This is a genomic window from Acinetobacter sp. TGL-Y2, assembly GCF_001612555.1.
In the GTDB taxonomy this organism is placed as follows: Bacteria; Pseudomonadota; Gammaproteobacteria; order Pseudomonadales; family Moraxellaceae; genus Acinetobacter.
In genome coordinates this window covers 115,343-227,989 of record NZ_CP015111.1, presented here as the reverse complement: position 1 = coordinate 227,989, position 112,647 = coordinate 115,343, and the positions used below count along the sequence as shown (strand labels likewise).

The window sequence follows — 112,647 nt, the reverse complement described above, 5'->3', positions numbered from 1 at the left end:
TTGATTTACCAACAATTCCCTTCCCTTCCGAAATAGCCTGTTGAATATCTGCAGGGTCTAAGTTTTCATCTGAGCTATTTATGCCATAAAATGCCATATTTACCATGTGGGCAGTACCTCTAAATATAGAACTAAGTCTTGTATATTTAGGGTCCTTACATGAATCAGCATTTTCTGTATTATCCCCGTCTGAACAAGCAAAGAAAGTATCGCGTGTAGCAGATGGAGATTTAAGATCATCAAAGGTCATGATCGGGTAAAAGGTTTTCATTTTTGGTTCACAGTTACCGCCACCAGCACCACAATTTTGTGGGGTTTCTGTTGTATCAAAAATTTCAGTACCAATTAAATTCATCAATAAAGTTTTTGCTTCATCATTTGATGTACCTGTAGTAGCTTGAATAGCTTTGTAGCTATCAGAAGCATTCAGCGCTCGCCAAGTTACATTGCCGGCTTTATCAATTTTCTGAATTTCTTTAGTTGCTGTAGTCTGAGCACCACCACTATTTGTTAATGATTTCCAACCCTGCTGAAAGTTAGTTTTTACAGATGAAAAGTAATCTTGTTTTTCACCTGTAGAGGTTTCAACGCTATTTTTTTGGGAACCAAATAAACTAGATAATGTACTTCCACTGGTATCCATTTGAAATAACTTTCGTGCTGCTTCACAGCTGTTTTTCAACAGTGAGTTCATGTCTTGAAGCTTCTTAGACCACGTATTTAGCAAAGAAGATAGTGGCTGGCTAATTGCATTCAGACCTAGATGGAAAAGCAAACCAAGAGCATTCTGTGCAATAGTACGAAGTAACTGAGTAAGCTCTGCAGCATTAATAAAACTAAAGCTACCACCGAATAGATTAATACCACCACACCCTGCACTGACGCGTGGCGGGTCAAAAGAAACCAATTGAATTGGCTTCACTGCAAAACGACCTACATAGCCACCACCACTGATAACACCGCGCTGTTGAGTATTAAAATAACCAGCATCAGTTGTATTTGAATACATTCCACCAAGGAAGTTATCAAGATCAAAAGCTTGAGTAGTTGATGTTTGGGTTGACGCACATGCTATTGTAGCAAGCAGACAACCATAACGAATAACAGCCATATTACGGTCAATAATATTACGTTTCATAAAACCTAATATTCCCGAAACATTAGCGCTATTTTTTGATTTTGGATTAATTACCATAATTAGCTACTACCATTATTAATTATTGCCGACTGCTTGTTTAATTAAACTCACAATATTGGTTGGGTCTTTATTCAAATCGGTTTCGACTTTTTGCATTTTTTTAATTTGCTCAGGGGTCAACACACCTTTTGAATAAGGGTCTAATTTCTCTTTTTGGGCTTGAGTTAATAGATTCTGCTTGTCAGCGACCATTAAAATTTTCGTTAAAAGCGAATCAGTAGTTATAAGTCCTTGACTTACAACATAGAAGTTATTTGGAGGCGCAACTAAAACGATAGATGGTGTTATACGCAATTTTAAGCGCTTAGCCTGACCACGATCAGGGAGTACGATTTCATCGTTACCCATATTAGGTAGGCGTTTACCATCAGTAGAAATCATCATTATTTTAAAATTATGTTTAATTTTAAAATCTTTAAGATAATTGTATTGAGCTACACAAAATGAACATGTTGAATCATAGAAGAACCAAATCCCTGTGAATTGAGATAAGTGTTTTGTAATTTGTTCTTTATCTTTTTCAAGTGCGATATTAAATACTTTATTGGCAGCATCATCCACTGGAACACGAACAGTTTCATCAAGAAATGGGTCAGTTTGCGTCAATGTTGTTGCTGACTTTGCAAAGTTCTGAGACATATCTAAGGCAAGGCGTTGAGCATACATATATGCTTCCATCTCACTTGATGGATTACCATTTTTGTCATAAGGGTTATTTAAAGCCTTATTTAACATTTTAGGCATATTCGCGTTCAACCACTCTGCTGAAAGTGGTTTCATTTGAGGTTCTGTTGCCTGAATGACTATTGGTTCATTATATTTTTTAGTCTCAGGGTCATATATATTTACAGTTCTTGATGGCACTTCAACTTTAGGAGGTAATTGTTGTTCCATTTGTTTTTGTGCTTTGGCTTGAGCCTCTTTTAAAAGCATTTCCTTTTTTAAAGCTTCTTTCTTTTTAGCTTCTGGGTCATCGTACCAATACCAACCTTCCGATCTTCTGTCATAGAAATTGACAGAATTTTGCGTCTCAGGTTGATTTTCAATTGCAGCTTGACGCTGTACAGATTGGGAATGCACTGAGGTTAAGGCAACGGATGCAACCATAGTGGTAATCAGGGTTCTCATTTTAAATTTTTTCATTTGAATCCCCTAAATTAAAATAACATTGGAGTTGCAAGGTTAAGCTTCTCATTTGGTTTAAATTGAAGCTCACCCCAATAACGACTATCGAATGATCTTTCATAAGAGCCTAAAACAATTACAGAATTTGGTGAAACTATGAAATCTCGCTGAAAATCTGCTTCTGTTTTATGTAGACGTTCTAATGCTTGTGGGCGAAGTTTCGCTACCATTTGACCATTGATAAACATCTGTAAACCAACAACTTGAACATGATCACCCGACTTAGCTGCAATTTTTTTAATAATTGACGTTTCTTTAGGAATGATTGGTTCCATCTTATTTGTATTAAACATGATGTATTGGCCAACTTTTGCATCGTTATAGCTAAGTACTTTATTATGTACAGAAAATAATATGTGATCATTTGATGAGATATTACTAATATCAACACCAAGAGAATATTTAGATGAAAAAGCTACAAAATAGTATTTAGATAAAGCAATGACTGCAAAAAAAAGGACAATAACCCACATCACCGCCAAGCGCTTATTCTTTGTTTTTTCACCAATTTCTGAAAAGAAATTATAAATCGGTGATAATAGGTAAGAACCGAACCTGTAGATTTTTGTCTGTTTAAATTGCATATCCAGATTCCAATAAAAAATAGATTTTTCGCTTAATGGTCTTCAAAAAAATCATCATCAATTTTCTTTGATGAGTCATGTGGTGGAATATCCATCTTTTCAACATATTCAAGTTCAATAACTTTTTTAGGTGGAATTCCTTTGTTCTGAACAACCTCTTTTTTATACTGATACCAGTACCAGCCTTCGGCTTTTCGATCATAGAAGTTCTTTGCAGTGGCACTAGCTTCTTGATCTGATGGCCCTATTGCCTTTTGAATTAAATCCTCTGCGTGGGTTAATCCAACGCAGAGAAAAAGGCTTAATAAAGTAAGTGGAAACTTCATTTATTATTCCAAATCAATAGACTGACCATTATCACCAGTAATAACGTCTGCTTTATCTAATGAAACTTGAGCAGTATTATTGAATTGGCTCTGTTTATCATTTAAGAATTTTTCAGCTTCACTAGAGATATTGGCTGTCGCAAAGTTTTTTAGAACATCGTAACGTTGACCACTGTTGTATTTAGTTTGATATTCTTCATCTTCAACTACTGGTAGGCCGAGCTTTTTCAAAACATCTTCGGTAATGTCTTGCTTTTTACCATAGGCATACACGTTGTATCGATTTACGATGACGTATCCATCATCAAGATAATCTTCAATAATCGCAGCTAAAGCCTTACGGTAATCATTGCCATAAGCTTGTGTAGCTTCTGGTGTCATCTTTTTTTCCATTAGGTGTGCTGTCGCTGAGTAAGCAAGCTTGTCAACATCTAGAACAACAATCCCGCCTGCAGATGAAGATGAGAATGGATTTTTTAGATAATCAAACTTCCAAAGCAATAACACAGCTGATAGAGCCAAGACAAAAATTAACGCGCCGAAAAATTTCCGATTTGATTTGGCTTTTTCACTCAAATAAGTTTCGTACTGTGATTTAAAATCTGGGTTCTGATTTAGTTTTAGCATCACTGATTTGGATGCTAAATTTGATTTATGAGATGTTATATAGTTAGCAAAATGTAAAAGCGATAAGTCGGTTTTACCATGATCATTACATTCCTGAATCATGAAATTAATCAGTGTTTCATCACCATCATCCAGTTTGTTTTCACCAACTAAATCATTGATAATTAATAGCACTTTTGCTTTTTCATATTTACCATCAGCTGATTTAGCTTCTGAAAATATTTGATCATTAATGTTCATAGGTATTACCTTTAGCTCTACTGTTTACGAGAGACTTTTTGTACTCAAGTAATGCTTGATCAACATCGAGTTCACCACTTTCAATTTTTCGAGTGAATTCCGCAATTTCTCTGTCAGTAGCAGTTTCAGTTGTTGATTTATTTATGTTCGATTTAAGATATGAATCAATAATGTCTTTGACATTCTCACCCTTATCTAAACGAGCAATAAACGGTAGGAAGTAGTCGCCTGTAGATGAATAGATGATTTTTTCAGTCGGGTTGAATACGATACGAATGACACTGACATTATCTGTATCACTTTCAAAAATCATTGCTTCTGAATACTGGTCTGGGAACAAGCGTAGTGATTTAAGTGTGTCCGTAATATAGTCATCATCTTTGATGTAACCTTTTTCACGAAGCTTTGTAACCATTTCATTTTTATAAGGAAGATACATAATATAGTTGGCATTATTCATGATGCTTGCAATCTCATCTGACATTGCAATTTTTTCAATGTTTTGAGTAACAAGCCAACATCCAGCACGGTATTTACGAATACGAGCATAGAAGTCATCAATATATTTAACTACGACTGGGATACCGAGATAACTTGTAACTTCCTCAAAGATGACAAATTTACGCGGATAGTCATGCTTAAAGAACATGTCCATCTGAATACGAGACAGTAGAACCATCATGACTACAGTTTTAAGATCAGGGAACATTTTCAAGCCATCTAGCTCTAATACAACCATTTGAGCATCAAGGTCTAAGTTATTGTCACCATTGAAATAACGACCATAAGAGCCACGATCTGTAAAGTCATATAGCTGACGACCTAATTTACGAACATCTTCATCTGTTTGTTTTGTTAAGAAATCAGCAACATCAGTAATCGTTGTCTTTTGAGCACCAACGTTAAATGCAGAACTGATTGCTTTCTTAATCATTGACGTTTGAAAGTCAGTCAAAAGCGTTGTAGGTGAAGCCATTTGCTTAACAATCAATGTCAACTGGTCAAGTTCACTATTAATGTCTTTAACAAGCGTAAAAGGATTTAAGCAAACGTTAGAATTAGGCATAAACTCAATAAATGAACCGCCTAAAACTGCTGCAAGCTTTTTATATGATTTACCTTCATCAATAATACGAATCATTGCACCAGATTCAATTTCCTGAGTAACAAAGTTATTCATGGTCGCAGACTTACCACCGCCGGAAGAACCAAAAATCATGCCATTGTGGTTCTGGCCGAGCATTGGGTCGAATCCGTATAAATTCCCGCGCCGAGTGAAATACATCTGTGAGAAATTTTGACGAGCATTCTGAAAATCACCAAACAAAGGAACAAAGGTTCCAGCATGTTTGGTCGTCATCGTAAAAATGCGGTTCGTATTTTTTAGAGATTCAAGGCTTGGGTATAGTGGCAATGCATTCCATAACAAAGGTAAAACAATCTTTGTATCAGGAATCATTGAAAGACCATCTTTTTGATAGATGTTTTGCAGTGCAGAAGAATAACGCTGTAAACGCAATTTATCTTTGTGGAACAAGATAATATTGAAATAAAGCTTACAAGGTAAATCACCTTCTTTTGTTTGGTTATACATCAATTCTAAGCCGTGCAAACGGCCACGTAGCTTAGGACTCATTTTTAACGCAAAAGGAGTCGCTGTATCTTGAGTTTGAGTGTAGTTAATGTCTATTGATGAGTTTTCTTTGAATGTATCTGGAATAATAATTGTGCAGTTAACTAAAAACGGACAAGGAACTTGTCGAGTTGAACCATTTGCATCACCAACAATGTTGTTCATGAGTGCAATCGTATTCATTTTAGGTAAAGCTTTTACAGATAGAACACTGAAATAAGTATCATCAATTTTCACATGGTTAATATCAGAATTATCAATTTTTGTAGTTTTCTGGAAAATTTGAGCTGATATTTTTTGATGTTCATCATACGTGTAATCGTATGGTTGGAATGGGTAAAGTATTGATCTAACTTGAGCAACAAACTCATTGATAGTCAGCTGGCGAACATCACCAAGAACAGACGTTTTCAAGTTGTCATATACACTCATGATCAATTCTTTAGCGCGTTCTAAGTCGAACTCACTTAAAACCAGATCAGATGGTACTTTTACACTAATTATAAGTCTATTTGATCGCAACGTAATGCCCGAAGACGGTACAGGTGCTTTTTTCATACCATCACGGATTGCTTTAACTCGCGCAGCTACAATCGTATCAAGTCCGATTTTTTGAGTTTCGGAAATATGCGAATTATTGCTAATTGAGGTTTGCTTGTTTAAAGAGTAATCATTGATTTCATCTTCAAGATGGTTTGTAGCGATATGTGAAAATTGAATAATACTATTGGGTGGAAGTTTAACATTTAGACTACCAACAAATAATTGATAGTCCTGTTCATTCATCCCATTCAGTGTCGTAGCAATAAAAGAGCCACCAATGTAACTTTGCTTTGAATCGTTTTCACAATAAAAGAAATTATCTTCGGTTGGGCTTAAAACTGGCGTTAAATCTGAAAGACGGGTACGGCGAAGCATCTTATCGATCACAGATGAAGCTCTAGCTGACATCGCACTTCCTATTTATTAAAGTAGAATATTTGGTTTTTATTATATTTGATTTTATATAAATATCCATAATGTTTTATTATTGTTTTTTATTTTTATAACCAAACAATTAAGTATTCTTTTATATTTATTTGTTTTTTAATCCGATATCATTTATCAAATATTAAAAAACGACACCAAGGAACAATCAAAATAAAATCAAAATTCATCTAAATATAAGCACTTACAAAGTAAATGGTCTCTTTTAAAAGGCACAACCTTCACCAATCATTTAATTTTAAATATAAAATCATAAATAAAAAAAATCCCACATAATGCGGGATTTATTTTTTTGGTAACTATTCTAAAGATTAGATAGTTGCACCAAAGAATGCCATCAATACTTTAGGTCCGTAAAGCGCTACAAGTGCAATACCAACAGAAAGAATTGTACCAACTAAAGATTTTGCAACGAATGCAGAATAAAGAGTTAATAACAAACCAAGCATAGCAGCAAGCAAACCGCCTGTACCATTCATGAATTTTAACAACCAGTTAACCGGAGCACCTAAAACTGTAGAAGCAGTGTTAATGTCACCAGCAGCACCAGTAGTCGCGTTTAAATCGGTCCCAAGAGAAGATTCTTCAATTGCCATTGCGTTGTTCATAACAGCGAAAAGTACTGTTACAACAAGAGCCATAGCTACATAGTTTAAAAAACGGAAAGCTTTGGTTTGTGTTAAAACCTGTAAATTAAATTTTTGTACTACTAAATTCATTGTCTAATCCTCGTTAGATAATTATTAATATTTGCAAAGTCACTCAACCTGCTAAGGGTAAATTTTACATAGTTTATATAATAAATCTAGCATTTTATTAAAAATTGTTTCTTTATTGTTTATTTTATTTAAAACAAATGTTTCAGAATCAAAAAAGCCATCATTTATGATGGCTTTTAAATATTGGATTATTTTATAAACCTGAATCCTGTCCTGCCAACTCATTCTGACGTTGCATTGAATCAGACATCACTGGTTGAGATTTCTGAACAGGATTGCTCTGATTATCAATTTCTTTACGAATATTTGCAGCTTCTTTAGATGCAGCATCACGGCTTGAATCAAGTGTAGGATTTGTTTCACTTGGAGACATATAATCTGCTTGGTTTGGTGCAGTTATTGGCGTGTTACGCATTACAGAGTCACCAAAGTTCCAACGGCGCGGAGTAATTTCGGTGAACATGTATGAACCCCAGTTTAGAGTTTCATTTTGATCTTTCCATGGGGCCAACCAGATTCTCAAAACCTTTGGTTGTTCTAATACAGGCATTGGGGAAGATGCTGCTTGGAATTGAGGCTTGCTGAATAAATTCACAGCATCTTGGGCCGGAGAACTAGGGCCTTGTTTTGAAGCTTTATTACTTTTGAACATCCCCTTACTTTCATCTTTTTGAGCGTCAAGATCGGATTGATATACAGCACCAACTTCATCTTCATTCGTCATATTGTAAATTTGAGTAGGAGACTTACAAACGATACCATCTGGAAGACCTGAACAACCATATTTACTGCCATATCCACCAGCACATGCAGTTAAAGCGGTAGTTAGAGCTGCTAAAATTAAAATATTATGTTTTTTCATTTTTTAACACCTGACATTTGGCTTGTTAAAATAATAGTTACTCGGCGTCCTGCATCAATTTCAATAACCGGCATAGTTTGTTCAGCTAAGTCCATATAAAAGTTTGCAACACGATCTAAAGCACTGCCTACACCGCTTGCTGCAGCAATTTTTGATGCATTACCAATGTTGGGAGTTTCGTATTTAGTTTCTGTGCCACTTCCGATGTTAAGAGAAGGTACGGTTGTAGGAGCCATCTGTTTTCCTAACCCAGAAATCGTGCCTGCAAAAATAGAACGTGCAATTGCAGAGCCTTGTTTGGAAACAACACGGCCACGTAAACCATTTTTACCATCTTCACCTACAACGTAAGCAGAAATTGGACCATCAATAATGGAGCCATCTTTAAAGATGCAAGAAATTTTCTCACCACGCATTTCAGCGCGTTCACTTGCCAAGTTGCCCACACCAGATACTAAGACAAAACAATCTTTAACAAGCTGTGTATAACGGTTTGGAAGAATTGCATTTGTTTTAACACGTACTAAAGCTGGTACTGCTGTACCCTGACCCTTTCCCGCAGTAGCATCCATACCATTAATCAAAACACCTTCCATCATTGAGCCAGTGGTCATACCATGCTCTACAAGCAATTTAGCTTGAACTGATTCAGGTTTCGCAGGGGTATTAGCTCTCTTATAACCACTACTTTGAAGCTTAGAAACATCTTTACCACTACGGATGATTTGGAATGGGTCAACTTGAGTTTCACGAGGACTAATCATTTCATCAGGTGTAGCGCTGTTATTTTCAATTGGTGGCATCATTTGCTCAGGCATAGGCTGAGATTGAGCGCTTGCTTGTTGGCCAGCATTAGCAGTAGCCGATGCAATATTTGCATCAATACCTTGTAGTGGAGGTAAATTAACACCACCATTACTACCAGCCTGACCAAGTTTCAAGGCATTCATTTCATCAGAAACAGAAGCAAGTTGACGAGAAATATCACTGATCTGTTGCCCGACTGCCTGATTGCCTGTTCGATAGTCATTAGCAATTGTTTGTTGGTTTTGTAAAAGCGCTTGTTGCTCAACACGTTGACGTTCAATTTCCGACTGAGTTAAGCCTTTTAATTCAGAAACACCTACCTCACCAATTTTAGGTTGAACCATATTGGTCCGTTCTACTTGCGTATTTAATTTTTGTTGTTCTTCTGGCGCACGATCTGCTTTCTTTTTAGCATCAATTGCAATAGCAAGAACAACACATACTACGACAAGTACAATCCCCATGATTATTTTTCGGTTCGTAGGGTCGATTTCAAGCCACTTACGCTTGAGTTCGGCCATTTGAGCTTTAAAATTTGAACTAGCTTTCATATTGGCTCACCTTAGTCGTAAATAGATTCATCACCATTGCCAGTATCAGCAACGATAATTACTTCGGTTGTTTCATTTGGAGCCAGTTTAATTTTTTCATTAAACGCTACAGCTCTAACTCCCTTGTGCCAAAAAGATGGCTCACTTAGCTCTACAAACTGACTTGTAACATTTTGGGCTGTGTAAACATAAATAAGATTATCTACACCTGAATAAATAGCTTTAGGGCGCAAGGTAACTGAACCAACACGGGCGATAGTTTTCTCACGGACATTAGATTTTGAGTAACCTTCTGGCAATGTTCCAACTGCGACTGCAGACATATTCACACGGATAACATCAGCATAATCTGTCGCAAGTTTCGCATTAGGGTTTGATAAGCGCTCACGCAAGGTACTCGCAAGCACTACAGAAATGTTCTGCATTGGAATTGCTTTTGGAACCAATGTCAGGGAAGCAACTGGAGAGTTATTTGCAATTGCATCATCTTCACGAACATAGACACCAATCGGCTGATCACTTTCCATAACAAGATAAACATCTTGGCCAACAACTTTGTATTTAGCACCACCGTTAACTAAAACGATTGGGTTACGGAAAGGTGTGTTAATACGGTTCATGCTTTGATTGCTGACAGGAACAACATGCGTATCATCGTTATCAATGGTTACAGTCTGTTGAGCCAAAGTCGCTTTATCAAGAGAAATTGGCTCACGCGCCACAAACGATGGATTTGTTAAACTTTGATGTGGCTGTTGTGAAACTTGTGTACGGCCGTTAGCAAAATTACTTGGAAGATTATTAACTGGCGGTGCAAAATTCTGATTATTAACTGGAATATATTTAGCACTGTTATCAACACCGCCCTTACTTGGAGCTGGAATTTGTCCGGCGTTACGGAATACTTGATCATTCGCGCCAGCATAAACAGAAGCAGCAGTTAATAATAATGCGCCAAAAATTTTTGTAGTCTTAAATAAGTTCATTAAGACACTCCTTATTGATTAATTGGTTTTGGTGCAACACCATTATTACGAGCAGCAGCAGCCTGTTCATCAGCTCGAATTTGTGCCAATGTTTTAGGTCTTGTACCTTCATAACTTGTAAAATGCGTGATTACTGGCTTACCGCTTTGCATTTTGATAATGAACTCATATACAACTGGTTGTTCCTGAATACGCGAACTCACAACTACTGAGTAGAGATTGCCGACAATGAAAATTTTACCGGTCTGTTTTTCATAGAATGTGTTTTTACCAATAAACCAAGCATTGAAATTGTCTTTTGGAAGCTTATTGGTTAAGGCATTCAAACTTTCTTCCATTTGCAATTGCAAAGGTGGAGATAAAAGTTGATTTAAGGTTTTAAGATTATTTTTAACATTGCTATTTGTTGTGCTTCCGATAATGCCTGCAGCAACAATTGCCATAGACTGATAATACTCAGCATTGGCACTATCCCATCCAATTTGATATTGCTGGTCCATGTTAGGTGGGACCAGAACAATACGCTCATGATTGGATGAAATAATAATAGATTGGACAAGTACAACAATGGCCAGAACAAGCGAGGTACAAGTAGAACCTACTGCAACTTTATGGCTTAAATCCCAATTCCCATTAAAAAGTGAATATCTCATTATTCTTTGTACTCCATAATTGAGCCATTTCTAAAATATTTGTTCAAAGGAATAATTCCCCAGCGATAAGGATGATGAAGATAAAAGCCAGACATTGATTGCTTCTTATACTTGACGTAAATTTTGAAAAACAAAAAAATCAAAAAACACATAAGGAAGAAGTTGGTTCCTGTAAATAAGCAAGCGAAAATAATGCAAATTAAAAAACCAAATTCATCCATTTCCAAAAACATTAAAAATGGAGGCCCATCAATGTCGTCTGGGATTTCTAGGGGTCTTAGTGACATAACGTGCTACCTCACTCGGCCACATTAATTACAACGACAGCGCGGCGATTTTCCGCACGACCAGCCTTGGTTTTGTTTGTGCTAATTGGTTGAGACTCGCCTTTAGAGCTTGTACGAATACGTTTAGCCTCTACACCTTGCTTAACAAGCCAATTTTTAACTGCGTTTGCACGTTTCTTGCCGAGCTGTAAGTTGTATTTAGCCGAACCAGTAGAATCTGTATGACCAACAATTTCAGCATCAACTTCTGGATTCTGTAATAGACGATCTCGAATAAGACGTAATTTAGATAGATCACCTTTTAAGATGGCTTTATCAAAATCAAAATGACGAGCATCAATAATGGTTTCTTCTCTTTGTTGCTCTACGAGACGAATCCAAATTACGTTGTCACTTTCGCTTACGCCTGCATTAATATCATCACAACCATTACAAACAACTGTTTGATCAATAGTTGGGATGCGAACGACTTCGCTAGGTGAATAGACCTTCAATACCTTAAAGGTAGGTTGAGGAATAGTTACAACATTCAAAACAGGCGGTTGTTCAGGCTTTGTAACACATCCCGCACCAAGCAATACGGCAACTATAAGAGCGCCACTTTTATATATTTTTTTCATCTAATAGCTGTTCCATTTTCGTTTATAAATTTGCTGGTAATCGCATTCGCAAAATCAACAAAATTGGTTTTACTTTCTGCGATAGGTTCAGGATTTAATGTGTATAGCCCTCCAACAGTTAATGTAGGCGTGTATTGGATTTTGTATTTATTCCCAAGGATGATTGCATTTTTAACAAGAAGCTCTGTTCGCTTAGTTGTCCAATTTGCTTTGAAGTTCGCAGTATTCATACCGGCGCGTTTTGCTGCTTGGTAATAAGTCCACTGGTCAGAAGCATCCTTGTTTTCTTGCTTAATGAGCTGAAAAGCTTGTCGCTGAAATTCATTGATTTTTGAACGGTCAGTGGTCCATGCAGCGTAATAGGCAAAAGCACCAACAACAGAGTTAGGTTCTTGAGTGATTACAGGTACTCGAACATATTTAAATTTATTGGGTAAAGAGCTTCCCCAAATAGACATTTCTTCATCGTACTTTTCACCATAAGGACAGGTGTAAGTGAAAAAGAAACGAACAACGTTATATTCATTCGGAACACTAGAACGGCCAAAAACTTGAATATCAATTTTCTTATTGGTGCTTGGGTCTGTCGCAGTAACCTTTCCTGTAGACAGGAAATCATCAGCATGTACGAATGACAAAGAACCAGTAATTGCAATTAGAGCAATAGAAATAGTTTTAGTAGTCAGGCGCATCTTTCACCTCCAGCATTTGTTCTAATGAACAAAAGTGATGTTCAATTAAAATTTGTGAAAGACGCTTACGATCATGTAAAGAAGATTTGGTTTGAATGTCTTGGCAATATTCAAGTTGGTAAGGTGTAATGTATTTCAAGGCAAGAAGACGTTCGCCAAGCAACATGCCATCCATATTCATTAAAGAAGATACTTTACTTATCGACATTGCTTCTTCTAAAGAAGTCATTCCTTTAGATGCTAGACGAGTCGCGCACTGAACTAATGTTTCGTACTGAGGCTGTTTCTTAGCAACCTCATAAACTTCATCAACACGATTACGAGACACCAATTCACGAATTTCATCAGTGATCATCAAGAACTCAACTACAGGTACTCGACCCTTATAGTTTTCAGGCTTAATCCCACGACCGACTGGCACTGATGCGTATTGACCCAAATCATTTTTGCGAAGCCATTCAACTTCTTCTTGTGTTGGGTTTGCAAGATTACGTTCATCTTTACATCGGCGTACTAAACGTTGAGCAGAAACAGCTAAAAGTGTTTCATTTAGATGGCTGGCATCAACACCAAGCTCCATTAGACGAGAAAGCGCGCTTACAGAACTATTTGTATGTAAGGTTGTTAAAACTAAATGACCTGTTTGTGCAGCCTGAATTGCAATTTTTGCAGTTTCAGAATCACGAATTTCACCGACAAGAATAATGTCAGGGTCTTGTCGAAGCGCAGAACGAAGCGCATTGACCATTGAAATGTTGATATCTACGTTTACATGCTGAACACCAGCAATCGCATACTCAACAGGGTTTTCAATTGTGAATACCTTTTTTTCTGGGGTGTTGATTTCATTCAGATACGAATAAAGTGTAGTTGTTTTACCTGAGCCTGTTGGCCCAGTGATAATAATGAGACCAATTGCAGAATTAATTGTTTCATTAATTGCTGTACGAACTGACGGCTCCAGCTCCATATCTTTAAGGCGGCGACCAGAGTTAGATTGGTCAAGTAGACGTATAACAATAGTGAAGCCATGGATTGTCGGAATACTTGAGATACGAAGATCGAGACGGTTATCGTTATAACGAAGCCAACCACGGGCATCAACTTCAAAAGTTTTTGCATAAGATTCTTCAATCTGACCGCGTGAATAAATTTTTTCACGAATGATACTGAATTCAGAATCGTTGATAGAGTGCTTATATGTTTGAAGCTTACCGTCTTTACGGACACGGCAAATATTACCGACTTCACAAGATTCAAAATGAATATCTGAAATCCCATTGATCATTGATGACTTAAAAAGTTCATTTAAGTAATTAACGGCCCATTTTTCAATTTTATCGTTATCACCACGTACAGTTACAAAAGCAGAAGGCAAACGGTCATAAGAACTTAGACCTTCTTGAGTAGTCTCAGCAACATCAAGCAATGAACCTTCTTGCTTGAAATCATCTGTTGTTTGATTATTGTCTAGTTCCATTATTGTTTGTCCTGAGCTGGCAATTGTGGCAACTGGTTTTGTGATTCATTGTTTTGTTGGTTTTGATTGCGTTCTTTTTGAATTAAAGAATTATCAGGACCTAAAACTTGTTCTTTATACATATCCCAATCACATACAACAGGTGGATTAGAATCACTGTAAAATTGAATACGGAATAGAATCGCAAGACGGATACGTGTACGAGCACTTGACTGATCAATAGATTGTAAAAACTGAGGGCTTGTCCATGGCTCAACCATTGTCTTAAGAAATTCAGAACCTAAGCGAACTGGAATCGTTGCACGATCAATGCGTTTGCATGGGTCACTGGTCACAAGTACAAAAGAGATGTACATGATGAACACCAGTAAAAATATACCCATGATGATCGTTCGTAGAATTATCATATTTGTCCTGCATGTAATTTCTTTAAGTTATTAGCAACCTTCTTGATATAAACCTCACGCTTCCATTCTGTTACTGCGTTATACGCCCCTACAGCTCTCCACGAATAACCAAACTGAACAAAGTTGTGCGCCAAAATCCAAGCAGCAATTTCAATGTTCGTGCATGGGTCATAGATATCTGAAAGAGTGATATTGAAACGCTTACGCAGTTTTGGAACCCAGTAATCGTTGATCTGCATCAAGCCATGGTCAGTACCATAACCAAGACGACCTGAAACTCGGTGATTAAATGAAGATTCAGTTTGAGCAATGGCCATCATTAAATCGGCTGGCACACCATACTTGCGTGATGATGAATAAAAACAACCAACATAAGAAGGTGGGTTGCGAAGCTTTATTTGATTCGCGTACTGAGGGATTTGCGCATTAAAGGCTTTTGCATTTTGTGGACTAACGGATGTAGCAATCGCTGGCGCTTGGAAATCACCATCCTCTACCGACTGTCGAACTGTTTGTACAGTTTCAGCTGATACAGACTTTGCTGACTCACTAATAGACACTTGCACAACTTTAGGTGTCTGGACTGAATTCGAATAGCCTTCACTTCGAACGATAGTGATGTCTGCCATAGCAACGGAACCAACCGAAGCAGCCATAAAAAGAACAAGAGTCTTTTTCAAAAATCCATTGTTCACAATACAGAATCCTTAATGCGATAATAAATCGATTCAATAACGAATCGTTATTATAATCAAAAATGAAACGTTTTAAATATTATTTATTATGTTTTTAATAATTATTTATTTATCGTTTCTATATTTTAGTAAATGATTATTTATCTATTGTTGCAAAACCATCTGACGAAAAAAGAAAAGGCAACCTCCTATGGAGGTTGCCTTTTATGTTGATTTTTAAGTGTCCAACACACTAAACGAACGTGCTCAACGCTAAACCTCTATTTTAATTCACGTTTAGTATGAATTCGTAGTTATCAACTTACGACATCTTCTCAGGAATGAGGAAGCGAATCTATGACAATTCCTTGAATGCTAAGTAACGGCACTCAGATCAATATCAGACATAGACAAACTTCAACTGCAATTTTAGTTCCGCAGTCAGGATTTCCTATAACACTTCACCGCTAGTTTTCTTTCGATCACATTGTTGCTGCATGAAATGCCAACAGCAGATTCGTTCAAGCCAAGGCTTGTCTGAACCAACTTAGATGTTTAAAGGCGCAAACCTTTACGGAGCCACCGCAAAGTTTCTTAATAGTTAATTACCAATATATAAAATTAATAGGATTACTAATCCGATTAATAATAATGTTAATCAGTTTTCACTCGCGCCAATAGGTTGATAACGTTTCATAGTTATAGAAGTTGCCACACCTCACCTATAAAACTTTGTCTTTGTTTCTAGATATACACCGTATTGCCTTTCGTTCATTTACCGCTTACGTTTTTATTCGCTCGAAGTAAACTAATTAATCTAAATCAAATACAACAAATTCAAATTAAACCTAATCAGCAACTCTCCCTCTCTTATTAATCAAACCTTATGCCTTCCTCTAGTGAAGTTTTCAGTTCGAAAGCCTATATTATGGAACCACCATAAATAATCATCGACTTAAGAGATTCCCACTTTAGCGTTAACAGTCTTTGTCATTTTTAAATAAAATAAATCAACTTTTAAGTAAAAATAACGATCAGTACGCCCATCTGTTCCACACAATATCAACTATTCCTGTTTTTTGAGGTAAGAGTTCCAAAAACCCTCATTATTAGTCAATATCAAGCTTCATTACAGGTAGAGCACTTGATCAACGCAAAGCAACATGCTTAATAATATAAAGAAAACCATCATTAATAACTCAAAAAGCAATTATTAATAACACAAGATATTATCTCCAACGTGTCACCGTTACTGGCTTAAGCTATCCATAGACCTTAACAACCAACCGAATATGTCATCAACGACAAGTCAATTCGGTCAATCGTTAAGTGCCGATCAGTCCAGATTTCTCCTCATGACCCTAACATCTCACGATGCTCTCATAAGCCCACCAGTGCGCAACGCATACCGCCCTTTGAAGGAATTGAAGCGGTAAACGTGTGTTCCTAACGTATCTAACAATCCTTGTAGATACTCACACTCTCTGTTAAGCAGGGTTGATCATGTCACCATGATGCCCGTTTCAGTGTCGCCCAACTATTAAAAAAATATTCAATCATTCCGTTGGAAGATCAGCACCCATTTCATAGGGCTTAGTTCTGAAATTCACAGATTGGGTCAAAAGATGGGGTCTCACCATCTAGTGCCCTTCGCAGCCGCACCAACTACCTTTCGGACGTATGCAGCTACACGGTCTTTAGTATGCGATGGCTGTCGCACACACATAGAAACAACAAGACAAAGATTTAGAAAATTTCACTCACTGAACGGCTAACTCAGGAAAGTTCATTTCATATTTGGCAGTCATAAAATTAACAGAGCCACAGTGAAAATCAATGGGAATGGCCCGTAAATTCGCTCAGGTCAGGAACTCTTATTTATTCAAAGGCCCCAATAGATTCAAAATAGCCATTTATTTATAGTTTTAACCCCTAGAATATTTATAAGATTTAGCTATACTTTTATACAAAGGCCAATATAATCCAAAATGGTTATTATATGATCAACTATACAATTAAGACCACAGATTGCCTGCAAGCCATAGTCAATTGTATGACTAAGAACAAATGTAGGTACTGGATGACCTCCACTTTGCCATCTGCGAAGCTTGGAGCAGTGATTGCTAAGCTTAATGAGAAATACAATTTACAGATGTCATCTACAGAGCGTCAGTCTGCTTTACGCATTGGTCAGCCTGTATGGAGCCTTGTAGTCCACTATAATCCTAATGAGGTTGGGTACTTTCAATTCTGGTTGTTCACTACTGGACACCGCCCACCCATGCGCAAGAAAATTTACGATGCAGATGCAATTGACAGTGCCAATCGCAAGCTTGTACGTGAACAAAATTTAATGAATGTGATTACTCAAAATCCTAATGAACTCATTCGATTTAAAGAGTACGTCTTGGGCCAATATGTAGTGTATGAAGGCCTTAAAACTGGCATCAATAAACAGTACATATCCCCTAGCAAATTTGGTGTACCCATTGAGCAGAACTCATTCAATGGGCAAGAGTCAGAATTGTCATTTAAGTCAATGTACAATACTGATGATAAGGTTGTGATTACTGCAAAAGTTAATCCTGACGATGAGGAACGTTTTAATAATATTAATCGCAACTTTGGATTTTTATATTATAGAAATCTACAAAAGGGGCAGCATGTTGGCATGACTCAGCCTCAGATTCTTGCAGAACTACGCAAAACTTACGGCGTCACTCCCGATGCAAATACGCCGTATAATGATTTGATACGTCAATTATTTAAGCTTTACCATCGCACAAATAACCGCTATCTATCTATTTTTCAAAACAAATCTGAGAAGACTGTTAAATTTACATGGTACTTGCACCAAGACTACCTTGACCGTCTTGATCTTGAGATGCGTTCTAAGATTCGTGACATCCCAACACGGCAACATCTATTCGAAGATTCGATGAAACGTATCTTTGCGAAGGGTAACTTCCATGGTGTAAGGCATCAAATTGGCAGTATCAATGGTCAAGTTCGTAAGGCTGTTAAGTTCCGATACCCAAACATATACGAGAAAATTCAATGGCCTACTACCCTTCATTATGTTCGGTTCTCGCCTACGCCGTATAAGAATCTTCACCACTATGCAGAAGAATGCTCTAAGGCTTCAATTATTATTAAAGAACTATTATTCCGTAAGGAAGTTGATGCTTATAATAATCGTAAGGTGCGTAAAGCACTCCGTGCTAAAGATGAGATATTGCGTAATGCAAGTGTATCTTCATTGAATAAATTAATACGCGAGAATACCCCCAAAGAACACTCCGATATAATCGTGACGCAAGAGATGATTAATGATTTTATATTGAAACATCCCGATATGAACCCGATGTATTTCCCAAAAACCCTGTAAACTTATAATTAGTATAAATTTTATACAGCACACTTTTTACCACTTTCACCAAATTTTTAAAACTTGGTGAAACTTTGGTGAAAGTGTCGCTTGTATATAGCGCTCTATAAGGCTTTGCTCAATTGGTGAAAACTGCATAATTTGGTGAAACTTTTTTCAATTTTCAAATGCTACTTTCACTCTTTTTTCAATTCAATGACTTTTTCATACCATGAAACGGCGCTATGTGCATTATAAATTATTGTATTTACTATATTTAATCTTGTGAATTTATGCGCCGTGGCATCTTCCAAAAGAGTGAAACTTTTTCCAACTCTCCATATAATGCTACTTTTTCACAATTATAATGTTGTGACCTGATTACTAGCTGATTTGTTTTATAATGACCCGCTTACGCTTAAATATTTTCGCAGAAGCTCAAATATAACTACGCCGTGTTATTTTAAGTTAAATGTGATAAATATATTTATTCAGTGAATTCTATCAAACAATTAAACAGAGTTAATCAATGCTTGACGCATTCCATTACTACGCTAACGCTTGTAATGGTAGTGTCCATTTAAATAAGCAATTTCCATTAATTAATAGTGTAGGCATATACCGCTATTCAATCGTCTAGAGTATTTTGGTTTAGATGATGGGTCATACCACTGAATTTGTATTGTGCAATACAATAGCTTTGACCAAGAATTACCCTTGATCAGCGCGTTGCGCTACCGTGTAATTCCGATCTAAAACTATTGCATCATGAGCAGTGACCGCTACCCTTTTTGCTGAACAAAACTTTGTTAGTTTTGATCTGCAAAAAGAACCAATACTGGCACAAAATTCCATGGCAATTTGATGAGTAGTCTCCACCTACCAGACATGAGCACGGCGTTCAATTTATTGCTTGTGTTAACTCCACATATAGAATTTACAGCTCCACATATAGGCATCTATAAGGATACAAATTGAACATTCGATCATCGAATTCCCGATTGAAATGTCGTTTTATAAATTGACTGAGCACTGATGATTAGTTAATTTTTCATTTAATGAGAATAAAATAATTGTCATTTATTATTATTAAAATTAATAAATATTATTGGAATGATTTTATATGAATGTTAACTTAGTTGTGTTGAGTCCATAACTTGATTGCTCCAATAAAGGGAACAGGCCTATCGTTCCATGGCACTATCTTTCACCCTGAGATAGTGCATTTTTATTGGCCTGTTTATTTATAGCTATCCATATTTAAGCTATCGTTTCCTATAGTCAGCTATAAGATGGCCTGAAGATGATCAAGCACATTGAATGGGGATAGATGGACGATAGAATGTATATTTGACACCTCTTTGACCAATCCCATATAGGGAGTTCCCCTATATGCGTTATGCCAAATTCGGATGCGCCGTGTATAAATGATGAATGGTTTATCTTATCCACTAAGTAACAATAAATGATTCCATGCCAAAAAATGGATATTCATACAACATAAAATTTGAAGGGTTAAAAATTCATGGGATATGTATTCTTCTTAGGATTTACACTGCTTATCGCAATGATGTTCTCTATACGTTTATTACTATCGTGCAAGAAGCTGGTTCGTTCTCCACACACTAGGAACCAAGTGAACAATTTAAAAGTTCAAATGATGCTGAATAGCAGCAAATCAAAAGTTGCAGGAATGGCTATGATTGCTTTAGGTCTGATCATTCTATTAATAGGGAACATCAAGATAGATAATTTTACGGTTAAGCATTTGATGCCTAACGTAGACTTCTCATTTAGCCAATACATCATTACGGTTCTATTGGTGATCTCTGCATGTATGCTGTTTAACATCCAAAAAATCACAAAGCTCATGAATGAAGCAGATAAGGACACGGCGAATATCCCTGACCCCTTATATAAGAAGATCACTCACCATGAGAAGTTGAACAATTTCTTCTTTATTGGGTTCTGCATGACATTGACCATTCAATTCCTGATTAATGGCTTTAGCTTCTTATAGCCTTCTATATACAGGGAAATGACACAAGCACTCTTAAGGGGTGCTTTTTTTGGCTTGGCCATAACTGAGTAAGTCATCTTTATCCGGCATATCCCATATAGGATGTTCTCCTATATGTGCTATGCCTAATGGGTGCGCCGTGTCTATGAGGGTTATTCTATGATTTAAGCTCATTTGATTGGCCATACATGTAAATGGCTTGATACCCTATATACAGGGAAATGACACTAACCGCTGATATGAATGAACTTTGTTCTTGTTTTATTTAAAAGGTACAATTTAAATTATTCATTTAATTTTTAGGTATTTTCTATGAGTAGTCTCATTGAAGAAAAAACAATGAATGTGCCAGTTAAAGTTATTTTTGATCAAGAAGCAAAGGTCTGGGTAGCAACATGTGATTTTTTCTCTATTGTGACTGAGGCAAATAGCTTAGAAAAAGTTCAGAAGAATGTTTATGACTTATATCCAGATATGATCTTAGCCAATAATATTAATTTAAATGGCCAAGATATTCACTTAGACTTCCTATATACAGAGAAATGACACAAGTACTTCTAATTAGATATAATTCTTCTATCGATTAAGCACAACTTATGAAAGTTAGACTATGAATAAATCAATGATCATTTCCAGCTTAGTTTTTTTTATCACTTGTAAGTACTGTGCTTGTAGCTGAGTATTTTATGAATTCTAATGGCTATGTATTTTTGGAGTATGTACGCACCATCTTGGTTGCTTCAATTATGACAGGATGCATATACCTAAGAAACAAATTGAATGAGCGCACTCAGGCTCTTGCTTCAACTTGATACCCTATATACAGAAAAATGACACCAGCACTCTTAACAGGTGCTTTTTTTGGCTTGGCCATAACTGAGGGAAGTCATCCTTATCCGGTATATCCCATATAGGAAGTTCTCCTATATGTGCTATCCCTAAGCTCAATGACTCATTTACCCTATATACGGCGTTCATTATCGTACGGTATTCATTTTTGTACGCCGTGGCTGATCTCATCAATCACTCTATTCATACAGGCATTCTATTTGGTTTGGTCAAAGGATATGTTCCCCCTCTCTATAGTCTCCTATATATCCCCTTATAGATGTCTATATAGCATTGGACAATACAAGCGAAAAATGCCCACTCAAGTTCTGAGCACTTCCATATAGATTCCCTATAGCGGTATTCCAAATATCGTGCAGAGAACTGGTGGCATATAGTGCAAAACCATTTCAAAAACTATACTGCAGGCAACTTGCCACAACGAATGATTTACGACTGCAGCATATAGGCCAATAACCAAGCCACACATAGCAGCAAACAACCCACCGGTTCCCTCAAGAAAGTTCACCAGCCATTCGACAGGTACAATTAAAGAATTAGTTGCATCATTTGCATCTATACCCGCATAGGCCGAGTTCATCTGCAAAACCACTATAAATCCAATAAACAGCATTCTTTTATATACAAACATATATTAAATCAGAAGGTTAGTTCTTTTCATTTTACGAAGGTGCGCATTATATCAATCACTTTTTTTGGTTCCTACTCTAAAATGACTACTTATTTTTATTTTATCCCTATATACGGCGTATCTAAACAGGTGAAAAAAAACCAGCTATTGAGCCGACTTTTATCTTGGTGGCCAATTCTTATGACATTTGACGCGGCACAAAAACTGATAGAGGCAATTCTTCTGTCAACATTGAATTTATCTTGGCTTTAAACACTTCTACATAGTTGTCTCGTTCAAGGACTGTTGGAAGTTCATAGGAATGTCTACTGCTTTAATTGAAGCCATAGTGTTTACGCCGTATGGTGATTGATTGGGTATTTATATATGAATGGTATCTATACTTTTTCTTAATTTCAAATTTTCATACTTAGTGGGTATTGCTCTTTATAGCCCTCTATATACCCCCTATATATCTTCCATACACTCAGGGATAAAAAAAGCGCCGTGATTGGCGCATTCTCTTTACTCTATTCATTAAAAGGTTTGATGTAGATACCTTGTCTCTTGCTTAAGCAAATCACAATAGGTTTTCTTCTCACCCCTTTCACATTGTTCTTTATATTGATCTGGAGCCGAAATGATCTGAATCTTTTCATCTAGGTGATCTGTACTCACACTTCGACTATTAATATCATACGGGCCAAACATGATGTCTTGTTGCTTGATAGAGGTTAAAAGGTTTAATTGAGTATTTGCCTTAAAGCATTGGTAATTTATTTCTAGAGCATCTTTTGGCTTAAAGATTTGTATATTAGATGCTGCCGTGTAACATTCATTCGCTTTAAGAAATGCTGTGACTTTTTGAAGTGAGCTTTTTTCAATGTCTTGTTTCAAACTTTGGCTATCCTGATAAAACCATACAATAATAGGCATGGCCATGATAAATCCAAATACCTTTAAATAAAATCCCAACGCTATATCTCCAATGTAAGTATAGAAATTACTCTAACATAGCATGATAAAACGGTATATGGTTATAATTATTATAGACTCCTATATACAGCACACTCCCATATCTCCTATATAAGCTATTCTGTATTTTCCTTATAGCTTCCTATACGAGTATTCCTATATACAGACAAATGACACCAACCTTACCTATATACGCCGTGTCTTTATTTATTCCCCTATAGGGATTAAGCATAAGTATTCAACTGATCATGTTTTCTTAGCGCGATTTCTGAAATTAATTGAATTAGTCATCCATACAAATATTGGACTTTGAAAAGCAATGTTCATCTTATGGCTATATATAGCGCCGTATATTTTATGATGGCAGCTTATGTTAAAATTGCTGGAGTGGCATATCGCACACGCGGTTTTGAGAACAAATGGTCGATCTATTTTGCCATGGAAAAAACAACCTATCGCACACGCGGTTTTTCGATTTCGTGGTCTTATAAATTAATAAATCTTTAAGTGACTTATCGCACAGGCGGTTTTTAGAAAGTGAATCAGCAGCTAGTCTGTTACTTCGAGGTGGTACATCGCACACGCGGTTTTTAGGCAAGTTGTCGGGAAACTAACTTGGGCTTAGTTTCGATATATCGCACATGCGGTTTTTATATACTTATAATTTTAAAAATTAGATACTTATGCGATAATTATAATAATGAATTACATGATTTAACTCCCAATATTTGCGGTATATGGTTATAATAAACCAAGTTAAAATAAAAGGCATTACAGATGCAAAATACAGTTTTTCAAATGGCAGATTTCAATAATGCCCCAGTTGTTATCGCTCTCCGTGGTGACAACACCGATACTCAAACTTATATTGATGATCTTGACCCTGCAGAATTGGCCATCAATATCACCAATGATCAAAATCAGCGAATTATGCTTTGGTCTCGACAAGCAACTACAGAGCAAGACCGCACTGCAGAACAAAATAAAGATGCAATCGTTTTTGATGTGGATGATCTACTCAATCACTTAAATGGTGAACAGGCTATCAAGAGCATGGGGCTTCATAGCAATCTCAAGCTATCTACTCCATATACGCCGAATGAAGTTTTTAAAATCTTCTTGGACGTACTCCAAAAACAAAGCTTGGCCATTTAAGGGGAAATGAATAATGAATAACTTCTCAATGATTCTTCACGACTATAAAACCTACTCACCATCAGGTGATCTCATTGGAATCTATATTCTGATGGCTGTTTTTATTATCTCCATCTTAGTTTTACTTTATTGCTTCTCATATCAAAAACACATGAAGGCTTTGAACCAACCTGTAAAAGAATTAGCTGATTCTGCGATTTGGTTGTTCGGTTCTGGATTAGCAATTTCTGGAATCCTATTACTCAGTATATCTGTCATGTCCTTCTCAAAAATTGATCTTGATGAGCAGATGTATGTCCGTAAATGGCAAGAACGAAATTTAGTAAATATTTTAGACTTTAATGAGGTCAATCCAACTTACAAAGCCAAAATCTTGGAGCTTGATGGCAAGATCAAACTCATGGAGAAAAAGGGCTACTTAAGCGGAGCCAATTACCGCTATATCAAAAATGAAAATAAGAAAATTAAGGAGCTTGAAGCTAAATTGGCGATCTTAGATGCAGAAAAACGAATTTCAGAACGTAATGAGGAAATTCGGCTTAAATTTCAATAAGCCGTTTCCCATGTTCCGGACTTCTATTCATAAAAGTGATTCATGGCCAACTTAATAAAGTGAGAAAAAATTACCTATGATTAAATCTCAAAAATTCAATGTATCAAGACCTACATTAGAAAGTGACTTAAATCCAGTTACAGATGAAATTAATGCGTTCTTCAAAAATTGCATATTCCTGCATAAATATGCCACCTATTCCTGTTCGTAACGTACCATGCATATTCTTATTCGTAATGAGCCACAAGATGAATAAATCACAAAACAGCAGAAGCACAATTTAAACTTAGATTACCAACAACATTAAAGTTAAAAATTGAGAATGAAGCTCAAGAATCAAGGCGTTCAATGAATGCTGAAATTTTGGAAAGACTTGAAAATAGTTTTAACTTCAAGAAACTAGATAATGATAGTGTACTGAAACCATATCAGCTTCTTGATCGTAAGAAAGAGCTATCAAATCGCTTTATCAAAGCTATAGAGTATTTTAATTCATCACAAGAAAAACAAATCAAATACACACACATTGCTGAACAATTAGGATATGAAACTGCTGAACTCTTCTTAGATTGGATACAAGGTAAAAAAGAACCATCTTTTCCCCAACTCCGAAAGATCGCAGAGCATTTGAAAGTTAATCAGTCTTGGCTTGTACATGGTGATGGAGAAATCAATACTTGAAAAATAGTATCACTATTGATACTATTTGCATATTGGAATCATTGAGCATTTGTATGGCTAATCTTGATCAACTTATAGAACAAATGCGTAATAATCCAAAAAATATTCGTTTTTCGGATTTAGTTAAGGTTTGCAAAGAGTATTTTGGAGAGCCAAGACAAACAGGTGGTAGTCACACCGTATTTAAAACACCGTGGCAAGGCGATCCTCGAATAAATCTTCAAGATGATGATGGTAAAGCTAAACCGTATCAGGTGAAGCAAGTTTTAGCTGCACTTGATAAACTTAAAGCATTGTGAGGTGGAAAATGGATAGTAAACAATATACTTACCGTGTTATGTGGTCAGAAGAAGATAATGAATACGTTGGTTTATGTGCTGAATTCCCATCATTATCTTGGCTTGATGCAGATCAGTCTAAAGCATTTTCAGGCATTGTTAATGTTGTTGCTGATGTTGTAGCCGATATGATCAGCAACAATGAAAAAGTACCAGTACCACTTTCAGAGAAAAAGTATAGTGGTCGTTTTGCGGTACGTGTTCCATCAATGGTTCATCAAAAACTAGCATTGGAAGCAGCAGAACGTGGTGTAAGCATGAATCGTTTAGTATCTGCAAAATTAGCGATGTAACCATTTCTAAGGATATGAGATTACTTTTTCATATCCTAGTGGTTCAAGAAGCAGGAATGACTGGTACGTTACGAACAGGAATAAGTGGTCGTTTTATCCAGTAATTTGCACAAAAATCGTCCAGCTTGCAAAATTATAAATATTGAGCATGTTGTTTCACCATCAGAAACAAGTTCTGGCTATAATTCTTATTTCGTCTGTGTTTGGTATTCTGACCAATAATATACAAAAACTAAATGCCAAAGGCCTGCATGATCTGCAGGCCTTTTTTTGCACGGAAATATCCGCACTTCAATTCTCGTACGCTGACGCTTCCATGTCCTACGCTCACGCTTTGGCCATAACCGCAATTTAGATCAAAATATTTCCCCGCTGCAGCATGGAAATATTTCGGCACCGAAAAAGTCTGCAACTTTTTCTATCAGCCGGTTTTTTCCATAAAAACCGGCTTTCCGCTTCGCTAGATTCATACAATTGGTTTCCTACCAATTGTGAAAACTACCAACCTTAATGCTTAAGCTTGTTGTTTTCGTGGCGCGGTTGACACCGCTAATCTCTGCGGCAGTTAATCCCCTATTGGCCCCTAATTCCCAATGCAAGCCCTAGCCTACGGCTACACCCGTTTTAAAGGACCACTCCGCTGACGCTCCAAAGATCATCTGCTTACGCCGATGATTTATTGTGTGCAAAAAGAAGATACTCGAATTTTAAAACTATCCTCATCCGACTGAATGATTTTGATTCATATTGGAAATTGAAAAGCAAAACAACATGATAACTATATATTACATATACTTACTTTATATATATGCGGTATATGTTTATAATTAATTATATATTTTAAGTGCGTAGATATTCAAAATGAATGAAAAAATTTCACCATATTCTATTGATGGAAAGTGCCATTACATGACAACAATCACAAAAACATCAGTGGACAAAAATGGCTTTACTCATAAACACCATACTTCACTCATGATTTGTACTGACAACCGTTACTATAATGAAAAAGATTTTTTAAAAGCTGTCACAGAAAAAATTAAAAGTGGCAATCATACCCCCTGTGACTTCGCACGTATTGAGGTTAATCCTCATGAAGAAGATTGGGAAATTGATGGCGTTAGAGCAGTTGATTGTCGCTTATTTTTCAATTGGTTAAGAGAAGAATGCAATTATATTCTTGTGACTTTTTAAGGTTTTTTAAATATATTTTCTTTAGTTACATAAGTTTACTAGCTATATATGTGGTATATGGTTATAATTAGTTATCAGCAACGGAGCTTAACCATGAAACTTATTACCGATAAAAAATCAATTAAAAAATTAGTGCAATCAATCACTCAAGAAAATTTGCATAAAGATGGTCTAATTGCTCAATTTTACAATAAAGAATATTTGATTCATGACTATGTTCATAACAAATTTCACAAAGAACTTTTTTTGGGTCGATTCAAAAACATTGATCAAGAATTGAGTGCCGAAAAAAATACAAAAAGTCTTGAGATCGGTCAGCTTGTTACATACACCAATGAATATGGTGTCGCTTTTTTGAATCATGAGATTCTTGGTTTTGATAATGATGCATCTTATGGCAATTATGTCTATTTAGATTTAAATTGTTACTGGTGTGCTGTACCAGTTGAGAGCATTACCCACCAAGAGGGTTATATGGGTCTAACTCAAGAAGACATCGATGGTATCTCGCCTGAATTTGAAAAAAATCGTATCCCTTTTGATCTTAAAATCCTGCGTCAAAAAAACGAAGCTGAATTTGCTGCTTAATTCACTAAAATGCGAATAGTTTGTTTAAAGGCTATTCGCATTTTTTTGCTTGATGAAATGTCCACTCCGCTGACGCTCCAGCACTCAAGCGCTTACGCGATTGAGTCTGTAATCAAAAAAGATATGCTCTAATTTTTAAATCATCTTTTCCCCGACTGGATTCTTTTGATTAAAATAGACAATTAAAAATCAAAACAAATTTTATATAAATATAACCATTAATTACATAAGCTTACTAGATATATATGCGGTATATGGTTATAATAATATTATCAACAACGGAGCGACAAAATGCTAACTACTCAATTAAAAGCAGATTTCAAAAAAGATTTAATGTTCAGTGGCTGGACTGATGTTTTAGGGTTAAAGCTCCAAAGCCGAGTAATGAATAAATCGACTCAGATCATTGGTGAAACAAAAGTGTTAAATAAAAAAATCCAAATTATCCTTTCAAATGGAGTCAACATTCAATTCATGACAGGGAATAAAATTGAATCGAAAATATATTGGGCTGGTGCTGTAAAAGATAGTTCTTTAGAAAGTAAAGTGACTGATTTTCTTGGATTACCTTTTGCCCAAGGTCGTCAAGCATACAGATCAATCATGGCTGTTGTGGCAAGTACAATTTGAAAATTGTCCTGATGGCTTAAAACAGAAAAAGAAGGCAATGCCTTCTTTTTCTGTTTTAAGCACTTCTATCTGTCTATTTTTATAATCAATGAACCAGTTCTAGATACTTCAATATTCTCTTTGTGTAAGGTTTGGTTCAAAATTTCGTGAAGTATTTCAGTATCACGTAATGGTTTATGTCCAGTATTTACAAGTTCACGGTTAATTCTCAATGACACAGTATTCAGAGCTTTTTCTTCTATATCACTTAATCTAAAAGTTTTTGACATATTTATCTCCTAACTAATCATTTGAAACATAAAAAGAATATAGAATATCTGCAAAGTCTGATTCCGAAATTTCACCAATAACCAAATCTCTCATTGCATCTGCCAATAATTCTTCATCTAGTTTTAATTCAAAATCGTTTAAAGACAAATATTCCAACGCTACTGCTAAACCTGTACGTTTATTTGCATCAGATAAAGCATGAGCTGTTGCAATACTAGATGCATATTTCGCTGCTATTTCGAAAACGTCATCCAATCCTTGATAATGAATGGCGGTATCTATGCGAGATAAAGCACCTTGTAATTTTCCTAAATCCGCAGTTCCTTTCATCCCCTTACCAGTTGAAAGAATAATAGTGTTGATTTGAATTACACGCTCGAAAGGAAACTGTACTAAATTCATTTACATATCTTCCAAACGTTTGAACGTTTTTTGGTGACGCATTAAAACTAATTTAGTTTCAGATTTAACAATTTGCTCACCTTCTTTTCCGCTTAGATTAAGCTCTTTGGTTGCTTTGATCTTTGGGCGAGAAACGATAGTAACACCATATTTTTTATTTGAATTTTCCATATATGTATCCTCAAAAAAGCCTACTGAATATGTTGATTATATCAATTGATGTTAATGACAGTCTTTTTTAATCGTGAGTATTTAAAATTCGAAATACACTGAACCTCTGAAACCACCACTGGTATTCCAGAAATGATTATCTTACGATTTTTTCCTTTAGCTTTATGCACCACGATTTTTGCTTTGTCTAATTCCAAAACATCCGAAGCACGAACAGTATTAAAACCGAATACTTGAGGTGCTACATTTTCGGCACGTAAATTTTTAGCTGCTTCAACTAGATCAAAAAATTGATCACTATAGTCCGATTATTTCTTCCAATTTATTTAAAGTATCAGAGTCAACATTAGCCAACTCATTACGAAATAGGTGTTTGAAAAAAGCAACTTCTGCATTGCCCAAAGATGATGCTGTAACACAGAGGTTCTTTGTTTCACTTTTTTTTGAAAGCAAACTTTCGAATGTTTTCGTTTTCATTGTGAAAAGTGGCATTTCTTATACCTAAGTTGCTGATTTAATAAATATATTATAAACCAATACCATATTTTATAATGTGTATTATTGTAATTTATCTATAAAAATCATAATGTTACAATCTTTTTTTTAAATCCCTTCCGCTTGCGCTCCAATACTCAACCGCTTACACGGTTGCGCCTGCAATCAAAAGAATGATGTTCGCATTTTTAAACCATCCTTGCCCGACTGAATCCTTTTGATTTAGATAGGAAATTGAAAAGCAAAAACAAATTTAATTATGAATATAACTTTTAATTACATAAACTTACTAGATAAATATGCGGTATATGGTTATAATTAGTAATCAGCAACGGAGCTACAAAAAATGAATAATTCAAAAGTTAAAAAACTTGATCTTGGTATTGGTTTTATGGGTGGTTCACCTACAGTTTATGCGCGTAATGTAATGGAACATGGCGATTTTGCTAAGGTGTGTAGCTTGACTGGTAGTTCTTATAATGCTTTAGAAGACAACGATAAAATCTTGATTGAAATGCGAAAAAATTTCAATACCGAAGCATATTTAAAAATGGTTAAAGATTTTTTATTGGGTATCAACTCAACAATAACATTTGCCAATGATTGCCCAACGGGAAACTTTATTGAACCTACAGCAGTTCTTGAAAAAGCAGAAAGCTTGTACGTATTAATGAGTTTTGAAAAAGAAGCTATTTTAATTAACCCTGCCATTTTGCATCGTATTTATCTGAGTGCTTTGAAAAAAAATGAAGATCCTTATGGAATTCCGCTTGATTTCCGATATGAAATTGAATCAGGTAATTTATATCCATATTTTCAAGTTTACCGCGCAGTTTCAGAATTGGTTTAATTGGCTCTACACAAAAAGTTGTGTAATATCAGGTTGTAGAACGTAGTAAAAATTTATAGTGAGTTCTAAAAATGCAAAAAATTACGGTTTTAGGGAAAAAAATGACTTTGCCTTTACCTTTTCGTACAAATTCAGAGCTTGGAACTTCTGACTACAAGATTAAAATTCCTAAAAAATCTAAGTTGCTTGGAGCTGGTGTTTCTAAAGATCAGTTCTGCCAAGAGGTAGCAAAATATTTTAATGATGATTATTCGTTAAATGGTCTTGAAACTTTTAGCCGCAGCAGTTGGGTTTCAAAACGCGGATATTTATTCCTCTCTGTGACCACCGCGCTTTCAAATTAAATGTTATTTGAATTGCAAAGCCTGTATTTATTACAGGCTTTTTTTATGCGCAGCGCCCCCGCTTACGCTCCTATGCCCATCGGCTTGCGCAGATGGTCTTATGTAATCATCAAAGGAATGCCTAAAATATTTTGGTTTTTGAATCTAATCGAAGGTATCTATCTAATTTTTTCTTGAAAAGCAAACCATTGCGCTCTTTGGTATTTAACTGATTAAAAGAACACGGCGCTATATTTTTTTCGAATAATAAATAAAAAAAAGAGAGCTGCAGCCCTCTTAAGTATTTTGGTTTTGGAATATACCTTTTATTTATCCAAGTAAGATATAGAGCCAAAATAGTCTTTTTCCTTCTCATTCAAGTTGTTCTTTGAACCAGCTGTAATACATTTTCCTACAGATGAAAGAAAGGCTGTTCCTGTAATATTTGCAAGATAATGATCTGCAGTACCATGGCTGTATGCGAGGCCCATCTTTTCAGATGCATCTACACCATTTTTATAACCTTTGTGAAATGCCAGTAAAAGAGACATTGCAACTTGATGATTACCGCGAATGACTGGAAATACTCCATACTTTCGATCATATACAAATGGCTTGGTCAGATCAGCCGACTCTAATGGCTCCGGTAATGACATACCAGCATCACACATTTTGTACCAGATTGAGTCTGTAATCCATTCAGGTTTATTTAGCACAATTAAAAATCCTATAAATATTATACTTTCAACTTTAAATTAAAATCTTTTAAACATGATGCATTATATCACTACAACAATTGGCGGTATATGTTTATACTGTTGATTGTTTTGTACTTTATCGTTGTTGGGATAGAAAAAAGAGATGTTTAAATCATGGGTTTGATAATCAATACAGGGATACTAATTTTCTTAGCAATTTTTATTTTCTATGCAATTAAGCAACACATTTACTTAATTAAAGTTAAAGCGATCTGGGATTCTTTGGAAGATGTTGAGCAAGCACAATACACTTTTTTAAAAGATGAAAATTCAGGAAAATTCTTTGGCATTTTATTGGTGAGCATTAGTGCCTTACTCATTCTGATTGGAACCCTAAAGACAAACAATAATTTTGCTGATATTGCCTTTGGTCTAGAAGAAGTACCAGCATTCACAATGCTATTCTCAATGATCACGATTACATTGATTCCAATTCAAATGATGACTAGCAAAAAACATAAAGAAATTGTGAAGTCATACGTTGATTATAAAAAGACGAGCATTGAAAAAGGTCAGAAAGAGCTGCTTAATCAATTATCAATGTGGCATGGTTTAGCTTGGTTCGGGGTTTATTCTACATTTGCAATGAATCTAATCTATATGTGCTTTCATCAATATTTTATTTTTTAGGTTATTCGAAATAGGTACTGGAATTAATGAAATCTACTCACCCCCAAATTAGAATTGTTTGTCCTGAATGTGAAGGTCAACTGGCTTTATGGCAAGAAATGGCTATTGTATATTCAAGGAAGATTGACCCTAAAACTGGTGATATTAAACCTAGAATAACAAAGTCAGAAATTGAAAGTACTGATCTTCATGGGCTTAAGTGTACAGTTTGTGATTGGAATGCGTCTTCTAACGATTTCAGTGAAGAAGCACAAGAAATTTCCGAAATGATTAACCAAGATCAATTTGAGATCAAATGATTGCTGTAAATCAGCTGCCAACTAGAATGAGAACGTAAATGGAACCTTTTCTTTTTAATTTTTGTAAGGAATCAAAGCAGTTAAGAGAAAAAGTTAATAGCACTCACGGAATTTCACTTAACCGCGCTTATCGTGTCTATCATCTTGATAATTTAATAGATTTCAAAGTAAATGATTTAGGCGAAGAACGATTGAAAGACCATCAACGTTTTGCGAATGATCTACATACGATTTCTATGAATCTTGAATTTGCAAATTCAAATCATATTGAGATATCTGCAGACGCAGAGTTATTTAATTTTATTTCTAGATTAGATTTAGTCGTTAATAGATTGAATCAGGTCAAACCAACGAAATACACCGCAGCCGGTAGAGCTGTTATTGATGTTCTGGAGTGGCGACAACGACAACGTAACAAAGTCGCTTTAAATCTATTTTTTATTATCGCCCTAATATTAAGTTTTATTTACTTTTCTGGTAAATACACGGCGCTTAATGTCCCTTCGTTATCTGGTTCATTTGGCATTATCGGTACTGCTCTATTGGGGGGCGCTGCTGCCATCTGTCTACTGACCAGTACAGGTCACATATTACAGAAGGACCTGAGCTGCTTTGTTCGTAAAGATGAGAATGTAGACATTGAATTAGCAAAACAAAAAAATAGCTATTTCCCACTTCCGATTGATGTAAGTAACAATCAATATTCAAAGATGATGAACAAGTCATTAGTAATGGCTCTATTTATTCCTATATTTGCGCTCTATACGATGCCTTCAAGCAAGTTTTCACTCATCCCATGGAAAAGTATCGACTCTTGGGTTACATGGGTCTATTACGCGACTACAGGGCTTATTCTGATTATTGTAGGCAAGAAGTTATACCCTAGTGATAAGAACGGCGATAAAACGCTTCAAAAGAGTTATGTAGGATTGAGTCTCTGATTTATATTCGTGCTAGAAAGTCTTTACTTTTTTCGATTATTTGATTTTTTTGACCTAATTCGCTTCTGTTTATTAGGTCTTAATCCAATATTTACCATGAGGTTTGATTGTTTTCTGGCACTTACGGCATCGCCTGACTTCAACACCTTTAATCATTACAGAAACATCCGCATGAGTAGGATGAGTAGGATGAGTAGGATGAGTACAATAACCGAATGCCTTTCTACATTTGCACCATAACGTAATTAATAATTTCATATTAAAATTTACTTACCATGAGAACGAATCGCTTCTTCTGCAGAATCAAAAATTTGATCTTCATTTTTGAACTGATCTAAAGACAATAAATTTTGCATTTGTGCCATGCGCAATCTAAAGTTGTTATTAATTAAATTTTCTTTTTTCCCCAAGATTAACCAGCCTGCACAAATTTTTTCAGTGTTAAGTCTTGCATCCAGTAGATTTTGCTCTAATTGATCAATATTATATTTTTTATAAAGCTCTTGTTTGTAAGCTTCCAGTTCAGGACCACTTTCAGAGTCAAAAAATTCCAACTCGTTTTCAACTTCTTCCATGGCCTCATTATACTCAATACGCGCATCATTATTTGTCGTCTTATGGCACGGGAAAAGCGAATCATCATGAGACATATCTCGAATGATGCCTGCAATTCGTTCAGGATGTAAATAAGACTTCCCTTTTTTAAAAGGGCAATCCTTACATGCAGCTTTAAGCGCAAATGGATTTTTATCATTGGAACACATGGGCTTTCTCTAAAAAACAAACTATTAATAACTTCAACTTAACGTTCCTGAATACAGATAGAGCTAGACCTAACATTTTATAAGCCAAATCTGGATTGTAGCTATAGGCAACACCTGAACCAAGCATACAGCCCAAAGTAAAAGCCATTGCAACTGTAAAAATAATTAAGGTATTTGTGTTCTAAGTTTTCTGGTTCATTTATTTAATTCTCCATAAAAATCAATCTAAGTTAAAAACCACATGACTTTCGAAACAACTTTTACAAGTCGCTTTTAAATCATTAGTACTGATTGAATTATATCACAAAATTAATTGCGGTATATGGTTATATTAAGACAACTGTGTTAAATTATTATATTCTTAATATCGTGTGACGTAGTTAAAAAATGATTGATAGCAAAATCAACAACTACTTTGGATTCACATTTTTTATAGATGAACAAGTTAGTAATTTTTATAACAGGAGAAAAGTGAATGATTAAAGACTCGAAAGAAAACGACATATCAAAAGTCGAAGATGTAGTTCTCGGTCTCCCTTATGACCCTGTACCGACAAGTGCAAAAAAAATGAATTTACCGAAAAAGAAGCAAAAAATGCAAAACGATTGCTATATGCATTGTTAATTCTTACTTTTGCTGGGTTTATTTACATGGCATTTAACGCATAATTCTTGTGCCGGAGTGAACAATGCGACATCAACTTATTAAACTTATTGACCTTACCAATACAAATTTTATTATGGGTAGTTTGAATGGGGATAAAGTCCTAAACTCATTAAGGTCTATGGTATGTGCTCAATCAAAAGTAGTTGAAATTTCATTCCAGCAAATGCAAGGCGTTGATGCCTGCTTTATTAGAAATAGTATTGCCACTTTTGCAAAATTGATGTGTGGCCAAACTGGTGTAATGGTTTCTGATGTAGAGAATATTGATGTCTCTGAAAACCTGATGTACGGCTTTAAGGCCAAAGATATGCCTTTACTGATCAAACACTCAGATGAATTGGCCACTGTCTTCTCACCCCTGCCTTGTGGCGTGAAAGATATCCTTTCCCACTCTTACACCCAGAATGAAACGACAACAGAGCAGATTGCCAAAAAGTTTGGTCTTTCTTCACCGAATGCCAGTGCTAAACTTAAAAAGCTTCATAAAAATGGATATCTGTTAGCTGAAAAGCGAGAAGCGCGTACAGGCGGATTAGAATACGTTTTTAAGCCTATTTTTAAGTGCAATAAGCTTAATTTCGAGATTTAGGCTCAAGCAAAAATACATTAAAACTAAGCAACAAAACACGAATAAACTTAAGTTTTTATTATGTTTTTTTGAGTAAATTTGATTGAAGGATTACCTTCTTAGATTTATAATGTGGTATATGTTTATAAGTAAACCAAAGGGAATTTATATGTATAAATTAGCAGACTGTGTAGAAATCAATCGTGAACACCCCACCACCTTTGGAATTCCAAGCGATGAAGAAAAATCAAAAGTGAAAGTTGGTGATTTTGTGAAGCTTAACTTCCTTTACAACAAAAGAATTCCAACACCACAAGCAGCTGGACATACATGCAATGCAGAACGTATGTGGGTTGAAGTTACTGGCATTGAGAATGGTCAATATAAAGGTGAAATTAACAACACCCCTTTAAACACTGATCTACACGAAAAAATGGTCGTAGATTTTGAGTTAAAACACGTTTGCAGTATTGAATTTAACAAAAAATCTTAACTTTGGTTTTTAAAAATGAGTAATCTTTTTAATTCTATTCGAGTATTTAGCGCACTCACCTCATTTGATTTGAATAAGCTAAATACTGCAGGCTTTAAAAAACCGCTTCCAGAACAGAATGATTTGGAAAAACAAATTGTTATTCTTGAACGCAAGAATAACAATCCGGTTTCAAATGCCGAATTTAAGCATTTATTCAATGATAAAGTTTCTAAAGCATTGTTTGTGATTGACCCAAATAACGCATTAAGCGCAAATATTTTTATCGATGGCAAAAGCTTCTGTGTACACATGGAACAATTGCCAGATCATACCTATGATCTATTTAAAAAAATTCATCAAGCTTTTGTGTCAAAACTGGTTATTCAAAAAGGCAGCGAAGAATTTGCAAGCATTGAATTTGCTCAAACCTTATTTATGTTTTTGTTGAAAAACAGGAGTGATCTACATCGCAGTCTTAAGCTAAGTGATCTGGAACTCAAAGATCAATTGAATATCTGGGTATCTGTTTGGAATAAAAAAGCGGAACAGCATCGACCATTGATGAGTTAAACTCATAATATTTCTAATTTACGATGTTATATATCCTATTATAAGTTGCATAACACTAATTGAGGTTCACCATGACTATATTTTCAGATAAAGAAGATATTTATATCAAGCCTTTTAAGCAAACTGAGTTTTCTAAAACAATTGATAAGTTAGTTTTTTTAAGCTTGTTTACAATAGGTATTATTGTTTTTCTGTGCATTTTAGATATTTTTTATCTTGATTATAATATTGGTAAAAAACTCTTTTATTTTAACGAACCTTATTTGATGATTTTCACTGTAGCCAGTATCTTAATTTCAGGAATTGGCGTATGGAATGGTACATTTGAAAGAAATAAACTTAGCGAAAATAATACTTTTGAACTAATTAATGATCTTCGTGGAAATAAAGTAAAAAATACTATTTTAATGATAATTAAAGATAATGGAAAAATAACAAAAAAAGAACTAATAAACCTTTCTACCGAAATGAAAAATGAACTTAAGGAACTTCAAGAAAATGCGTTTCAAGAGATGATTAATTTGGAGAAAACTATGGCCCTTATTAAAGAATTAGAATGGGACCTATTGGTAATTCGCGGAAATTTAGCAAGAATTTAAATTGGTTATTAATTAAAATCTTAGAACCTTCACAGATTAAAGTGAATTGCTATTTTTTTTCACAGCATGTGCAATCAGCCAATTAAGTATCACAGCATACAATAAAGATTCATACTGAGTAATTTATGCTTTAAAAATTAATGGTTTAATTTTGTCTGAATTAAATTTATTAAAAATAGTATGATTCTTTATTGTTTTTTCAATCTAATAAAATCAATTACTTGCGTTTAAGATTGGTATGATAATATTTTGTGCAATGACAGCATGATACATAATATAACTATCCTTGTTTGTGGTATATGGTTATATTCTAAATATAAATTATTCTTAAAGGACTGTTTCAATGGCACTTGCTGAAATTTCAAAATATACAAACTTTGATTTAAACATTCTTTTAGATGCCGATAAACGCTTTGAATTAGCCCGTAATACTTCTTCGAGTGTTACAGACTACTCTGAGAGCTATATTGCGTGGCGCTCAACTGGCAGCGAATTAGGACCAAATGAGCAAAACTCTTTTGGTCTTGGTGAAAACAAGGAAATTAAACTCTGTGTGAATAATCATGATCGTCTTATTTTGGTCAATAATATTGGCTTCAATGGTGTTGAAGTAAATGATTTAGAAACATTACCTGCAGGGACCTTTAAATTATTCGAATACATTAGTAAAATGTCAGAAGACAATGATGATTTCAAAATTATGTACAGTAAACTTTCTGATATCTTTTTAACTGATCGTGAGTTATTGAAAAACACACTACAGTTATCAAACGATGAACTTGCTTTTAAAGTTAGAACCATTGTCCAAAATTGTATTGCTTAAAGGCCCAGTAAATGATTCTTGGAAACTTTCAAGAGCTAACCAGTTTTAATCTACAAAGCTTGAAAGATAAGCATGTTAGAAATCAATTAGCTCAAGAATATCTTCTTGCAGCACAGGTAGAGGAAACAGAATCTATTACTTGCTGCATATTTTCACAAACCGGTATTGATCTACTCCCACAAGATCAGCTGGATTTAAATATCCCTGACGATGGAAATCTATTGCTACTTTTAGATCAAAAAAATCGATTACTCGTTATGATTGAACGTGGCAAAAGCATTGAAATCATGTGTATTGATCAAATTGAATTTGATTTATTTAAGCTCATTATTGATTTTGGAAATTACTGTGTATTTCGAAAATTAAATACCGAACTCTCAGCATACTGTGTGCTTTGCTTTACCAGTATATTTCTTAAAGAACGTGATCGCTTGGCAAGTTTAATGAATGAACCCGAACCCATGATAAAGGTTGCTTTTTCTGAGATGATTAATCAATTCTCACGGATTTTTAATCATTTAAATGCAGAAGAAAAGCAGAACCAATCTAAAAATTAAAGTTTAGAAGCATCTAAACCCGATTGGCCATAAAAAACCCAGATATTTTTAAGTATCTGGGTTTTTTACGATAGGCTGCGTATTATGATTTTATTCTAACCCATACTAAAACATTAACAAAATATTAATAAAACATTAATATTGATACATTAATATTAATTTACATTGTGCTATTATAAATAATAACTATTCATTTGGATAAACATGGGTATATTTGTTTTAATTATTTGCATTGTGTTTTGTTCTTTTTTTATCTTGTATGCAATACAACGCATGAATAGCAATTTATCGAGCAAAGGTGCTGGGAAACTAGAAAAAGCCGCTGATTTATCACGCATAATTGCATTCACCCCCATGGTCCTTTTAAGCATTGCTATCCTTTTTGCAAGTTTTTTTAGTGAAACGAATTTTGCAAATATGCTTTTAAAGCCATCTGAACAAGTCGCTCTAGGTTATTGGCTCAATGGATTGATGATCTCACTTTTCATTCACTGCTTTACAGACTTTAAAGCACGAAAAACACTTGAAGCAGTCGATATGAATTTAAATTCATCACTACATCATTCACTATTTCGGAAAGCAAAACTATTTAATGACCTTAATAATTATTCATTAATTGCAGTAGGTTTTTCTATAACAGTGATTATGGTTATAAAAACCAATTTATTTTATTTTGGAACTTGATTTTATGTTCATCTATTATCTAATTTTGACATTGCAATTTATTTTCATAGCATTTTTTATTGGGTCTATCTTAGGCATTGGTATACTTTCGTTGGTTGAAAAAATAAAAGGTAGCAAAGATCATTTTTGGGGAGGAGCTGGGTTGTTAGCCGGTTATCTAATTACTGCAATTGGAACAGGTTATTTACTTTATTTTGATATACAGTCAGAAATTTCTAATAATAAATATATAGAATTCCGTGATTTTTCAGAAAATTCGAAAGACTCAGATGTTATACAGCTGATCAAAGGTGCTTCTGCAGATGGCAAAATTACAAGAATTGAATTTGAGAAAGTGAGAACTGCTTATGTTAAGTCAGTTAAAGAAAATGAACGAAGGAAATTGGCCGAAGAAGCTACAAGAATTAAAAGAGAACTTTAATTCTGATACCCTGCAAATGCAGGGTTTTTTATGTGCCGGTTTTTTTCCCTAAAAACCGGCAACCGCTCCGCTAGATTCATACAATTGGTCCCGTCCCAATTGTGAAAACTTACAAGCTTAACCCAAGGATTAAGCTTGTTGTTTTCGTGGCGCGGTTAACACCGCTAATCTCTGCGGCAGTTAATCCCCTTTTGACCCCAGACTCCCAAAACAAGCCCTAGCCTACGGTTACACCCGTTTTAAAGGGTCACTCCGCTGACGCTCCAGCGATCATCTGCTCACGCAGATGTCGCATTGAGGCCAGAAAGAAGATGCTCAAATTTTAAAAACATCCTCACCCGACTGAATTCTTTTGATCTAGATCGGCAATTGAAAAGCAAAATTACTATTTATTACATAAACTTACTTTTCACATTTGCGGTATATGGTTATAATTGAGTATCAAAAAAGGAAGCTAGATCATGAATACAATTAATATAACCGAATCAAATACACCAGTTGATACTTTTGCTGGATTACGTGAAATTGCATTCAAAACAACTTTAGGCGGTCATCGCCATGTTCCACATGATGAAAAGGAAAATACTATTTGTTTTACTGATGGAAAATTACGCTATCAGGTGGACTGCTTAGATAATAAAACTTTGCATTTTCGAAACGAAACGGCTGGCTTAGAGTTCTCACTTGACTGGTCGGTTGGCTCATTATTTTTTGAACGTTGCATATTGTCTTAATATTTCCTTGTAGAAGCATGTCCTGTACTGCTTTCTACAAGGCAGCTTCGCTTACGCTACTTTGGTCATTTGGCTGACGCCAATGCCCTTTTTTGTTTCCAGAGGGAATGCTTTCAAATAATCTGTTCATTGTAATCAAATCTAAATTACTCTCCCATTATTTTCTTAAAAGCATAAATAAACAATAATTTACAATAGTTTACTTTCAATATTTGCGGTATATGGTTATAATTATAATATCAACAACGGGGATGTTACGATGCCAAAATTCACAATTTCAAATCCATATCAAGCAATACACTTGGTTCAAGAATCACTTTTTAGTTCTGACTTTGTAGTGAACCAATATCTTAATTCTAATGGTTCACATTGTTTCTTAAAAAATGGCGTATTAAGCACTGAAAAAACTGCTTTTTTCCGTTCTTCTGCAGAAGTGCTTATCGAAGGTGTACTTTGTATCTTTACCTATGAAGTGCAGCAGCTATTTAAATTTGAACATGATGTAAATACAGGCTTTATTAAAATTAAGGCCAAATCTGGACAATTTGATCATGCGCGAGTTGTTGTAGAGCTTGATAATCAAGATGAATACTTACCAGTCTTTGATGAGATCGGTTTCGTATTCAACCAATTTTACAAACAAAATGCTGAATGTGAATTGCCTGATATCCTTAAAAATATGCTTACTGAAACATTGCTCAAGATTGAGTCTGCAATGTTGGCCAAACTGAATCGATATTTTGTATATTCAGTAAATTATCAACGTTTTAAAAAAATTGAAGACCAAATACGTGAAAAAGTGACCATCGAACAAGTTGAAGCTGGATGGGATGATTACTTAGCTATGAGCGTTGACCATAGTGCGAGTTTTTATATTTCAAGTTGCCTATATCCTGAAAAAAATGGGTATGCGGAATAAGTAACGGAAGGGTTTATAAAAAATGAAAAGGCTCTTTTTAGCTTCACTTTTAGCTATTATTCCCACAGTAGTTTTTGCTGATTTAGATAATAGAAAACAAATAATGCAAGCCCCTCAAGCAGAATTTCAGCTTGCCATGGAGAAGGATTTCGCACGTTACATGTCAGATATGAAAACTGCCAAATTTTATATTGAGCCTGATGATCGTTCTAAGGCTATATTTGATCGAATTAAGCAACAAGCCATTAAACAACATCAACAAGCTAAAAGCTGGAATTGGGTGTTTTTTGGCGACCTCCAAAACCGCTTTAATGCTTTTGGTGGGTTATACGGAAAAGTAATCTTAGGAACTAATCTTTTTGATCAGGCTTTATTTACTGATGATGAACTTGCTTTCGTTATTGCACATGAAATTATTCATTCATTAAAAGATCATGCGCGTGAAAAATACAATCTTAATGATGGTTCAGCTGACTATATTGCTTTGGCCCAGAATGTAGAGTTTGAAGCTGATTATTTAGCTTTAGATTTACTTCAAAAGGCAAACTATGACCCAAAGAAAAGCTTGGGATATTTGAAAAAGATGCGGAACTTCTACGCATTACTTAAAGTGCAACAAGGTGGAGATAGTGCCAGTCATCCGAGTATTGCCATAAGATATGAGCGATTGCATGAACTATTAAAATAAGGCTCATAATAATTATTAACATGGCCCGCCCCGCTTACGCTTTAGAGCCATTTTGCTTACGCACATGGCTTTTTGTATTTGGGAATGTGGGTGCCAAATTATAAAAATCCTCACTGAGCCGAATGAACTCTCTTTTATTATTTATGTTTATTTAAAAGCAAAAAACATTAATAAATTACAATAATTTACTTAGTATAAAGCGGTATATGTTTATAATATATGTATCAGCAATGGAGTAAACTAATGAATAAACGTCCGATAAAAATCATACTTGAAGATATTTTTGAACTTAATATGCATGTATACAAAATTGATGGCCACTATGTAGATAGCAGTGATAATAGTCTTCCTGTAGATCGTGATGAACTGCCAGACGATATTGAATCTGGTGCTGATATTTTTATGCGTTATGCGCTAACAGATGACGAAAATAAATACATTTTTTTTGACTTCAATACAAAAATTTCAGTAACAGAACATAAAAATTCTTATCGTGGTGAATTTTATATGCTCGATGCATTTGGTAAGAGACGCTTTTTTGATGTCGTTCATCGTACAGATGTAAATCCAGAAAATTTAAGCAAAATAATAAATAATAATAATACGAGTCTTTACCAGTTTATTTTGACTTACTCTGATGGGGTTAAAACCTATAGTGTGCCAAGTGTTTTTAAAGATTCCAAAAGGAATAAATATAGCAAAGCAAATGCAAAAAAATTACATGAACGTATTATGGCAACAGTTGGTGACTGTAGTACTAGAACAGTTCAACTTGAATCAATTGTTAAGATAAATGAACTGATTTATTCAACATTCACTGAAATGTTTAAAGAACATTCTTATGTATATATTGATTGTCTATCTTAATTTTAATTCTTTTGAAATCATGATATGCCTGTAATTATTACAGGCATTTTTACAAAAAAAACAAAACCATTACAATAGCTTACATAATATATTGCGGTATATGGTTATAATAACAATATCAGCAACGGAGTAGTAAAATGTCAAACAATCTTCCCGCTATTAAATTTGGCGACCTTTTTGATTTAAATGTTTATATTGATCACATTGATGGTCATCATATTGATTGTAATATTGATGCAGATCGGGAAGAATTACCTGATGGCATCAAGTCACACGCTGAAAGTTTTATGCGTTATGATTTTGCTGATGATACCAAAGAACATGCTTACTTTGATAATGATGAAATTGTTCATCTTTCAGATGATTTATATAAGGGCGAGTTCTATACGATTGATGCTTTTGGTATCAAACGTTTCTTTGATATAGCCAGTTCAAAAAACGAAAATTATGAAAGTTTATTAAAAAAAATGGCAGATAAAGGATTTAAATATTATAATTTTTTTATCTCTTATTCAGATGGTGAAAGTTCATATAATGCACCCAGTATTTTCAAAGATTCGAGTTGCACCCCTGATGGGCTGGAAGATCGAATCATGCAGGCTGTAGCAAAAGCCAATGAATTTTCATTTTATGAAGATGAACAAAATGTAGCGTTCACAGTTAATAAATTAGCAGTGCATATTGAATCAGTAGTTGAAATTGAAGAACCTTTTTATCATGCGTTCGATGTCATGTTTAAAAACCATTCTTATGAGTTAGTAGGCAATTTGGAATGATCGAAAAGTAATACTAAATAGTATGTAGAAACTTTAAATAAGTTAAGATAAAAGCCTGTAAAAATACAGGCTTTTTTTATTTTAAAAAAATAAATTACAATAACTTACTTTAACAATATGCGGTATATGGTTATAATAAACCATCAACAATGGAGTTATAACTATGGGTAGTTCAAGTGTTCTTAATATTGTTCCCAAAAAACTTGGCAACAGCTACAGCATTAATGAATATTTTGGTTTGTTTAAAGAAGGCGTTATTTCAAGTGGTTTTGCATTTGAAAATCGCAAAAAGGAAATAAAACCACTTGTAAAAATCACACAAGCTCCACGCATTGAATGGGAAGTAGACGTAGGTTCAACTTTTTCTCGTATGCCTATTTATTTCACATCTCAACGATCAGTAGATGCTAAACAAGAAAGACGATGCCCTTTTTTATGGTTTGCTGATTCGCGGTTAGTTTCGAAATGTGATGTAGACGAAGAAACCTTTCAAATCCGATTGGACTGGGGTGGCGATTCACAAGAAATCCTTTATAAAATTGCTTTGCCATTTTTAAAGAATGGAAGCTTTAAAATCACATTTAAAGAAAATGATTGTTCTGATCACCCTGCCCTAGAATTAACAGAAAAAACAATTAAAGAATTTTTAACAATTCCAGCATAATTTTGGCTATAAGGAATAATGTTTGGAATAAATTATGTGTGAGTTCAGAAAATGAAGTTAACACAAAAGGGGTTTGTCTAGGCAAACTCTTTTTTTTGGCCGCCACGCTTGCGCTTTATAACCATTGTGCTCACGCAAATGGCCTTTGTTTTCAGGTAATAGGTGCTTCAAAAATATCAGTTCAATAAATTAAATAAACACTAACAACATATTGTTTTTAAAAGCAAAAAATACATTAAATTACATTAATTAACTTCATTGTTTTGCGGTATATGTTTATAATTATAGTATCAGCAACGGAGCAACACCATGAATTTAATTCAATTTCATATTTACCTATTTGATTTGTCTGCAGATCAAAAACAGCTTATTGAAAAACTGTTCAATGAAAAATTAGTAAAACAAGAAGAACGTGATGTTCTGTATCTATCAAGCGAAGATTTAAGCCCTAAGAAAAAAATTCAAGAACTCGCGCAGGAACATGCCCTTTCGTTAAATTTAAATTACATGGATGCTCAGCGTCATATTTATGGTATCGAACATTATCGAAATGGACAAAAAGAAGAAATTGAAGTTGATGATCTTGCTTATTATAAATTGACAGAAGAACTGTTAGATATTCATTATTTTGATGGCTTAGATGTAAATGATTCTGAATTTTTGAAAGCTGTAGCATCATGTTTGACGCATTACTCTTATCAATCTGAATTAGGAAATATTCAAGTCACATCAATATTTCAAAATGTTGTCAGAGCTTTGATTCAGGGACAAAGTGGCGAAGTTGTTTTAAGCCTTGATAAAGATACTGGTGTTGTTTCGGTTGAGTATGAAGGAAGAACTGTAACAAGTCCTGATATCCGTGGTGATGATGGGTTAGAAGTCTTTGAAAACTTCATTGAAGACGAAATTTTAGTTCTATTTGATAGTGAGCGTACAAGCATCTTACTGGGTGAAGCAAAAACTAAATTAGCAGACCCTAATTTTTGTTTTGAAAATGCAGAATTTGATAATATGGAATATGTTGAATTCAACTTAGAAGCACCTGATAATCCAAGTCAGGAAATAGGTTCACAGCTTTTAACCAATCAAACAGCAAGCTTCGAATATTGTGTACCTGTTTTTGCAAAAATGGGCGACCAAGAAGTACCTGATTTCCATACTCTAAATTTTTGGCTAAATTACAGAATCAAAATTGAAAGAAAGGCTAAAAATTACGTTGTAATGGTTGACCCAGCGACATGTGAAGATCAAATTTTATTGAGCCTTTCAGATTCAAGCACATTAATCGGTAACTTAAATGAAGAAGCCACAGCAAAATTTATTGCTGAAAATCTGATCTATGATCAGCGTATTGAATTAATGGTTATTGCCCAAGCCTATAAAGATTTAGCAAAAGAATTGAAAACTGTAAATTCTTAATGAAAAGAACATGGCATTCAAAATTAATTTGAATGCCATGTATTATTTAGTAGTTTTTCACTATTTGGCACTGCCCCGCTTACGCTAAGGGGTCATGTTGCTTACGCAAATGACTTTTGTATTCGGATAAAAGGGATATTTTTCTTATGCGCCTTCGCCCCGAATGAATTGAATATAAAAAATTAATATTTTAAAAGCATTTAATTACAATAATTTACTTAACATAATTACGGTATATGTTTATAATTATAGTATCAACAATGGAGTACTATAATGATTAATTCAACAGATGTATTTAATGCAGTTGCAGCACAACTTACTCAAAGTGGTTGGGTCACTCGAAATGACAAAGAAATTGAAAAACCAGTTAATGAAAAACAAACTTTGATTATGCGTGTTTGTGGAACTCAGATAGATATGCGTCTTTCACTGACAAGCAATTACACCAGTATTCATTTTAATGATCACTCCAAAGATAAACTTAACCAATCATCAAAATTAGTGATCAAGCAAATGGCATCTTTTGAACGAGATTGGCTTAACGCATAGTATAATTGCCATAAGGCCCTTAGTAAGTTAGACGGTACGCTAAGGGCCAATCGAGTATAGGAACAGAGTATTATTGCGTATGAGCAAATTTTTATTTTTAGAAAAAGAAAGTATCAGCGCAGGCATCAGTATTGCACTGCTAATTAATTTATTGATAGTCGTTTTATTTATTATCCCTTACTTGATATGTGTTTGGTTAAAAATGGAACCGCCTATCAGTACAGTAATCATTTTAGTGATGATTTTTAATATCAGCATATTCTCCAGCAACTTATTTAGAAGCATTGTCTTAATGGTTGCAAAAATGAAGACACGAAAATGGGATTGGGGAATGATCATCGGCTCACTTATCGCATTTTCTACTTTTGCGGGAGTTATGAATTACCGAATAGGCATCTTTCCGTTGGCACAAGAATATATAGGCCAAGGCATTCTAGTTTTAATTTTGTTTTCTGGCATGTTTGTTTCAAGCATCATTAGAAGACCTTTTGTATTTAATGATGAGTTACCTAATATTGTTCATGATAAAAACGATATAAAACGAAGTTCTAATAATTTCTTCATGTCAAAAAAACTGTATCTTGCCCTTCACTTTATTTATGGAGTGGTTGCATTTTCATTAGTCACATTGGTCATGCGCTTATTCATAATTCCATAAAAACTAAAAAGACCTCTATTAAATTATTAGAGGTCTTTTTTTATTCACATATTTAATCACATAACTTACAATAACTTACTATTAAATATGCGGTATATGGTAATATAAAATTATTAGAAACAGAGTTGCTGAAAATGAATCAATTCTTGAATTGGGCGAATAAAAATGGGATTACAATTCCTGAAAATACCGCCGTGAATGATATCACCAAGTTAACGATCTCAAATCCACACATCACAGAACTTCCTGAATCGCTCTCAGAGCTTAGTAAGCTATCTGAGCTAGAGATATTAGACTGTAATCGTTTAACGCTCATAGGCGATATTATAGAGCAGTTACCAAGCTTATTTAGTTTTACTGTTTGGAACTGTCCTTCTTTAATAAAGTTGAGTGATAAGATCAGTAAGTTGAAAAAACTACAGTTCTTGCACATCCGAACCTGTCATTCAATTGAGTTTCTCCCAGAAAGCATTTCTAATTTAGATAAACTACTAAGTTTAACAATCTGCGATTGTTCAAAGCTGCAAGAAATACCAGATAACCTTGGTAAGTCGCGCTTAAGAGAGTTGTTTTTATCTGGTTGCCCAAATGTTAAGTCCTTGCCTACTTCTCTTATGCAATCGGACTATCTAAGACTGGTCTTAGCACATAATAAATAAATCACAGGCCAAGGCCTGTTTTTTGTGGCCAGAGAGTGATTATCAGATATTTTAAAGTTTAGTCACCAGACTGATTGGGTGTTCTTCATATAGCAATTTTGAAAAGCAAAAAAACCATATTGATTGAACCAATATGGGAAGAATTAAATATTTAATTAGTAGTCTAGTAGTCTTTTTTTATTCGATTAACCACCATGTTTTGCCAATCTGGTAAATAATCAGAAACTTGAATTTGATTGCGATAAATAACGCCTAAATCTCCCATAAGGCTTGATAGATCGGGGTCTTTAATAACGACCCATTCATTTTGGTCATTAAGCACAAGATAGTCTTGGTTTTGAAATTCTTTAGAATCCTCATAATCTCTGATTTCTGGGGATTCAATACCATTTGAAATGATATCATTCGTATCATTCCATAACATTGCATCCATTTGTTTAAAGCTTAAGCCTGTTATTGGACAGGTATAAACAATAGAAAATTCTGAGTATGGAGCCTGATGTATTGTTTCAAACTCATGCGTAACAGTAAGTTTTTCGCCAAATAACTTTATGTCACGATTCGCCAATTCAATTGCTTGTGTTAGAGCAGTGATAAGCTTTTGCTGATTGGATTCCATAGTTTCTTCCTTAAAATATTTAAATACTTATTTATCAATGCTATCTGTAAATTGAGTATAAATAGGCCAAAATTTTTCAAAAAATTGGATTGTTGTATAGGTTGTATATATGTATTGGCGCAGAGCAATTGAAAGAAAATCTTTATTACTTTTTAATCCATTAAAAACCATTGCATTTAATTTGGCCTGTAGTGATTCATATAGCTGCAATCTTATTTTAGGATACAATGATAAAAAATTAATTTGTTCAAGATCATGCCTAAAGTATATTCAGTGGATTTACGTGAAAAAGTCATGCAGTTTTATGAAGAAAATAATCACAAATCATATACATGTAAAACCTTTAAAATATCTAGAACCACTTTGGATGATTGGATTCTTCTTCAAAACACCACTGGAGAATTGAAACAGCCTAAAATCAATGCAGGTCGACCCACTAAAATCAAGGATATGGATGCTTTCAAACACTTTATTGAAACTACTGAATTTTCTCAAGTGAAAGATCTCATCCCTTTATTTGAACAAAAGTTTGGGTATCCAATCCTTTACTCAACCCTGTTAAAAGCCATTCATAGACTTGGTTGGACACGTAAAAAAAGAGTTTTCTCTATAAGCAAGCCGACAAAATAACAAGGGCTGTATTCAACTGGTTTCTTCCGCAATGGAAAGAGGAGTTTGGGGAAGATCAGATTCTTTATATTGATGAGTCTGGGATAAACACCACAGATACAGCGCAATATGGTTGGTCTAAACTAGGCAGTCGTTGCGCTGCTTTAAAATTGGGTGGTCATGGTAAAAGATTAAGTATCATCAGTGCTGTGAGGTCTAATTCAGCGTATCAGTTCCTTTACCCTTTGATTTTTCAAGGTTCATGCGATCGAGCAATGTTCACGGGATGGTTGAGATATCTACTTGAAAATTTAACCAAAGATAATCAAGATAAGACCAAAAGACATCTGCTGATTCTAGATAACGCTTCGATTCATAAGAACGGAGATATCAAAAAACTAGCCAAAGACTTTAACTGTAGAATCATGTACTTGCCTGCTTACAGTCCAGATTTAAATCCAATTGAAAAAGCATGGTCAGTGCTAAAATCCAAAGTTAAAAGTATCGCTGTCCGTTTTGACAAAAACATAGAAGAAGCGCTCGATTTAGGCTTGAAGGCAATGTAGCTTAAAATTTAAATCCAGCTATAAGTATATTTTTCATCACTAAAGTTAACGCAGAGTTTTTTATTCGCTAAGTCTTTAAAATAGTTTGTTCCAATACTCGACCCCATTCGCCCAAATATGTCTAAGGTTAAGTCTGACAAATCTAACTTTGAGCCAGAATGCCCTTTAGATCGGTAAAGCTCATTGAGTGCATTCAAATATATAGATGCATAATGTGAGATGAAATATTCATAAAAATGATTATGCGATGTATCAAATACATCGTTATTATCAACACCATAAGTAAAGTTTTTTACTGCATTATTATAAAAATTATTTTTTCTTCCAGCAAAGACACCTATAGAAAACTTCATGTTTTGCATCAACATATAGCCGTATGTTTCATCAATTTTTTGGGTAATTTTTTTAGTATGAGTGACAGCAAACTCAGTGATAATTGCCGTGCAAACATTAATATTGATATTAAATTTTAATTTTAAGTTTTCTAAATCTGTAGAGTAGCTATCAGTTAGATAATTAGAAGAATATTCAGTTGAGGTACAGTTTCCTTCAAAAAGAATGTGTTTTATTTTTACTATTTCTTTCTCAGTTAATTCTTCTAATTTTATTAAGTCTTCAAATGGTACTTTTACACTTGAATAATCAAGATAGTCAAAGCAACGCATACCAAGTAAAACCTTATAATACTCAACAAGAAATGAAGGATGGTTATATAGGCCCATAGATGGAATATTGTATTTATCAATAGTTTTTAAGTGAGCAATGATATCCATTGGTATACCAGTTAGCTTTAGTCCAGACATTAATTTAGCGAAATGACTGCCATCAAACTCTAATAAAGCATAACGAAACATGCAGTTAGCAAAGTCTTTATTTTCCTTTTCTTCAAAATTAAAACCCTGAAACTCAGATTTTAATGTGTGTGTTCCATATTGCATTATGCCCATGTTTGAATCACCATTTTCCAATAAATCAGAATAATCGGTAAAGCCTAATACACGGGAAAATTCAGCTTGAATATCTTCGATCTGAGGAAGCTTTGAAGGGAAACATGGATATTGCAGATGCTCCGCAAGTCGAAAAATATTGCTTAAAAGTTCAACATTTTGTTTGATGACATCAGTTGTAAAATAAAATTTATTGTTCATTTGGAGCACCTAATTGCCTATAAGATTATTATAACCATATACCGCTTTATGTGTTGTTATTTAATGTAATTTCTTTACAAATAAAATCATCATTTTTTATAAAACTTTTAAGGGGTTGCCCTGCTTACGCTGGGGCCATTTATGCTTACGCAAAATGGTTTTGTGTTGCAGTAGTAAGAGCTTTTTTAAAAATGATTTATAAATTAAATTTACAGCACCAATTAAATTATTTTCCTAAAAGCATTGAATAACAATAATTTACATAATGTAACTATGGTATTATGCGGTATATGGTTATAATGAATCATCAGCAACGGAGATTCACCATGTCAGCATTCATCATCACAGCAGAACAAATGGCAATTAACTGTAACGTTATTGCAGGCGCAATTGGTTATAGCCCTGTTTTTAATCATTGGGTCGTTCAAGTTAAAGATTCTCTAGTGATTGAGAAAGAATTGTCTGAATCAGATAAAATCTTTTTTAAAGAAATTAATGAATATTGGAAACAAGGCAATGATAAAAAAATTGCGTTTAATTTGGTTGCACGTATGCTTGTTCAAGCAAATTACGAGGGTGTAATTGATCGTTATAATAAATGTGAGGATACATCACGGGAAAGCCAAGAGTTCTATTTAAATGAAGTTTTGAAAGCAAGAGAATCAACTGTAGAAAAGGCAAAAACTCAATCATACTTTCAGTTAGTCAAATCACTGCGTTGTCTAGATTATCAATGCTCCGACTGGAAAGAGTATAAAAAGTCTTTAGCTAAAAACTTATTAAGTTCTACCGAATATTTTGCACTCGATTCATTTGAAGAATTTATGAATGCTAAATGGTGTTAATACACATATAATTAGAATGCACCTTCGGGTGTATTTTTTTTCCCTGTGAATTAGCTAAATGAAGTATTCAACAAGCCCGTGCCGCCCCCGCTTACGCTAAGCAGCCACTTTGCTTACGCAAGTGGCATTTGACCTCGCAGGGTGATGTTCAAATTTTAAAATTAAGTTCTCGCTCTTACGGCGGTCGCTTAAACTATAAGGTTGTTTAAAAAGCAAATTTAACATTTTTTTACTTGGCATATTTGGTATATGGTTATAATCAATCTATATATTCATTAAGTGATTTTTTTATTATTAATATGGGGGAGATATGTTCAGTATAGTTTCTGCAGTCTTGTTTTTGATATTGCTATCAGCTTTTTTGGCCTACAAGCGTAAAATAAAAACAGCCATTGCATTCGGTATTTTGAGTGTAATTAGTTGTTTCACGGCGTTTTCGATGTATCAAGACTCCAAAGAGTTAAAAGAACTTGCTATAGGTGATAGACGAAGCCAAATTGTTTCATCAGCTCTGATTGCAGCAAGCCTACATAGTGATGGCCAAGCATTCATAAAGAAAGTAGAAGAATTAGGTAAAGATGGGAAAATTACAAACGCTGATTACGCTATTTTACGACCGATGATACCGAATCAGATTGTTTCAGATGTAGATAGTAAATTCCCAGATGCCAAAAGAGAAGAAATGTATCTTTCACGAATTAGTTTGTCGGAGTAAAAACCATGTATTCGAAATCAGGAGCAGTAGACTTATTCATGAAAGAGAAGTTTTCAACAGGTATGACTTTTGGCCTGATTATGAATATAGCGATTTTTATAATGTTGGGTATAGCTTGCTTATTCATGGAATACGTTTTTGGATTAGATCGCAAGATTGGACTCGCAGCGTTATTTTTAATTTGCTTCAACATGATTATGGCATCAGGTGCTTTAACAGACTTAGCCTGCCGATTGAGTGTTAAAAATTATGTACATTTGAAATATAATATTGGTATTTTGGCAGTGACAATTTCTGTTGTTGGATTGCTGGTTTTTAATATGGAACAAAGATATAACTTCATGAGTGCGGAGAAAGGACAGCTCCCCTACATTTATGCTTTTATTTTTATGCCAGTAGCTTGCTTAATTGCTGGAACGATTAAGGATAAAATTCTTAAATCAGAAGTCAAAGATGAGATATCGACAACCAAAATTAACAATGATGAATACAGTATTGATGCTGAAAGAAAAATGACAGTAACTCTTGGTTTAATGTCTGTTTATGTGGTGATTGGTTTAATTATTGGGTCGATATTTTAAGACATAATTAGAGCTAAGTTAAACTCCGACCAGAGACATATCGCACACGCGGTTTTTAGGTTGTCTCGAATGACTTTGAGAGCATCACCAACGTAACGCATCGCACACGCGATTTTACAAAAATGAATTCGGTAAGGTTTTGAGTGTTGTTCAACATATACCGCACACGCGGTTTATAGGTCTTCTTTGGGTCTCCGAGGATGCTTCATTTTGAAGTCTATCGCACACGCGGTTTTAGGAGGTAAATATTAATATAATATTTTACATAAACTTACTTCCATGTTTAGCGGTATATGGTTATAATACAATCAAGCCAACAGGAATTACTAACATGAAAATTTCACCTATTCCAAAAGAAACAATTACCCATCCAATAAACAATAAAAATATTGTATTTAATGAAATTCTTGTCAAAGAAGGATATGACGCTGGGCATGACCTTAAGACTCGCACATATATTGGTCGTGTTAAATTGGCTGATAAAACAGCACAACGTATTGCATTAGTTTCGCTAATGAAGGGGTTTTCAACGCACTGCGAACATGAATATGATTGTTGTGGCCAAATTTATACATCAGCTGTTGCGAAAAAGTTGAGTCGTAATAGAATTAAGCTAACCATTCGTGAATATGTGAATGTTTAATATTATTGCAAGGGCCTTAATAGGCTCTTTTTAATTAAAAAAGTCATTAGATAATAGACTTTACACTGCATTGGACTGAGTATTCATGGATTCAAAAAAATTGATCAAAATAGAACGCCCCGGTTTTGAAAATTTTTTGGTTAAATTTGAAACTGAAAAAAGTAAGCAACCTGTCGATACAGACAAGTTGTTGCGCCGTATAACGGCTGATGAAATTAATGGAAATAAGCCAAGTTCTATTGGTCAATATGTTGACCCATCTATTCAAGAAAAATGGACGTACTGGCTTGCAGCTGCTGAATCTAAATATGAAGATTTTGTATTGATGCCAAAGGAGCCAAATAGCCAAATACTATCTGAGATTGAATTAATGGAAGGTTGGTCTGAGGTAGCTCTTACTACACGATATAAAGCGATGTTGGCTGTAGCCCAGAAATTATTCTTTTAATATATTTACCAGAAATGGGTTAATCATGAAATATTTCTCTGATGTGGATGGTTTAATTTGTTGGGTAGATGAAGATGGGTCAAGTAACCATCCATCTATTGCGAACAATCAACAGCCTATAAAAATTGAAGATCAAAAAATCCTGTTTTTATCGAAGGATGGCACAGTTAAAGGCGAATACGTTCTTTGGAACAACTTAACTGCATTAGCCGTGGCAATTGATAAACCAGTTCACTTATTGCCAGATGAACCAATGCACATAGATAACGCCGTGGCATTAGCTCATCAAGCCATAGAAGAATTTCGTTCTGACTGGCATCAAGGCAATCTAAACCACCCAGACAATTACCCTTTAACAATTGAAAGTAATAATTCGGGTGTTTTATTCGAGCAAATGGCTTCGGCAATTACGTCTACCTAAAAACACCAATTTCTACTCAATAAAGGCTCAATCATAGTGGGTTTTTATTAAGGCTCAGGAAAACGGGATAAGCCCTAAATTGTATTATTAAAAAGTTAATTAAGAAGTTAAAAAATTAAATACGTGGAGTGTAATACTAGATGAGCGCTGATCAAGCAATGTTGTTTTTAAAAAAATCTTCAAAACTAAAATTATCATTAGTAGCGGCTGCTTTAGTGTTAAGTGGTTGTGAAAGCACAGTTGATAATGAATACAGCAAACTACTAAAGCAAACTCCAAAATGGAATAAAGAACAGTCTAGTGAAAATCTGACTCAGTATATTGATATCTCAACGGAAGGAGAAAATAAAAAATCTCCATTTATCCGAATGAAATCTGTGAGCACATTTAATGGTGGAAGTGAATCTGAATCTATTTACCGGTTAGACTGTGAGAATCATCGGGCGGCCAACTACTACAGTAAGCTAAGTCAGAAGCCAAAAATTCAGAAAACCAATGAAGATAATAGCTATTCTGAATATTCAACAGAGTCAAATTCGGAAGATTTTTATTACAACCCTACTCAACCGAATTCACTCAATTTATTATGGCGAACCTTTCCTGTAGGCGATAATTTTTTCAGCAAACACTGTAATTTAAAAGACTCAGATGTAAAACCTGAAAATCCTCAAATGAAAGATTGGACATATTTAGAAGGTTTATCAAAATTAAATTTTGCTACTACCTATGTGAAAACCGATCAACTAAACGCATTGAAAAATACTGGTGTTGGGGAGCTATCACTTAAGTCATTTGAGGAAAGCGTATATAAGTCAAATTCATCGACTGAGAATAAGCTCAAAATTGATTGTAAAGCTATGACGGTTACACTAATTGAAAGAATCACACGAGACTCTGATTATGAGTACGCGCCTGCCTTAGACCAAAGCAGATTTCGCTATAAGACAGTTTATGGTAATCCTAAGCCTCAAACCAAAGGTGCTTTAGGCGAAAAATATTCAGGGAAAAATAACTTTACAGATACTTTCTGCAAGTAATGCATAAGTAATTTTTTTTAAGAGGTATTAAATTATGAATTATTCAAAGAAATCTATCGATACTTTAAAAGATGTGATGCGAGAAAACAGAAAATGGAATGCTGAGCCATTTATTACAGAACAAAGTTTAGAAGTTGGAAGTACTGCTAATAAATCTAAAGCTCCATTTTCATTTTATTTACGACATGTTCTAAAACGAGGTGATAAACCACCGCGTGGGAAATTTTTCAAAAGCCGCGTTGCAGGAATACCGGTTATTTTTTCTGATGAGCTTTGGAATATGGCCCCTTCTACCTCTAATGTAGAGCATTGAAATTTAAATTGAAGGTCTCCATGCTAGTTATCAATATTTCAAAGAAACTGGTTTGTAGTCGTTGTAATTCAGAAACAAATAGCGTTTTAAAGCTAAAGCGTGGAGTTACCTTGTGCAATTTGTGCGAGGTTGCTATTTTTTTAGGTGAATAATAAAAACTATTCATTTAGAACGATCAACTTAAATTCTTAAAAGAAAAAAGCCATTCAATATTTGAATGGCTTTTTAGTGTAGAGATTTTAGAATCGAGTTTTAGTCGATAATTTTTTAACTGTTTTTAGTTTTAGATCAGAAGCGTGAGCAGCTAAATCAAAAACATTTCGAGCAAAACTAAAAGTCTTAAGACTAAAGTAAATTGTCGAAATAGTGGCAATGAAAGTAAGTAGACCGTATAAAGATGAGTCAGTAACTGACAAATCAAAAGTAAAGTCTGCAGCAATCAAAGAAGCTAAGCTTAAACAGCAAAAGATTTGAAATTTAAAACAATTAACGATAATTGAAGTAATGAACGATTTATGTTGAGTTGGCAAATAGTCATAAGACATATAGCAAACTAAAAGACCAACAAAAACAGAAGCAAAACCAAGAATCGTATGATTAGTTAAAGTACCAATCATCAAACCAGCTAAAACCATTGAAGTTATAGACAACATGAAAACAGCAGAGAATGATTTATTTACAAAATTTGAAATTAAATTCATGAGGATAGTGCTCCGATTGCGCTCGGATGACGGAAATTTAGCTTTGCTAAACAACCATCATCACGAAACATAAAAATGTTAAGAAAGAGGTTGAATTAGCAAATAAATTGCGAAATTTCAGGGTCTATCGTATCTCTAGTCATTATCTTATTCAACAATTTTCTCTTGGGCGTACCCGTCTTAAAGATTAATTTATTGAAAAAACAATATGTGATTGATTTTTTTAGAGTTTTACTGTGGTGTTTTTGATAAAATTACTTTTAATTACATACAGTTTCATTAATTTACATTAATTGCGGTATATGGTTATAATATTTGAGTTATAATTAACCTCATAAATTAATGATATTAATAAGGTATTTCAAAATGACTTTACGTGTTCAGTGTCTTTCAGCACAAATTAGTAAGCGTGTTTTTGATTCTTCTGAATTTGGCATCGTGCGTTGCGCCGATTTAGTTCACGGCGTAGAAGAATTTGGTTTTAAGCCTCTTGTTATCCTTGGTATTTCTTATGAAGGCCTACCTATTCATTTCAGTCAGTTCTATCGTCAGAATGAAGCTATCTGTCCAGAGAAGTTTTTAATAGATTTTTGGTCAACCAACTTGGAAAAAGACTACCCTAACCATCCGGTCAGCGGGAAACCTGACTGCTTAGTGATTGATGAAGTACTGCAGCACTCACTTGAGCCGTCTTTCTACGAGTGGCTCCAGAGCATCAATGTTGAATATAAGTTTACAGAAGGTAGAAACCGTAAGCTTTCAGCCCTTAGCCGCCAACATCAGCGCTTCCCTGTTGTAGGTACGGATTATCATGTGCCGACAGCAAGTGTAGGTAAAGAGGAATCGTACCCGCTTACTTTGGATGTTCTGAATAATGAACAAAAGTTCAATATCTTTGATAGCTCAACTTTATCAAAGTTTATTCGCGGAAAATTTAAAGCAGAATTTCATAAAGATTTTGCACCGGCATACCAAGATTTCAACTGCGAGAAAAAAAGCGTACTGAAACTGACTTTCTCACAAGATAAACGACCAACTCAAAATGAAATTGAAATGCATAACCCGCATTGGCAGAAATCTAGTATCCAGCCTGTTTTCAGCTATGGTCATTTATTAAATAATTTTGAAGCAGCTGAGCTTTCTGTAAAGCGGGTTTTTCAGGAAGAATTAGGCATCGCGTTACGGGCCACTGAATACCAGTGGAAAACTTATCCTGAAAACTTACAGATTCGTTTAAAGCAATGCCGCATTAGCCGGTTCCGTAAGTTTGATATGTTTACAGACCAAGATTACATTGAATTGTTATATCTGACTGGTATCGATCAAGAGCAATATTTTATTCATAACGCAAATGCTGAAAGTCATCCATCAGAGCGTAATACATTGGTTTATGATATCTCGCGCTTAACAATTACACAGATCAGTAAGCTATGGCGCTTCTTGGTTGGTAAGCCAAAAAACAGCTTTAAGGTCGTTAGCAACCTAGAGAATGAAAAGCGCCAAAAATATGAACTATTCACCGCCGTAAACAACAAACAAACGTTTATTTTTATTGGGCAGCTCCGCTACAATAAAGGTCTAGCATTTGATGGCATGTATTGCTCTAATTTTGACGTTCATCGTACTGCGGTAGTAGATGATGGTGTTTTCAACAAAAGCATCGTGAGCGCGTTTACATGTGATTTTGAAGCCATATCTTTTGTGAGCAATCTTACCCCGCGACTTAAGTTCTCTAAACCAACTCAATATGTAGCTTAAAAATATTTAATCTGTAGAGCCTTAATTAAAGGATATTGCTTAGATGACTATCGTAAATACTGAAAAACTTCGATTCGAACTTGCTATTTGTCGAAAAAAAGGACGCCACCACCCTTCCGGCAATCCTGATCTGTTTGATGTTGATTCAAATGGTGAATACTTGAATCCAGAAATTAAAACGCTGGCTGATGGTTGGGAGTGGTCTACTGATAACCTGACGTTACCCTCAGTGCTAATGAGACGGTATCATTTTATTCAAGAGTGCCTGCAGAAATTTCAAAATGCGAAGATGTTGAGCACTTCACTGCATACTAAGATCAATTTAGCCTTCAATACTTATGATAAGTATATTGATGATTTGACTTACGCATCAGATGCCTATGCATCAATTTTTGCAATGGAAGAATTGCTTGAAGCAGCAATGGATGAGGTTTGCAACGCTCAGATCATTAAGGAATAGATCATCAAAAGGCTTTCGCCCTATTCGATCATATTGTACATACCTTAAATCTAAGCGAGATTAAGTTAAAAGAAACCAATAGACCGGTTCCTGATGACTATGCTGAAATTCGCAGCCATTCCCACTCAATGATGTGCTTAATTTTAAGTGGAGAAAGTTTTGTGGATGGGCCAAAAAGGAATGAACGTTTAAAATATCACTACAATGAAATTGAAATAGCTACTTATCGCCAATTATTAGACGTCCAAATAAAGATGCTAGGCGATGATGTATTTCACAGTATTCAATAGACAGGTGATTTTATGCAAAATGAAGAACTTTCTAAAATACGAATTATTGATGCTGGACTATCATCAAAAGAATTAGTCGAGCTTTTTAAAGATCAACTCCCCACTGATAAACAAAACTCTGTAAGTTTAATCGATTTTCATAAAATCAAGACTGCTTCACCATGCACCGCCGTAAAACCAGACGAATTGGATAAACAAGAATTAATTTTCAATCTTCGGAATCAAATTGAAAATTTTGAACCAGTTCCCTTCGATCTTGGACAAGCCATGGTTGATGGTTTTTCTGAACATGAAGAAGACATAAAGCATTTAAACAAATTAAAGCAAAATCTGGCTGAGCTTCTTGGTCTCGATAAAGCACCAGCTCAGACATCAATATCTAAAAGTTGGGAAGTTTTGCAAGATGAATATGAAAATCAATAATTGAGTATTTTAATGGGCAAATATAGTTGGTCTGGTATACCTGAAAAATTCAAATGGTGCGCAACAGACGCATCTGGATTAAAGACTTTCTTTGTGAATAAACCATCTATGGATGACAGATATTGCGAGTGGTTTACAAGGGATGAGGACTACCATGTTTACATTGGTGGTGGTTCATATACAGGACATTGGGAACATTCATTAGAGGAAAGACCCAAGCTCAACTAAAACCGCATGTGCGATAGATCACTCGATGTAGCAGATGCTGGAGAAACATCGCTTCTAAAAATCGCATGTGCGATAGGCTGGAAACCCTAATTTTTCTTGTTTCCTCATGCCACTCTCAAAACCGCATGTGCGATAAATTGCCAAATCAACAACTACTTGGACACCCATTCTTGTCTTAGTTGGATACTTTAATAAGGTATTCTCTTGATTAGTGTCTTGTAAATATGAGTGATCGTTTCATTCCTGTAGTTTTTTAATAAAAAAACATAATATTCAGAGATAAATATAACCAACCAAGCTAAGACGGCAACAACCAAAGCAGCAGCTGGAGCCGACTTAAATCCTGCAAATTCTTGGCACAGGTAAATCACAAGTAATGAAACTAAAACCAATATACCTAAGCATGAGTAGTTCGTTGCTCTAACAAATTTAATCAGCCAATTTCTCTGCTCTTTTACATCACTCAACATGAAGAAACTCAACTACCAAGAATTTAAAAAATATCAACATTCATGAATCATTTTAATATTATTTATTTTAATTTAAAAGACATAATGTATTATCTACAAATAAACATTAGGTTATTGTTTATTTATATCAAAATAGATTTTATTCTAAATTCAAATGGTAAGAGAAAATTCATGAGTAAATTTCCCTACAAACTATTAAGCGGTATGTATGAAGGTAACGTTAACTTTAGTTCGATTCTTCATATACCAGCACTAACAGCTACATTAGAGCATACAGTATCAGAAGACTTTCAAGATTTCTTAGAAGATGCATACAGTGAATGTATAAGCGATGATCTTGCTGCTCAATGCCCTGCAATAAAGGGTGTTCTTGCTAAGATTCGTAGTGATAAGCATACTGCAGAAGATGCCGGTGAAATTGTTCAAAACTTTTACAATGAATGCGGTGAATTGGAATTTTTAATTAAGCTCAGTATTAGAGAACCTTGTAATTTTAAATTCAACGATAAAGGTGAAACAACCTCTAATAGTCTTAGTTCTGAGTATGTCATTCAATGGGTTCTGGCAAAAGATATGGAACATGCAGCAACAATTGCAATTGAACGAGCTAAAATTGTTCGTGAAACCATTCTCGTAAAAGAAAGAACTGAAAAAGGATTTGCTTCCCCGCAGATTAAAGAAATAAATCAATTAAAGCCGGCAGAGGTAGTGCGTGATCAATACGGTTATTGGTCTCACTCTGAATATACAAAATATTGGGATGAAGTAATTGGTAAGGGTGCTGAACATTGCACGACTGAACAATGGAATGCTTTAGAGCGCGAGTTAAATATTGAAACAATCAGAAAATCTTTAGAGCTTGAAGATTCTAAAGTTTGGCAAAAATATGTTGAAAGTTCTGATGCTAGTGATTGGAAACCAGTAAAGCCTAATGGAGATTGGTTTTTGGTTTCAATATTTTGTAATGAAGATGGTGCATTTGCGACTTGGGCAAAAGAGAAAACGGCCTAAAATAAATAGATTTTTGGAATTTAAGTCGTGCTTGACCAAGGCAGGCGCGACTTCTCCCTCCGCTTACGCTCAAAAAAATACGCAAAAGCTTAATTTTTAAAATTCTTCTTTCGTTTATTAGTGTCCTTGCTAACGCCTTCAAGCCAGTGGCTTACGCCGTGTTTTCAGATAAAAGGATACTTGAATATTAATATCACTTTAGGCTTAATTCCTCCTTTTTGCTGCATCAAGGTTTTTTAAAAGCGGTGACTATATGGAAAAGCATACATTTGCTAAATTTTTAGTCCGTTTTTAATACTGATTAGCTAAAATATGATTATAGACCTATTATCGGTCTATAATTTATTCAAACATTAATGTTTATAATCGACACTTATTATCTTATTTTAAATTTATTTATAAAATATAAATAAATCATAATGATTTTAAGATATTATTAAATCAAGTCCTATTTACTTTTAGCTATGACAAACTCAATTGATTATCCAATAGCTTCCCGAATTGACGAAGCACTTATATCTTACAAAGAAATGACCGGCACTCGCCTGACTTGGAGCGATTTAACAAGTAAGATCGGCAATTCTAAATCGGCTCCTACACAGTGGAAAAAAGATAAGATTGCGAAAAAAACCGTTGAAAAAATTGCTGATATATTGTGTGTAAATTATGCTTGGTTACTTACAGGCAGTGGCTCAATGTATGAAAAAGAATTAGATATGACGGGCGATATTTATGATTATTCAGAAGTTGGAAAACTGTATGTTTCTTGGTTTAAATTAAATAATGAAGCGACTGAAATACAAGAGGAAATTTCAAAAGCCATTCCAAAACCTTATGATAAGTTTTTGCCTGACACTTCTGCTCATGAGCACCTTGTAGAACTACAAAAGAAGGCAATCATGATTCAAACTCAATCTATTAGCGTTTATGCGGAATTGCTTAAAAAAGCAAAGATTTTGTCTTATTAAAATTATTTTAGGCTTATAAATATGACTGTAAAGTGGAACCCAAAAGAAGGAAAATTCTTAAGATTTTTTGATGAAAATGAAGAAGTCCAAAATTGCGCTGAGAATCCTAACAAGGCTAGAGAATTATTATCTATCATTACGTTTATTCTTACATTAGCTTTTTTCATTAGCTCATTTATGGTTTTATTCAAGGCTATCGATATTGCTACCTTAAAAAGTATAGTTGTTCTGGTGGTAGCAAGCAGATCAGTTTTAGTATTGATGTACTGGCATTCAAACTATAAGAATATGGCAATGAATGATCTTATTTTAGTTTTAATGTGTGCGACCTTATTTGTATTTCAAATACTTTAACAACACTTGTCATTATTTTACAAACACTTACTTTTAAGTATTGCGGTATATGGTTATAATGGTTTACCAGCAACGGAGACCATTCATGAATACTCAAACCAATCCTTTAAATTTTGAACTTGAGCTATTGCCGCAATTAAAAATTGAACGCCTCTATGGGTTCACGCCTCTAAATCAGCAATTATTTGAAGCGCTCTATATCAATCAAAGTAATCAAAATTTACTTGAGCAACATTTGCCAGATTTTTTTTCTCGCCTCGACTGCTTAGGATACAAAGCATCTATTGGTGACATTATAGAAACAGCTGTACCCGTTCGCTTTAAAGACCATTTATCTGCAGGCATTCCTTTTAGAATGATTGATTCAGAATCAAATGAAATCAATCTAATTAATCCAAATAATTTCAGTGATGAATTATTCACAATTCAAGAAGCATCCTTGGCTTATTCGATTTTTGCATACAATCATTTATATAATAATTCGGAAAATGATTTTGAGCAGGATTTTTGTATTTTCATGATGGAATATGCAAAGGGATTAATTAGTCATAACTATCGCTCGAAAGATAAAAACCCTCAAAACAATATGAGTGGTATTTCGAAGTTAATTGATTAATTAAGGATAAAGATCATGCCTATTACAACGTCAGGTCAAGCAAATGATTATGCTATAAGAATGCATAATGATGAATACTGGTCTCGTATATACACTCCCGATTTAAAGGGTCTTACACTCACCTCCTGCCCCACCAGTAAACAAAGTTTTTATAAACTCCCTGTAACACTCAAACTTGAGCGTGAAATGATTGCCTATGATGATCTTGATGGATATGTCGGACGGTTTGACGGATTTGAATTTGATGGTGAAATCCCTGATGAATTGCCTGAACTTGATCAGGGCATCATCACAATCGCTCTTGAAATGGCACTAAACTATCCATTCAGCTTCCCTGACAACCTATCATGTGAAGAATTAGCAAAGCAGATCGGATTGGACGTTATCGACTATGCTGCAGGGTCAATGGGTGAAAATATACAGCTGTCAGATCATGCAACTTCGCACTTAATTCAGAAGCTAAATGATAAATATATGTGCATTGACATGTTAGATCAAAATCTGGGCTTGCTAGAAACAATCAAGAAAACGCTCGAAAAATATAAAGCTGCTTATGAAGGAACCAAAGCTTATTTAATTAAATTAGGTTTTGATGAAACTGAAATAAAAAAAATTTCAGTCAGAACTGGTTACGGTCATGATGACGATTATAAGTATCGTCTCATGCTATCTGGACTTTTTGAACGTTATGAAATCCATGACTTTTTAGTTGAAACATTTTTTATGGACTTGAATTCTTAATTTATTTACACATTTATGCCCCTATTGGGGCATTTTTGCGACCTTAAAAAGTGCGGCTCCGCTGGCGCTCCTGATAACACGCTCACGCTTGTTATCTTGGATTTCAGAGAATGAGCTGGTTAAAAAAATATGGTCTTAATTTCGGATACTGGAACCTATATAAATGTTTTTAAAAGCACTAATTACATGATATTACTCAAGGTAACATTTAGATACTTGTTGGCTTTGTGGTATATGGTTATAATGATTGCATAAGGTTGGGGATTCAATTAATCGCCTAACAATTTGGTTTTTGCATAAATATAGGAATCTGGCCATGCAAACAATGAATCAGCTTTTTCTTTTGGGTCACGTTGGTAAAAATACAGAAGTCCATAACTTCCCAGATGGCGGTCGCAAGGCAACAGTTTCTCTTTGCACAAATTCAGGCAAAGGCGAAAATAAAGTTCCTCAATGGCATACATGCATTTTTTATGGTGTGTCAGCTGATTTAGTATCAGCACTTAAGAAAGGCGATTCGCTTTCAGTTGTTGGTGCATTAGAATACCGTAGTTGGACTGATCAAAATGGTCAAAACCGTATTGCAGCAGAAATCAAAGTAGATGATTTTTCTGTAATCAAAGGTGAACTTGGTCAGATTCAAAACCAAGGTCAGAATAATCGCCAAGGCCAACAGCAGAACCGTCAGCAAAATAATGGTCAAGGTGGTTACTCAAACCAAAATGGCCAACAGAACAACGGACAAGGCCAACAACATAGTCGTCAACAAAATAATGGCCAAGGTGGTTACGGTCAACAGAACCAACGTAATTAAAGGCTTTATTAAAGCCTAAACAAATACGGTAGTCTTAGCTCACCCTCCTGTTGTTGGAGACTACCGTTCTTAATTGCTGTAATTCATCCGATTGCGAGTTACAGCATTTTTTTAAGTTTTGCCCTGAATAACCCCCCTGTTATTCAGGGTTTTTTTTAATAAATTAAAATTGTATTGTGCAATACAAAATATATTTACGTTTAATTACAGATAACTTACAGTACTTTACTTGTTAGGTTTGCGGTATATGGTTATAATGATTGCATAAGGTTAGGGATTCATTCAATCGCCTAACAGTTTGGTTTTTTTGCATAAATATAGGAATCCGGCCATGCAAACAATGAATCAGCTTTTTCTTTTGGGTCACGTTGGTAAAAATACAGAAGTCCACCACTTTCCAGATGGCGGTCGCAAGGCAACAGTTTCTCTTTGCACAAATTCAGGCAAAGGCGAAAATAAAATTCCTCAATGGCATACATGCATTTTTTATGGTGTGTCAGCTGATTTAGTATCAGCACTTAAAAAAGGTGATTCGCTCTCAGTTGTTGGTGCATTGGAATACCGCAGTTGGACAGATCAAAGCGGAAATAACCGCGTGACAGCAGAAATCAAAGTAGCTGATTTTTCTGTAATCAAAGGTGAACTTGGTCAGATTCAAAACCAAAGCCAAAATAATCAAAGTGGCTACTCAAATCAGAACCGTCAACAGCAGAACCGTCAGCAAAATAATGGTCAAAGTGGTTACTCAAACCAAAACAGCCAACAGAACAACGCTCAAGGCCAACAGCAGAGCCGTCAGCAAAATAATGGTCAAGGTGGTTACTCACATCAAGAACATCAACAAAACAACGCTCAAGGTCAACAGCAGAAATCTACAGGACGAAGCCAAGCACCTCATAGTGGACAAAACAACGTATCTAGCCCACATTCACAGCATACTGGTCGAAGCCAAAGTGGTTATGGCAACCAACATCAACAAGTTAATCATCACCAAAGCGATGTGAATATGGATTATCCCCATAATGCACCACAGGATTTTGAAATGAACGAACATCATTATTCTTACAGAACGTAAGAATCACCAATACGGTAGTCTTAGCTCACCCTCCTGTTGTTGGAGACTACCGTTCTTAATTGCTGTAATTCATCCGATTGCGAGTTACAGCATTTTTTTAAGTTTTGCCCTGAGCAACACCCCCCAGTTATTCAGGGCTTTTTTTGACAAAATTTTAACAAATGTTTATATATTACATGCACTTGATTGATTTAAAACCCAATTAAATTATAATATTTAACATCGGAATAGAGATTATAAAAATGAACCTTTTTTCACCTAAAAAATATGCGCGTGGCGATCTGGCTGGCATTGATTCAAATGCATATTCATTACTGGGTTATTTTGAAAGATCAGCACATAAATTCCAGTGGACAACAGATGAAATTGAACAAGTTACAAATGAAGCAAAGAAATCAAACTACGATCACTTGATTGGTACGCTTGCCAGTCATCTAACATTAGATGCAGATTTAATTGCTCAGGCAGGGCTAACTGCATTTAAAGCGTTTGATTCAGACACAGCTGCATGTAATAAAACAAAGTTTAAAGCACTTTCAAAACGCTGGTTAAATAAATCAGATGCTAAAAAACCTACTGGTACTTATCTAGGGGAAATTTGCAGAGCGTGGATTGCAATTGAAGAAGGTTGGCTAAATGGCATTTATTTTTTTCTTGGTGAAGGTTGCTGCACAGTAGGCCCAAATGCCGAATTTTTAACAACGCAAGGTTCACTAGAAATTAAAGAGCTTATGGGTAAATTCTCCATTTATTCGACAGTAAATGAAGAATTGTATGACCGCTTTTTGGCACATTTGTTGAATAAAATAATCGAAACATTACAGTCAGCAGAAAATCATAGCATTTCAACTGAGATTGAAAATTTTAATTTAGAGCATGGCTTACTAGAATGCTCAATATGTTCTGATATCTATACGATTCATCAGCCAGCATCTGCAGATCGTTCTGGGCCTTGCCATTCATGCCTATTTGATTGTGAGGATTAAATATGAGCCTAGCAGCTAAAGTAAATTTCAACTCAGAACAGCAACGTGCTTTGCGTTTGGGACTTTATTATTGTTCACCCTGCGGAGAAGCTTTCGAGCGAAAGCAACTGAGTCTTATGGAATGTGGCGATGATACTTATTTGAACTGTCCTAAATGTGAACATAATATCGATGTAGAATATTGTGATGATATAGACTAATGCACCAAGCAATTTAGTTTAATGATATAAGACGGCCTTCTGAGTCGTCTTTTTTTGATCTCCACAAATAACTATTTTGCTTTACCCCCTCCGCTTACGCTGCGCCCACATTTTGCTTGCGCAATCTGTGCCGCTTCGCGTAGAAATCAGACATAAATACTTTTAAAACTTGAAGTTTTCCGCCCGAATGGTGGGTTATTTTATGAATATTTTTTAAAAAGCACATAATGTTTAATAATGAATTACAATAACTTACTTTATATATTTGCGGTATATGATTATAATTAAAATATGGAAAATTCACGGCGCAGTCCAAGAGTAGAGTTTTATGTTAGAGCGTAAACAAATAATTCTTAAACCTGTTTTAGTTTCATACACGCAAACTGCAGGAAGCTGGAATCTTGATGTTTCAACAGTAGCAAACCATCATCATATTTTTTTGGTGCCTGAAAAATTGTTCAATCAAGATTTTATAGAATCAATTGAATTCCATAACCGCGCAATGCTGGACGTAGCTCAATGCCAGTACAGCACCCCAGAATCAAAATCTTCCTTTCTTATTGAAAATAAATCTTTTGAAGAAATTAAAGTTTGCATGTTTAAAGAACATGAAAAAAAAGAGTTATTGGATGGTGGTGAGATCAAATCTGATTTTGATTTATTCCTGACAAATCGCGCCGTGTATCAAGATTTATATATCAATGAAGATACTGGTGTTGCTGAATTCAATAGTCATTTTGAAATTTACAAAGTTAAGATGCTGAGCGAACCAGAATATAAATTAATGCTGGATATTCACACCCCAACAAATGAACTTGATTTACAACCTGTCTATGCACTGGTTGTTGAATCAGAAGAAGAATTGTTTTAAGACCCTATTCACTGCTTATCAACAACAGGAAATAAAATCATGAATGAAGCTCAATTGGAAAGAACAAATGAACATTTTAAAGCCAATCCTTTAAGTGGTTATGCTGATCAATTAATGCAACACACTGCATTAAATGAGTTCATTTGCTCGACAGGTGAAACCTTAGAAGAATGCACTAAAATTATTGAATTTTTTGAAAAAGCAGAAACAAATAATTCTGCACAATTTGAAGAAGATTTCTTGGCGATAATTGGCTTTGAATTTTGTGCTCTGGAGCGTTACGAGGATATGCCAATCGAAACGCTTGTAAATTCAGTTTTAGAATTGTATTTGGCTTTAAAAGGTACAGTTCATCGAATTATTTGTGACCGCGAGATTAGTGTTAATTAATAAATACGACATGCTATGTCGTTGAATCAATGACATAGCTTTGATTTTTGGCGGTATATGTTTATAATTGATCAATAATTTTAGGATAAAAAAGAATGCTTAAAAAAATGCCAGTGATCAGTAATTTTACTTATGGGAACTTAGAACTCAAATCGAGTCAGTATGAAGGCGTTTATTACAACGGCGTAAATTTTAAATTTGATGATGGTGAACTTGTACCATTTAGTCCAAGCGAATTTATAAACTTCGACATCGAAGGTTATAACATGACTCGACCTATTGACCTGTTAGGGAATGAATTAACCCCTGCAGACGCACTCCATAAAGTACGTTCATCAAATGATATTCTTGTGATCTATCACGGCGGTTGTCCTGATGGCGTTGCAGCTGCTTCGGTGGTTTACTCTGTGCTGGAGGATAAAGCAACTTATCTTGCTGGTTCCTATGGGAAATCAATCTTTGATGATTTTGAAAATCTTAATGGCAAAACAATTATTTTTGCAGACTTTTCTTACCCGACTGAGTTAATGACAGCAATCTTAAATCAAGCTGAATTTGTCGTGATGCTTGACCACCATAAATCTGCTTTATTGGATTTAGAACAAGTTTTGAATACTGGACACGTATACAGCCATTGCAGTATTGAATATTGTGGTGCAAGCCTTGCATGGGACTTTTTCCGTAATGGCGAGAAAACACCAAATTTTATTAATTATATTGAAGACGGTGATCTATATACGTTCCAACTGCCAAACGCACGTAATATTGTGAAAGGAATCCATGCGAGTCTTGATCAAGAAGCCACTAAAAACTGTATTTATCTATTTGATCATTATTTTGCTGAAAAATTAGAACAACTTGCATTTATCGGTGAAAAACTACTGGTTGAAGCAAATCGGCATTCAAGTTTCATTATCAAAAAAGGCCGTCAAACTGTGACCGCTTTTGGCCATACCTTCCCGCTGGTGAATGCCAATCAAGAACATGTCAATTTAATTGGTGAAACGCTTATTGCAGAGCCGACTGTGCCTTTTGTGATGATTTATAATCTGCTTAGTGACGGCGTGAAAGTTTCTATTCGTTCTCATGCTAAAAAAATGGATAGCGCTGTAATTCTTAAACAGTTCTGCCGTAGTAGTGGTGGCCATCATTCTGCTGCTGGTGGATTGGCTGATTTAGATGTGTTTTTACGTGATGTTTTAGTACATGCCAAGCCGTATGTTTTGGATGAGCATGTAGACGCTAATACATGCAGCTGTTGTTAATTCCAAATAACTTCAATGTGAGTCAAAACTATGACACCCCCTACTCAATTATTTAATTTTGATACTTTAGCTGAGAGTGCTATTAGTCTTTTTGGTGTATCCAAACAAGATGTGAAATACTCAGCTGTATCGCTATTTGAGAAAGGTTTTATCAGCTATCCCCTAACTGATCAAACTAAGGCTTTTAGTTCAGATAAAGATACGTTACATACGATTTTAAACCAATGTTGTAACGCGGATTCGATTGAATTTAGTTTGTATTCAAAAGAGGCTCTTTCTATATTTGAAGGCAATGAAAAGACGCTTTTACAGAATTCTGATGAAGCTCATTTGATAGGAGCTGTTTCAGGAATTATTGTGGTGAATATCGCAAGTCGTGCCGAACTAAATTCATTAGAATATGCTCTATATATTTTAATACTAAGCCAAATGAAATGTTGGTTGATTAACGACAGCAAGCGAATTGATTTAAACCAACTCATTCCACAAAATTTAATCTCTAATAATGAAATTTGTATGACGAACCATATTGAAAAAGTAGGCGGTCTAAACAATACATCTAAAATTTTAGATATTGCGCCAGTAGATGCCGAATTCCTAATCTATGCACACCCTGCTGGTGATCTAAAAGAGAAAATTGAATTTTCTAAGCATAGCGATGGGAAGCGTTGGCATTGGAATCAAGTTCATGGCTGGTTTAAATCCCAAATGACGCATGATCAAACTGCAAGACTGACATCAAGACATTGCGCAATTCCATTAATCGAATTGCGTCAAGAATATAAAAAAGTAAGCAAATAAATGTAGGAACTGAAATGACTGATCAAAAAGAAAAAGCTGAAAGAAAGCGCTATGTTCATGCTGGCATTCGAGTAAGAGGGACTAAGAAAAGCCTGATACTCTATTTGCTTAATGATGCTGATGAGTTAGGCACAGAAATGAGCTTTCCTGCAGATGCTCATGACAAAAACTTTTTAGGTCTGATCTTTGAAGGTGAGTTTGAGGATTCATCGGCAACGCTACCAACCAATAAGAATATGAACCTTGGACAATACAAGGATGCACGTAAAATTTTTGAATGGCTGGCTATACAGAATAAGCACCTTGCCACGGCGAAGCAGCCATCAATTAAAGCTGAAACATTAAAAGATTTAGCTGAGCGCTTGGAACCTGAACGAAAGGCATATCAATCTGCATTAAAGCGCGGTGATTATGAGACAGCTCAATCGATTAAAGATATGGTCGATCTGATATTTAGTAAAGCCACTTAAATGGGCTATTAGAAATAAGGTGTGGAATAACAATGACAGTCAAATTAGAACATCAAATCGAAAAGAAACTCTTTGAAGTTTGTGCAAAAATGGAAAGTTTAAGGCTTAATAAAAATCGTACTCGTGATGAACAGAACGAATTAATCAAAAGCACTGCTTATGCAGAAGCTTTATATTGGGTAATAGGTTGGCATAAAGACCCAAAGCGTAAAAAGTTCTTCGAGCTAGACAAACAAGTTATTGATCAACTACAACCAATAGACGATAACAGTTTATTGCTTAAAGACTATAATTAAGCATGAATATTGTTTTAAAACGAGATTCCCAACAGTCGTTTTGATTAAAAGCATTTACACATGATATTACGCATAGAATCTTATTTTATATAACCACTTTTGGAAGATTATCTATGAAAGCATTAGTGCTTGTTCCCCTGATTGGGTTTTTGATTTCTTGCTCTAATGTAGATGAATCCAAGCCAAAATTTTCGCCGTCAGATATTGCCCTACAAGCAACGGAATATCATTTTAATTCCCATATCGCTATCGTTGAAGTGGCCAAGGATAAGAATAGTAAAATCTAAAGAGATTAATTCAGTAGAAGTTAAATGAATAATACGGCTGACCATGAAGTAGATGAAATTGAGTCATACTTAAGGAACAGTGAAGTGCTTTCACTTGATCAATTCATTGATCTCAACCTGTCTGATAAACGCTTTTTAGAATACATAGAATCTTTGCCTACATTTTCCATTGTTAATCGTGATCGTTCTTACGGAGATATGCAGTTAAGAGATGGTTTTACAATTGAGAATGAGGACTTATGCGAAACTTCTATGGCAAGTTTAAGCATTACCTCTAATGATTTAATTATCTACCCAGTAGAGTCATTCAGAGTAAATGTACAGATTGTTTATTTCGTTAAAGTGATTGCCAAAGCACCAGAAGGCTATCATCAGGTTTTAAAAAATTGGGCTGGTTTCATGAAGGGATTTAGGACATCTAAAAACTACAAGAAGAAAAAGTGGATTAAAGCAGTAAGCGAATTTTGTATGGCCTTGTGGTATGACCAAGATATTCAAAATGATGTACTGGGATTAAGCCAAGATGAATTTTATGAGTACCTCAATAAACTTTAAGCATTTTTCCACATTGTCAAAGTATAACCCTAAGTAACTATCAATCCTTGTAATGTCTTTTATTTATCAAAATCGCGTGTGCGATATATCACCAGCTATTACAATCACCGCGCATGATACTCATTCTGAAAATCGCATGTGCGATATACCACGCATTGTTGGGCAGTTAAGCTTCTACTGCATTTCTTAAAATCGCGTGTGCGATATGTCACAATAGGGATTTTAACATAAGCTTATACAATATAAGTTTACATTTATTCAATATTGTTTATGTGGTATATGGTTATAATAAATTCATAATCATTATTGACTATTACAATGCAAAATTCTAATCAAGAATCTTTAACCATCATTCCGATCTATACTTTTTTAGGTGGGAAAAGTCTCAAAACTGCAGATAAAGAGAAAAAACTAATCCGCAATATCGACATTAGCCACTTTGTAGCTGAACCTGATTCATACGGCGTGTGGAATCGCGGTATTGTCCGAATTACCCACGACCTATCCCTACCCCCTGCAGAAGTGCTAGATGCTCTCTATGACTCTCTAACAGTTCAGTGCGACTGCCAGTTCCGTTGTTGTGGATGTACGCACGTACAACCAGTCATTAAAGAGATGCCTAATCATGAATTTATGATTGAAATTCGTAGCTTTCCTAATTTATAGCTCTCTAAAAAGAGAATCATCAAGACGTTTGAGGGTATTCACATGAGTACAATTTTGGCACCAGAACAAACCATAGAAGTCTACCTTGTAAATCCACATGGTTATTTCTTTGCTCAATATAAATCTATTGCAGTTGATATTGAACATTTCATTAGAAATGGAGGGTCAACTTTTGCGACCCAAAAAGAAATGTACAATTTCATTATTGAAGAATATAAGTTCTTTTTAGAAGAAATCGAAGGCTTGGAGTATATTCTGCAGTCTAAAGACGGAGTTCCACTTTTAATTGATGATCGCAATCAACAGAAAATTAAAGGCGACATTACGCAATTTCTTTTGGACTATACCGCTTAGTATGAAAAATGCCCTATATTATAGGGCATTTTTTTAAATCGCATGTGCGATGTAGCACGTTCATCACTGTCTTTTCACATTTAATAAGTTTCTAAAAATCGCGTGTGCGATATGCCACATAGTCTCTAATTACTCTGTACAAGGCAACGATCTAAAAACCGCGTGTGCGGTATGTCTTTAAACAGGACTGCCGCAGCATAAACGTCAGTGTCTCAAAATCGCGTGTGCGATATGTAAATTTAAGGGGTGTACTCGCCCAAGTATGATAATTCTAAAAACCGCATGTGCGATATGTCACAAGCCTCGCATTGCGGGGTTTAATATTATTTATCTCAAAATCGCATGTGCGATATGTCACCAACTGGAAGCCCGTTCGGAAAATATGAAGGTTCTCAAAATCGCATGTGCGATATGTCACTATAGCTATTTTAACATAAGTATATAAATTATTGAGATTTTCCAAGATAAGAAACATCAAACCAAATTATTTTTACAACGATATAACATCCTGTATTTATTAAAATTTAATTATTTGTATTTTTTTTGGTCATAAATTCTTGATTGTGAAAATCCCGCCCCGCTTACGCTATGGACCACGATGCTTGCGCCCGTGGTTCTTTGCCTTTGCTTATGCTTCGGGTGCAGCTGGCTTACGCTCACTGCGTAGCTTCGCCGTATTCAAAGAAAGAGGCTTTCCTGTGCAGTACAGTAAATAACTCTAATACCAGTATTGGAATATATGGGCCACTGGAAAAGCATTTTATATCTTTTACAATAACTCACAAAAAATTAAGCGGTATATGTTTATAATAAAAACCATCAACAATGGAGTTTATTATGTCTCAAAATGCAGTATATGCAATTAATACCACCCCAATTTTATTCTCAAAAATAAGCTGGGATTTATTCCATAAAAAATATTCAGATTACGGCTTGATGCCCTATTTTGAAGTCACTGAATTAGGTGAGTTCGTGACAGTCTGTATTCATGGAGATGATGAGTGTGACGGAAATATTATCAATCCGGATTCAGAACTAGAATTTATCGCTGATCTGGTATTCCCATTCATTGAAGATGAAACAGAATTCTTAATTCGTGTAGTTTCACATGAAGAAACTTCAATGTACTTCAATTCATATCACTACGGGAAAAATGGAATAATTAAAGATTATTCAGATTACGCTTTGACACAATCTATCGGTGAGACTGTTTCAACTCGTTTATCTAGTTAAATCCACAATTCTTTAAAATATGAAACTACCCACGGGTAGTTTTATTACTTATTATTTTCTACAGCGTTAAAAATTAATGTCTAAATCTACAACTTAATTTTTTCAATTGTTTTCTATTTAAATCAGATACTTAATACACTATTTTACATTCATTAACTGGCTATAATTGCGGTATATGTTTATAATTAATCATCAACAACAAATCTTATAGGGTTTCTCTATGAATGCAGTCACTTTGGCAAATGCCCAAAAAATACGCCATGTTTACTATATTGGCGTAGGTGGTAAAGAAGTATTTTATACTTTTCGCCGTGCTGTATTCGATACATCAGGGAATGTCTATTCATCACATATCTGTAATTTATCTACAGATGAAGAAGAAGCAATCAATAAAGCTCAGGCTTATGTCGATCTGCTTCTTGCGCGTCAAACCGATTCAAGTAATTTGATCATAGAATTTGATGATGGCAGTCCTGAGAATGAAACATCTCAAGAATTTGGGAAGGCGCTTCCACTCCATGTTTTAAACGGCTTACGAGTATTAGAAAGTGGGTATGTACCTATGGGTAAGCATCGTGGAGATAAGATCGAGGACCTACCTAATAGCTATGTCCTATGGTTTGCAGACCAGTTTAATACTATTGGTGACTTTGTGGAGCGAATTGTTGCCAAAAAATTGTCCAGCTTATGTTTAGGTATGGCTCTTACCCGTGGGCTTTTTGAAGAACGTCTTGCACAAAATGCATCGATGACTTTTTTAGGTGAAATAGGTCAACGAATTACGTTTGAAGCAATCATTACTACAGCAAAAGTCAGTAACGGCTTTTATGGTGAGAAGTTCCATTATGTGCTTCAATCAGTGGATTCTGTCGTTATGTATGATGGTACGGCTGATATCGGTAATGCTGGTGATACTGTTCAACTCAAAGCCACTATTTCTTCTATTAATGAAGATGATAAAGGTTATAAAACCACAACCATTAAACGCCCGAATGTTATCAAAAACAGAAATAAGGAATAATTGAACCCTTATCAAATGAGAAGTTATTCGATACTTCTCATAAATTATTATTGAAAGATGCTGGCTCCATAAAAGAAGTCAGTTAAAGCTCCAAGGATGCTACTGAATGAGCCATACTGAACAAATAAACGAAGAACTAACTCTAGAGATCAGAGCGCTTGAAAAGCGCCTTAAATTGATTAATACCGCGCTTAAAACGATTGCTCTATCCAAAATGGTTTTTGGATTAATTGTATTGAGCCTATTAGGATTTTTATTTTTAAAAAATCACTTTAATTGGGGCGGTCTTTCTTTAAAAACACTTGGTCTAACTTGGGTTCTTTGTTTATCTGTATTTTCAATATTATGGTGCTTACATTCAATCATTGATAAATGGGCTTTTGTTATCTCCATATCACCTCTTAAAAATCTTGAAAGTAGCAAGGCCTCTAATAGCTTATACGAATGGCGTATGAAGCAAAGTAGCCTCCATTTCTATTCTTATGGGGGTATCATGCTTATGATTTTAGCTTCGACTGTAATGCTTATATCTGGTGGATTTACGGAAAATATTAGAGTCAGCCAGTTTTCAGCATACTGCATGATTGCATCGGCTATTTTTTATCTAATCATGCAAGCACGTTTATACTTTTGTTCGCTTAGTGATTTTGACTGACAACTTAAACTTTAATCTATCAACAATGAAGTAGGAAACTTGCAAATGAGTACAGGAACCAATAGCGCTTATAGCAATATCATCAAAGCAATTAATGAAAATACAGACTTAGATAAAGATTTATTCAGTTCTTTTATAGAAGTTGTTAATGGCCAAAGCATTTTTGAATTGACCGAAACTGAATTATTCATACTAGAATTCATTAAAAATCGGGGACGTAAATATTCATTAAGCTTGGTTCTAAGCAAAGAGAATCCGAAGACTGGCGAGCTGATTGAAAAACTTTCACCAAAAGAGAAACTCTCTCCAGATTTGATTGCGTATAAACATACACCCTACCAGTATGTTGTCTGTATAAACTAAGGCAAAGGTGCAATGACAATATTTTTAAAAACATTTATGTTTATGGCAATTTTCATTATTGCAACTATTGGAATAGTGAGTATCTGTAAGCTTGGCCATAAATATTTCCCGTCCAAACAACAATCTTTTTTGGTTTTTGGTATCAGTGGCATTTTTTCTCTGATCGTCATCGCAGGATATGTTTTTTTAAATTTGCAAAATTTATAACAAGGTTTGATAAAAGCTACTTTTTAAAAGCCTCAAGGGGCTTTTTTTATTCTCAATAAATTCTGAACTACTGGCGGCTCCGCTTGCGCTGCGACCCACTGCTTGCGCCGTGGCTCTAAAAATAGCTGGCGCTTTGCCCAATAATGCTTACGCATTAGGCCTTGTTCTCAAAAAAGTTGGTGAAATTCTATCGTTTATGGATTAACGCCGTATGCTGCGGTTAAATAAGGAAATATCTTAAATTAAAAGCTAAATAAATTACATATTATTACTGCAATATAGGCGGTATATGGTTATACTAAGAGAATAATAGGAGCCTTCCCATGATCAGTATTAAAGAAGAATTTTCAATAAATCTAGGAAATATTGATCTTAGCAAAATGCTTATGGCAAAGAATTGGGATGACCTAAAAATAAAACACCCTGAATTTTCTGAAATTGAAGAACAGATTAAGCATTGGCTTGAAAAAAATGCTCCACTTTTCTACGGTTTAACAGTGGAAGCATCTGGCCGAAAAAACCGATTAAACCCACTTTTGAATGCAATTAAATGCAAAATTCTTTTTGAACAGCTTAATTATGTTGGATTGAAGAACTCAGAATTGCAACGCCTCAAAATGTATATGTTTAACTTGGTCAATGACCTACAGCCATTTGTTGAAAAAAAATATAAAGATAAAAAATTGAATGAAGCTGTTTTGAATAGCGTTGAATTTAATTCTCAAGATTTAAATTATGTAGAATATTCTGTTTGGAAGTTATTTAGATACCACGGAATTGATAAAAAGATTTTAAGCTGGGTTACTGAGATTGCCCTCCCCTTACAACCTGATAATAAGTATTTAAACGATATGCTCATTATTAATCAAGAAATACAATTCCTGATTAATGCTATCTCTGATGGGATTGAAGAACTTGATTTTAGCCCTAAAGATCAAAGTGATTATCACCGTTGCGCCTGTTGTTTCAGATTCATTAGACTTAAACCTAATGATAGGGATTGTATTGCATATCATGGATATAAGATGCATCAGTATGGAGTTGATATTGTAAATGACTCTTGCAGCGGGGCAAAATTTCCACCATTAGAAAAAAGCTCAGAAGGCACAATTTCTCAGTTGCAGATAGAAAGAAATGCCAAAAGAAATTATGAAAAAGTGTTACTAGAATTAAATGCACAATATCAAGATATTGAAAATCAAATTAAGGGATTAACTCCCGACTGTATAGCAATGACTGAAAAACTAGAAACAAAGAAAATGATTTCTAAAAAAATTAATCAGTCAGAAAGTGCTATTGGTCAAAGCAATAACTATGCAGAAGTCGCATTCAAGATGTTGAAAAAGTATCATCCAAATGAAGTAAAATCAGCACAAAATTTATTCCTATTGGAATCATAAAATCATTAACTAAAAGGATAGTGTGTAATGGTAATCCTCCCATAAATAACCGAAGTTAAAAGTAGAGGTTAAGCAGCCATCAAAGGTGGTCTTCCTTTATTAGCTTGGTGTGGTCTTTCATGATTGTAATGCCACAACCAATCAGTTGCATAATCCTGAACCTCTTCTAACGTATCAAACAAATGCTTGCTCAGCCAACTATAACGTATAGTTCGATTATATCGTTCAATATACGCATTCTGCTGTGGCTTACCCGGTTGAATGTATTCAATACGAATACCATGCTCAGTCGCCCAGCGCACAAATTCGTGACTAATAAACTCGGGTCCATTGTCACACCGAATAACTAATGGCTTTTCTCTCCATTCCAATAACTGATTAAGAGTTCGAATTACTCGAGTTGTAGGTAATGAGAATCCTGCTTCAATGGTTAGTCCTTCACGACGATAATCATCAATTACATTGAACAATCGAAACTTTCGGCCATCAGAAAGTTGATCATGCATAAAATCCAGTGACCAAACCTGATTTTCTTTGATAGGTTCTTTCAGTGGTTCTGGTGCATGCCGTTTTAATCTTCTTCTCGGTTTAATACGTAGATTCAGTGCTAACTCACAGTAAATGCGGTAAACCCGCTTGTGATTCCAGCAGTAATTCTCAACATGTCGTAAATATGAGAAGCACAGACCAAATCCCCAATCGGAATTTTCCTCAGTGAGTTTAATGAGCTGTTCAGCAATTAATGCATTTTCATCGCTAAGTTTAGCCTGATAACGGTAGCAGGTTTCACTAATGCCAAATGCAGAGCAAGCTAAACGAATACTAACCTTATGCTGGGCAACGGCTTGTTGAGCCATCTGACGTCGGCAAGATGGCTTCACCACTTTTTTGACATTGCTTCCTGAATAATCTCTGCCTTTAATCGTTCTTCAGCATACATTTTTTTCAGTCTGGTATTTTCTGCTTCCAACTCTCTGAGTCGAACCATTAATGACGTATCCATACCGCCATATTTGGCACGCCATTTATAGAATGTAGCATTGCTCATACCATGTTCACGGCAAAGAGTAGCTACAGGTGTACCAGATTCCGCCTGTTTCAAAATAGACATGATCTGACTGTCAGTAAATTTAGATGTTTTCATGCAGAATCTCCTGCTTGTATCTTAAGAGAAAATTCTACTTTTAGATCCTTTTATTTTTAGGGGCGATTACCTAATGAATTACCAAACGGCAAGTAATACAACTTTGGAGGAGATGAATCATGGACTGTTTCTAAAAGAGCATCCAGAATTAGTAGAACTCTTAAATATTAAAAATATCTATACTGTAGCTGATTTAGCTCAAAGTAAGAATAAAATTCGCAGTATGACTAAGGAACAAAAAGTTCAAATTACTGATGCACTCTATGAGTCCGGTTGTTGCTACATTACAAAAAATGAAACCTTTGACTTCACACATACGAATGAACCTTCGGATTATTCAAATTTTGAAGATTGGCATGAGAATAGAAGAAACGAGCTACGACATTTTGCTAATTTATTAATGCTTGGATTAGGCGTTAGAGATGTAGAGAATTGCGATAATGTGATAGATAATATTGTTGATTTATCTGATTATGGCCATCACAAGCTAAGCTACATGCGTACCAATAAGGAAACATTAGCTATTGGCAATTGGCTTGAATTCGCACACTGGGAAAAAATTGATAAAGCTTTGGAAAAAGAAGATGAGTCTTAAAGCCCAATAAATTAGAGCACCATCAGCAAATTTATAAACTTCAATAAAATTATTAAAATCAGTTACATAAGTTAACTTGTTGCATTAGCGGTATATGGTTATAATGAATTCTCAGCAACGGAGAACTCAAATGTCATCATATATCGTTTCAGCTAAAAGTCTTTCAATTATCATTGCCACTACAACCAGACCAAGTGCAGCAGAAACTGTCCTTGGTAAATTTTTTGCAGAAGCTCGAAATCTTGCAGGATTCAGTGATGGCTTAATAGACGATGATCTCGTATTTAGTGCGGCTGTATCTGAGAAGTTCTATGCAACAGATCGGACTCATAATTATAAATTACTTACCCAAATTCTCGGTTCAACTATTGTTAATCATGTAAATGATTCATATCCAAACCAAACTCAAACTAATGTAAATGATTACATCAAACAAGTTTGCGAATTGAAAACTTTAGCGGATGCCTCTGCAGATAGCATTAAATATATTGAAGTATTAAAACACTTAAATAATTTCAGCTATCAAATCAACGATATGCCAGATTATGATAAAAGTTTGGCTAAACTTTTCGTTTCGATTGCCAAAGAATTACTGGTCTATGCAGATAGTGAGTACCAGTCCATTTCAATTTTTAAGTAAGTAAATGAAGTCTTATCCGCGAAATTATAATTAATCATTATGTTGGAGTTTTCTCTATGATTCATCAGACTATCGAACAAGATACTGAATTACTATTTTCACGCTTTTTGGATGATGTTGATGCAGAATGGCACAATGCTTCCTTAGAACAAAAAGAATACCAAATTCACGAATTTCTGAACATTGAGTGCAGTGTAGGAGTTTTTACAGATCAAGTTGGAACAACGCATATTAAAGTTCACCATGATGCTCATGAACTCATTATTAATACTGCAGATGATTTAAGCAGTATTGATGAACAATTAGATAAGTTTTTATTATCACTTTAAGTTTTCGCTTTTTAAACTCATGTCTTTATGGCATGAATTTCGCTCCGCTTGCGCTACAGGGCGATGCTTACGCCCGCCCTATTAAAACCTTCGCATAAGCTCCGGACCCAATATGCTTACGCATACTGGCTTGGTTATCAGAAATGTCGTTTTTCTACAAAAAAGAATAAATTCAAAATCCACCACCATTAAAAATATTAATTTAAAAGCAAACATAAACATTAAATTACAATAACTTACTACAATAATTTGCGGTATATGGTTATAATGAGTTATCAGCAACGGAGAACTCAAATGGATTACACACCAGTTAGCTTTAGATCAGAAAAACATGTATTTGAATTATTTCAAGACCTCCATGCAACAAGTCCAAGACAACGTGATTGGAATGAAGGAACAATCAGTCTAATTTATACGGTTGGCCACAAATATAGCATCGGGGATGATGAGAATTTAGTAAAAGATATACTGTATATTGTTGCTAAAAAACTTGGGATTTCTACCAATGAACGTAGCACACGCCAATTAATCGAAGCAATTATTGCCAGCAAGAATAAGCTGAAAGACAAATATATCTTTATTAAACCATTATATGTTTATGACCATAGCGGCGTGACGTATAGCACCACCCCTTTTAGCTGCAGATGGGATAGTGGGCAATGTGGCTGGATTTTTACTGTAGCAGAAGAATTCAAGCGTGTAGGCTTGAAATGGAGCCATGACGTTGCCAACGAAAACCTTAAGTCTGAATTAAAAGAGTACGATAACTATCAACAAGGTAATTGTTGGGGTTTTAGCATAAACGAAGTCTCTAATTGTGGTTCATGCGATACAGAACATACCGAAAGCATTGAATGCGTAAGTGGTTTTATCGGTGATTATGATGATGTAACGAAGCAGATCGTTACCGATTATTTATCTGGTTATCCTGATTTAGTAGCTGTATATGAAAAACAAAGCTCTTAATACAAAAAATGGCCTTAATAAAGTTTAGGGCCATAAATCAAACTTATTCAGCGAAAGAGATTAAAAATGAAAAGCTCAAATGATAATCGTGAAAGCATCGTGTGCCTTGTTGTAGATGGACATGTTCATTTTTGTTGTCATAACCTGTTATCAGGTATTAATTCAAATTTACGTTTTCCACTAATTAAAAGTGGTGAACATGGAAATGAATTAGACTTTGAAGAAGTTGAACGGATTCTTGAAATTAACAGAGTAGCAAGTAATATTGTTGATATAACTTTTTTAAGACAAAACGCCCAGTGTCGAGAATATGAAATTCGATATAACAAGCATGAACTGAATAACTTTGGTGAGTATGTAATTCGCCAATTATGTAGAAATTAAATTTTAGAATATTTAGGCCTGTCATAGGCTTAATTTCCGCTTCGCTTACGCTGCGAGGTCTAAGCTTACGCCCGCCCTACTTATCCCTCCGCCTATGCTTCTGGCATAGTATGCTCACGCTTCCTATGTAGCTACGCTGTAATCAAATAAGAGGATTTTATTTGTTTTTCTTGAGATTATCCTTACCTCTAATTTTAGACTAACGCATTGTAAAAGCACAAAATTTAATTACAAATAATAACTCAACGTAAAGCGGTATATGGTTATAATTATTATAATTATAAATAGGTCAAAGATTATGTCTAGAGAAGCACTGGTGGTTTATGAGGACGATGAGGTAGTTTATAAAAATTCATCTGAAAAAAGGATTCAAGGCCCACAACAAACCCGATTGAAAAATATATTCAATGAAGAAGTTTCATTGGTTGATTTTGAAAAAATCAACATGGAGTATTCATTACTTAACAATGAGAAAATGGTTGGAATAAAAATAATTGAAGATATAAACAATATTCCATTCCCAACAATTAACTTAGAAAAAAAAATTAGTGAATTAAATAGTAAAATTAAAAAGGATTTAGAAGCATTTGAATATTCGAACAATTTCAATTGCAATAATATACTTCTCACTAAAGAAGAAAGAGCATCAATTAATTTTTTAAATTCTGCTTTATCATGGTCAAAACTAACCGAGCCTGCAGAATTTAAATTGATTTATGATGAGATCAATAGTCTAAAAATCAGTACAAATGATTCTAATGAAGTACTTATTAGTAAACTTCATAGCCTCTCTTTGTTTATTGAAAATGAAAAAAATAAGTTAGAACCAGATAATGACCTCATTTCATTTTTAGAGCAATTTGTCATTTATCAAGAGCTTCAAAAGAAATCTTATACACAAATTTGTCTTGCTGCTGATACTGCTTTGAATAATTCGCTAAAATATTTAACATATACCATGCCTGCAAATGACCTTTCTTTTGAAGTAAAACGAAAAAGTGTCAATATCGCAAAAGTCATGAGTGTATTTGAAACAAAATTAATTAAGAAAATATCTAAAAGTCATTTTTATATTAAGTTATTTATGATTCTAAGCTTTTACTTAGGTTCTATTTCTATAATAAATATTCATATTTATGAGTTTATCAATAAATACTATGCATTTGTTCAGGAAGTTTTCAAAAATTCTTTTGTACTGATATTTATCTGCATCTTCGTGTTTGCATTTTTATTTATGTTTATTTTCGAAGGGATAGAAAATTTAGTAAAGTATTTAAATATTAATGAACGCCTCCCCCCTTCAACAATATTCTTTTCTTTTATAAATTTTATTGTAATTTCTGTGTTGGCTATTAATGGTATCTATCTAATCCTATTACCAATTTTGGATTTTAATCAACCCATTATTTTCAACTTAAAATATGGATACTTTCTTTTAGGATTTTCATTATTACTCTATGTACTTAAGTGTATATTCATGCATAAAATTTATAGTAGGTTTGTAGACTGGAAATCAGTCTATGATACCTACATAGAGGCAAAAAAATAATTTAATAATAGAAAAGGCTTGATTAACAAGCCTTTTTAATAATTATAGATATAAATATTTGTTTTTATATATGTAGTATGAAACACAAAACTGTATAGATAACCCAACAGTTAAACAAAAATAATATACATATTTTACAGCTAATACTTCGATGTTAATATCCATAAGAAAACTAAGAACAAGAAATAAAACCATAAGAATTATTCTAAAATTTCTAAAAGATATTAGATTAAAAAGATTTTTATTAATCTGTGAGTTTATATAAAAATATGAAACACCTCTTGGATGTGCCTTTGCTTGATCATGGCATGATGTGAAAAAGCTAAACATTTTGTACATAAGCACTAAAAAAGCAAGGAGTGTTATAAATGCAAGCACAGTAATTAGAGTGTTCATTTGATTGCTAAATATTTCATTACCAACACTCAACGTCCATACGAGAATACCAAGACCAATATTCTGCAATTGCATACCAAAATCATCAATGGATTTTAAGAGGTTACATTTGGGAACTTTTAAAGTGACTTGATTATAGCTTTCATTTTCGAATGTTTTTTCTTGCATAATCATCTTTAACTTTTAATTAGATTAACCATATTATAGTACATCAAAGATGAGATTTAGTTGTAAATCATAATCTAAAATTAAATAAGTACAATAATTCATAGTTATTTTTGCGGTATATGGTTATACTAAATATTATACTTAAATAACGTTGAGAGTTTCTATGAACACTTGGTATTTAGTTCTAATCGTATATAGTGGTGGGATTGATCACATCCCACAAGCAAGTTTAGAACAGTGTCAGAAAAATGCACTTATATTCAAAAATGCTGTTTCCCGTACAGCTTGTATAAATGGTGTCAAATAACCACCGCACATGCGGTTTTTCGAGCATGTTTATAACGACCGTCACCAGTTATATTATGTCATCGCACACGCGGTTTAAAAAAAGCCCAATTTATTTGGGCTTTTTATTGGATATAATCAAAAATATAAATTGTGATTCTTCGCTATACAACCATTAAGATGCTTATTCAAAACTCTAAAATACTCATCGATATACTGCTGTTCAGCCTCCTCAAAGTTAACTCTAGTATCCTTAAATTCCTGTTTAAGTCTTTGACTCAGCTCAGGCAACAAACGTAATTCAGCAACAAGATTATCAAACTTTTCGAGTGCCTCATTTATCAAAGCAGTGTTATGAGGATTAATCGTTCTAATTGCTTCTTTCAAGTCTAAATTATCAACAAGTATACTAGGCTCTTGATTGAATTCTCGGTCACACAAAATTAGTTGTCGTATGAAGTAATTCCGATATAAATAGTACTGACTAAGGCCTTTGCCTTCTAATTGTTTACGCGATTTAAAATTAATGACTGCAGGGTGATAAATCTTAAGAACCTCATGGAACATTTCAAGGAGTCCTTGAAATTGAGTATGGAGCTTATTAGATTTAACAATGTCTCTGTAGAAACACTTATTGATTGTCAGCATTATTTTTGATTGCTTTAGATCACTAACTTCTAACATTCCACTTTTAGCTTGGCAGAACATTGAACTGTTAAAGATGTCACATAACCAGCGTAAGTAAGACTGGGTAAGATGCACATCTGAAATGTCATGATTATAAAAAAGGCTAAGAGGGATATCTAAAATTCCAGTATCATCGCCTTCCGATTGATCATAGAAATCAATTTTTTGAATATTTTCGACAATCAAATTAAATAACATTTCGACTACCGGCTCATGATCTTTGGAAACTTGATCATTATAAAAAGATGGCCCGTAGTGAATTGAAATACCATCTAGATAGTTCATTTTTGGTGGTTGAATATATTTTAAAACAGGAAAAAGTCTTAAGAATTCAGCAAGCTCTTGGCCACGATATAGTTTGCTGTAAAACTGATCTTCGAAAACAGTGGATTCAATGACGTCCATGATTTGTAAACGATCTAAATTATTCTTTCTTAAGGTTTCTTTAAGTGCATTTGTGAATTTAAGTTGGTCAAATTCATAGGACTGATCAGCTGCTTGAATTGCACCATTATGTGTGTTGAAACCGTATGCTTTTGCATATATTTCTTGGCACTGGGCTAATGTTGGCGCTTTAATTGGAGGTCTTTCTTGCAGAATTTCGTTTTTTGTATTAAGCATCCAGAATGCAATATTCAAGCGATGAGCTTGTTTTTTAATTGAAATTGCTAATGCGCTTTGTATGGTATCAGACATGAGTATTCCCTAATTTTTTCAGCGGTGTGAATTTAAACAATGCTGAAAAATAGAAAATATCAAATTATTCAACAACAGAAAAAACGCAGCTTTGACTTTCACACAAGTCCGGACTACTACCCGTTCCCTCAATATGTCAGATAATGCTTAAAATTCAAGAAGAATTTTCTGATTTTTTAAAAATATCTTCTAATTATAGTTATCATCTAAAATATAAAGAAATAAATTACATGTATTTACTTTATATATATGCGGTATATGGTTATAATAGAATACAAGAGAACAGGATAAATATTTTATGACTAATCTTCACGTTGTATTCCATCATTTCGATATGGGTTCGTTAAATGTTTTAGTTAATGGCAAAGATGAGATGACAACACTGCTCCAGAATGCGTTCTGCTTAGCAGCAGGCGTTGAACTTTCAGATGAACGCTATGAACAGGCTGTAAATAAAGTTTGTTTATTAGGGACCACTGAGGAACTCAAGAAACACACGTTAAATTATGATGCCCGTGCTTATCGCAGAGTAATCAAAATCGATGAGATTTTTGAAATTAGTGAAGATCAATATAAAAGTTTAGAAAAACAGAATCTAAATAAAGATGATTGGATGTTCTAAGTTAAAAGTTGAAGCAATAACAAATACCAAACTTATTAATGTTTGGTATTTGTGCAAGAAATTATAGTAGAACCTAATACAGAGAATATTAAATGAGTTCATCAAAACCAAAAAAGCCAAAAAAGTACATCCCTGCTTTTAAAAAGCCTGTTGTGCTATCTCTCGAATTTTTCATAGATTATGATAAGGACGTAATAGCAAAATTGGTGGAAGCGAATAATCTTGGCGATGACTTTACGGCTTTCGGTGCTTTCAATCACAAGAACGATGATCTACTGACTCAGTGCTTACTTAAGAACCTTATTGATCGTAATCATAAGTGGTATATCCGGATTGTCCATGATGTTGTTGCAGCAGGCTCAAATGAAGTGCTTGAAATCGAAAATACCTTTAATCTACCCAAAATGAGCTTCAATGAATTGCGTGAAGGTTCAAAAATTACGATAGATCGTGTACATGGACTTAAGAGCCGCTGGGGTGGTCTTTATAAAGAAACTGCAGACCTCTTTAAAGAAAAAAAATACGAAAAATATCAAAGATTAAGTTCTACAGGTTATGTTGAATGTCGCACTGCCTTCCCAAATGAAGCATGTTACCAAGAATACTTACGCGTAAAAGCTGGTATAGAAATGGCTTTAAATAATAAAAACCCATAAAACTTTTTCTAAATTGCAAAATCAACAAATTAAAAAGAATCTGATAAGGATTCTTTTTTTTGCCACTTCGCTTGCGCTACAGGGCAATGCTTACGCCTGCCCTTTTAAACCTTTGTATTAAGGAAAGGAGCTTTTATTTATAAATTTACCAGACTGATTCTCTTGAAACCTAGAAAAGTTTTAAGGGAGATGTAAAAGCAACTATACAATATATTACATGCACTTACTTTTATATTTTGCGGTATATGGTTATAATATAAGTATCAGCAATGGAGATTATGATATGGGCGAATGGGTAGACGTTGAATTAAATGTTGAGGTAAAAAACCTTGAACGAGTTTTAAGTATTTTTAAAGATAATTCAATTGAAGTTGTAGGTTTTGAAAAACCAGATGAACTTTATAATGATGGTTCAGACACCGCTACTATCGAAATGGGCACACGAAATTACGGTGAATTTGATGAAGAAGCAGATTTATTATTAAAAAATAATATTCAGTACACCTATTGGAATTCTGGTATTTCAGGCGTTGTAACTGCTGAAACGAGTCACATGCGCATTTTAAATGGGGAACCAGTTCATATAAATTATTCTACTGAATTTGATGGCCTTCTATTTTCAGATATTCAGCACCTTATGATGAACGCAAAAAATTTAGAAGAACTCATTGATCTAGTTCAAATTGAAGAAAAAAAACGTGAATGCCCTGACTGGTGATCTTAACAATAAATAACTTAAAAAATAGAGTCTAAATGGCTCTATTTTTTATACATATCATTTCTGAAAAAATTGACGATGAAAATGTGCCTGCTGCTGGAGTTATTATCAATAGCTCGATTAAGATGAAACAAGTGCAAAAGTAGTCTTGAATAAACCTCTCAATACATTGAAAATTAGAGCATAAAATAATTTGGGGTTACAGGCAGAATACAATGCAAATAATCACGCTCATAACAATATTAGGGATTGTCATTTTAGTGATTTATCTCAAACTTAGCGCCAAAAACCGTCAATGGCATTTGGATGAAAAAGGCGTGATGAAACATGAACGGATTGAGTACACAACATTCAATAAAATTGATGAAAAAGACTTTCAATGGATACCTGACGTTATAAAAAAATACTTCCCCGAAGGTCATGTCACTGTGCGGAAATATGGCAGTGAGGCGAAAAACATTCTGATCGTGAACAGCTCGATTTATTATCACCAATACTTAATCCGTGAAGAAGGCACAGATGACATGATGTTGCATGGGTGGGATGCCATTATGGGCAGTGTATTGTATGTAGAGAAGCGCAATGACGATAGCTACTGCATGTATCTGTTCAGACCGTGCGAAATTAACTTGCAAAATCATAATTTGTTTTTTAAAGGTAGGTTTGTGGAAGGTACGATTGCTGACTTGAAGCAAGGCTTTGATGCATGGCAGGCAGCACAAAAGGATTTTGTGAAAATACATCAGGATAAGGTAGATATACTCAAAAATAATATCATCGCTAAACAAAAAAAGTATGACACTGAGGTTTATAAGCATCCTGAATTTAATTAATTAATCTGCAAATTAAAGTCAAAGAAAATCTTAGCTTATGTGTCAGAGAATTTTAGAAAATCTTAACTTATGTGACAAAAGCAAGCTGAGATTGAATGTCAAAAAAACTAAAAAATATTGATTTAATTAAGAAAATTAATCTCATATTATCTGTCATTTACAAAGGCCACTTTAAAGTGGCTTTTTTTATACTTATAAATTCATTTTTGAAATTTTTTATTGAAAAGCAGAATCAATAATATCTTTATAACGTCAATTTATGTCGCCCACATCTTTTATTTATTGCGGTATATGGTTATAATAATATTATCAGCAACGGTGGCTTAATATAGGCTAGGTATACAGAATGAAAAATTTAAAAGATTTATTGTTAGAACAATCAAATTTAAAACTTATTTCCCCTCCTGCAACTAAAGCATTGGAAGATATTATTCAAGTAGTGAATAAATTTGATCTTCATATTAAGACCATTCCATTAATTAAAGGATATGCTTTTGTTCGACCGTTCTATTATAAAGAAAATGGGTCAACTAATGAATTCCCCTTTTTCTGTTTAGTGGATACTCAACAATATTCATTCCATCTATTTCATAATAATGAAAACAAAACCATTGATAGCAATAACAATGTGATTAATCATTTTGATGTAGTAACGAATAAATCTTATCTTCTCGACCGTTTTGAAGTATTCACCAAGACTTTGAATCAAAATAATGCAAATGCAAACGACTCTATAAATTTTTATGGTGGTGAATTTGATGTGGTTGAAGGTAGAGATGCCAGTTTTTTGCAAGATTATGAAACAACAAATACTTTGAGCAGCGCAATTGATTGGGCTGAGTTTCATATTCAAGAAATACCAAAACGATTAACAGGACATATCTCAGCACATATATGGCCATTTAGACGGGGAAATAACGAATTCCTTTCTTTTACCTTATCTGATGGAATTGCAGAAGACGACTATTCAATCACGTTCCACTGCAAAGATGAACACAACAACGAGCAGACGGAATATGACGTAATGGTTCCCGATATGAGTGAAGCACTTCACATGGCTGGACTGGTGACTACAGCATTAAATGTGAATTTAACATTGGGCCAATATAAATCAGAATTTAATTCTAGTCTTTCCCGACTGATCTAATATTGACTATTCAGAAGCTCATTTAAATGGGCTTTTTTTTGGATAATCCTTTCTAACCACATATTTAATAACATTATATTACAATAACTAACTAGATGTAAATGCGGTATATGATTATAATAAATACATCAACAAGAGGATAATCAAATGTCTGCTATCAACTCAGAAATCGCAAAGACAATTTTAGCCCAAATGGGCGGTATGGCACGTTTAAGTGGTTTCATTGGTGCTAAAAATTTCTGTGTTGTTGAAAAAGGCGTAACTTTTCGTTGGAGTGGTAAAAGTAAAAATAAAACGAATTTTTTAAAAGTAACCTTAAACGGTTCTGATCTATACGATGTTGAGTTTTGTCGCTTATATGCTATGAAATTCACAGTTATTGAAACTTTTGAAAATCTATTCTTTGATCAACTTATTAAAACTTTTGAAGAACAAACTGGACTATATTTAACACTGTAGTCATCAGTGCCTGAATGTAAAAATTCACTCAGGCTCTTTTCGTTAAATCAACACTTACTTGGACACTCTAATAAGGTTGTGGTCCTTCGCTTACGCTATTCTGGCCGGAGCTTGCGCCCGACCAACTAACCTTCGCATAAGCTTCGGATACAGCTTGCTTGCGCTCACTGTTTGGCTTCGCCTGCTGTCAGAAAGAAAGGTTTCTTTTTTTATTTAGATTATCTGTGTGCTATAGCGGTTTCCAATCCTAATATTTTCTTAAAAGCAGTGCCGGAATTTTAGAAATCTTGTCTCTATGTTAGGTTCAAAGGTAAACTACTTTAACTTTGTGGTTTGAAAATAAATATGAATTTTATTGAATTAATCAGTGCCTATTCCTCTAGCTTTTGGATTGGCTTCTCTTGTGGATTGGTTATTTACCTAATCCAAAGAATTCTTGAAAGTTCCACCATTTTAAAAAATAGTTTTTTTAATAAGTTTTCTCGCTTGTACATATCAGTAAGGTTTTTTTTCCTGCTCAAAAGAGCGAATAAATATGACTATAAGATAATCAAATATTACTTAAATGCTAACAATGATATGTTCGACTCCCTTAAAAATCATCCAAGCTCTGAACTAGCAAATGCGCTTCAAAAGCGTGATCATAGTGAAGGCGATTTGCGGAACTTACAAAAAAGTTTAGTAGCAAATGTTGTTCTAAATGCACCCATACTAATATCCCAAAAAGATCATAAATATATTTTTGGATATTTTACGGTATGTGATTTTAGTTTGAAGAAACTTACACCTTCGATTTACAGAGCAAAACTAATTGAAACAGATGAAAATTTAAATCCTATAAATGATTCAAAAGAGGATAAATAATTGGAATTTTTAGTTATTATCTTTCTAGGACTATTTAAAGTTATCTCATTTATATTGGGGTTGGTTGTAGGGTATCTTGCTATTTTTCTTCCACTAACTAACAGGCGTATCAAAAAAATTAATCGTAAAGATGCTGTTATGGTTAGAAATTTTAAAGATGTTCTAGAGAGTAAAGAATTTGATCTTGCTGCAGAAGCAGAAATGATAAAACTATATATTTCTCACACTCATCCGTTAAAACATTATAAAGATGGAAAAAGCAAAAAAATTATTCCAGAACTAGATCAACAACTAAATTTTTACAGCGGGATTGGTAACGCCATAGACACTCCATTAGAGCTAGGGTTACACAATGTATTTTTCCTCAAGAAAGGCGAAAGTATTTTAGAAACAATTGTCTTTAAATACGAACCAGATGCACCAAATGCTGATAGTGTAAAAATATATAGATTGCAACTCGAAAAAATAGACAGTGTTTAATCTGATCTTTTATTAAAAACCGTATTAAATTTAATGCGGTTTTTTATTGTGAATGGCCAACTAAGAATGTACATGAGACTTACCCATAAACCCATATAAATAAAATTAAAAAATTGATATTTAACGGCGCATAAATCACAATAAATACAACATATTACAAGTAAAGGTATCTTCATTACATCTTACTTTCCTACCAAACATAAAAGACTTTTCAGCACTGTCTTCATTAAATTCTTTACATGAGCTATGGCTTGGTCAAGATTTGCACTCATCTTGCTTCTTTAGCACTGTAGGCAGTCTTAAAGTAGATTTCCTTCACATGAATCATTGTAAAATGGATAAAATACACTACATACCAATGGTTAATAGCTTGCTTGCCGACAATAAAGAAATTAAATATATTATTTTGCCTGCAGCGATGAAAAAGTTCGAAAAGGACTTAACAGATGTACGCATTAGATATTGCGGCTCCACAGAATAATGCTTTTCAAGAAATATTTGTAGAATGATGTGATCAACACCTAAATTTTATTCTGTGATTATTTTTTGCTTCCCATAAAACTAATATTTGAGTTGAAATATGTACGTTAATTTAAATAAACGCTTTAAAAAACCTTTGTCATCGGAAGACGCACGGCATCTTTTGAAAATTCGACCTAGAGGTACAGAAATTTTTTTTAATGGTAATTTTTTTATATTTAATTCTAAAAAAACCAGTTATTTGGCTTGGTCAGCAACCTTGCAAAAGTGGATTATCTGGTTGCATGAGAAGCCTAATTTAGATGAAAGCATTGGAATTAGTGAACTCTTTGATATTGCTAGTCGAGCTTAAAAGGTCTCTAACTCCTACTCTTATTTATAAATGTCTACTTAAGATAATTTATAGATATTTTAAAAAATCAAATTTTAGTTAATTAGCAGATCGCACACGCGGTTTTAAATCAAGTTTGCTTATGAAATTGGCAAAATGACAGATAAGTTAAGATTTATTTTAAATTCGTGACACATAAGTTTAGATTTATTTTTTTGAAAATAACTTAACTGACTGATAACTTAGTTTTTAAGCAATTAAAACTTGTTTCAGTCTCGAAATATTTGTCAAAAATCTTAGATCAATTGTCTTTAAAGACCAATGACATAAGTAAACAAAAATGTCGCACTATTTTATAATTATTTATATCCATATACCGCATTGTGATGTATTATTTATATAAAGCTGTGACCAACCTTGATGGTATAAAATGAGCATTGACGCATTAGATTTAATACGGGAAAAAATTGTTCCGTTATTTAAAAAAGAATTTGACCAACTTGAAAAAGACCATGGGCCATGTGAAGTTTTTGGCAATGAAGTTGAAGGTTATGTAAACGTTAGTTCTGACGGCATTCGCACAGTACAAAGTGATGTTTTGCGTGTGTTTGCACAACCAAGTTATGAAAACATTGGTATTGCACAAGGGACATTTGAAGCACCAAAAATTCCTATGCGTTTTATGGACTATAAAAATGCATGGATGCTGATTCCTACTGGTGATGAACAACCAGAATTTTGGGTCGGTGGTAAATACTTTGAAAAGTTATCACCTACCTTCCCTTTTATAGCAAAAGGTTTATCTGGCAATGCTGCATTAATTGCAATGCTTGAAGATCACCGCGCTTATCTAGCAATCAATATCACACCGCGCAAAGAACTCTATTTAAATAACCTACTTGTCGGTGATGAAGGCCATCTTGTCATTTGTGATGAAACAGGTACAACAATCGTACCCCGTAAAGGATGGTTAGCGTTTAAAGAAGCATTCCTTGCCCTAGATAAGAATACTAAAACAGAAGGTCTTGTTGTATTACGTGGAATTACAGCTGGTCGTATGAGTCAGTTAAGTGATCGTGTACAAAAGTTTTATACAGATAACATGGAATTCGCCCAGTTGTGTGCAGAAGTACTACCACATGACCCACAGGCAAAAACTATTTGGCTCTCAGCAATAGGTGCAGCAGAATGATTGGTTATCACATGGCAATTCCCTATGTTGACAGTGATGTTCACGGCGCAGTTTTCAGAACAATGGCATCTGCAAAAATTCGTGACTTCCTCCCCGACAATCCTGATCGTAAATCGATTGTTTTCGCTCCATTCAACGAGTACATAATTATTCGTAGTAGTGGAGACATTCCGAAAGCATTAGCCAAAAAAGTAACATTAGATGTGACTTGTGGTGATTCTATTACCGGTTCAGTCACCCTGTCACGGGACCTACAAGTTATGCGTTCAAAAGAAGAACGTATGGCGTTTGAAAAACAGCATGGTCGTAAAGCCAAAAATGCTGAAAACCATGAATATATTAAGCTCGAAGGTGAGCGACTAGATAATTATTTATCAAAATTATTCACAAAAGCCGGCTTATCCGACTTCCAATATAAAGAAGGCGTTAGTACACGTAAAGAACATGCTGTTAAGCGCGGTAATATCTCAAAGCCATTGGAAACAATGGAAATTAGTTTTACTGCAAAAATCGTTGACCTAGAAGCATTTGAAAGCGCTTGGCTTAATGGTATTGGTCGCTATAAAACTTATGGCTTTGGTATGCTTCGGGTGTCTAAAAATGACTAAATTCCTAGATTATATAGATCAGGTTTTTAAGCCAAATGGAATTCTGGCAGAATTAGGTGGCCGCTATGTAAAAGAACAGCATGATTATGCGCTTTACATTGCTAAAACTATTGTTCACCCTGAAAAAGCAGCCTCATATTTGCAAGCAGATACAGGAATTGGTAAATCATTTGGTTACTTGATTCCTGCAGCTATATACATTGCAATGACACCTGAATTTGGCGATAAAAAAATTATTGTCAGTACCTATACCAGACAATTGCAGAAACAGATTCTCAATGAAGATGTTCCTTTTATCCGTGAAGTTCTTCATAAATTAGGTCTAGATAACAATCTAGTCATTTGCTACAGAATGGGTCGTCAAGCATTCTTCTCGCCTGATCGTACCACTGCCCTATGCCATGCATTAATAGCAGCTGATAACAGCCGTAAGGATGAGTTACTAGGCTTTGTAGATACAGTAAAAGACATGTGCAAAGACGGTTCTGGTTTGTGGGCCGACTACATTGAAGAATACGGCGATTTACCTGCAGATATCGCCATCGATGATATTTGCCTACTGCATCGTCAGACAGTTGACAATGAAGCTTTTGAGTACCATCTACAACGTGTAAAAGAAGCATCAATCGTTGTTTCAAATCACCATAGTCTAATTCTTTCGAAACAAACCGGTTTAGATAAGCTTGATATACATACCATCATCTTTGATGAAGCTCATAAGTGCCGTGAAATTTGTTTCGATCTATTCAACTATCGCACAAGCATTTCAGAATTTAAACGTCTTCTAACCCATTTAGAGGACTATAAAGAACTTACAGTGCAAGTAAATGCAAGTTGGTCATTGCTCAATCAATTTGAAATTGATTTGAAAAATTACCCGCGTTTTAACCATGTGGAATTCATCACAGAAACATCAGACCGTAAGCATTTTGCAGTCTATAAAGAACAGATTTTAAGTTTTTCATATCTATTTTCAAAGTTGCTGTCGAAGTTCTTAAGCTCAATGGAATCTGACGATTTAGATATTAAACTTTCAACCTTAGCGCGTGATGCTGAAAAGGCAATTTCAGCACTGGCTCGATGGGAACAGCCTGTAGATGAGTACACAATCTCTGCAATCGGGTTTTCTAAAATAAAACGGAATATTTCACTTGCAACACTGAATGTTTTTGCTTCGGGTATTTTCGGAGTAATTATGGGCAAACTTGCTGATCGAATCATTCTCACCAGTGCGACCATTTCAGATTCACGCCGTGAACTATCATTTAACAATTGCCAATATAGTCTTGGGCTACGCTCAATACCGGTATTGTTCGAAGCTTCATTATCTCCACAGCATTATGCAAATATGGAGTTTGTTTTAACTCAAAATGATATCCCTTCACCAGTACTTGAATTTTCAGAAATTGAAATGACCTTTCATCCTGAATGGATTAAAAACACAGTCTTAATGATTGAGGCTGCTAGAAAAACCGGTGAAAACATTTTGGTATTAACTAACTCACATAGTGAAAGTAAAACCATTGGGATTCTACTCAAAAAACAAGCAGATATTTGTATTCATGAAAGTGGCCACGCTTTGAAAGAGTACATTGCTGATTTTAAATCAGGTAAATGCAAGACTTTGGTTAGTTGCGTAGCATGGGAAGGGTTAAACGTTAAAAAAGAAAATGGCGACCAGTTGATCTCTAATGTAGTGATGACTCGTATTCCTTTTAGCCCTCCCAATAGCTTAATTCAATTTGCATTGAAGTCAGGTGCATTGCTCAAAGGTGCATCGAACTTAGCAAAAAATAATGCGCTATGGGTCAATCAGCAAGATGATGTTATAGCAAAAATGAAACAGGGTTTTGGTCGTGGTACACGCGGTCCTGACCATAGTGTGAAGATTTGGATTGCTGATAGTCGTATGCCTTATAACCGCAACGTTAAAGGTAATTCGGCTCTATTAAATGCAATTCCAACAAGATTCATGAACAACTTTTTAAACGCAGAAATATTCTTACAGGAAAAAAAGGAGGTTTTCTTAATATGAAAAGATTGAAAATCACCATCCAGATAGGCTCACCCATTTTACAGCCTAAGTATCCGATTAATTTGGATGGCTTGCTGTACTGGGCATTCAAAGCAAACTCTGATTTGGATGATAACGCTATTTTGGCAAAGATCGATACTGTATTAGATAAAGACCCAGCCAGCGGAATCTATAAAGCTTCCTCATTGCGTTTTATTCGAAGTAAAGATTACCCAGTTGAAGCAATTGAATGGGCTATGGCCACACGAACACATTGGGAAGATTGGCATTTTCCGAAGGCTGAAAAAAAGGCAACCATTATTACCAAAAGTGGCGGCTTCCGTAAGCGTGTGACCACCCACAAAGGTATTAAAGCTGGTTTTATTGAATTCAACGCCGTGGGCGATGCCAAAAAAATTGAGTACCTTTTGAATAGTCTTGGCTTTATTGGTCTTAATAACTCTCAAGGTTTTGGCGAAATTCAAGATATTCAGATTTCTGAAATTGAAAATGATTACAGTTTTTTTGATGAAAACAATGAATTAGCCCGAAATCTACCTGTCAATATGGTTGAGAAAAAAGGTTATTTGAATGTTAAAAACTCTGTAAAACCGCCTTACCAAACGTCTGAACGAATTGATTCTTTTATCCCTAATTTCCGTCTTAAAACCATTTAAGGAAGTACATAATGAAAACAGTTAAATTTATCGGCACAATCACTACCGTTGCACCAGTAAACGTATCTCTACCGAGTGTAAAAGGCATTCCTAAAAATTCACACAATGCCTATTACATTCCAGCTTCTAGTTTACGCGGTATGTTGCGTAGCACAGCATCTCATGCTATTGCGCATGAACTTGCTAAAGTTGATAAAAAACTATCTGTTGATGAAATCTACATGAACTTTTCTGGTGTAGACACTGGTCGTAAAGTTAAGCTTGGTGGCGGTTATGAAACCGTTAATAAAAATGGTCCAATTCGTGAAGTAAACCCACAAATTTCAGTTTTTGGTAATTTTGCCATTGGCGGTAATTTAAAAGTTGGTAATGCTTACTGCAGCGAAACAGATAGCCCTATTACTAAATATGGTAATGGTGCGCGTAACCACGCATTTAATCGCCAACCAAGCCTCGTTGGTTTCGTAGATACCGAAGAATTAGATTATCTTCAAAAAATTATGAATGATGATGCATTAACATCACTAGAAACATCTGATTTAAAGAAAGATCGTAAAGACTTAGAAAAGTCTCTTAAAGGTGCGACTGCAGAAGAACGTAAGATTATCGGCGCTCAAATTGATGGGATTGATGAACAAATTCGCGCTGCAAAAGATGCACGTACAGGCTCAAGCGAATCTATTTTACGTCCGTTAGATGGTTTTGAAGCGATTGATGAAGGTTATACATTGTCACACCGTATGACACTGACTAACCCATCACATAAAGAACTTCAATATCTACTTTGGATTTTATATAAATCAAGCGTTAACTTTTCAGTTGGTGGCCATCAAAACCTTGGTTGTGGTGACATTCACGGTACTTGGAAAATTGTTGAATCATCTTTTGATGAACCTATGCCAAAAACAATTGGTGAGCTAACAATCAACGATGATGGATTCCAATTAACCGGTTTAAATTTTGATGCCAAAGCAATTGAAACCGCAATTCAAGATGGTACTTTTAATTTTGGTGCTTATTTCTAATTAGTATAGGGAGTCTCTTATGGCATTTTATAAAGCATAGAGACTCCCTAAGTTAAAAAATTCTTGAATTTGAAGGGCAAACTTAAAAGGAAATACGATGTTTTCCATTATTGATAAATCAGCACTATTTTGCTTTATCGTTGCGATTATATTTATTTCTGCACATATTTTCTTTAAAAAGAGAAAGCCAAAAACAAATAATGGTTTACTATTATTGTGCGGTATTATTTTGATTCCCATTTCTATTGGATTTCAATTTTTATCAAATTGAATAATATATTCATAATATGATTAATTAATACCACTTAAAAGCCTGACAATCAGGCTTTTTTCTTCGAATATCTACCGCCAGCGCTTACGCTACAGAACAAATTGGCTTGCGCAAATTCGTTTGTCTGCGGCGCTGAAATGCCCAAAAATAATTTATCAATTAGGGTCCGATTGCAGTGCTCTTAATAAATAAGGGAATTTAAAAAGCAAGGACAGATTACCTGAAAATATTAATAAAAAAACATATAATTATATTATTTTACATACACTTACACAATTTGATGTGGTATATGATTATAATTGGTTATCAGCAATGGAGCTTATTATGAACACTAAAGATATCAATTCAATTGAACAAGCAGTTGCTTTAGTTTATTTAACCGAACCCTCTTTTTTCTATAATTATCGTTCAACAAAATTTGAAGTAATGCCTAATTCTGAATCTGTAGATGATCAGAAAGTAACAACCGAAGTGAATATTAAAAATAAGAAACTCGATATTAACTTCAAGTTTAGAATTATTTACCGTGTAGCAGTTAAATTAGATAAAACTAATCATGAATGCAGCGCAAAGCTTTTCAAATCACCGACAAATCAAAAGTTTTTTTCAGTTGAATTGAATGAAAACAGTGATCAAATCAAAAATCTAGGCAAAGAAGGTACTGAATTATTCATTGAAGATAATATTGTGCTACCAAATAACCTTCATCTAGAAGCATTTCGTCAAGGTGTTGAGAGTGCCTTAGAAAAGGTTAGAGGATAATATTAAAATGGAAGCTGCAAAATTTATTACTGAAATGGATGCACTAGGCCTTCTTACTCCAGATAACATTTGCTTCAACATGGGGACAGATGCTGACAGCATTGAAGAACAAGAGAATGATATTTTCGAACATGACAGTGTTTCTGAAATGCCACTCTTTTCTTCTGAGGAAAGATTAGAAGGTTATGTAAAATTAAGCGTGGCCACTCAATTTAAAGTGCAAGAAGATGAAACAGGTATCAGTATTAAACTACTGACGCAGAGCGATGAAAATGGCAATCCTCAAAATTTTATAGTCTATGACGATTTTGAGGAATATTTAAATGTACGTTCTGCTGATGAAAACTTTATAGCAAACAATACAAAGTTGCCTGAATGGTTTTTGCTTTATTCATTAAGCAATGTTTTAGATAGCTATGTTGAAAACTATTGATGTATGTAAGCAAAGAACTGGCTAATGTCGGTTCTCCTTCACAGCTTATGCTGCACTAAAAACCGCGTGTGCGATGTACTACTCGACAATAGCAACTTTCTCTTTTATACACATCATGAAAACCGCATGTGCGATGTGTCACCTTATGACATTCGATTGACGTTTAACTTGCATCCAAAAACCGCGTGTGCGGTGTATTACTCATATAATTATAAAGAAGAATACTCTCAATTCCTAAAAACGCATGTGCGATGTCTCGCGTAGTTTTGCTCGAACAGATTGTAGTTTTGCTTCTAAAAACCGCGTGTGCGATATGTCACCGTATCAAAAGCAGTAACCTCCCAGCCATGTTCCTATAAACCGCGTGTGCGATGTGTCACTTAGTTGTGGTTCATGTGTTTTAGAATGCCAACCTAAAAACCGCGTGTGCGATGTATCACGCCCCGCCATGCCTATTTTGGCTTTCAAGTGACCTAAAAACCGCGTGTGCGATGTATCACAACTGACAGGCTTAGGAAAGCCGCATTAGCGGCCTAAAAACCGCGTGTGCGATGTATCACTAGAGAAATTTTACCATAAGCTTATAATATTTTTAGTTTTTTTAAGATAAATAGAGATAACCCAAATTATTAAACAATAATATAACTCAATGTATTTATTAAACTTTACTTTTCTGTAAATTTATTGGGTAAATAGGTTTTTATCTTATAGTCATTTAAATAATGCCCCAATTTAAAAAAAGGGGCGATTTTACTGAGAAATTTATATGTTTTTCAAAAATTCTGTTTCCCGATTCTTTTGAGCTTTATTCAGCGCTACGCCTAAGTACTGCAAAATTTTATTTGCAGTCAATTCAATGTTTTTTCGGGATTTCGTTATTTTCCCAGTAACAACGGCTCGATCTTTCCAGTCTGGATTAGAACGGTTCCAATCTATCCCGACTAAGCCATTGAGTATTTCAGGCCATTCAGAAGGAAATTTTTCAATGAGAGTTCGCCCCACTTCTGCTAATGCCGATAACGTTACAGCGTGGACAGATATTGATTGCTCACGAAGTTCTCCAGCATTTTTCTGGCCATCCCAATCTGTCATCACTGACGCTACAGTATTCCAAAACTGAATCAGTGTTTTTTGATCAAACATAGTTTCATCTGATGAAGTTTTGAGTAGTTCCTTATTGGCTTGATATATAGCACTAAATGTAAAAATATTGTCAGATTGAGGCGGTAAATTGGTACGCTCATAATCAGTATTATTTTTAAATACAGGAATTTGTTCAATAAGTACTTTCGAAAATGATGTTAGATAATCTCTATGGTTATATAGCATCTTAATTGACTGAGGTGGCTTTACTGCATTGATGTTGATATCAGCAAATACCTGTTGTGAATCTGAAAGGTTTCCACATATCAAAAGTTTGACTTGGATTACTTCATCGCCTAAATATTTGCGTTGTTGGAGTGCCAACTGAATTCCAGCGCAACGATGTTGCCCGTCTAAAATTTGAAGTTTTGAACCCATTTTAATTTTTAGAGTCACAATATCCCGCTGCAACTGATCAGGGGTCTGCTCAACCTCACCTATGATTTGAGCAACTAAAGGAGGGAGTACATAGCTGTCAGGATTGTCCACCAAGTATTTAGCAATCTGGTTCACACGAGCTTTATTCAACATTCGCTGCTTTCGTTCAATTACAGGAAGTGAAAAATCTTCTTGCTCAAAGAGAGTACCAACCATATTTAGAGGTATTTGAATAATATATGACATTTTTCGGCCTTGAATGCCCCGAAGTGCCGTAAATGAATAGAAGTTTTCCATGTTTATCACCCGTTATTAATAGTATAATCATATACCACAAAAAAACTGAATCAAAATTAATCCATGTTATTAATTGTTAATGTTTTTATTAGTATAAATTCAAATAAAACTGTGCATTTTTTTTAAAAAACATAAAATAATTACACAATGTTACGGCACATATTGCGGTATATGGTTATAATATTATTATATTGGATTGTCCCATATCACTTTTCTAGAAGGAATTTTTTCATGCAAACAATTAATCATGTAAACATTTTAGGCTATGTTGGAAAAGAAGCTGAATTCTATAAGAATCAGTATGGGACTAAAGCTATTTTATCTGTAGCAACACGTACAAATGAACGTGTTCAGTGGCATTTAGTGGCATTCTACGATAAAGATGCAGAAGCAATTGCACTTCTAAAAAGAGGTGATGAAATTTTAATTACTGGGTGTCTTGAATACTTTAAATGGCTTGATTGTAATGGGAATGAACGAATAGCACCCGAGATTGCAGTAAACAGCTTTAATATTGTGAAAGGTCAAAAGACTAATCTTGTACAGGTTGAACAAGTCAATCAGTCTAATGGCCAAGACCAGCGCTTTGATAACAACGATATGCACCATGAAGATATCCACTTGAATCATGGCCAAGACCAGCACTTTGATAACAACGATATGCACCTTGAAGATATGCACTGGAATGATGGCAAAGATCAGCATTTTGATAACAACGATATGCACTTGAATGATGGCCAAGACCAACTCTTTAATGTTAAAGGTGGATATGGAAATCATCATCAAACAATCAATAACTTTGTTGAAATTGATTTAAATGATAAATTTGATTTAGAACATTATCAGCATGGTGGTTTTGCGAATCGGAAGCAATATTAATAAGATGGAACTAAAAATGAAAAACAGCAATCATGAGCACAAACGCCATAAATGGGTGTTCAAAGAAAATCATAATGTAGTTGTCCAAAGATACCGTGCCTACCCTGTTGCAGGATTATCTGCCACAACATTACAAGGGCTTTATCAGTGCGTTTGTGGCGAATATAAATGGGGTTCCCCCCAGTTAAAAAAGCCAGAAACTCAATAAAAATTGCTTTAATTGATTTTTTGCCTTTTTTGAAAACAAACAAATCACCGTCTGTAATTATGTTGTTTTCGTGGCGCGGTTGACACCGCTAATCTCTGCGGCAATTTATCCCCGATTGGTCCTAAATTCCCAAAGCAATCCCTAGCCTACGGCTACACTCGTTTTATTTTTGGAAGTACAACAATAAATTACATTATATTTCAAAAGCTTAATTTAACAAATGGCAACATTATAAATTATGCACTTTGTGGTATATGATATAGGATATCCATTGAATTTTATGGGGAAGTATATGCAACATAACGAAATTTTAAACTTGATGACACAATCAATTCTAACGCCTGCAGAATTCAATCCTACGACACATTTTTTAAATCTAAAAAGCGTTGGTATCTTTGTTAATGGCTGCCCTTTAATGCTATTAGGCCCGTCTGATGATGCTGATTCTCATGATTTAGCAGATAGACTTTTAAACAACTCAGATTTTCATGAAATGATTGATACCAAATTTGGTTGTAGTGCGATCACCAAAGGTATCTATGAAAACTCCGAACTTCAAGAATTAAAATATATTTCCTTGACCAGTAGCGTACAAGGTGAAATTAAAAAAATTGGAAATAAGAAAACATGCCTTGGGCCATTATTAGCCATATTTGTTGGTGATTATGAGTCGAGTCGTCAAATTAGCATTCACTGCTGTATTCAAAACGATATTATGAAATGTTTTTCACCAGATGCTACAAATTTGAATCCCATAATTAAAAATGGCCCAGCCAAGAAATCAAATTTGTATTGCTAAAATATCTTTTAGCACCAACGTAGAATACAAAATACTCCAATTATATTGGGGTATTTTTTTTGAATATCTTAAGCATTAACATAAACTTACTATACATATTTGTGGTATATGATTATAATTAAATCAAGTTTTCAAAATTTCTTTATAAATCCCTTGAAAGACAGGACTTTTCCACCCAAGACAACAAAGGCTTAGGAGATCGAACGTGTGTGATAAAAAAGTAAAAAGTGAAAGTGAAAGCATTGGTTGCGATAACAACAGGTTCCCAGAATTAAATGGCCGAACGTGCAGTGAAATGCTCGACTGTTGCAATTGTGGAGAGACAAGCGATGGTTGTGGTTGTAAGTATTGTTTTTCTTGCAATGCGTGTGAATTTTGCTTGAACGAAGATTAAAGAACATATAAAAGCCCTACTTCAGAGGTTTTATATTTTAATAATAAAAAAAATATAATAATTACATAAACTTACTTTATATATTTGCGGTATATGGTTATAATGAATAATCAACAACAAATAGCAATGGTGAATAAAATGGGTTGGACTGGGATTTATGCAAACTATGTGAATATCAAAGAGTTCGCAGATGCTCAATTAGTGCCGAAAAATAATAGCGAATACACTCTAATTGATAGAAGTATTTTTGGTAATGAAGTCTATTTGTTGTTGGAACATAAACAGACCAAAGAAAAAGTAATTAATGTCGTTTTGGTTAATCGTAACGCAGGCGAATGGCTATACAAAGAAATGTCTGAATCTGTTGGGCCATACTATTACAACTGTGCTGATCGCCTATTAGTACAAAGTACTTGTCGTTATCCAGATGCAATCATTTGGAGAAATAAATGTACTGAGCTACGCCTAAATAAGAATAGAAAATTACGCGCAGCAAAAGAGCTAAAAGGTGGAGAAATTCTTAAATATGAAGGTGAAGAACTTATTTATGTTAGACCATATAACAAAAGCTATGGTCAATTAGTTTGCACTAAAGATGAAAAGCCTTACCGCTATAAAATAACAGATTTAGTTTTTCCAAATGCCTAAATAAAACATAACCAAAGGCCTGCATAAATTGTAGGCCTTTTTCTAATTGCCATTCAATAAAAGGCCTCGCTTACGCTCTAAAACCGTTTTGCTTGCGCGAATGACCTGTCGGACAAGGAATGGATACTCGAATTTTAAAACCTTCTTTCCCCGACTGGACTCACCTTACTAAAATTAAGGATATTTAAAATAAAAACACTATAATTTACATATATTTACTTTATATGAATGCGGTATATGGTTATAATAGGTTATCAACAACGGAGTTACCCTTATGTTAATCCATTCAGCATCATTATCAGTTGGAATTCTAACTTTAACGGTTTGTTCTTCACTTGGTCTTCAATTGATTGTGAATCATGTAAAGGTTAGTCGTGATAATAAACTTGCGATCAAGAAAGGAAAATTTAATTCTGAAATATTCAATGTTTTAAAAGCGAATGGTGTAGATATACAAGGTATTATCAGATCAAGCTTTATGGAACTGTCGCATAAATATAATTTAAATGCAGAAGAACTTGCAGCATGGACATTCCTTTTTCAAAGCCTAGAGTGTCTAGAGGTAAAATTAAATTGTGCAACGCTATTTAGTGCGATTTTTGGAAGAACAATTGCTATGAATGGTGAGCTTAGAAAGCCTATTTTAAGCTTATTACGTGAATTTAAAAGATTGGCAGTAGTAACTCAGAATGATAGCCTATCAGCATGTTTTATCTCTGATATTAAGCAATATTCTCTCTAATGTGAGTCATCATTATGTCCTTAAAAACCACCCTCCCATCTGACGATGAGATTGAAGAAATTGCAAATGAATTAGATGGACTTGAAGAAACCTTCTCTAAGAGCCAAAAGCGAGTTTTAGAAGAATTTGGTTATGACAACAGCATTGTTGAAAATAAAGTTTTTTTCGAAAAATTAGATAATCATGTATTCCATTGCGATTATTGTGACCAGTGGAAACAGACAGGTTTACGTGTGACGAATGAAAGCGCAGAAGATGAAATGTGCGAAGATTGTGACGATAAGTATTGATTTATATCGTTTTATTATCGGTTTATTTGATTTCAACTTTGAGAATAATTTAGGTGCTTATGATGGAAAGTCAAGCTAAAGAAATAAAAATCCAAGTTGGAAATGAGCTTAAAACCTTTATTGGTAGTCTATTAGAATCTGTTGATGGCACACCACGTTTAGGTTTTGATAATTATGTAGATTACTCGGTCTATAAGCGAGAGGCTGATAATTATTTTGTTTGTTATGACGAACAGGAAGAACGATTCAAGATCGTAGAGTCTGAAAAGCAAGTAGTTGATTTTTTTGGTTGGGACTTAGTAGCAAAAAATCTCTATGAACGTTTAGGGATAGCTACAACTCAACTCATTTCTACAGAAGGGTCAGGCTACCCTATCGAATTGGTTATAGAGAATGACTACAATATTTCATTCTATGGCAAGAGAATTATGAGAAGTTTTTCTGATGAATCTGATTTATTGGATGAGCTTTATCTAACAGTAGACGGAAAATACATTTTGTGCAGAAAAGATGCCCAAAGTTATTATGACGTAAAAGTATTGGAGAAAACCTAATGGGTAATTCAGTGGGACTACCAGCGGAGCATAGTGGACCAAGTGTATACTTTACTGCAATGTGGCTCCAAACATTTAATAAAGAACTCATACTTGAGCGTTTAGACTTAGTAGAGGGATATATTAATGAAGCTTATTTACGTTTCAGCGATAGTAAGTTTAATAACTCGCTTAAATCAGAAATGGATTGTATTACACATTTTCTTGAAAATGAGCATACCAAAAACATCCAATATAAGTTTACAGATGACTAATTTTGAATATCCATTCGGATTAAATGAATATTGAATAATAGCTCCAATAGGGGCTATTTTTTGTGGGCTAAACTATCTATTTTGCACTGATGGTCGGCTACGCTAGCGCTTCGAACCACTATGCTTGCGCCGTGGTTTGAATTTAGCTTACGCACTTTGGCCAATAGCTTACGCTCTTGTCTGGTTTTACAGAAAAAGGGGTTTTGATTTTTTTATGCCTTGGTTTTGGGTAAGCTACTTTATTATTAATTTTTTTTAAAAAGCCATCTTATTAAATTAAAATATCGATCATGCTACAAATTTTTACTATTATATTTTGCGGTATATGGTTATACTCTAAATATTAAGAATGTATTCAGCGAATTTGTCGCTTGTTAAGAATCTACGGGAAACTCTTATGACAGTATTAAAAAATATTGAAGTTCTACCGCCTGCAGTTGCAATTGAACAGCGCTTTAAAGAACTCAATTTAACAGAATTAGGTCTTGTTGCCGCAGATTTTGATCTTGTGGCATCGGCAGCCAAGGACCTTGACACTCTAGATACTACTGCAGTTGCCGAATATGGTAAAAATATCGCTTCCAAAACGGCATCTTGTACTGATGAATTATTAGGATTAGTTAAAAATAAAGACCTAGATGAAACTGGTCAAAAACTCAATCAAGTTGTACGTGTAGCTCAAAATGTTAATGTTAATGCACTGGTGAATCCAAACCGTCCAAAAGGTTTATTTGGTGTGATAATTGGAAAATTCCGTGGCATGAAACAAAACATGAATGAGAATTTCAGCACAACCAAAGAGCAGATCGATACTTTAGTTTTGGAAATCGAATCCACTCAAACAGGACTCAAATCACGCATTAACACGCTTAATAAAATGTATGAAGGTGTAACCGATGAATACAAACAATTAGGCGTTTATGCTGCAGCAGGAAAGCTTAGACAAGCTGAAATTCAAGAAAAAATTGCTGATCTGTCGAATGGTGATAAATCTCAAGCAGTGATTCAGGAAATTTATGATTTAAATCACGTAGCAAATAATCTGGAAAAGCGGGTTAGTGACTTAATTATTTTGCAACAATCAGCATTACAAACTTTGCCAATGATTCGAATCATCCAAGGCAACAATGCAATGCTTGTCGATAAATTCTATGCAGTGAAGAACATTACCCTACCCGCATGGAAGAATCAGATCAGCTTGGCTATTTCACTTCAAGAGCAAAAGAACAGTGTTGAATTAGCAAATACCATTGATGATGCAACAAATGATTTATTAAAACGAAATGCAGATATGTTGCATCAAAACTCTGTTGCGACTGCAAAAGCGAATCAACGTTCAGTGATTGATATTGATACATTGGAGCATGTGCAAAATACATTGATAAAATCTGTAAATGATGTGATCAAAATTCAACAAGATGGTCAGCGTGAACGCGAAGAAGCCAGTATTAAACTAAGTAATATGCAGAAGACCTTCAATTCTTCAATGGTAACGCAGATTGCTGAATTCAATAAAAAGCATTAAGTCTAGTAATGCCCTATATTGTGAAAAAATATGGGGCTTTTTTGTATTTGGGTATATAGAGGCTTTATTTGAATGAAAAATCACCACTTAATGTTTCAACATTTTATGCCATTAGATAACCATTATGATTACCTAAAAAAACTTGAATGTCTGAAACTTCAAGCTGCTTTAATCGAATACGAGAACCCTAGCCCTGCAGTGCTTGATTCAATTAACTATAAGGGGGCAAGTTGGAGAGTTAATCTACCTAACTCTGATTCGAGAATAATGTACAGTGAATTTGGTGACATGGATAATGAACTTCATGTGGTCCATGTAAGTTCTAAAAAATTTTACTATTTTTGGTTAATTTCATCACTACATTCAGATGACAAGCACAGGACTATAAACTGTGTGTTGTTGAGAGATATGCCGAAAGACTATAAGTTTGATCGAGCTACTCTTGGTTTTGCAATCAAAGATAAACCTGTACCTTTAGCTCAGCTAAATGCCCTCTATGAAAACAGTATTCTAAAACTAGCCTTCAACGGTGGTGTAACTAGGACGCTATGGTTATTGTCCCAAGGTGTAGAATCATTTCCAATTGAAGTATTAAACAGAGAAACAGCATTCTTAATACATGAGTTTTTTGGTACTGGTGACGGTCCATTGAGTTACCAAGAGTTGAAAGAGATGCATAACGTTAAAAAACCTTATTTTGCATGTTCTGGTGAAGAAATGATTGAACTGATAAATCAAAAGGATTTCTTCAAAAATATACAAAATCAAGAATTTGTTAAAAGCCTAGAACGTAATGCCTAACAAAATTAGCTTCAATCAATAAAAATTTAGGGTAATGAATCAATGTCATATAAAGCACAGTGTTTAGCGATAAATCCAAAACTCAAAGCGGAAAAAAAAATAATAATTGGCAAATAAAATATTACCAAAGTGAATTTGGGCGTATTTGTTCATCTGCAGTACAAGCATGGGAATCGGCATACAAACATCTACAATCAATCATGTATAAAAAAGATGATTTAGTTGTCATGGATAATTGCATGGAGGCTGGTTGCCCAACAAAAGGAAAACGAATTTGGCGATGCCGGACAGATCACTTTACCGCTTGTTCTGGTGATATAGCTATATTCTTAGAAGATAACCATGGTTATAACTATTCGGGTTACTTTCTTACTTATTTCTTACGACCAGCAAGTGAAGACGAAATTAAAGCGTTTGAGGGGCAAAGCCCTATACCGCCAAAGGCTGAAAAATTAAATTTAAGCAGCCCAAGCCTTTTATAAATCATCATTTTGTGAGGTGAGTAAATGAATATCACAGCTAAGTACTTAATCTTTTTTTATATTATTTTCAGTATCGACCGCAATTGCATTGTTTTACGTTAACGAGGTTGGATTAGATAAAGAAAATACATATTCATTCACCTCCCTATACCTAATTTCAATACTTTCGAGCTTAAGTGTTGCTATTGGTCTACCTGAATATATTAAAACTAAATAGTTATCAAAATATAGGTAATACTATGAAAACAACGAACTTCAAAAAACTAGAAATTGATGACGGAAATGGACATATATGGGTCGAAATACTAAATAGACCCATTGGTCTTATTGGGAAAATAGCATGTAGTCAATGCGGTTATTTACGCCGTGTTGATGAAAAAGGAACTCCATTAAACAAGAATTGTGTGGGTAAAGTTAAAGTTACTTTACGATAATCCAACCTCTATTTATTATTAATAGATAACAAGACAAATATAATAATTACATAAACTTACTTTATATATATGCGGTATATGGTTATAATTGGTTATCAGCAACGGAGCTAACTAATGAATAATGCCGCACATCTATTAGAATTTGATGATCTTCCTGAAAATGGAGAGGCTTTTGATTTTTTACTTTCTGTCCCAAATGCAGAAAACACAAATTTGTCAGATATCGACTTCTCAACACTTCTCCCAATACCGACATATATCATTGGACCAGATGAAACTCATGAATGGTGCATGAATAATTGGAATAATCTTGGGAACTCAATGCATACAGATGTTGTTGATGAACAGACATTAGAATTTGAAACAAATAGTGGGCATTGTCAGAAATTCATTGAGTTATGGGCTAAAAAATTCCAATTCACGGGGCAGTACAGAGCAATCAGCTCCGACTTAAAAGATTGGCGCATTGTCCATTTTACGAATGGGGAAATTGATAGTTCAAGCATTAACAATCCTGCAGAATTCAATAATCAATGTTATGAATTGCGCGGTTTTCATTTTTTTGAAGTTGTTGATAAAACCACGCCAAATTACATTAAGTATTTAGCTGATGTAATCGCATATTATTCAGCGTTTGATTTTGTTATGAATGAAGAAGTTGCTAAATTTTCAAGTAAAAATGGAAATCAATTTGATCTGTCGTACAGTGTCGAACAGGATAAACTCAAAGCTTCAGTTGGCAACACAGAATATTTTTCTGAGGTTATTAATCAAGGGTATTTCCCGTCTGAAAGAATCGAAAGGTTTGTAGACCTCATTAATGCTCAATTTAAGCGTATGGATGGCTTTTTTAATTAGATTGGTAAATTGGTGCATTTGTGATTTAGGCGCTGTACAGAGCAAATGAGGCTGTATCAGCGTATAATAATTTATGGTTTAGGTGACTCAAACATGAATAGTAAGTTTCGGATTTATAAGACCACGGATGCTTATCTAAAACAATCTTCCGACTTTCAGGAATTATTGGCAATAATTGATATTCCTAATCTACGCTTAACCGGACAAGATGGAACTCATTACAGAATTAATTTGAACCATTTCGCAATTAATGACGCGTATGCAAAATTTGATTTTAATAAGGCTGTTCCAGAGCCAATTTTTTGGCTTATTCCAATGGACGACTTTATTTGGCATTTAGTTAAATTAAAATCAACAGAGAAAAGAGACTACGTTCGCTTAGCAGATGGAAAATGGCGAAGCTTTCGAGATGGTCTTGTTTATGAAATTGATGCAATTGAACATATCGATAATAAAAAAACGTTTAAACGTTGTCATCAGTACTTGTTTAAAAACGGCTATAAATATTTTAGCAATGTATTTGTCCGTGAAACGGCTAAATTTTTAATTCGCTCTTTAGGAGACCAGAACAGACGTTATACAAAATTAGAAAATAAACGGACTGACCTAGCTGCAGCATTCATTGAAAATGATTTGGATGGTGATGAAGATAATATTCAAGGCTATATCTACCCCGCCTAAAGCGTTACTAAATGTCCAATTAGATATTAATTTTGCAGGCTAGTGAAGAAGGCTCCGCTTACGCTCTTGCGCTATTTGTTCGCACAAATAGCTTATGGCTGCCGGAGGTGGTAATCGAAAAATATAAGCATCTCATATCTTTTACTGTTAGATGAATATTTGAAGTATTGGAAAAGCAAAAATGGAGCTATAAGCTCCATTTTTTTGTGACTGGTGACGATCTAAGTCAAATTAACATTTGAATCATCAAAAGTATTAAATCTCAAAATAACACTAGCTTCTTCATTTGTTAATTCTTCTGGGAGTTCAAGACGCTTAACAATATCGCCACCCATGTCCACCCATCCTTCATGTTCACTATATTGATCAAAAAAAGCTGATTCACTAGGTTTTAGTGCATTTTCGTCTAGTATATCTTTAATGTCAGAGTATGTTTCTACACTACAATCTGAGTTTGTTAAAAATACAAATCCAGCCCATTGTTTTGCTAAGACAGGATTACGGGCAGCTACAACAAATGTATAATTTTTATCATTCATGTCACCATTTGCCATCCAATGCTTTTCACCCTGAATGATATAAATACAATAACCTTCCGGCAAGTTATTTAGCTCAATACGATTATTTAAAAAATCTTTAAAAGTAGCCATTTGCGGTCTCCGTTGCTGATAACTCATTATAACCATATACCACAAATAAGACAATAAAAAGTTTACTTTAAACGCCGATAATTGACGCTTTTATTTTTATATTATTATATATTTTCATTAGCTTACATAATTTAAATTGATATAAATGCGGTATATGATTATAATTAAAAACATCAACAATGGAGCTAAAAAAATGAATTTCAATCACAACGTAAAAAACTTAATAGTCATCACTGGTGGGGATTTATCAATAGCGCTTCAAGATGTTAATTCTGAAATTTCAAAATTTGATTTTTCCAAAGTAATATCATGCCCTAAATTATTTACTAAAGAAGATGGAGTGGCATTTTATCACTCATTGATGGGGTATTTGAGTGCCTTAGAACTAACAAAAAAAGAAGTTAGTGAAATTATGGCTCCACATTATGCATTTTTCTCAATCGAAAATTTTGATTCATTAGTGAATGAACATAAGAAAACGCTAAAGCTTCGATATGATCAAGAGGGCAACTTACGTGAACCAAATATTTATAAACTTTACCCTGCTACAAGTGCTGAATATATTGAATTAGGTAAGCAGGCTTATAATTTTTTAATTAAGCATGAAGCATTCACGGATATTGTTTGGATGCAGAAAAACTGGTGTTCTGGTGCTCAACCAGAAAACGTGGAAGTGGTAAAAAACACAATTACGTTTAACAGCTTATGGACTGTACCCTTTCCAGTGATAGAAAATTGGGCTAATAAACACAAGCTTTCGTTTGACTACTTAACTCTAACAAGCAGTACATGCCAATGGAGCTATGCAAACTACATTGACGGCAATGTAATTAATAAGCGCTGGAGCGATGATATTGACCTTGATTACATTATGAATGCATTCAAGACCGACCAAGAAACTGCATTTACACATTAAGAAGGTATTTGATAAGCCCTACTAAATAATATAGGGCTTATCCCCTTTAATTTACAGCCTATGCTTGCGCTCAGAGCCATGTGTTTGCACACATGCTCTTTCAACTCGCTAATACTCGATGTCCAATAGCTTGCGCTAGTGGAATCGCTCCGCGGGTATTCAGGAAGGTGAATCTCTGCTTTTAAATTAGTGGGGGCAATCTTAAAAACATAATTCCCAAGTTATTAAGTCTAATGGTTCAATGCTTTTTGGGAGTATTCAAGTCGAAAGTTGGATTTCTAATGGTTGATAAACAGCGTAGTAGACAAAGAAAATTAGGGCCTTCCATTCTTTTTCTGAGAAGTTGAAGCCACTATATCCGGTGGCGATATCAATAAGCTTTTCTATTTGAGTTCTTGATTCATTAACTTTGATCTTTAGATCAAACATTTGATTAATTTGTTCAATCAATTCTATAT

Annotated in this window: 142 protein-coding genes, 1 pseudogene and 1 CRISPR repeat array (2 of these 144 only partly in view); of the genes and pseudogenes, 109 read left to right on the top strand and 34 right to left on the bottom strand. The window is 34.5% G+C overall.

What is annotated here, in order from left to right:
- The 17 genes from AMD27_RS17550 to AMD27_RS17470 all read right to left on the bottom strand — a co-directional run.
- Nucleotides 1–1,195: the 5' portion of a conjugal transfer protein TraH gene (locus AMD27_RS17550; RefSeq protein WP_067663921.1), read on the bottom strand. The gene continues 386 nt to the left of window position 1, outside the view; only the first 1,195 of its 1,581 coding nucleotides appear in the window; the start codon lies at nt 1,193–1,195; its stop codon lies beyond the left edge, outside the window.
- An 18-nt stretch (nt 1,196–1,213) separates the two neighbouring features.
- Complete coding sequence (gene traF / locus AMD27_RS17545; RefSeq protein WP_067663918.1) at nt 1,214–2,341, bottom strand: conjugal transfer protein TraF; 1,128 nt, start codon at nt 2,339–2,341, stop codon at nt 1,214–1,216.
- A gap of 14 nt (nt 2,342–2,355) precedes the next feature.
- A complete protein-coding gene (locus tag AMD27_RS17540) occupies nt 2,356–2,967 on the bottom strand; it encodes a S26 family signal peptidase (protein WP_067663915.1) in 612 nt (203 codons plus the stop codon).
- A 32-nt stretch (nt 2,968–2,999) separates the two neighbouring features.
- A complete protein-coding gene (locus AMD27_RS17535; RefSeq protein ID WP_067663912.1) occupies nt 3,000–3,293 on the bottom strand; it encodes a hypothetical protein in 294 nt (97 codons plus the stop codon).
- Between the two features lie 3 nt (nt 3,294–3,296).
- Nucleotides 3,297–4,160 (bottom strand): hypothetical protein, encoded by an 864-nt coding sequence (locus AMD27_RS17530; RefSeq protein ID WP_067663909.1) that lies wholly within the window; start codon nt 4,158–4,160, stop codon nt 3,297–3,299.
- Nucleotides 4,150–6,744: a TraC family protein gene (locus AMD27_RS17525; RefSeq protein ID WP_067663905.1), complete on the bottom strand. Its 2,595-nt coding sequence runs from the start codon at nt 6,742–6,744 to the stop codon at nt 4,150–4,152. Before AMD27_RS17525 ends, AMD27_RS17530 begins: the two co-directional genes overlap by 11 nt.
- A gap of 347 nt (nt 6,745–7,091) precedes the next feature.
- Nucleotides 7,092–7,499: a hypothetical protein gene (locus AMD27_RS17520; protein WP_067663902.1), complete on the bottom strand. Its 408-nt coding sequence runs from the start codon at nt 7,497–7,499 to the stop codon at nt 7,092–7,094.
- A gap of 193 nt (nt 7,500–7,692) precedes the next feature.
- Nucleotides 7,693–8,361, bottom strand: coding sequence for a type IV conjugative transfer system lipoprotein TraV (gene traV, locus AMD27_RS17515; RefSeq protein ID WP_067663899.1), 669 nt, complete (start codon nt 8,359–8,361; stop codon nt 7,693–7,695).
- Nucleotides 8,358–9,719: a TraB/VirB10 family protein gene (locus tag AMD27_RS17510; RefSeq protein WP_067663897.1), complete on the bottom strand. Its 1,362-nt coding sequence runs from the start codon at nt 9,717–9,719 to the stop codon at nt 8,358–8,360. Before AMD27_RS17510 ends, traV begins: the two co-directional genes overlap by 4 nt.
- An 11-nt stretch (nt 9,720–9,730) precedes the next feature.
- Nucleotides 9,731–10,705 carry a TraK domain-containing protein gene (locus AMD27_RS17505; protein WP_067663894.1) on the bottom strand — a complete coding sequence of 325 codons (975 nt, stop codon included), beginning with the start codon at nt 10,703–10,705 and terminating at the stop codon, nt 9,731–9,733.
- Nucleotides 10,706–10,716: 11 nt separating this feature from the next.
- On the bottom strand, nt 10,717–11,358 hold the full coding sequence (locus tag AMD27_RS17500) for a TraE/TraK family type IV conjugative transfer system protein (protein ID WP_067663891.1): 642 nt from the start codon (nt 11,356–11,358) through the stop codon (nt 10,717–10,719).
- Entirely contained in the window at nt 11,358–11,645 is a 288-nt protein-coding gene (locus AMD27_RS17495) for a type IV conjugative transfer system protein TraL (protein WP_067663884.1), read from the bottom strand. The genes AMD27_RS17500 and AMD27_RS17495 overlap by 1 nt, the downstream gene beginning before the upstream one ends.
- Before the next feature lie 11 nt (nt 11,646–11,656).
- Entirely contained in the window at nt 11,657–12,265 is a 609-nt protein-coding gene (locus tag AMD27_RS17490; protein WP_067663881.1) for an OmpA family protein, read from the bottom strand.
- The gene (locus AMD27_RS17485; RefSeq protein ID WP_067663878.1) at nt 12,262–12,957 is read right to left on the bottom strand and encodes a DsbA family protein; all 696 of its coding nucleotides are present in this window, start codon (nt 12,955–12,957) and stop codon (nt 12,262–12,264) included. Before AMD27_RS17485 ends, AMD27_RS17490 begins: the two co-directional genes overlap by 4 nt.
- Nucleotides 12,941–14,437: a GspE/PulE family protein gene (locus AMD27_RS17480; protein ID WP_067663875.1), complete on the bottom strand. Its 1,497-nt coding sequence runs from the start codon at nt 14,435–14,437 to the stop codon at nt 12,941–12,943. Before AMD27_RS17480 ends, AMD27_RS17485 begins: the two co-directional genes overlap by 17 nt.
- Nucleotides 14,437–14,793 (bottom strand): hypothetical protein, encoded by a 357-nt coding sequence (locus tag AMD27_RS17475; protein WP_212846473.1) that lies wholly within the window; start codon nt 14,791–14,793, stop codon nt 14,437–14,439. The genes AMD27_RS17480 and AMD27_RS17475 overlap by 1 nt, the downstream gene beginning before the upstream one ends.
- A 47-nt stretch (nt 14,794–14,840) precedes the next feature.
- Nucleotides 14,841–15,500, bottom strand: a complete 660-nt coding sequence (locus AMD27_RS17470) for a lytic transglycosylase domain-containing protein (RefSeq protein WP_067663867.1) — start codon at nt 15,498–15,500, stop codon at nt 14,841–14,843.
- 2,098 nt (nt 15,501–17,598) lie between these two features.
- On the opposite strand from AMD27_RS17470, the gene AMD27_RS17465 reads away from it, so the two are divergent.
- The 3 genes from AMD27_RS17465 (at nt 17,599) to AMD27_RS17455 (ending at nt 21,451) form a co-directional block, all read left to right on the top strand.
- Entirely contained in the window at nt 17,599–18,906 is a 1,308-nt protein-coding gene (locus AMD27_RS17465; protein WP_150115851.1) for a hypothetical protein, read from the top strand.
- Nucleotides 18,907–20,521: 1,615 nt separating this feature from the next.
- Nucleotides 20,522–20,905, top strand: coding sequence for a hypothetical protein (locus AMD27_RS17460; protein WP_150115850.1), 384 nt, complete (start codon nt 20,522–20,524; stop codon nt 20,903–20,905).
- 312 nt (nt 20,906–21,217) lie between these two features.
- Entirely contained in the window at nt 21,218–21,451 is a 234-nt protein-coding gene (locus tag AMD27_RS17455; RefSeq protein WP_067663859.1) for a DUF1902 domain-containing protein, read from the top strand.
- A gap of 634 nt (nt 21,452–22,085) precedes the next feature.
- Here AMD27_RS17455 and AMD27_RS17445 read toward each other — a convergent pair.
- Together AMD27_RS17445 and AMD27_RS17440 are read right to left on the bottom strand one after the other, a co-directional pair.
- Nucleotides 22,086–22,385, bottom strand: a complete 300-nt coding sequence (locus AMD27_RS17445) for a hypothetical protein (RefSeq protein WP_067663853.1) — start codon at nt 22,383–22,385, stop codon at nt 22,086–22,088.
- A 516-nt stretch (nt 22,386–22,901) separates the two neighbouring features.
- Nucleotides 22,902–23,306, bottom strand: a complete 405-nt coding sequence (locus AMD27_RS17440) for a hypothetical protein (protein WP_067663851.1) — start codon at nt 23,304–23,306, stop codon at nt 22,902–22,904.
- An 810-nt stretch (nt 23,307–24,116) separates the two neighbouring features.
- Between AMD27_RS17440 and AMD27_RS17435 the strand changes: the two genes are divergently transcribed.
- The 9 genes and pseudogenes from AMD27_RS17435 (at nt 24,117) to AMD27_RS17395 (ending at nt 28,771) form a co-directional block, all read left to right on the top strand.
- Nucleotides 24,117–24,494 carry a hypothetical protein gene (locus AMD27_RS17435; RefSeq protein WP_067663849.1) on the top strand — a complete coding sequence of 126 codons (378 nt, stop codon included), beginning with the start codon at nt 24,117–24,119 and terminating at the stop codon, nt 24,492–24,494.
- A gap of 13 nt (nt 24,495–24,507) precedes the next feature.
- Nucleotides 24,508–25,047 (top strand): hypothetical protein, encoded by a 540-nt coding sequence (locus AMD27_RS17430; RefSeq protein ID WP_150115849.1) that lies wholly within the window; start codon nt 24,508–24,510, stop codon nt 25,045–25,047.
- A gap of 252 nt (nt 25,048–25,299) precedes the next feature.
- A pseudogene (locus AMD27_RS19440) lies at nt 25,300–25,383 on the top strand (hypothetical protein); the annotation flags it as partial.
- Nucleotides 25,384–25,395: 12 nt separating this feature from the next.
- A complete protein-coding gene (locus tag AMD27_RS17425; RefSeq protein ID WP_416202825.1) occupies nt 25,396–25,728 on the top strand; it encodes a DNA-binding protein in 333 nt (110 codons plus the stop codon).
- Nucleotides 25,729–25,781: 53 nt separating this feature from the next.
- Entirely contained in the window at nt 25,782–26,027 is a 246-nt protein-coding gene (locus tag AMD27_RS17420) for a toxin HicA (protein ID WP_067663841.1), read from the top strand.
- Between the two features lie 8 nt (nt 26,028–26,035).
- Nucleotides 26,036–26,359 carry a type II toxin-antitoxin system HicB family antitoxin gene (locus tag AMD27_RS17415; RefSeq protein ID WP_067663836.1) on the top strand — a complete coding sequence of 108 codons (324 nt, stop codon included), beginning with the start codon at nt 26,036–26,038 and terminating at the stop codon, nt 26,357–26,359.
- Nucleotides 26,360–27,220: 861 nt separating this feature from the next.
- Nucleotides 27,221–27,553: a hypothetical protein gene (locus tag AMD27_RS17405; RefSeq protein WP_150115848.1), complete on the top strand. Its 333-nt coding sequence runs from the start codon at nt 27,221–27,223 to the stop codon at nt 27,551–27,553.
- Nucleotides 27,554–27,646: 93 nt separating this feature from the next.
- Nucleotides 27,647–28,141: a hypothetical protein gene (locus AMD27_RS17400; RefSeq protein ID WP_067663826.1), complete on the top strand. Its 495-nt coding sequence runs from the start codon at nt 27,647–27,649 to the stop codon at nt 28,139–28,141.
- A 291-nt stretch (nt 28,142–28,432) separates the two neighbouring features.
- The gene (locus AMD27_RS17395) at nt 28,433–28,771 is read left to right on the top strand and encodes a hypothetical protein (RefSeq protein WP_067663821.1); all 339 of its coding nucleotides are present in this window, start codon (nt 28,433–28,435) and stop codon (nt 28,769–28,771) included.
- A gap of 65 nt (nt 28,772–28,836) precedes the next feature.
- Here AMD27_RS17395 and AMD27_RS17390 read toward each other — a convergent pair whose 3' ends face one another.
- From AMD27_RS17390 to AMD27_RS17380, 3 genes are read right to left on the bottom strand one after another with little or no spacing between them, the layout of a single operon-like run.
- A complete protein-coding gene (locus AMD27_RS17390) occupies nt 28,837–29,040 on the bottom strand; it encodes a hypothetical protein (RefSeq protein ID WP_067663818.1) in 204 nt (67 codons plus the stop codon).
- Nucleotides 29,041–29,053: 13 nt separating this feature from the next.
- Complete coding sequence (locus AMD27_RS17385; RefSeq protein ID WP_067663816.1) at nt 29,054–29,443, bottom strand: type II toxin-antitoxin system death-on-curing family toxin; 390 nt, start codon at nt 29,441–29,443, stop codon at nt 29,054–29,056.
- Nucleotides 29,444–29,614, bottom strand: a complete 171-nt coding sequence (locus AMD27_RS17380) for an acetyltransferase (RefSeq protein WP_067663813.1) — start codon at nt 29,612–29,614, stop codon at nt 29,444–29,446. It abuts the gene before it with no gap.
- Between the two features lie 841 nt (nt 29,615–30,455).
- On the opposite strand from AMD27_RS17380, the gene AMD27_RS17370 reads away from it, so the two are divergent.
- Together AMD27_RS17370 and AMD27_RS17365 are read left to right on the top strand one after the other, a co-directional pair.
- Nucleotides 30,456–30,959: a hypothetical protein gene (locus AMD27_RS17370; RefSeq protein ID WP_212846472.1), complete on the top strand. Its 504-nt coding sequence runs from the start codon at nt 30,456–30,458 to the stop codon at nt 30,957–30,959.
- 71 nt (nt 30,960–31,030) lie between these two features.
- A complete protein-coding gene (locus AMD27_RS17365; RefSeq protein ID WP_067663807.1) occupies nt 31,031–31,303 on the top strand; it encodes a hypothetical protein in 273 nt (90 codons plus the stop codon).
- Between the two features lie 305 nt (nt 31,304–31,608).
- Here the strand turns inward: AMD27_RS17365 and AMD27_RS17360 are convergent, their stop codons facing one another.
- Nucleotides 31,609–31,998, bottom strand: coding sequence for a hypothetical protein (locus AMD27_RS17360; protein ID WP_067663804.1), 390 nt, complete (start codon nt 31,996–31,998; stop codon nt 31,609–31,611).
- A gap of 156 nt (nt 31,999–32,154) precedes the next feature.
- On the opposite strand from AMD27_RS17360, the gene AMD27_RS17355 reads away from it, so the two are divergent.
- From AMD27_RS17355 to AMD27_RS17345, 3 genes are read left to right on the top strand one after another with little or no spacing between them, the layout of a single operon-like run.
- Nucleotides 32,155–32,670 (top strand): hypothetical protein, encoded by a 516-nt coding sequence (locus AMD27_RS17355; RefSeq protein WP_067663801.1) that lies wholly within the window; start codon nt 32,155–32,157, stop codon nt 32,668–32,670.
- A 26-nt stretch (nt 32,671–32,696) separates the two neighbouring features.
- A complete protein-coding gene (locus AMD27_RS17350; RefSeq protein ID WP_067663798.1) occupies nt 32,697–32,969 on the top strand; it encodes a hypothetical protein in 273 nt (90 codons plus the stop codon).
- A 38-nt stretch (nt 32,970–33,007) separates the two neighbouring features.
- A complete protein-coding gene (locus AMD27_RS17345) occupies nt 33,008–33,910 on the top strand; it encodes a hypothetical protein (RefSeq protein ID WP_067663796.1) in 903 nt (300 codons plus the stop codon).
- A 266-nt stretch (nt 33,911–34,176) separates the two neighbouring features.
- On the opposite strand, the gene AMD27_RS17340 is transcribed toward AMD27_RS17345, so the two are convergent.
- Nucleotides 34,177–34,560, bottom strand: coding sequence for a hypothetical protein (locus tag AMD27_RS17340; protein WP_067664117.1), 384 nt, complete (start codon nt 34,558–34,560; stop codon nt 34,177–34,179).
- A gap of 854 nt (nt 34,561–35,414) precedes the next feature.
- On the opposite strand from AMD27_RS17340, the gene AMD27_RS17335 reads away from it, so the two are divergent.
- From AMD27_RS17335 to AMD27_RS17250, 18 genes are all read left to right on the top strand, one after another.
- Nucleotides 35,415–35,930, top strand: coding sequence for a hypothetical protein (locus tag AMD27_RS17335; RefSeq protein WP_150115846.1), 516 nt, complete (start codon nt 35,415–35,417; stop codon nt 35,928–35,930).
- A gap of 148 nt (nt 35,931–36,078) precedes the next feature.
- Nucleotides 36,079–36,402, top strand: coding sequence for a hypothetical protein (locus tag AMD27_RS17330; RefSeq protein WP_067663791.1), 324 nt, complete (start codon nt 36,079–36,081; stop codon nt 36,400–36,402).
- A gap of 15 nt (nt 36,403–36,417) precedes the next feature.
- Nucleotides 36,418–36,954, top strand: a complete 537-nt coding sequence (locus AMD27_RS17325) for a hypothetical protein (RefSeq protein ID WP_067663788.1) — start codon at nt 36,418–36,420, stop codon at nt 36,952–36,954.
- A 71-nt stretch (nt 36,955–37,025) separates the two neighbouring features.
- Complete coding sequence (locus tag AMD27_RS17320) at nt 37,026–37,553, top strand: hypothetical protein (RefSeq protein WP_067663785.1); 528 nt, start codon at nt 37,026–37,028, stop codon at nt 37,551–37,553.
- A 343-nt stretch (nt 37,554–37,896) separates the two neighbouring features.
- Entirely contained in the window at nt 37,897–38,376 is a 480-nt protein-coding gene (locus tag AMD27_RS17315; RefSeq protein WP_067663782.1) for a hypothetical protein, read from the top strand.
- An 11-nt stretch (nt 38,377–38,387) separates the two neighbouring features.
- On the top strand, nt 38,388–38,933 hold the full coding sequence (locus AMD27_RS17310; protein WP_067663779.1) for a hypothetical protein: 546 nt from the start codon (nt 38,388–38,390) through the stop codon (nt 38,931–38,933).
- Between the two features lie 273 nt (nt 38,934–39,206).
- A complete protein-coding gene (locus AMD27_RS17305) occupies nt 39,207–39,617 on the top strand; it encodes a hypothetical protein (protein ID WP_150115845.1) in 411 nt (136 codons plus the stop codon).
- A gap of 4 nt (nt 39,618–39,621) precedes the next feature.
- Nucleotides 39,622–40,038, top strand: a complete 417-nt coding sequence (locus AMD27_RS17300) for a hypothetical protein (protein WP_067663773.1) — start codon at nt 39,622–39,624, stop codon at nt 40,036–40,038.
- A 461-nt stretch (nt 40,039–40,499) separates the two neighbouring features.
- Nucleotides 40,500–40,772: a hypothetical protein gene (locus AMD27_RS17295; protein WP_067663767.1), complete on the top strand. Its 273-nt coding sequence runs from the start codon at nt 40,500–40,502 to the stop codon at nt 40,770–40,772.
- Nucleotides 40,773–41,031: 259 nt separating this feature from the next.
- Complete coding sequence (locus AMD27_RS17290) at nt 41,032–41,691, top strand: hypothetical protein (protein ID WP_067663764.1); 660 nt, start codon at nt 41,032–41,034, stop codon at nt 41,689–41,691.
- A 22-nt stretch (nt 41,692–41,713) separates the two neighbouring features.
- Complete coding sequence (locus AMD27_RS17285) at nt 41,714–42,379, top strand: M48 family metalloprotease (protein WP_067663761.1); 666 nt, start codon at nt 41,714–41,716, stop codon at nt 42,377–42,379.
- Nucleotides 42,380–42,622: 243 nt separating this feature from the next.
- On the top strand, nt 42,623–43,246 hold the full coding sequence (locus tag AMD27_RS17280) for a hypothetical protein (RefSeq protein WP_067663759.1): 624 nt from the start codon (nt 42,623–42,625) through the stop codon (nt 43,244–43,246).
- Nucleotides 43,247–43,383: 137 nt separating this feature from the next.
- Nucleotides 43,384–44,022, top strand: coding sequence for a hypothetical protein (locus tag AMD27_RS17275; RefSeq protein WP_067663756.1), 639 nt, complete (start codon nt 43,384–43,386; stop codon nt 44,020–44,022).
- A 163-nt stretch (nt 44,023–44,185) separates the two neighbouring features.
- Nucleotides 44,186–44,686, top strand: a complete 501-nt coding sequence (locus AMD27_RS17270) for a hypothetical protein (RefSeq protein WP_067663751.1) — start codon at nt 44,186–44,188, stop codon at nt 44,684–44,686.
- A gap of 309 nt (nt 44,687–44,995) precedes the next feature.
- Nucleotides 44,996–46,105 (top strand): hypothetical protein, encoded by a 1,110-nt coding sequence (locus tag AMD27_RS17265; protein ID WP_067663749.1) that lies wholly within the window; start codon nt 44,996–44,998, stop codon nt 46,103–46,105.
- A 273-nt stretch (nt 46,106–46,378) separates the two neighbouring features.
- On the top strand, nt 46,379–46,654 hold the full coding sequence (locus AMD27_RS17260) for a hypothetical protein (protein ID WP_067663746.1): 276 nt from the start codon (nt 46,379–46,381) through the stop codon (nt 46,652–46,654).
- A gap of 79 nt (nt 46,655–46,733) precedes the next feature.
- Nucleotides 46,734–47,312 carry a hypothetical protein gene (locus tag AMD27_RS17255; protein WP_067663744.1) on the top strand — a complete coding sequence of 193 codons (579 nt, stop codon included), beginning with the start codon at nt 46,734–46,736 and terminating at the stop codon, nt 47,310–47,312.
- A gap of 134 nt (nt 47,313–47,446) precedes the next feature.
- The gene (locus AMD27_RS17250) at nt 47,447–47,971 is read left to right on the top strand and encodes a hypothetical protein (RefSeq protein WP_067663741.1); all 525 of its coding nucleotides are present in this window, start codon (nt 47,447–47,449) and stop codon (nt 47,969–47,971) included.
- Nucleotides 47,972–48,134: 163 nt separating this feature from the next.
- On the opposite strand, the gene AMD27_RS17245 is transcribed toward AMD27_RS17250, so the two are convergent.
- Nucleotides 48,135–48,590, bottom strand: coding sequence for a hypothetical protein (locus AMD27_RS17245; protein WP_067663735.1), 456 nt, complete (start codon nt 48,588–48,590; stop codon nt 48,135–48,137).
- Between the two features lie 255 nt (nt 48,591–48,845).
- On the opposite strand from AMD27_RS17245, the gene AMD27_RS17240 reads away from it, so the two are divergent.
- Entirely contained in the window at nt 48,846–49,220 is a 375-nt protein-coding gene (locus AMD27_RS17240) for an IS630 transposase-related protein (RefSeq protein WP_067655598.1), read from the top strand.
- The gene (locus tag AMD27_RS18375) at nt 49,217–49,765 is read left to right on the top strand and encodes an IS630 family transposase (RefSeq protein ID WP_081405901.1); all 549 of its coding nucleotides are present in this window, start codon (nt 49,217–49,219) and stop codon (nt 49,763–49,765) included. The genes AMD27_RS17240 and AMD27_RS18375 overlap by 4 nt, the downstream gene beginning before the upstream one ends.
- 8 nt (nt 49,766–49,773) lie before the next feature.
- Here AMD27_RS18375 and AMD27_RS17230 read toward each other — a convergent pair whose 3' ends face one another.
- Nucleotides 49,774–50,913, bottom strand: coding sequence for a hypothetical protein (locus tag AMD27_RS17230; RefSeq protein WP_067663732.1), 1,140 nt, complete (start codon nt 50,911–50,913; stop codon nt 49,774–49,776).
- 326 nt (nt 50,914–51,239) lie between these two features.
- Here AMD27_RS17230 and AMD27_RS17225 point away from each other — a divergent pair, with 326 nt between their 5' ends.
- The 8 genes from AMD27_RS17225 (at nt 51,240) to AMD27_RS17190 (ending at nt 55,916) form a co-directional block, all read left to right on the top strand.
- Nucleotides 51,240–51,758: a hypothetical protein gene (locus AMD27_RS17225; RefSeq protein WP_067663729.1), complete on the top strand. Its 519-nt coding sequence runs from the start codon at nt 51,240–51,242 to the stop codon at nt 51,756–51,758.
- A gap of 310 nt (nt 51,759–52,068) precedes the next feature.
- A complete protein-coding gene (locus tag AMD27_RS17220; RefSeq protein ID WP_067663727.1) occupies nt 52,069–52,473 on the top strand; it encodes a hypothetical protein in 405 nt (134 codons plus the stop codon).
- 38 nt (nt 52,474–52,511) lie between these two features.
- The gene (locus AMD27_RS17215; RefSeq protein ID WP_171254884.1) at nt 52,512–53,054 is read left to right on the top strand and encodes a hypothetical protein; all 543 of its coding nucleotides are present in this window, start codon (nt 52,512–52,514) and stop codon (nt 53,052–53,054) included.
- Nucleotides 53,055–53,385: 331 nt separating this feature from the next.
- Complete coding sequence (locus tag AMD27_RS17210; RefSeq protein WP_067663721.1) at nt 53,386–53,697, top strand: hypothetical protein; 312 nt, start codon at nt 53,386–53,388, stop codon at nt 53,695–53,697.
- 85 nt (nt 53,698–53,782) lie between these two features.
- Nucleotides 53,783–54,145: a hypothetical protein gene (locus AMD27_RS17205; RefSeq protein ID WP_067663713.1), complete on the top strand. Its 363-nt coding sequence runs from the start codon at nt 53,783–53,785 to the stop codon at nt 54,143–54,145.
- 25 nt (nt 54,146–54,170) lie between these two features.
- Nucleotides 54,171–54,566, top strand: a complete 396-nt coding sequence (locus tag AMD27_RS17200) for a hypothetical protein (protein WP_067663709.1) — start codon at nt 54,171–54,173, stop codon at nt 54,564–54,566.
- A 140-nt stretch (nt 54,567–54,706) separates the two neighbouring features.
- Nucleotides 54,707–55,603, top strand: a complete 897-nt coding sequence (locus AMD27_RS17195) for a hypothetical protein (protein ID WP_067663708.1) — start codon at nt 54,707–54,709, stop codon at nt 55,601–55,603.
- 34 nt (nt 55,604–55,637) lie between these two features.
- Nucleotides 55,638–55,916, top strand: a complete 279-nt coding sequence (locus AMD27_RS17190) for a hypothetical protein (protein WP_067663706.1) — start codon at nt 55,638–55,640, stop codon at nt 55,914–55,916.
- Between the two features lie 239 nt (nt 55,917–56,155).
- On the opposite strand, the gene AMD27_RS17185 is transcribed toward AMD27_RS17190, so the two are convergent.
- Nucleotides 56,156–56,617: a hypothetical protein gene (locus AMD27_RS17185; protein ID WP_067663703.1), complete on the bottom strand. Its 462-nt coding sequence runs from the start codon at nt 56,615–56,617 to the stop codon at nt 56,156–56,158.
- 366 nt (nt 56,618–56,983) lie between these two features.
- On the opposite strand from AMD27_RS17185, the gene AMD27_RS17180 reads away from it, so the two are divergent.
- From AMD27_RS17180 to AMD27_RS17170, 3 genes are all read left to right on the top strand, one after another.
- Nucleotides 56,984–58,375, top strand: a complete 1,392-nt coding sequence (locus tag AMD27_RS17180) for a hypothetical protein (protein WP_067663701.1) — start codon at nt 56,984–56,986, stop codon at nt 58,373–58,375.
- Between the two features lie 43 nt (nt 58,376–58,418).
- Nucleotides 58,419–58,835, top strand: a complete 417-nt coding sequence (locus AMD27_RS17175; protein ID WP_067663700.1) for a hypothetical protein — start codon at nt 58,419–58,421, stop codon at nt 58,833–58,835.
- Nucleotides 58,836–59,137: 302 nt separating this feature from the next.
- The gene (locus AMD27_RS17170; RefSeq protein ID WP_067663698.1) at nt 59,138–59,548 is read left to right on the top strand and encodes a hypothetical protein; all 411 of its coding nucleotides are present in this window, start codon (nt 59,138–59,140) and stop codon (nt 59,546–59,548) included.
- A 416-nt stretch (nt 59,549–59,964) separates the two neighbouring features.
- Here AMD27_RS17170 and AMD27_RS17160 read toward each other — a convergent pair whose 3' ends face one another.
- Nucleotides 59,965–60,246: a hypothetical protein gene (locus AMD27_RS17160; RefSeq protein ID WP_067663694.1), complete on the bottom strand. Its 282-nt coding sequence runs from the start codon at nt 60,244–60,246 to the stop codon at nt 59,965–59,967.
- A gap of 42 nt (nt 60,247–60,288) precedes the next feature.
- Between AMD27_RS17160 and AMD27_RS18370 the strand changes: the two genes are divergently transcribed.
- The 24 genes from AMD27_RS18370 (at nt 60,289) to AMD27_RS17040 (ending at nt 77,845) form a co-directional block, all read left to right on the top strand.
- A complete protein-coding gene (locus AMD27_RS18370) occupies nt 60,289–61,257 on the top strand; it encodes a hypothetical protein (RefSeq protein WP_171254883.1) in 969 nt (322 codons plus the stop codon).
- A 464-nt stretch (nt 61,258–61,721) separates the two neighbouring features.
- Nucleotides 61,722–62,225, top strand: coding sequence for a hypothetical protein (locus AMD27_RS17150; protein ID WP_067663691.1), 504 nt, complete (start codon nt 61,722–61,724; stop codon nt 62,223–62,225).
- A 21-nt stretch (nt 62,226–62,246) separates the two neighbouring features.
- Nucleotides 62,247–62,579 (top strand): hypothetical protein, encoded by a 333-nt coding sequence (locus tag AMD27_RS17145; protein WP_067663688.1) that lies wholly within the window; start codon nt 62,247–62,249, stop codon nt 62,577–62,579.
- An 85-nt stretch (nt 62,580–62,664) separates the two neighbouring features.
- The gene (locus AMD27_RS17140) at nt 62,665–63,195 is read left to right on the top strand and encodes a hypothetical protein (RefSeq protein WP_067663683.1); all 531 of its coding nucleotides are present in this window, start codon (nt 62,665–62,667) and stop codon (nt 63,193–63,195) included.
- A gap of 15 nt (nt 63,196–63,210) precedes the next feature.
- The gene (locus AMD27_RS17135) at nt 63,211–63,936 is read left to right on the top strand and encodes a hypothetical protein (protein WP_067663680.1); all 726 of its coding nucleotides are present in this window, start codon (nt 63,211–63,213) and stop codon (nt 63,934–63,936) included.
- Between the two features lie 316 nt (nt 63,937–64,252).
- The gene (locus AMD27_RS17130; protein ID WP_067663677.1) at nt 64,253–64,750 is read left to right on the top strand and encodes a single-stranded DNA-binding protein; all 498 of its coding nucleotides are present in this window, start codon (nt 64,253–64,255) and stop codon (nt 64,748–64,750) included.
- 331 nt (nt 64,751–65,081) lie between these two features.
- A complete protein-coding gene (locus AMD27_RS17125; RefSeq protein ID WP_067663673.1) occupies nt 65,082–65,825 on the top strand; it encodes a single-stranded DNA-binding protein in 744 nt (247 codons plus the stop codon).
- Nucleotides 65,826–66,067: 242 nt separating this feature from the next.
- Nucleotides 66,068–66,811: a hypothetical protein gene (locus AMD27_RS17120; RefSeq protein ID WP_067663670.1), complete on the top strand. Its 744-nt coding sequence runs from the start codon at nt 66,068–66,070 to the stop codon at nt 66,809–66,811.
- Nucleotides 66,812–66,813: 2 nt separating this feature from the next.
- A complete protein-coding gene (locus AMD27_RS17115) occupies nt 66,814–67,011 on the top strand; it encodes a hypothetical protein (RefSeq protein ID WP_067663666.1) in 198 nt (65 codons plus the stop codon).
- Between the two features lie 328 nt (nt 67,012–67,339).
- Nucleotides 67,340–67,882, top strand: a complete 543-nt coding sequence (locus tag AMD27_RS17110; RefSeq protein WP_067663659.1) for a hypothetical protein — start codon at nt 67,340–67,342, stop codon at nt 67,880–67,882.
- A gap of 39 nt (nt 67,883–67,921) precedes the next feature.
- Entirely contained in the window at nt 67,922–68,272 is a 351-nt protein-coding gene (locus AMD27_RS17105; protein ID WP_067663656.1) for a hypothetical protein, read from the top strand.
- Between the two features lie 95 nt (nt 68,273–68,367).
- Nucleotides 68,368–69,537 (top strand): hypothetical protein, encoded by a 1,170-nt coding sequence (locus AMD27_RS17100; RefSeq protein ID WP_067663653.1) that lies wholly within the window; start codon nt 68,368–68,370, stop codon nt 69,535–69,537.
- A gap of 30 nt (nt 69,538–69,567) precedes the next feature.
- The gene (locus tag AMD27_RS17095; protein ID WP_067663650.1) at nt 69,568–70,338 is read left to right on the top strand and encodes a DNA topoisomerase; all 771 of its coding nucleotides are present in this window, start codon (nt 69,568–69,570) and stop codon (nt 70,336–70,338) included.
- Nucleotides 70,339–70,352: 14 nt separating this feature from the next.
- Nucleotides 70,353–70,808, top strand: coding sequence for a hypothetical protein (locus AMD27_RS17090; protein WP_067663647.1), 456 nt, complete (start codon nt 70,353–70,355; stop codon nt 70,806–70,808).
- A 32-nt stretch (nt 70,809–70,840) separates the two neighbouring features.
- Complete coding sequence (locus tag AMD27_RS17085; RefSeq protein ID WP_067663644.1) at nt 70,841–71,104, top strand: hypothetical protein; 264 nt, start codon at nt 70,841–70,843, stop codon at nt 71,102–71,104.
- 113 nt (nt 71,105–71,217) lie between these two features.
- Nucleotides 71,218–71,391 (top strand): hypothetical protein, encoded by a 174-nt coding sequence (locus tag AMD27_RS18825; protein WP_171254882.1) that lies wholly within the window; start codon nt 71,218–71,220, stop codon nt 71,389–71,391.
- A 24-nt stretch (nt 71,392–71,415) separates the two neighbouring features.
- Entirely contained in the window at nt 71,416–71,946 is a 531-nt protein-coding gene (locus AMD27_RS17080) for a hypothetical protein (protein WP_067663641.1), read from the top strand.
- Between the two features lie 318 nt (nt 71,947–72,264).
- Nucleotides 72,265–72,612, top strand: a complete 348-nt coding sequence (locus AMD27_RS17075; protein WP_067663638.1) for a hypothetical protein — start codon at nt 72,265–72,267, stop codon at nt 72,610–72,612.
- Between the two features lie 42 nt (nt 72,613–72,654).
- Nucleotides 72,655–72,966 (top strand): hypothetical protein, encoded by a 312-nt coding sequence (locus AMD27_RS17070; protein ID WP_067663635.1) that lies wholly within the window; start codon nt 72,655–72,657, stop codon nt 72,964–72,966.
- Nucleotides 72,967–73,803: 837 nt separating this feature from the next.
- Nucleotides 73,804–74,199, top strand: coding sequence for a hypothetical protein (locus tag AMD27_RS17065; RefSeq protein ID WP_067663632.1), 396 nt, complete (start codon nt 73,804–73,806; stop codon nt 74,197–74,199).
- A gap of 220 nt (nt 74,200–74,419) precedes the next feature.
- Nucleotides 74,420–75,220: a putative quorum-sensing-regulated virulence factor gene (locus tag AMD27_RS17060; protein ID WP_067663629.1), complete on the top strand. Its 801-nt coding sequence runs from the start codon at nt 74,420–74,422 to the stop codon at nt 75,218–75,220.
- A 106-nt stretch (nt 75,221–75,326) separates the two neighbouring features.
- Nucleotides 75,327–75,875, top strand: a complete 549-nt coding sequence (locus AMD27_RS17055; protein WP_067663626.1) for a hypothetical protein — start codon at nt 75,327–75,329, stop codon at nt 75,873–75,875.
- Nucleotides 75,876–75,920: 45 nt separating this feature from the next.
- Nucleotides 75,921–76,238, top strand: coding sequence for a hypothetical protein (locus AMD27_RS17050; protein ID WP_067663623.1), 318 nt, complete (start codon nt 75,921–75,923; stop codon nt 76,236–76,238).
- A gap of 530 nt (nt 76,239–76,768) precedes the next feature.
- Nucleotides 76,769–77,845 carry a hypothetical protein gene (locus tag AMD27_RS17040; RefSeq protein ID WP_067663616.1) on the top strand — a complete coding sequence of 359 codons (1,077 nt, stop codon included), beginning with the start codon at nt 76,769–76,771 and terminating at the stop codon, nt 77,843–77,845.
- 68 nt (nt 77,846–77,913) lie between these two features.
- Here the strand turns inward: AMD27_RS17040 and AMD27_RS17035 are convergent.
- Nucleotides 77,914–78,989, bottom strand: a protein-coding gene (locus AMD27_RS17035; RefSeq protein ID WP_150115832.1) for an IS3 family transposase whose coding sequence is annotated in 2 segments (ribosomal slippage) — nt 77,914–78,737 and nt 78,737–78,989 — 1,077 coding nt in all. Because the reading frame shifts where the segments join, the coding sequence is not laid out codon by codon here.
- Nucleotides 78,990–79,062: 73 nt separating this feature from the next.
- On the opposite strand from AMD27_RS17035, the gene AMD27_RS17025 reads away from it, so the two are divergent.
- From AMD27_RS17025 to AMD27_RS17000, 6 genes are all read left to right on the top strand, one after another.
- On the top strand, nt 79,063–79,584 hold the full coding sequence (locus AMD27_RS17025; RefSeq protein WP_067663613.1) for a hypothetical protein: 522 nt from the start codon (nt 79,063–79,065) through the stop codon (nt 79,582–79,584).
- 130 nt (nt 79,585–79,714) lie between these two features.
- Nucleotides 79,715–80,224 (top strand): hypothetical protein, encoded by a 510-nt coding sequence (locus AMD27_RS17020; RefSeq protein ID WP_067663610.1) that lies wholly within the window; start codon nt 79,715–79,717, stop codon nt 80,222–80,224.
- Between the two features lie 56 nt (nt 80,225–80,280).
- Nucleotides 80,281–80,553, top strand: coding sequence for a hypothetical protein (locus tag AMD27_RS17015; RefSeq protein ID WP_067663607.1), 273 nt, complete (start codon nt 80,281–80,283; stop codon nt 80,551–80,553).
- Between the two features lie 294 nt (nt 80,554–80,847).
- Complete coding sequence (locus AMD27_RS17010) at nt 80,848–81,519, top strand: hypothetical protein (protein ID WP_067663604.1); 672 nt, start codon at nt 80,848–80,850, stop codon at nt 81,517–81,519.
- A 66-nt stretch (nt 81,520–81,585) separates the two neighbouring features.
- Entirely contained in the window at nt 81,586–81,903 is a 318-nt protein-coding gene (locus tag AMD27_RS17005; protein ID WP_067663601.1) for a hypothetical protein, read from the top strand.
- A 298-nt stretch (nt 81,904–82,201) separates the two neighbouring features.
- Entirely contained in the window at nt 82,202–83,452 is a 1,251-nt protein-coding gene (locus AMD27_RS17000; RefSeq protein WP_150115844.1) for a hypothetical protein, read from the top strand.
- Between the two features lie 42 nt (nt 83,453–83,494).
- On the opposite strand, the gene AMD27_RS16995 is transcribed toward AMD27_RS17000, so the two are convergent.
- Together AMD27_RS16995 and AMD27_RS16990 are read right to left on the bottom strand one after the other, a co-directional pair.
- On the bottom strand, nt 83,495–84,016 hold the full coding sequence (locus tag AMD27_RS16995) for a hypothetical protein (protein WP_067663595.1): 522 nt from the start codon (nt 84,014–84,016) through the stop codon (nt 83,495–83,497).
- A 423-nt stretch (nt 84,017–84,439) separates the two neighbouring features.
- Nucleotides 84,440–85,684, bottom strand: a complete 1,245-nt coding sequence (locus AMD27_RS16990) for a hypothetical protein (protein ID WP_067663592.1) — start codon at nt 85,682–85,684, stop codon at nt 84,440–84,442.
- Nucleotides 85,685–85,982: 298 nt separating this feature from the next.
- Here AMD27_RS16990 and AMD27_RS16985 point away from each other — a divergent pair, with 298 nt between their 5' ends.
- The 16 genes from AMD27_RS16985 (at nt 85,983) to AMD27_RS16905 (ending at nt 99,256) form a co-directional block, all read left to right on the top strand.
- The gene (locus AMD27_RS16985; protein WP_067663589.1) at nt 85,983–86,306 is read left to right on the top strand and encodes a hypothetical protein; all 324 of its coding nucleotides are present in this window, start codon (nt 85,983–85,985) and stop codon (nt 86,304–86,306) included.
- 92 nt (nt 86,307–86,398) lie between these two features.
- Complete coding sequence (locus tag AMD27_RS16980) at nt 86,399–86,962, top strand: hypothetical protein (RefSeq protein WP_067663587.1); 564 nt, start codon at nt 86,399–86,401, stop codon at nt 86,960–86,962.
- A 283-nt stretch (nt 86,963–87,245) separates the two neighbouring features.
- Nucleotides 87,246–87,680, top strand: coding sequence for a hypothetical protein (locus AMD27_RS16975; protein ID WP_067663584.1), 435 nt, complete (start codon nt 87,246–87,248; stop codon nt 87,678–87,680).
- A 215-nt stretch (nt 87,681–87,895) separates the two neighbouring features.
- Nucleotides 87,896–88,513, top strand: a complete 618-nt coding sequence (locus AMD27_RS16970) for a hypothetical protein (protein ID WP_067663582.1) — start codon at nt 87,896–87,898, stop codon at nt 88,511–88,513.
- Nucleotides 88,514–88,859: 346 nt separating this feature from the next.
- Complete coding sequence (locus AMD27_RS16965) at nt 88,860–89,660, top strand: hypothetical protein (protein ID WP_067663579.1); 801 nt, start codon at nt 88,860–88,862, stop codon at nt 89,658–89,660.
- A gap of 147 nt (nt 89,661–89,807) precedes the next feature.
- Entirely contained in the window at nt 89,808–90,119 is a 312-nt protein-coding gene (locus AMD27_RS16960; RefSeq protein ID WP_067663577.1) for a hypothetical protein, read from the top strand.
- Between the two features lie 345 nt (nt 90,120–90,464).
- A complete protein-coding gene (locus tag AMD27_RS16955; RefSeq protein ID WP_067663574.1) occupies nt 90,465–90,983 on the top strand; it encodes a hypothetical protein in 519 nt (172 codons plus the stop codon).
- Nucleotides 90,984–91,463 carry a hypothetical protein gene (locus tag AMD27_RS16950; RefSeq protein WP_067663571.1) on the top strand — a complete coding sequence of 160 codons (480 nt, stop codon included), beginning with the start codon at nt 90,984–90,986 and terminating at the stop codon, nt 91,461–91,463. It begins immediately after the preceding gene.
- 580 nt (nt 91,464–92,043) lie between these two features.
- Nucleotides 92,044–92,295, top strand: coding sequence for a hypothetical protein (locus AMD27_RS16945; RefSeq protein WP_067663568.1), 252 nt, complete (start codon nt 92,044–92,046; stop codon nt 92,293–92,295).
- Nucleotides 92,296–92,704: 409 nt separating this feature from the next.
- On the top strand, nt 92,705–93,466 hold the full coding sequence (locus tag AMD27_RS16940; protein ID WP_067663565.1) for a hypothetical protein: 762 nt from the start codon (nt 92,705–92,707) through the stop codon (nt 93,464–93,466).
- Complete coding sequence (locus AMD27_RS16935) at nt 93,463–94,074, top strand: type I-E CRISPR-associated protein Cas6/Cse3/CasE (RefSeq protein WP_067663562.1); 612 nt, start codon at nt 93,463–93,465, stop codon at nt 94,072–94,074. The genes AMD27_RS16940 and AMD27_RS16935 overlap by 4 nt, the downstream gene beginning before the upstream one ends.
- Nucleotides 94,067–96,109, top strand: coding sequence for a helicase C-terminal domain-containing protein (locus AMD27_RS16930; protein ID WP_067663559.1), 2,043 nt, complete (start codon nt 94,067–94,069; stop codon nt 96,107–96,109). The genes AMD27_RS16935 and AMD27_RS16930 overlap by 8 nt, the downstream gene beginning before the upstream one ends.
- Nucleotides 96,106–96,765: a hypothetical protein gene (locus AMD27_RS16925; protein WP_067663556.1), complete on the top strand. Its 660-nt coding sequence runs from the start codon at nt 96,106–96,108 to the stop codon at nt 96,763–96,765. Before AMD27_RS16930 ends, AMD27_RS16925 begins: the two co-directional genes overlap by 4 nt.
- A gap of 11 nt (nt 96,766–96,776) precedes the next feature.
- Nucleotides 96,777–97,790, top strand: a complete 1,014-nt coding sequence (locus AMD27_RS16920; RefSeq protein ID WP_067663553.1) for an RAMP superfamily CRISPR-associated protein — start codon at nt 96,777–96,779, stop codon at nt 97,788–97,790.
- 595 nt (nt 97,791–98,385) lie between these two features.
- Nucleotides 98,386–98,823: a hypothetical protein gene (locus AMD27_RS16910; protein WP_067663547.1), complete on the top strand. Its 438-nt coding sequence runs from the start codon at nt 98,386–98,388 to the stop codon at nt 98,821–98,823.
- Between the two features lie 7 nt (nt 98,824–98,830).
- Nucleotides 98,831–99,256: a hypothetical protein gene (locus AMD27_RS16905; RefSeq protein ID WP_067663544.1), complete on the top strand. Its 426-nt coding sequence runs from the start codon at nt 98,831–98,833 to the stop codon at nt 99,254–99,256.
- A 291-nt stretch (nt 99,257–99,547) separates the two neighbouring features.
- Nucleotides 99,548–99,816: direct repeats of the CRISPR family, unit length 28 nt; unit sequence CCTAAAAACCGCGTGTGCGATGTATCAC.
- A gap of 202 nt (nt 99,817–100,018) precedes the next feature.
- On the opposite strand, the gene AMD27_RS16900 is transcribed toward AMD27_RS16905, so the two are convergent.
- On the bottom strand, nt 100,019–101,074 hold the full coding sequence (locus AMD27_RS16900; RefSeq protein WP_067663541.1) for a DNA sulfur modification protein DndB: 1,056 nt from the start codon (nt 101,072–101,074) through the stop codon (nt 100,019–100,021).
- Nucleotides 101,075–101,305: 231 nt separating this feature from the next.
- Between AMD27_RS16900 and AMD27_RS16895 the strand changes: the two genes are divergently transcribed.
- The 14 genes from AMD27_RS16895 to AMD27_RS16830 all read left to right on the top strand — a co-directional run bounded on the left by AMD27_RS16895 (nt 101,306) and on the right by AMD27_RS16830 (nt 110,623).
- Nucleotides 101,306–101,953, top strand: a complete 648-nt coding sequence (locus tag AMD27_RS16895) for a single-stranded DNA-binding protein (RefSeq protein ID WP_067663538.1) — start codon at nt 101,306–101,308, stop codon at nt 101,951–101,953.
- 16 nt (nt 101,954–101,969) lie between these two features.
- Nucleotides 101,970–102,161, top strand: coding sequence for a hypothetical protein (locus AMD27_RS16890; RefSeq protein WP_067663535.1), 192 nt, complete (start codon nt 101,970–101,972; stop codon nt 102,159–102,161).
- A gap of 292 nt (nt 102,162–102,453) precedes the next feature.
- Nucleotides 102,454–102,960, top strand: coding sequence for a hypothetical protein (locus AMD27_RS16885; protein WP_067663532.1), 507 nt, complete (start codon nt 102,454–102,456; stop codon nt 102,958–102,960).
- Nucleotides 102,961–103,456: 496 nt separating this feature from the next.
- Nucleotides 103,457–104,002, top strand: coding sequence for a hypothetical protein (locus AMD27_RS16880; RefSeq protein ID WP_067663529.1), 546 nt, complete (start codon nt 103,457–103,459; stop codon nt 104,000–104,002).
- A 274-nt stretch (nt 104,003–104,276) separates the two neighbouring features.
- The gene (locus AMD27_RS16875; protein WP_067663526.1) at nt 104,277–104,744 is read left to right on the top strand and encodes a hypothetical protein; all 468 of its coding nucleotides are present in this window, start codon (nt 104,277–104,279) and stop codon (nt 104,742–104,744) included.
- Nucleotides 104,745–104,758: 14 nt separating this feature from the next.
- On the top strand, nt 104,759–105,034 hold the full coding sequence (locus tag AMD27_RS16870; protein WP_067663523.1) for a hypothetical protein: 276 nt from the start codon (nt 104,759–104,761) through the stop codon (nt 105,032–105,034).
- Nucleotides 105,035–105,096: 62 nt separating this feature from the next.
- A complete protein-coding gene (locus tag AMD27_RS16865; RefSeq protein ID WP_150115843.1) occupies nt 105,097–105,588 on the top strand; it encodes a hypothetical protein in 492 nt (163 codons plus the stop codon).
- A complete protein-coding gene (locus AMD27_RS16860; RefSeq protein ID WP_067663516.1) occupies nt 105,588–105,842 on the top strand; it encodes a hypothetical protein in 255 nt (84 codons plus the stop codon). The genes AMD27_RS16865 and AMD27_RS16860 overlap by 1 nt, the downstream gene beginning before the upstream one ends.
- A 397-nt stretch (nt 105,843–106,239) precedes the next feature.
- Nucleotides 106,240–107,367, top strand: coding sequence for a toxic anion resistance protein (locus AMD27_RS16855; protein ID WP_067663513.1), 1,128 nt, complete (start codon nt 106,240–106,242; stop codon nt 107,365–107,367).
- Between the two features lie 72 nt (nt 107,368–107,439).
- Nucleotides 107,440–108,168, top strand: a complete 729-nt coding sequence (locus tag AMD27_RS16850) for a plasmid fertility inhibition factor family protein (protein WP_067663510.1) — start codon at nt 107,440–107,442, stop codon at nt 108,166–108,168.
- Between the two features lie 59 nt (nt 108,169–108,227).
- A complete protein-coding gene (locus AMD27_RS16845) occupies nt 108,228–108,650 on the top strand; it encodes a hypothetical protein (protein ID WP_067663507.1) in 423 nt (140 codons plus the stop codon).
- Nucleotides 108,651–108,889: 239 nt separating this feature from the next.
- On the top strand, nt 108,890–109,084 hold the full coding sequence (locus AMD27_RS16840) for a hypothetical protein (RefSeq protein WP_067663504.1): 195 nt from the start codon (nt 108,890–108,892) through the stop codon (nt 109,082–109,084).
- A 114-nt stretch (nt 109,085–109,198) separates the two neighbouring features.
- Nucleotides 109,199–109,942, top strand: coding sequence for a hypothetical protein (locus tag AMD27_RS16835; protein WP_067663501.1), 744 nt, complete (start codon nt 109,199–109,201; stop codon nt 109,940–109,942).
- Nucleotides 109,943–110,035: 93 nt separating this feature from the next.
- On the top strand, nt 110,036–110,623 hold the full coding sequence (locus AMD27_RS16830) for a hypothetical protein (protein ID WP_067663498.1): 588 nt from the start codon (nt 110,036–110,038) through the stop codon (nt 110,621–110,623).
- 221 nt (nt 110,624–110,844) lie between these two features.
- Here AMD27_RS16830 and AMD27_RS16825 read toward each other — a convergent pair whose 3' ends face one another.
- Entirely contained in the window at nt 110,845–111,273 is a 429-nt protein-coding gene (locus AMD27_RS16825; protein WP_067663495.1) for a hypothetical protein, read from the bottom strand.
- Between the two features lie 193 nt (nt 111,274–111,466).
- On the opposite strand from AMD27_RS16825, the gene AMD27_RS16820 reads away from it, so the two are divergent.
- Nucleotides 111,467–112,189: a hypothetical protein gene (locus AMD27_RS16820; protein WP_067663492.1), complete on the top strand. Its 723-nt coding sequence runs from the start codon at nt 111,467–111,469 to the stop codon at nt 112,187–112,189.
- 258 nt (nt 112,190–112,447) lie between these two features.
- Here AMD27_RS16820 and AMD27_RS16815 read toward each other — a convergent pair whose 3' ends face one another.
- Nucleotides 112,448–112,647 carry the 3' portion of a hypothetical protein gene (locus AMD27_RS16815; protein WP_067663489.1) on the bottom strand. It continues 52 nt past the right edge of the window, so only the last 200 of its 252 coding nucleotides appear in the window; its start codon lies beyond the right edge, outside the window — the gene reads right to left on this strand; it ends in the stop codon at nt 112,448–112,450.

Bases quoted from the DNA above. Each gene is read 5' to 3' on its own strand.
- AMD27_RS17250 (WP_067663741.1), top strand. From the start codon at position 47,447: ATGAATCAATTCTTGAATTGGGCGAATAAAAATGGGATTACAATTCCT.
- AMD27_RS16840 (WP_067663504.1), top strand. From the start codon at position 108,890: ATGAAAACAACGAACTTCAAAAAACTAGAAATTGATGACGGAAATGGA.
- AMD27_RS16975 (WP_067663584.1), top strand. From the start codon at position 87,246: ATGGGCGAATGGGTAGACGTTGAATTAAATGTTGAGGTAAAAAACCTT.
- AMD27_RS17500 (WP_067663891.1), bottom strand. From the start codon at position 11,358: ATGAGATATTCACTTTTTAATGGGAATTGGGATTTAAGCCATAAAGTT.
- AMD27_RS17350 (WP_067663798.1), top strand. From the start codon at position 32,697: ATGAAATCTACTCACCCCCAAATTAGAATTGTTTGTCCTGAATGTGAA.
- AMD27_RS17075 (WP_067663638.1), top strand. From the start codon at position 72,265: ATGCAAAATTCTAATCAAGAATCTTTAACCATCATTCCGATCTATACT.
- AMD27_RS17310 (WP_067663779.1), top strand. From the start codon at position 38,388: ATGATTCTTGGAAACTTTCAAGAGCTAACCAGTTTTAATCTACAAAGC.
- AMD27_RS16935 (WP_067663562.1), top strand. From the start codon at position 93,463: ATGATTGGTTATCACATGGCAATTCCCTATGTTGACAGTGATGTTCAC.
- AMD27_RS17540 (WP_067663915.1), bottom strand. From the start codon at position 2,967: ATGCAATTTAAACAGACAAAAATCTACAGGTTCGGTTCTTACCTATTA.
- AMD27_RS17070 (WP_067663635.1), top strand. From the start codon at position 72,655: ATGAGTACAATTTTGGCACCAGAACAAACCATAGAAGTCTACCTTGTA.
- AMD27_RS16870 (WP_067663523.1), top strand. From the start codon at position 104,759: ATGTCCTTAAAAACCACCCTCCCATCTGACGATGAGATTGAAGAAATT.
- AMD27_RS17285 (WP_067663761.1), top strand. From the start codon at position 41,714: ATGAAAAGGCTCTTTTTAGCTTCACTTTTAGCTATTATTCCCACAGTA.
- AMD27_RS17495 (WP_067663884.1), bottom strand. From the start codon at position 11,645: ATGTCACTAAGACCCCTAGAAATCCCAGACGACATTGATGGGCCTCCA.
- AMD27_RS17065 (WP_067663632.1), top strand. From the start codon at position 73,804: ATGTCTCAAAATGCAGTATATGCAATTAATACCACCCCAATTTTATTC.
- AMD27_RS17520 (WP_067663902.1), bottom strand. From the start codon at position 7,499: ATGAATTTAGTAGTACAAAAATTTAATTTACAGGTTTTAACACAAACC.
- AMD27_RS16880 (WP_067663529.1), top strand. From the start codon at position 103,457: ATGAATAATCAACAACAAATAGCAATGGTGAATAAAATGGGTTGGACT.
- AMD27_RS17535 (WP_067663912.1), bottom strand. From the start codon at position 3,293: ATGAAGTTTCCACTTACTTTATTAAGCCTTTTTCTCTGCGTTGGATTA.
- AMD27_RS17330 (WP_067663791.1), top strand. From the start codon at position 36,079: ATGTATAAATTAGCAGACTGTGTAGAAATCAATCGTGAACACCCCACC.
- AMD27_RS16930 (WP_067663559.1), top strand. From the start codon at position 94,067: ATGACTAAATTCCTAGATTATATAGATCAGGTTTTTAAGCCAAATGGA.
- AMD27_RS17485 (WP_067663878.1), bottom strand. From the start codon at position 12,957: ATGCGCCTGACTACTAAAACTATTTCTATTGCTCTAATTGCAATTACT.
- AMD27_RS17325 (WP_067663788.1), top strand. From the start codon at position 36,418: ATGAGTAATCTTTTTAATTCTATTCGAGTATTTAGCGCACTCACCTCA.
- AMD27_RS16945 (WP_067663568.1), top strand. From the start codon at position 92,044: ATGTACGTTAATTTAAATAAACGCTTTAAAAAACCTTTGTCATCGGAA.
- AMD27_RS17025 (WP_067663613.1), top strand. From the start codon at position 79,063: ATGAATTACCAAACGGCAAGTAATACAACTTTGGAGGAGATGAATCAT.
- AMD27_RS17345 (WP_067663796.1), top strand. From the start codon at position 33,008: ATGGAACCTTTTCTTTTTAATTTTTGTAAGGAATCAAAGCAGTTAAGA.
- AMD27_RS16940 (WP_067663565.1), top strand. From the start codon at position 92,705: ATGAGCATTGACGCATTAGATTTAATACGGGAAAAAATTGTTCCGTTA.
- AMD27_RS17190 (WP_067663706.1), top strand. From the start codon at position 55,638: ATGAATTATTCAAAGAAATCTATCGATACTTTAAAAGATGTGATGCGA.
- AMD27_RS17335 (WP_150115846.1), top strand. From the start codon at position 35,415: ATGGGTAGTTTGAATGGGGATAAAGTCCTAAACTCATTAAGGTCTATG.
- AMD27_RS17280 (WP_067663759.1), top strand. From the start codon at position 42,623: ATGAATAAACGTCCGATAAAAATCATACTTGAAGATATTTTTGAACTT.
- AMD27_RS17315 (WP_067663782.1), top strand. From the start codon at position 37,897: ATGGCACTTGCTGAAATTTCAAAATATACAAACTTTGATTTAAACATT.
- AMD27_RS17435 (WP_067663849.1), top strand. From the start codon at position 24,117: ATGCAAAATACAGTTTTTCAAATGGCAGATTTCAATAATGCCCCAGTT.
- AMD27_RS17050 (WP_067663623.1), top strand. From the start codon at position 75,921: ATGAGTACAGGAACCAATAGCGCTTATAGCAATATCATCAAAGCAATT.
- AMD27_RS16835 (WP_067663501.1), top strand. From the start codon at position 109,199: ATGAATAATGCCGCACATCTATTAGAATTTGATGATCTTCCTGAAAAT.
- AMD27_RS17505 (WP_067663894.1), bottom strand. From the start codon at position 10,705: ATGAACTTATTTAAGACTACAAAAATTTTTGGCGCATTATTATTAACT.
- AMD27_RS17430 (WP_150115849.1), top strand. From the start codon at position 24,508: ATGAATAACTTCTCAATGATTCTTCACGACTATAAAACCTACTCACCA.
- AMD27_RS16825 (WP_067663495.1), bottom strand. From the start codon at position 111,273: ATGGCTACTTTTAAAGATTTTTTAAATAATCGTATTGAGCTAAATAAC.
- AMD27_RS16910 (WP_067663547.1), top strand. From the start codon at position 98,386: ATGAACACTAAAGATATCAATTCAATTGAACAAGCAGTTGCTTTAGTT.
- AMD27_RS17390 (WP_067663818.1), bottom strand. From the start codon at position 29,040: ATGTCAAAAACTTTTAGATTAAGTGATATAGAAGAAAAAGCTCTGAAT.
- AMD27_RS17420 (WP_067663841.1), top strand. From the start codon at position 25,782: ATGGCTAATCTTGATCAACTTATAGAACAAATGCGTAATAATCCAAAA.
- AMD27_RS17120 (WP_067663670.1), top strand. From the start codon at position 66,068: ATGAACCTTTTTTCACCTAAAAAATATGCGCGTGGCGATCTGGCTGGC.
- AMD27_RS17095 (WP_067663650.1), top strand. From the start codon at position 69,568: ATGACACCCCCTACTCAATTATTTAATTTTGATACTTTAGCTGAGAGT.
- AMD27_RS17370 (WP_212846472.1), top strand. From the start codon at position 30,456: ATGAATAATTCAAAAGTTAAAAAACTTGATCTTGGTATTGGTTTTATG.
- AMD27_RS18370 (WP_171254883.1), top strand. From the start codon at position 60,289: ATGAATCATTTTAATATTATTTATTTTAATTTAAAAGACATAATGTAT.
- AMD27_RS17055 (WP_067663626.1), top strand. From the start codon at position 75,327: ATGAGCCATACTGAACAAATAAACGAAGAACTAACTCTAGAGATCAGA.
- AMD27_RS16965 (WP_067663579.1), top strand. From the start codon at position 88,860: ATGAAAAATTTAAAAGATTTATTGTTAGAACAATCAAATTTAAAACTT.
- AMD27_RS17440 (WP_067663851.1), bottom strand. From the start codon at position 23,306: ATGGCCATGCCTATTATTGTATGGTTTTATCAGGATAGCCAAAGTTTG.
- AMD27_RS17210 (WP_067663721.1), top strand. From the start codon at position 53,386: ATGAAAATTTCACCTATTCCAAAAGAAACAATTACCCATCCAATAAAC.
- AMD27_RS16895 (WP_067663538.1), top strand. From the start codon at position 101,306: ATGCAAACAATTAATCATGTAAACATTTTAGGCTATGTTGGAAAAGAA.
- AMD27_RS16985 (WP_067663589.1), top strand. From the start codon at position 85,983: ATGACTAATCTTCACGTTGTATTCCATCATTTCGATATGGGTTCGTTA.
- AMD27_RS17225 (WP_067663729.1), top strand. From the start codon at position 51,240: ATGTCAGCATTCATCATCACAGCAGAACAAATGGCAATTAACTGTAAC.
- AMD27_RS17185 (WP_067663703.1), bottom strand. From the start codon at position 56,617: ATGAATTTAATTTCAAATTTTGTAAATAAATCATTCTCTGCTGTTTTC.
- AMD27_RS17470 (WP_067663867.1), bottom strand. From the start codon at position 15,500: ATGGCTGCTTCGGTTGGTTCCGTTGCTATGGCAGACATCACTATCGTT.
- AMD27_RS17475 (WP_212846473.1), bottom strand. From the start codon at position 14,793: ATGTACATCTCTTTTGTACTTGTGACCAGTGACCCATGCAAACGCATT.
- AMD27_RS17480 (WP_067663875.1), bottom strand. From the start codon at position 14,437: ATGGAACTAGACAATAATCAAACAACAGATGATTTCAAGCAAGAAGGT.
- AMD27_RS17110 (WP_067663659.1), top strand. From the start codon at position 67,340: ATGTTAGAGCGTAAACAAATAATTCTTAAACCTGTTTTAGTTTCATAC.
- AMD27_RS17405 (WP_150115848.1), top strand. From the start codon at position 27,221: ATGAATGAAAAAATTTCACCATATTCTATTGATGGAAAGTGCCATTAC.
- AMD27_RS17115 (WP_067663666.1), top strand. From the start codon at position 66,814: ATGAGCCTAGCAGCTAAAGTAAATTTCAACTCAGAACAGCAACGTGCT.
- AMD27_RS17305 (WP_150115845.1), top strand. From the start codon at position 39,207: ATGAATAGCAATTTATCGAGCAAAGGTGCTGGGAAACTAGAAAAAGCC.
- AMD27_RS17525 (WP_067663905.1), bottom strand. From the start codon at position 6,744: ATGTCAGCTAGAGCTTCATCTGTGATCGATAAGATGCTTCGCCGTACC.
- AMD27_RS17265 (WP_067663749.1), top strand. From the start codon at position 44,996: ATGAATTTAATTCAATTTCATATTTACCTATTTGATTTGTCTGCAGAT.
- AMD27_RS17200 (WP_067663709.1), top strand. From the start codon at position 54,171: ATGAAATATTTCTCTGATGTGGATGGTTTAATTTGTTGGGTAGATGAA.
- AMD27_RS17260 (WP_067663746.1), top strand. From the start codon at position 46,379: ATGATTAATTCAACAGATGTATTTAATGCAGTTGCAGCACAACTTACT.
- AMD27_RS17140 (WP_067663683.1), top strand. From the start codon at position 62,665: ATGAATACTCAAACCAATCCTTTAAATTTTGAACTTGAGCTATTGCCG.
- AMD27_RS16860 (WP_067663516.1), top strand. From the start codon at position 105,588: ATGGGTAATTCAGTGGGACTACCAGCGGAGCATAGTGGACCAAGTGTA.
- AMD27_RS16955 (WP_067663574.1), top strand. From the start codon at position 90,465: ATGAATTTTATTGAATTAATCAGTGCCTATTCCTCTAGCTTTTGGATT.
- AMD27_RS17090 (WP_067663647.1), top strand. From the start codon at position 70,353: ATGACTGATCAAAAAGAAAAAGCTGAAAGAAAGCGCTATGTTCATGCT.
- traV (WP_067663899.1), bottom strand. From the start codon at position 8,361: ATGAAAAAACATAATATTTTAATTTTAGCAGCTCTAACTACCGCTTTA.
- AMD27_RS16820 (WP_067663492.1), top strand. From the start codon at position 111,467: ATGAATTTCAATCACAACGTAAAAAACTTAATAGTCATCACTGGTGGG.
- AMD27_RS17465 (WP_150115851.1), top strand. From the start codon at position 17,599: ATGACCTCCACTTTGCCATCTGCGAAGCTTGGAGCAGTGATTGCTAAG.
- AMD27_RS17240 (WP_067655598.1), top strand. From the start codon at position 48,846: ATGCCTAAAGTATATTCAGTGGATTTACGTGAAAAAGTCATGCAGTTT.
- AMD27_RS17100 (WP_067663653.1), top strand. From the start codon at position 68,368: ATGCTTAAAAAAATGCCAGTGATCAGTAATTTTACTTATGGGAACTTA.
- AMD27_RS16920 (WP_067663553.1), top strand. From the start codon at position 96,777: ATGAAAACAGTTAAATTTATCGGCACAATCACTACCGTTGCACCAGTA.
- AMD27_RS17130 (WP_067663677.1), top strand. From the start codon at position 64,253: ATGCAAACAATGAATCAGCTTTTTCTTTTGGGTCACGTTGGTAAAAAT.
- AMD27_RS16890 (WP_067663535.1), top strand. From the start codon at position 101,970: ATGAAAAACAGCAATCATGAGCACAAACGCCATAAATGGGTGTTCAAA.
- AMD27_RS17015 (WP_067663607.1), top strand. From the start codon at position 80,281: ATGATTCATCAGACTATCGAACAAGATACTGAATTACTATTTTCACGC.
- AMD27_RS17220 (WP_067663727.1), top strand. From the start codon at position 52,069: ATGTTCAGTATAGTTTCTGCAGTCTTGTTTTTGATATTGCTATCAGCT.
- AMD27_RS17040 (WP_067663616.1), top strand. From the start codon at position 76,769: ATGATCAGTATTAAAGAAGAATTTTCAATAAATCTAGGAAATATTGAT.
- AMD27_RS17385 (WP_067663816.1), bottom strand. From the start codon at position 29,443: ATGAATTTAGTACAGTTTCCTTTCGAGCGTGTAATTCAAATCAACACT.
- AMD27_RS17135 (WP_067663680.1), top strand. From the start codon at position 63,211: ATGCCTATTACAACGTCAGGTCAAGCAAATGATTATGCTATAAGAATG.
- AMD27_RS17230 (WP_067663732.1), bottom strand. From the start codon at position 50,913: ATGAACAATAAATTTTATTTTACAACTGATGTCATCAAACAAAATGTT.
- AMD27_RS17215 (WP_171254884.1), top strand. From the start codon at position 52,512: ATGAAAGAGAAGTTTTCAACAGGTATGACTTTTGGCCTGATTATGAAT.
- AMD27_RS17180 (WP_067663701.1), top strand. From the start codon at position 56,984: ATGACTTTACGTGTTCAGTGTCTTTCAGCACAAATTAGTAAGCGTGTT.
- AMD27_RS17290 (WP_067663764.1), top strand. From the start codon at position 41,032: ATGCCAAAATTCACAATTTCAAATCCATATCAAGCAATACACTTGGTT.
- AMD27_RS17080 (WP_067663641.1), top strand. From the start codon at position 71,416: ATGAATAATACGGCTGACCATGAAGTAGATGAAATTGAGTCATACTTA.
- AMD27_RS17270 (WP_067663751.1), top strand. From the start codon at position 44,186: ATGGGTAGTTCAAGTGTTCTTAATATTGTTCCCAAAAAACTTGGCAAC.
- AMD27_RS17255 (WP_067663744.1), top strand. From the start codon at position 46,734: ATGAGCAAATTTTTATTTTTAGAAAAAGAAAGTATCAGCGCAGGCATC.
- AMD27_RS16830 (WP_067663498.1), top strand. From the start codon at position 110,036: ATGAATAGTAAGTTTCGGATTTATAAGACCACGGATGCTTATCTAAAA.
- AMD27_RS17295 (WP_067663767.1), top strand. From the start codon at position 40,500: ATGAATACAATTAATATAACCGAATCAAATACACCAGTTGATACTTTT.
- AMD27_RS17275 (WP_067663756.1), top strand. From the start codon at position 43,384: ATGTCAAACAATCTTCCCGCTATTAAATTTGGCGACCTTTTTGATTTA.
- AMD27_RS16960 (WP_067663577.1), top strand. From the start codon at position 89,808: ATGTCTGCTATCAACTCAGAAATCGCAAAGACAATTTTAGCCCAAATG.
- AMD27_RS17530 (WP_067663909.1), bottom strand. From the start codon at position 4,160: ATGAACATTAATGATCAAATATTTTCAGAAGCTAAATCAGCTGATGGT.
- AMD27_RS16980 (WP_067663587.1), top strand. From the start codon at position 86,399: ATGAGTTCATCAAAACCAAAAAAGCCAAAAAAGTACATCCCTGCTTTT.
- AMD27_RS18825 (WP_171254882.1), top strand. From the start codon at position 71,218: ATGAAAGCATTAGTGCTTGTTCCCCTGATTGGGTTTTTGATTTCTTGC.
- traF (WP_067663918.1), bottom strand. From the start codon at position 2,341: ATGAAAAAATTTAAAATGAGAACCCTGATTACCACTATGGTTGCATCC.
- AMD27_RS16995 (WP_067663595.1), bottom strand. From the start codon at position 84,016: ATGCAAGAAAAAACATTCGAAAATGAAAGCTATAATCAAGTCACTTTA.
- AMD27_RS17010 (WP_067663604.1), top strand. From the start codon at position 80,848: ATGGATTACACACCAGTTAGCTTTAGATCAGAAAAACATGTATTTGAA.
- AMD27_RS17445 (WP_067663853.1), bottom strand. From the start codon at position 22,385: ATGTTTGTATATAAAAGAATGCTGTTTATTGGATTTATAGTGGTTTTG.
- AMD27_RS17085 (WP_067663644.1), top strand. From the start codon at position 70,841: ATGACAGTCAAATTAGAACATCAAATCGAAAAGAAACTCTTTGAAGTT.
- AMD27_RS17300 (WP_067663773.1), top strand. From the start codon at position 39,622: ATGTTCATCTATTATCTAATTTTGACATTGCAATTTATTTTCATAGCA.
- AMD27_RS17395 (WP_067663821.1), top strand. From the start codon at position 28,433: ATGCTAACTACTCAATTAAAAGCAGATTTCAAAAAAGATTTAATGTTC.
- AMD27_RS17105 (WP_067663656.1), top strand. From the start codon at position 67,922: ATGAATGAAGCTCAATTGGAAAGAACAAATGAACATTTTAAAGCCAAT.
- AMD27_RS17455 (WP_067663859.1), top strand. From the start codon at position 21,218: ATGAGTAGTCTCATTGAAGAAAAAACAATGAATGTGCCAGTTAAAGTT.
- AMD27_RS17170 (WP_067663698.1), top strand. From the start codon at position 59,138: ATGCAAAATGAAGAACTTTCTAAAATACGAATTATTGATGCTGGACTA.
- AMD27_RS17425 (WP_416202825.1), top strand. From the start codon at position 25,396: ATGAATGCTGAAATTTTGGAAAGACTTGAAAATAGTTTTAACTTCAAG.
- AMD27_RS16875 (WP_067663526.1), top strand. From the start codon at position 104,277: ATGTTAATCCATTCAGCATCATTATCAGTTGGAATTCTAACTTTAACG.
- AMD27_RS17005 (WP_067663601.1), top strand. From the start codon at position 81,586: ATGAAAAGCTCAAATGATAATCGTGAAAGCATCGTGTGCCTTGTTGTA.
- AMD27_RS17245 (WP_067663735.1), bottom strand. From the start codon at position 48,590: ATGGAATCCAATCAGCAAAAGCTTATCACTGCTCTAACACAAGCAATT.
- AMD27_RS16865 (WP_150115843.1), top strand. From the start codon at position 105,097: ATGGAAAGTCAAGCTAAAGAAATAAAAATCCAAGTTGGAAATGAGCTT.
- AMD27_RS17510 (WP_067663897.1), bottom strand. From the start codon at position 9,719: ATGAAAGCTAGTTCAAATTTTAAAGCTCAAATGGCCGAACTCAAGCGT.
- AMD27_RS17415 (WP_067663836.1), top strand. From the start codon at position 26,036: ATGGATAGTAAACAATATACTTACCGTGTTATGTGGTCAGAAGAAGAT.
- AMD27_RS17380 (WP_067663813.1), bottom strand. From the start codon at position 29,614: ATGGAAAATTCAAATAAAAAATATGGTGTTACTATCGTTTCTCGCCCA.
- AMD27_RS17365 (WP_067663807.1), top strand. From the start codon at position 31,031: ATGCAAAAAATTACGGTTTTAGGGAAAAAAATGACTTTGCCTTTACCT.
- AMD27_RS17020 (WP_067663610.1), top strand. From the start codon at position 79,715: ATGTCATCATATATCGTTTCAGCTAAAAGTCTTTCAATTATCATTGCC.
- AMD27_RS17340 (WP_067664117.1), bottom strand. From the start codon at position 34,560: ATGTCTCATGATGATTCGCTTTTCCCGTGCCATAAGACGACAAATAAT.
- AMD27_RS17000 (WP_150115844.1), top strand. From the start codon at position 82,202: ATGTCTAGAGAAGCACTGGTGGTTTATGAGGACGATGAGGTAGTTTAT.
- AMD27_RS17125 (WP_067663673.1), top strand. From the start codon at position 65,082: ATGCAAACAATGAATCAGCTTTTTCTTTTGGGTCACGTTGGTAAAAAT.
- AMD27_RS17355 (WP_067663801.1), top strand. From the start codon at position 32,155: ATGGGTTTGATAATCAATACAGGGATACTAATTTTCTTAGCAATTTTT.
- AMD27_RS16905 (WP_067663544.1), top strand. From the start codon at position 98,831: ATGGAAGCTGCAAAATTTATTACTGAAATGGATGCACTAGGCCTTCTT.
- AMD27_RS17060 (WP_067663629.1), top strand. From the start codon at position 74,420: ATGAATGCAGTCACTTTGGCAAATGCCCAAAAAATACGCCATGTTTAC.
- AMD27_RS17490 (WP_067663881.1), bottom strand. From the start codon at position 12,265: ATGAAAAAAATATATAAAAGTGGCGCTCTTATAGTTGCCGTATTGCTT.
- AMD27_RS17205 (WP_067663713.1), top strand. From the start codon at position 53,783: ATGGATTCAAAAAAATTGATCAAAATAGAACGCCCCGGTTTTGAAAAT.
- AMD27_RS17150 (WP_067663691.1), top strand. From the start codon at position 61,722: ATGACAAACTCAATTGATTATCCAATAGCTTCCCGAATTGACGAAGCA.
- AMD27_RS16855 (WP_067663513.1), top strand. From the start codon at position 106,240: ATGACAGTATTAAAAAATATTGAAGTTCTACCGCCTGCAGTTGCAATT.
- AMD27_RS16970 (WP_067663582.1), top strand. From the start codon at position 87,896: ATGCAAATAATCACGCTCATAACAATATTAGGGATTGTCATTTTAGTG.
- AMD27_RS17175 (WP_067663700.1), top strand. From the start codon at position 58,419: ATGACTATCGTAAATACTGAAAAACTTCGATTCGAACTTGCTATTTGT.
- AMD27_RS16885 (WP_067663532.1), top strand. From the start codon at position 102,454: ATGCAACATAACGAAATTTTAAACTTGATGACACAATCAATTCTAACG.
- AMD27_RS16900 (WP_067663541.1), bottom strand. From the start codon at position 101,074: ATGGAAAACTTCTATTCATTTACGGCACTTCGGGGCATTCAAGGCCGA.
- AMD27_RS17400 (WP_067663826.1), top strand. From the start codon at position 27,647: ATGAAACTTATTACCGATAAAAAATCAATTAAAAAATTAGTGCAATCA.
- AMD27_RS16925 (WP_067663556.1), top strand. From the start codon at position 96,106: ATGAAAAGATTGAAAATCACCATCCAGATAGGCTCACCCATTTTACAG.
- AMD27_RS17195 (WP_067663708.1), top strand. From the start codon at position 54,707: ATGAGCGCTGATCAAGCAATGTTGTTTTTAAAAAAATCTTCAAAACTA.
- AMD27_RS17160 (WP_067663694.1), bottom strand. From the start codon at position 60,246: ATGTTGAGTGATGTAAAAGAGCAGAGAAATTGGCTGATTAAATTTGTT.
- AMD27_RS17145 (WP_067663688.1), top strand. From the start codon at position 62,247: ATGACTGTAAAGTGGAACCCAAAAGAAGGAAAATTCTTAAGATTTTTT.
- AMD27_RS16990 (WP_067663592.1), bottom strand. From the start codon at position 85,684: ATGTCTGATACCATACAAAGCGCATTAGCAATTTCAATTAAAAAACAA.
- AMD27_RS17320 (WP_067663785.1), top strand. From the start codon at position 37,026: ATGACTATATTTTCAGATAAAGAAGATATTTATATCAAGCCTTTTAAG.
- AMD27_RS16850 (WP_067663510.1), top strand. From the start codon at position 107,440: ATGAAAAATCACCACTTAATGTTTCAACATTTTATGCCATTAGATAAC.